The organism is Thauera carbonicopians (assembly GCF_025699485.1).
Taxonomy (GTDB): Bacteria; Pseudomonadota; Gammaproteobacteria; order Burkholderiales; family Rhodocyclaceae; genus Thauera.
Genome location: NZ_JANUXN010000010.1, coordinates 1 through 115,343 on the forward strand (window position 1 = coordinate 1; position 115,343 = coordinate 115,343).

Consider the following 115,343-nt stretch of genomic DNA (forward strand, 5'->3'; position numbering starts at 1 on the left):
CTCAGCTCGGTGCTGCTCGGCTGCGCTTTCCTGAGCCTGGCGGTGATGCTGTCGGTGTTCGCCGCCGACCGCACCCGTGCTTCGGGGCTGGCGATCGCGATGTGGTTCTTCTTCGTGCTGATCTTCGATCTGCTGCTGCTCGGCGTGCTGGTCGTCACCGCCGGCCAGTGGGGCGGCGAGGCCCTGCCCTATCTGCTGCTGCTCAATCCGGCCGACGTCTTCCGCATCCTCAACATCTTCTCGCTCGAGGACGTGCGCTCGCTGTACGGCCTGGCCACCGTGTTCCCGCCGGCGCTGGCCAAGCCCTGGCTGCTCGGGCTGGTGATGGCGGGCTGGATCGTGCTGCCGCTGGCCATCGCCGCCTGGCGCTTCCGCCTCGGCGCGAGCCGTGCCTGACAACCAAGACTGCGACAGGAGAACAGACATGTGCACACACCACGACTGCCGCCACAGCCCCCCTGCCTCCCCACCCTTCGACCGGCGCCGCTTCCTGATCGCCGGCGCCGCCACCGGCCTGCTCGCCGCCTGCGGCGGCACGGACGGCGGCAGCGGCTCGGTCGTTGCGCTCGAGATCGACCGCAGCACCAGTTGCGCGCTCGACGGCATGCTGCTGGCCGATTACCCCGGGCCCAAGGCGCAGATCCATTACGCCGGCGTGCCGGAGCCCGACTGGTTCTGCGACACGCTGGAGATGTTCAACATCCACCTGAGCCCGGAGCAGGCGCGCCGCGTCACCGGCATTTTCGTCCAGGACATGGGCAAGACCGACTGGGATGCGCCGGCCGGGCACTGGATCGATGCCCGCCAGGCCTTCTACGTCTTCGGTTCGAAGCGGCTGGGTTCGATGGGGCCGACCGCCGCCTCCTTCGCCACCGAGGCCGATGCCCAGGCCTTCGCCACCCAGCACGGCGGCAAGGTGCTGAAGTTCAGTGAAGTCACGCCGGACATGGCCATCCCGAGCGACTGATTTCGATTTCTGGGCCAGCGCCTCCCTCGGAAATTACGTTGGTGCGGACAACGATCATTCAAAGCCATTGGTTCGGCCGGCGTTCTGTCGCGCACGCTCTCGAAGATGGCGATCTCCTCGTCGGCCAGAGCACCTGCCTCCCGGGTGATGGAGGCCAGTAGCGAACCGGGCTTCAAACCTTGGTCAGGTTCGTTGCCAGGCTTTACATCACGTGATCTACCGTCGCAAAACCCGGTGGGTGAACCTGCCCGGTGCCGGTTCATGGCATGCCGATCCGCGCCGGATCGTCGTCCCCCTGGAGCGAGCGGCCGGACCGGGCAGGGTCGCCCTCCGGCTCCTCATCCTCCCAGCCGGTGATCATCGCCTTGATGTGGGCGAACACCGTGTGCCCGGTGGTAGTGAGGTACACGTGCACGATGAAGAACACCAGCATCATGAAGGCGCCCGCGGTGTGGGCGGTGGCCACCCATTCCAGTTCCAGCCAGCGGTCGACACCGTAATCCCCCCACCAGGCGTAGAAGAGATAGAACAGGCCGGAGACCCAGATGACGGGCGAAACCACCGCCAGCAGCGCCAGGTAGGCCAGGCGCTGCAGCGGATTGTGCTTCTTGAGCGCGGTCTTGTGGTAGGGGTGGGGCGCGCCGCGGAAGATGCCCCAGGCGTAGTAGCGCACCATGGCATCCACCTTCTTCAGCGTGGGGATGTACTGCCGCCACTCGCCGGTGGTGAATTGCCAGAAGATGGTGAAGGCCCACAGCACCAGCAGCGCCCAGGCGGTCAGGGTGTGGTACTCCACCGCGCGGCGGAAGCCGAAATTCTCGTAGGCGCCGGCGATCTCGAAGCCGGTGAGCATCATGAAGACGATCAGCACGGCCTGGGACCAGTGCCAGAAACGCTCGTAGCGCTTGAAGACGTAGATGCGGCGCACGGGTCGATGTTCGTTCATGGTGTCACTTCCCCCGGTAGTGGGTGAGGATGCGCAGCGCGCCATGGATCAGCACGCCGGCCAGGGCCGCGAGCGCGGCCAGCCAACCGGCGGTGTGCAGCAAGGGGAGGCCGTCGCGGCCCGGAACGTAGATGCCCTCCACGCCCGCCAGGCGTCCATCCCGGCTGTGGCATTCGTGGCAGGCCACGGCCTGCTCCTTGGGCGCCACCATGTGGGTGATCGGCCAGATCATGCGGGTGGCGACGAAATCGAACTTGCCGCTGTAGGGCTGGCCCGTGGCCGCGGCGCCGGCGGCCAGCGCCTTGGGCCAGTCGAAGTTGTACCAGAAGGCGGTGTCGTCCGGCGTGGCGGTGTGCGGTACCAGCAGCGTGCGGTGCTCCACGTCGTAGGGCTGCCTGCCGTGGAAGATCTTCACCGGCCAGATGCGTGCGTCCGGGTCGCCCGGGCCGCCGTGGAAGGTGTTGATCGCCACTTCGGCGGACGGGTCGATGCGGGTGTCGGCCGTCGTGTAGGTGACCTTGCCGTTGAACCACAGGTAGTCGGGCACCACGTTCTCGCCGAGGACGAAGTCGCCCTTCCTGCTGTCGTAGATCACGTGGCCCTTGTCGTCCTTCTTCTGGAAGGGCTTGCCGTTTTGGTCCATCCGGCCGGCGGTGGACCAGTCCCAGCCCATCTTGGTGGGCACGCCGCCGCGCGCGAAGCCCGGGATGTGGCAGGCCTGGCAGGCCAGGGTGTCGGTGTGGGCATTGAGCCGTCCGGCATGCAGCAGGCTTTCCTTGTGGGGTTTGTCGCCGTGACAGGACTGGCAGGTGGCCGGATTGCGTTCGCTCTTCTGGCCGCGCACGAGGGGACCGTGGGGATCGGCGGCGGTCATGGCGATGCGACTGCCGGGCACCTTGTGCTCTTCGGCCTGGTGGCAGTCGCTGCAGGCGAAGTTCAGGCCGTCCTGCGCCATGTGCACGTCCAGTTCGCGCGGTGCGGCGTTGAGGGAGGAATCCAGGTCGCCATGCTTCACGCCGTCCCCGCCGCCGCCGTAGTAGTGGCAGGTGCCACAGGTCTTGCGCGAAGTGGAGCCCACGTGCTGCGCCACCCGGGCGAGATCGGTGGCCTCGACGAACTTGCCCGACTGGGGCGGCCATTCCATGCGTTCGTAGGCCGGGTGTCCGGCCAGCCCGGAGAGCTTCGTGTAGCCGCCCGTATTGTGGCAGGCCAGGCAATCCACCTTCTCCTCGGCGGAGAAATCGAAGCTGTCGTCTTCCCAGCCGTAGCCCACGTGGCAGGACTGGCAGAAAGCCTCGTTGGACCTGTCGCCGATGCAGAAGCCGTTGAGCATGGTCTTCTTGCCCAGCTTGCTGCCGTCGGCCGGATTCTCGTATTCCCAGGTCCAGTGGCGGGTGGCCATGACCTGCCTGGCCGCCTCGGTGTGACAGGACAGACAGGCGCGGGTGACGTCCTCACCGCTGGCAAACGGGCCCTGCAGTTCCTCGAACTTGCCGTGGTCGGCGGTAGCCGCCAGGGCGCTGCCTGCCATCCACAGCACCACGCCGAGTGCGCATGCCGCACCCCGGCCGATCATGGTCTCCATGCTCCTCTTCCTTTTCTTTTCTAATGTCCCGCACATGGCAGCATCTGGCGTCAAGCCCGACAGGCCGACCGAATGGCCGGCACCATCATCGCGCCCTCTATTCGGGCACGCAGATTCTGTGTCCGGCCGCCGCCGCGAGGGTCTTCACCGCCAGCAGGACAACCACTGCGCTGAGTGTCGCCAGCAGCACCCAGGACAACCCCGCATGGAAGGCGGAGCCGCTGCGTGCGCTCATTTCGAAGGTGGCGATCGTCATCGCCGCCAGCGGGAAGGAATAGGCCCAGGCCGAAATGAAGAACGGCAGACGCAAGAAGCGCACGGCATTGCTCGCCAGCAGCAGGGTCAGGAACAAGGCGGTGAAGTACAGCACGCGGGCGAAGGCATCGAGCTGGCCGGTCAGCGCCACGTAGGAAATGAAACCCACCGCGGGCGGCGCGATCAGGATGAACAATGTCGGCGTCAGGCGCGCCGGCAGCGGTTCGTGGAAGAACAGGCGGTAGAGCACGATGGTCATCAACACCAGCCAGAACACCAGCCCGATGCTGAAGAAGAACCAACTGACGTCCGCCGGGGCGAAACGCACGCCGGCGATCGGCACGAGGATGTTGCCCACCACCGGAATGAACCAGGCCGGGTTGGCATGCCTGATGTCGTAATGGGTGTGGTGGATCCAGCTGCTCATGGCGAAAAGCGTGAACGTCAGGTGGACCGCGGCGCCGATGCCCCACAGCCAGCGTGCCGCAGCGGGCGCGTCCTGGGCCCAGGCGATACCGAGCAGGATGAGGCCGATCGAGATGGCGGGAAAAAAATTGAGCCGTACCGGGTGGGCCCAGTCGGAGCGTACGGCGTCCGGATGGCGCAGCACCTTGGCGGCGTAGACCGCCAGCAGGAACACGTACAGGCCGCTCGCCAGCCAACGCAGCACGATGCCGGCCTCCGGCGGAACGCCGCCGCCATGATGCGCCTTGAGCCAGGCAATGGCCAGCCCGGCCACGCCCATGACGGTGGAAAACAGGGCGATGGGGAAATGCGCCAGTCGCCCTGCGTGGGCAACAGGTGCAGTGCTGGAAGCGGGGACGGTCATGGGAAGCTCCCGGGCCGGCGAATCAGTAGCGGATATGGATGCGGACTTCGTGCGGCGTGGCGCCGGGCACGAGCTGGAAGGCGCCGTCCTCGAAGGCCGGACGGTAGCCCGCCGAATTCGACCCGCAGTTCGCCCGGCACGGCGGCCCGTATCCGCTCAGAATCCGATGACCTTGCGGTTCGGTTCCAGCAGAGCGCGCCCCATGTCGGCGGGCTTGGCCGGCCTGATGCCATCCTTGAGGTCCTCCGGCTTGTTTCCGGAGTTGGGCAGGTAAAGTGCGCAGACCGAAGCCGTCGCCCCCTTCTTCAGCGCGGCGTCGAGCAACTGCGCGGGGGTGACGTCGTTGGGCTTCAGGGCTTCGCCCCCCGCATTCCTGAGTGCCAGATCTCCGGCCTTGTCGCACAGCAGGATGTCGACCTGGGCACCTTGCTCCTGCATCTGGTTGGCGAGGACCATGGCCATGCCTTGCGTCATGGTGCTGGCGTCGTTGAGCACGACGGTGACAGCCTGCTTGTCGGCGAGTGCGGTGCCGGAACCGAGTGCGAAGGCGAGTGCGACGAGGGTTTTCTTCATGGTGAAACTCCTTGTGGACGAAAGACGTGAGCGTTCGATCAGGCGGTCTGTCCGCCGGATGCAGGCACAAGACCGGCCGGTATCGATGCCGATCAAGATGCATGCCAGTTCTCCCCGCTCTGCTCCATCGCCGCATTTGCATGACTCTTCACCGCTTTCGAGCTTGCTCGAAGCCTGCCATGGCAGCCATTTCCTGCCATCTGTGGCAGCACCGCCACGAACGGCAGCACACTCCCTGCCAGCAGTCCGCCGCCGGGAGGCCGCAGTGCGGCCCCGCCCTTCCTTGAAACACCGGGCTCCGGCCCGATATGCCGAACGAGCATTACGAACCAGGATGCCAACGACCATGAACGCCCCGCTCCATCTCGTCTGCCCCCACTGCCACGCCGTCAACCGCCTGCCGGCCGAGCGCCTGGGTCAGGCGCCCAACTGCGGCCAGTGCCACCGTCCCCTGTTCGAAGGACAGCCAGTGGAACTCGACGCGACAACCTTCTCCCGGCACCTTGCCCGCAACGACATCCCGCTGCTGGTGGATTTCTGGGCGCCATGGTGCGGCCCCTGCCGCATGATGGCGCCCCACTTCGTCGAAGCCGCGCGCCTGCTGGAACCAGGGGTACGCCTGGCCAAGGTGGATACGGAGGCGGCACCGCAACTGGGCGCGCAATACGGCATCCGCAGCATTCCCACGCTGGCGCTGTTCGCCGGCGGGCGGGAGGTCGCGCGCCAGGCCGGCGCCATGACCGCGCCGGACATCGTGCGCTGGGTGAACAGCCGCCTGTGAGAGTGGGTAGTTGCGGATGGATTCGCCCTAGCCCGCGACCAGGTCGAAATCGAAGCAGCCGTCGCCCCAGGCCCGCCATTCCGCGCTGAAGTTGGTTTTGCCGGCCGTGCCGTCACGGGGAATGCGGCGATGAACGACGGCATTCCTGTCCGGTGTCGCCAAGGTGCTGCCCACCCTCGGCGAACTGCCGGCGGACCGGACACTCGAATACCAGAGGCTGCCGGCGCCACTCAAGATCGTATCGGTCAGCACGATGGCCGTGATCGCCGCTGGTCGACTGCCAGAGCCGCTGCATCCACAACATGCCATCCCCCCGAAAGGATCACGCCATGACGAGCTCCCACGATAGCTTCCGATCCCGCAGCCGCCTCCAGCTCGGCGACCAGTCCTATACCTACTTCTCGATTCCGGAAGCGGAAAGGAACGGCCTTGCAGGCGCATCGCGCCTGCCGTTCTCGATGCGTGTCCTGCTCGAAAACCTGCTGCGCTTCGAGGATGGGCGCACCGTGCGGCGCACCGACATCCTCGCCGTGGCCGACTGGCTGAACGACAAGGGCCGGCTGGAGAAGGAAATCGCCTTCCGCCCCGCCCGCGTGCTCATGCAGGACTTCACCGGCGTGCCTGCCGTCGTCGATCTGGCAGCCATGCGCGACGCCATCGGTCTGCTCGGGGGCGACCCGAAGAAGATCAACCCGCAGGTGCCCGTCGATCTGGTCATCGACCACTCGGTGATCGTCGATGAATTCGGCACCTCGCTTGCCTACCGCCACAACGTGGAAAAGGAATACCAGCGCAACGGCGAGCGCTACCGCTTCCTGCGCTGGGGTCAGGACGCATTCGACAACTTCCGCGTCGTTCCGCCCGGCACCGGCATCTGCCACCAGGTGAACCTGGAGTACCTGTCGCAGACGGTGTGGACCCGCAGCGAGGGCGGCGAAACCGTCGCCTATCCCGATTCGCTGGTCGGCACCGATTCGCACACCACCATGGTCAACGGCCTTTCCGTGCTGGGCTGGGGCGTTGGCGGCATCGAGGCGGAGGCAGCCATGCTCGGCCAGCCGCTGTCCATGCTGATACCCGAGGTCATTGGCTTCAAGCTCTCCGGCCGGCTGATGGAAGGCGTGACGGCCACCGACCTGGTGCTGACCGTGACCCAGATGCTGCGCAGGAAGGGCGTGGTCGGCAAGTTCGTGGAGTTCTACGGCCCGGGGCTCGACGCGCTGAGCATCGAGGACCGCGCCACCATCGGCAACATGGCGCCCGAATACGGAGCGACCTGCGGTTTCTTCCCCATCGACGAGGCGACGCTGCGCTACCTGCGCAAGACCGGCCGCGCCGAGGAGCGCGTGGCGCTGGTCGAGGCCTATGCCAGAGCGCAGGGCATCTTCCGCACGGCCGAGACACCCGACCCGGAATTCACCGACACACTCTCGCTCGACCTTGGCGACGTGCTGCCGTCTCTGGCCGGCCCCAAGCGCCCGCAAGACCGCATCCTGCTCTCGGCCGCCAAGCAGGGCTTCGTGGATGCGATGGAAACCGAGTTCAAGAAGGCCGCCGACATCGCCGCGCGCTACGCGGTCGAGGGCAAGCCCTTCGATCTCGGCCACGGCGACGTGGTGATCGCCGCCATCACCTCCTGCACCAACACCTCGAACCCCAGCGTGATGATCGGCGCCGGGCTGCTGGCCCGTAACGCGGTGGCGAAGGGCCTGAAGGTGAAGCCGTGGGTGAAGACCTCGCTCGCCCCCGGATCGCAGGTCGCCGGCGAATACCTGGAGAAATCCGGCCTGCAGAAGAGCCTCGACGCGCTCGGCTTCAACAGCGTCGCCTACGGCTGTACCACGTGCATCGGCAACTCCGGCCCGCTCGCCGCGGAAATCTCGCGCGCGATCAACGACAACGGCATCGTCGCGGCTGCCGTGCTATCGGGCAATCGCAACTTCGAGGGCCGCATCAATCCCGACGTGCGCGCCAACTACCTCGCTTCTCCGCCGCTCGTGGTGGCCTATGCGCTCGCCGGGTCGATGCAGATCGATCTCACGACCGAGCCGCTCGGCACGGGCTTCGACGGCCAGCCGGTGTACCTGAAGGACATCTGGCCGTCTTCCCGGGAGATCCAGGCGTTCATCGACCAGAACATCTCCGAGGCCTTGTTCCGCCGCCGCTACGCGGACGTGTTCACGGGCGACGACAACTGGAAAGGCATCACCGTCTCCGGCGGGCTCACCTACCAGTGGGACGCCCAATCCACCTACGTGCGCAACCCTCCGTATTTCGACGGCATCACCAGGACACCCGAGCCGGTCCAGGACATCGTTGGCGCTCGCATCCTCGGTCTCTTCCTCGATTCGATCACCACGGACCATATTTCGCCCGCGGGCTCGATCAAGGAGACGAGCCCCGCCGGCCGCTACCTGCGCGACCACGGTGTGAGCCCGCCGGACTTCAACCAGTACGGCACCCGCCGCGGCAACCACGAAGTCATGGTGCGCGGCACCTTCGCCAATATCCGCCTGAAGAACCAGATGGTGCACGACGAGGCCGGCAATGTCGTCGAAGGCGGCTGGACCGTGCATCACCCCTCGGGGGAAAGGCTGGCGATCCACGATGCCGCCGAACGCTACACGGCCGAAGGCGTGCCGCTGGTGGTGTTCGCCGGCCGCGAATACGGCACGGGGTCCTCGCGCGACTGGGCGGCCAAGGGCAGCAAACTGCTCGGCATCCGTGCCGTCATCGCGCAGAGCTTCGAGCGCATCCACCGCTCCAACCTTGTCGGCATGGGCATCCTCCCACTCGTGTTCGAGGAAGGCACGTCATGGCAGACGCTCGGCCTCAAAGGCGACGAGCGGGTGAGCATTCGCGGCCTCGGCGGTGCACTCCAGCCTCGCCAGACGCTCGATGCCGAGATCGTTTTCGCAGATGGCACGGTGAAGAGCGTCCCGCTCATCGTGCGCATCGACACACTCGACGAGCTGGATTACTTCAGCAACGGCGGCATCCTGCATTACGTGCTGCGGCAGCTCGCCTCATGAGGAGCGATCACCCCTTACCAGTCTTGCGCGTCCTCTTCTGAAGCTGCTTCACGATCTGCGGCGGAATGGTCCAGTTCCACAACCACCGGCGCCCACATCAGGCATTGGGCATGAAGGCCCCGCTGATGCGTATGCGTTAGCGACCTGGCCTGTGCAAAAACCGCTGGGTCATTACACGCAGGTGCCAGTGGCTTCCAGTCTTTGCCTCGGACAATCTCACAACGACACTATCCAAGGTGCCCCGTCGGAAGGGCAGTCGTGTATTTAACCCGATTCAACGCAAAACTCGAGCGGATGCTCGCCACACAGGGAATCTGTGTCAGGCACTCCAGTAGCAATTCCTGATATCCCTTCAAATCCTCGATAACCACACGCAGCAAAAAATCAGCTTCACCGCTCATCAGGTAGCACTCCATCACCTCCGGACGCTGCTCGATTGCACGCGTAAATTCCTCCAGCGACACCTTGTCCTGCTGCTTCAACGAGACATGGACAAAGACGTTGAGGGTTAACCCAAGCTTCAACGGATCGACAAGAACCACCGAGCCGCGAATGACGCCGTTCTGCTTCAGATCCGCCACTCTCCTATAGCAAGGCGATGGAGAGAGACCTATACGCTCCGCGAGGTCGGCGTTGCTGATCTCCGCATTCTCCTGAAGTGCATCGAGGATGCGCAGGCTCGCTTCATCAAGCCCAATCTTGCTCATAATTAATTTATTCCTTTTTTCATCATAAATAGAAAATTTTCACCTAATAATTCCGTTAAACTAGAAAATATAGAGCACATTTTTCTATAAGTACGGCCTAGAATTTTCTTTCGAAATATCGTTTTCCAAAAGAGATTCTAGCAATGAGCATCATTGGCAGTTCGCAAACCATCACGAGGGCTTCCCATCCCCTTTCCGCGGGGAACGGAACTTCAGCGTGGCTTGGAGCCATGGTGTTGCTGTGGGGCTTGAGCTGGCCGGCCACAAAGATCGCACTCGATACGGTGCCGCCACTGTGGCTGGCAGCCATCCGCTTCGGCTCTGCCGCGATCTGTCTGTTCGCGTTCACCGCCATGCGTGGCCAACTTCGGCGGCCTCCGCGAAAGGACTGGCCAATCGTTTCAAGCATGGGGCTGCTGCAGATGATGGCCTTTACCGGACTCGGCATGATCGCCATGACGCATGTCGATACGGGACGAGCGGTGCTGCTCGCCTATACGACCCCGCTGTGGGGCGTCATCGTGAGCTGGTTGGCGTTCCGTGAGGCACCGACGCGGGTGCAGTTGCTGGCGCTGGTGATTGGTCTGGCCGGAATCGGGCTCATCGTGTCCCCGTTCGAAATGGACTGGACAGCGCCAGGCGCGCTCATGGGGGCCACCTTCTTGCTCATCGGAGCGATCTGCTGGTCGATCGTCATCCTGCACGTCAAGCGCCACTGCTGGACCACGACTCCTCTTGCACTGGCGCCGTGGCAGATGGCGCTGGCGACTGTCCCGCTGGCGGGCTTCGCCTTCGTGCTGGAGGGCTCACCGGCAACGATCCCTTTCGATTTCCGCCTGTTGGAGCTTCTGTTCTTCATCGGGCCCGTCGCGACTTCTGCCTGCTTCGTCATCTCGGCCGAGCACGGCAGGCGCATCAGCACCTTCGCCATGTCGAATTTCACGCTGGGCGTGCCACTGATTGGAATCACAGCGTCCGTGTTCTTTCTGGGCAGCCAACTGACACCGCTCTTCATCGTCGGTCTCGGCCTGATCGTCAGCGCGGTTGTGCTGACGGCAACGGTAGCAGCACGGACTACGAGGTGACGAAAGATATTCCGAGTCGTGGGACGTGAGGTCGCCCAGGCAATGCATCCCGATCCTGCGCGGAGTTGTCCCGATCGCACGGATCAACATTCAGTACGGAGACAGTCTGCAGATGAAGATATCCCAACGTGCGCAATCCATGACGCCATTCTTTGCCATGGAGTTCGGCAAGCATGCGGCCTGTCTTGAGGCGCAGGGGCACAAGATCATCAAGCTCAGCCTCGGCGAGCCGGATTTCGATGCACCGCCGATCGTCGGCGACGCTTTCCCAGAAGGCTGCCCTCGCCTGCTTAACCCCCCGAAACGCTCTCCATCTGCGAAGCGCGCCGGGTCGAGTTCACACAGCGCCGCAAGCTGGTGCTGGACGGACTGGAGCGAATCGGCCTGCCGGTTCCAGTCTCACCCGATGGAGCGTTCCACGTCTATTTCGACGTCAGCGACACCGGCATGACTTCCTGGCAATTCTGCCAACGGGTGCTGGAAGAGGTGCACGCCACGCTGACACCCGGCAAGGATTTCGGCCATTGCAGCGCGAACGTCCATGTCCGGCTGTCCCATGCCGCCTCCATCGGAGATCTTGAGGAAGCAATCAGGCATCTCGACCAGTTCATGAACCGTCTCAACGCCGAGCGCACATCTTGAAACCCCACCCCCACCTGACCGTTTTCCCCCTCTCCCCCTGCATCACGCCCCTTATTCCATCTGAGGATTCCGTAATGACCCCCGACCTCGACCCCATCGAAACCCGCGAGTGGCTGGATGCTTTTACCGCCATCGCCAAGTTGAGCGGCAGCGACCGCGCACAGTTCATCCTGTCGCAACTGAGCGATGCCGCCCGAGAACACGGCGTATTCACGCAGAACCAGCCCTTCTCGGCCTACCGAAACACCATTCCACTGGCGAAACAAGGCGCCTATCCAGGCGACCTGGCGATGGAGGAACGGATCACTTCGATCATGCGCTGGAATGCGCTGGCGATGGTGGTGCGGGCGAACAAGGCGTTCGGCGAACTGGGTGGCCACATCGCGTCCTATGCTTCGGCGGCCGAGATATTCGAACTGGGCTTCAACCACTTCTTCCGGGCACGTACCGAGGATTTTTGCGGTGACCTGGTCTATTACCAGCCCCATTCCGCCCCCGGAATCTATGCCCGCGCCTTTCTGGAGGGACGCCTCTCCGAGGCGCAACTCGCCAACTACCGGCAGGAAGTGGGCGGCAACGGCCTGTGCTCCTATCCGCACCCCTGGCTGATGCCGGACTTCTGGCAGGTGCCGACCGGCTCGATGGGGATCGGCCCGCTGAGCGCGGTCTATCAGGCACGCTTCATGCGCTACCTCCAGGATCGCGGCATGGCCGATACCGAAGGCCGTCACGTCTGGGGTGTGTTCGGCGACGGCGAGATGGACGAGCCCGAATCGGTCGCCGGACTCTCGCTTGCTGCCCGTGAGGGCCTCGACAACCTCACCTTCATCGTCAACTGCAACCTTCAGCGGCTTGACGGCCCGGTTCGTGGCAACGGCCAGATCATCCAGGAACTGGAGTCGCTGTTCGTCGGTGCGGGCTGGAACGTCATCAAGGTGCTGTGGGGCAGCGAGTGGGACAGCCTGTTTGCCCGTGACCGCGACCATGCCCTGCTGCGCCGTTTTGCCGAAACCGTGGATGGCCAGTATCAGAACCTGGGCTCGAAGGATGGCGACTACAACCGCCAGAAGTTCTTCGATGCCGATCCGGCGACCAAGGCACTGACCGAACACATGACGGACGCCGAGATTCATGCGCTGAAGCGCGGCGGGCACGACTTCCGCAAGCTGTACGCCGCCTTTGCTGCAGCCAAGGCACACAAGGGTCGTCCCACGGTCATCCTCGCCAAGACCAAGAAGGGCTATGGCATGGGTGACGCCGGTGAAAGCCGGATGACCGCGCACCAGTCCAAGAAGCTGAACCTGGACGCGCTGGTGGCTTTCCGCGATCGCTTCAACCTGCCGCTGAGCATGCAGGATCTTGAGGAGCTGCGCTTCTACAAGCCGGCCGAGGAGAGCCCCGAGATGCGCTACATGCGCGATCGTCGTGCAGCCCTGGGCGGCGCAATGCCGGCACGAACCCGCAAGCCCCCCGAGGGACGCATCCCCGCAGTGCCTGCGCTGACCGCTTATGCGGGTTTCGCGATCGAGGCAGGCGGCAAGGAAATGTCCACCACCATGGCCTGCGTGCGGATGATGGGCGCTCTGCTGAAGGACAAGGCGTTCGGCCCGACCATCGTTCCGATCGTCGCCGATGAAGCGCGCACCTTCGGCATGGACAACCTGTTCCGCCAGATCGGCATCTACGCTCCGCAGGGCCAGCTTTATCAGCCCGAAGACGCTGATTCGATGCTGTTCTACAAGGAAGCGAAGAACGGTCAGCTACTGGAGGAAGGCATCACCGAGGCGGGGGCAATTTCGTCCTGGGTCGCAGCGGCAACGTCCTACAGCATCCATGGCACGCCGATGCTGCCGATGTACATCTACTACTCGATGTTCGGTTTCCAGCGGATCGGCGACTTGATCTGGGCTGCGGCCGACCAGCGCTCGCGCGGTTTCCTGTTCGGTGCGACCGCGGGACGCACCACACTGTCGGGCGAAGGCCTGCAGCATCAGGACGGCACAAGCCATCTGGTGGCATCGACCATTCCGAACTGCCGCGCCTACGACCCGGCCTATGCCTATGAGCTGGCGGTCATCCTGGACCACGGCATGCGGCGCATGGTGACCGAAGAACGTGACGAGTTCTTCTACGTGACCATGATGAACGAGAACTACGCGCAACCCGACATGCCGGCAGGCAGCCAGGAGGGGATCATCAAGGGGCTGCATCGCCTCGGCGAACGTGGCCAGGAGACAAGCAGCCTGCGATTGATCGGTTCCGGCACGATCCTGAACGAAGTGATTGCGGCGGCGGACATCCTGCATGACGACTTCGGGATCAGTAGCGAGATCTTCTCGGCCACCAGCTTCCCCGAACTCGCCCGTGAAGCGCAGGCCGTGGAGCGGAGTAACCGCCTGAGTTGCACTGAGACACCGGCGCTGTCCCATGTCGAGACACTGCTGCCGGGCACCGCTCCCGTCATCGTTGCCACCGATTACGTCCGCGCCTTGCCGCAAATGATCGCTCCCTGGGTCAAGGGACGGTTCGTGGCGCTCGGCACCGACGGTTTCGGCCGCTCCGACCAGCGCGGCGTGCTGCGCGCCTTCTTCGAGGTGGACCGCAAGTCCATTGCTTTCGCCGCCATCGAGGCAGCAGTCCGCGAAGGATTGCTGGAGAAATCGCTTCTGAAACAAGCCGCCGAAAAACTCGGTATCGACGCAACGCATCCCGCGCCCTGGACGAGGTAAGCACGATGTCAACGATGGATATTCTGGTTCCACAAATCGGCACTTCAACCGAAGTCGTCATCATCGAGATTCCAGTAAAGGTGGGCGATACGATTGGCGCCGACGACACGGTGCTCGTGTTGGAGTCCGACAAGGCGACGCTGGATGTTCCCGCCGGGAAGGCCGGCACGATTACCGCGCTGCACGTCGCAGTCGGCGATCGGGTGGGTGAAGGGCATCGGATGCTTGCCCTGGAGGCGAACGGCGAGACCACTGCAGCCCCTCCCGCCATGCCCGAACCACTTGCAGAGTCGCCCACGCCGGCGCCACCACCAGCCATGGCCGCACAATCCGGAACACCGGCTCCCAGCCCGGCAGGAACCGGCGAAATCACGGATTTTCCTGTTTCAGCCTCTCCGGCAATCCGCAAATTCGCACGGGAGCTGGGGGTCGATCTGGGCCAGATAAAGGGAACCGGGCCGAGAGGACGGATCACACGCGAGGACGTTCAGGCCTACGTGAAGGCCGCACTTTCTCGTGGACCGGTCGAATCGCGCGCAGAGGGATTCCTGGGGCTACCGGCCTGGCCGCAGATCGATTACGCCAAATTCGGCGAGATCGAGCGTGTGCCGCTATCGCGCATCACCCGTATCTCCGGGCCGGCGTTGACCCGCAACGCCATCATGATCCCGCATGTGACGAATTTCGACGAGGCTGACGTCACAGACCTGGAAGCTTTCCGCAAGACGGCGAATGCCGATGACGCACCTAAGATCACGATGCTGGCCTTCGTCGTAAAGGCCGTCGCCAGCACGCTTGAAGCCTTCCCTCGCTTCAATTCCTCGCTCGACGGGGATCACCTGATCCTGAAGAAATACATCAACATTGGCGTTGCGGCCGACACGCCGGACGGGCTGGTGGTCCCTGTCGTTCGAGACTGCGCAAGCAAGGGACTGCGGACGATCGCCGCCGAGATGGCGGCGTTGGCCGCAGCCGCGCGAACCGGCAAGCTCAAACCGCAGGACATGCAGGGCGCAACCTTCACGATATCGTCGCTGGGCGGCATCGGCGGCACCAACTTCACGCCGATCATCAACGCACCGGAAGTGGCAATCCTGGGCATGACCCGCTCCTCGATCAAACCGGTGTGGGACGGACAGGCATTCCAGCCGAAGCTGATCCAGCCGATGAGCCTGTCCTGGGATCACCGTGTCGTCGACGGCGTCGCTGCGGCGCGCTTCCTCCAACACTTGAAAACACTGCTGGAGGATTTTCGGCGCGTCAGCGTGTAGGGCAGACACGATTGTTGACCGTTGCATCATCTACGCCGTAGTTCATGGTGCCGGGCGAGGTTAGATGGTTCATGTTCATAAACTGTAACGGGCGGAGCACTGGATTCCGCACGCCCTAACGCCAAAGGGCCCGGGCAGCAAACAGCGCCCCGAGCCCCTCATCACCTCGAGCTCTCTGCCGCCCGGCGCCGGACACGCCTGACTCACGTCAGGCAGGCAGCGGCGCCAGCGGGTTGCCGTACATCGGGTCGTCCGGCCTGGAGGCCAGCGCCTTCTCCAGGTCGATGCCGGGCGCCTTGGCCACACCCGCACCGTAGGCCGGGTCCGCCGCGTGGCAGTTGCGGATGTGGCGGAACTCGATGAACTCCGCTGCATCGCCCATGGCCCGGCCGGTGTTGCCGAACAGGGCCTCCCGCTGCGCCGGCGTCGTCAGTTGAGCTTCTATCGATGACATAGGCAGCGTGATCTGTCTGGCCCAGACAGCCCGATCCGGACGGCCAGGGCCGGATTACCTCAACCAGCCGTATGATCAACCACGATCTCGAGCACGCCGTTGATCACGAACTGCACCGCCATGCATACCAGAAAGAAGCCCATCACCCGGGCGATGGCCTCGACACCGCCGCGGCCAATGGCAGCCACGACACGCTCTGCCGAGCGCAGCACGACCCAGAACAGCAGCCCGAGCAATGCGAAGACGATGACCGGCGCCACCGCCAGCGCCCAGGGCGCGTAGCCGGCCATCGACGAAGGCCCGATGGTTGCGGCTCCGCTGATGATCATGGCGATGGTCCCCGGGCCCGCGGTACCGGGAAGAGCCAGGGGAACAAAGGCGATGTTGGTCGTTTCCCTGGCAGCGATCTGCTCCGAGACCGCTTCGGCCTCGGGGATGTCCTCGTCGATGGGCGACGACGGAAACAGCATCTCGAAGCCGATCCTGGCGACGATCAATCCGCCGGCAATCCTTAGGCCGGGGATCGAAATGCCGAAGGTCTGCATGATCCAGGAGCCGGCGTAGAAGGTCACCATCATGATGCCGAATACGTAGAAAGCCGCTTGCGTGACCTGACGCTGGCGTTCGCGAGGCGTCAGCCGCCTGCCCAGCGACAGCAGCAGCGTCATGGATGTGAGCGGATTCGCCAACGGCAGCAACAGTGCCACCCCGACACTGACAAGGTGTACCAATTGGACGAGTTCCGCCATTTTCCTCCCCCTTCGAACGACGCTCTGTCGCAGCCCGTCTCAATCGACGCGGATACACGGCCGCACCGTGGCAGAAATGGCGTCCGGCAGCCAGATCAGGCCGGCTCGGCCCGGGCCATGACGCCCAGTGTGCGGAAGGCATTGTAGCGGCTGGGCGAAACCAGCGAACCTAGGCCGCGCAGGACGAAGGGCGGATACCATCCGCCCAGCCGCTCCCGACCTGGCAAGGCGAGAATGATCAGCGGTTTCAGGCTGAAGGCCGTGGATGAGGGTTCGAGAACCGGAGCAGTTTCGCAGCGCATGGCTGCACTCGACTCAATAGGCATAGGTCAGCGTCACCCCCAGCGTCCTGCCCGGCGCCACCTGCGCGAAGTTGCCGGTCGCGCCGTAGGAGAAGCCGTAGGTACGGTAGTCCTCGTCGCTCAGGTTGTGTGCATACACCGTGAAGTCCCAGTTGCGCACCGGGCTCCAGGCCACGGCTGCATCGACCACGGTATAGGCATCCTGGCGCAGCGTGTTGCTGCTGTCGAAGTAGTGCGAACCGGTGCGACGCACCGACAACTGCGGCCGCAACAGCTTGTCGCCGATCATGACGTTGCCCCTGGCCGCCAGGGTCAGGCCATGGCTGGGCGCCATCGGCACGTCGTTGTCCTTGCAGCCGGTGCAGGCGCTCGAGTCCTCGAAGCGGCGGAAGGTGGCCTCGTTGATGAAGCCGCCCGCGCTCAGCGTCCATTGCCGGCTGACATCCCATTCGGCGTTGAGCTCGATGCCGACCGAGCGCGTGTCGCCGACGTTGCGCAGCGTCTGGTTGCCCATGTCGCCGTCGCCGTAGAGCTGAACGTCCTTGGTGTCCACGCGATACACCGCGACGCTGGCGCGCACCGCATCGCCTGAATAGCGCAGGCCGGCCTCGTAGCTGATCGAGCGTTCGCGCCCATAGCCGTAGGCGTCATCCACGCTCGACGGCGCGAGGTTGTAGCCGAGCGGCTTGTAGCCCTGGGCAATGTTGACGTAGCCGCGCCACTGCGGCGTGAATTGGTAGCCGGCGGCGACATGGCCGAGCCAGGTGTTCTGGTTCGAAGAAGCCTTGCCCTGGAAGGCGCTGCCCATCATGTCGCCGCGGAAAGTCGTTTTCGCCTCGTCGCGGGTGAAACGCAGTCCGGTGGTGAGATCGGCCCTGGGCGTCAGGTGCCAGGTCAGGTCGCCGTACGCCGCCAGCGATTCACTGCGGTTGTCGGACGCGGAGTCCATTATCCGGAAAAGGCCGGGCAGCACCATGTCGAACTGGTAGCCCCGGGACATCTCCACTTCCTGCCGGTACAGGCCGAACACCGCGTCCCAGGCACGTGAAGGCAAGCCGCCCTGCTCGGCACTGCGCGTCGACAGGCGCACTTCCTGGGTGTTCTGCTTCCAGTGCTCGGAGAACTGCGGGAAGTAGGCATCGAGCGGGAAGCGGCGGGTGATGTGGACCCGCTGGGTACTGGCAACGGCGCTCAGCCGCCAGACGTCGAAATCGTATTGGCCGCTGGCTGCAATACTGTTGGCGCAACGGCGCTGATGATAGTCCTGCCAGGCTTCCGGCAGGTTCGGCAGCACATAGGCGCGGCGGGACTCGTAGTCGTCGAACAAAGTGTAGACGTCCTGGTCGCCGGTCGCGCAATCGCGCCCGGCCGACAGGCCCAGCTCCCAGGGGCTACCGGTCGGCGCCAGGCGCAGCTTGACGTTGCCGGCGCGCGAACGCACGCCGCCGAGTTCGTCACTGCCGATCACGTCGCTGCGCACGTCGCCGTTCACGTCGTTGGCGAGCAGGGACACCGAGCCGTACAGCAGATCCTGGATCAGCGGCCCGGCGCCCTCGGCCTGCAACTGGTAGCCGTCGCGGCTGGACACGCCGGCGCGTGCGACGAACTGCGGTGTGCCGTCCGGTTTATGCGAGACGATGTTGAGCACGCCACCCTGCGCGCTCTTGCCGTACAGCGTGCCTTGCGGGCCTTTCAGCAGCTCCACCTGCTGCACGCCGAGCAGGGACTGCGCAGCCACGATTGGCAGTTGCGGCACGCCGTCCACGTAGACGGTCAGCGCCGGATTGTAGAAATCCTGGGCCGAGGTGACGCCGCGAATCGTGATGATCGGAAACAGGAAGGTCGCGCTGTGCGCCATGTACAGCTCGGGGAAGGCCCGGTGCAGCTCCAGCGTCGACGAAATCTGCGCATCGTCCAGCTCCAGCCGGTCGACGACGCTGGCCGCGCCATTGAGCTGCTCCACGGTTTCGCCACGCTTGCTGGCGGATACCACCACCGGGGCCAGCGCCTGGGTCTCGCCCTCCCCCTGCTGCGCATGAACGGTGCCGGTCCAGGCCGCGGCATGAGCGGACGCGAGCGCGAGGCCGAGCAGGCGCAATCTCGATCTGAAAGTGAAGCGGGTCATGGTTCCATCTCCTGCCTGTTGAAATTCCGTAGCAGCTCAGCGCCCGGCGTGCCAGTTCTTCGCGCTCTGCTGTGCTTCCCACATGCGGGCGTAGCGACCGTTGTCGGCGAGCAGCTCCCCGTGACGGCCCGCCTCGACCACCCGCCCACCGTCGATCACCAGAATCTGGTCGGCGGCGGCGATGGTCGACAGGCGGTGGGCGACGACGATCACCGTGCGGTCGCGCACCAGGGCGTCGATCGCGCCTTGCACGGCGACTTCGCTCTCAGTGTCGAGTGCCGCGGTGGGTTCGTCGAGGATGACGATCGGTGCGTCCTTGAGCATCGCCCGGGCAATGCTGATGCGCTGGCGCTCGCCGCCCGACAGCCGGCCGCCGATGTCGCCGACGCGGGTCGCGTAGCCTTCGGGCAGGCGGCGGATGAAGTCGTGGCAATGGGCGGCACGGGCGGCAGTTTCGACTTCCGCGTCGCTCGCCTCGGGCCGGGCCATGCGGATGTTGGCCAGGATGGTGTCGTCGAACAGGTACACATCCTGGAACACCACCGAGATCAGCGCGTTGAGCCGTTCGGGTTCGATGGCGCGCACGTCCACGCCGCCAATGGTGATGCGTCCGGCCTGCGGATCGGCATGGCGCATCAGCAAGCGCGTCAGCGTGGTCTTGCCCGAGCCCGAGGGGCCGACCAGCGCAGTCAGGCTGCAGGCGGGCAGCCGGGCATCCAGCGCCTGCAGCGTCGGCTTGCCCGCCTGGGCATAGCTGAAGCTCACGCCTTCGAAAGCCACCTCGAAGGATTGCGGCGCTTGCGCCGGCAGGATTTGCGGCAGCGGCTCGATGCGCAGCATCGCATCGATCTTGCCCAGCGCCGCCTCGATCAGGTCGATGACCTTGGCGTACAGCACGAAGGTCGCCAGCGGCTCGCCGAAGCGCACCACGATCACCATCAGCGCCGCCAGGATCGCGACGTCGAGCGTGCCTTGCGTGACCAGCCAGGCGCCGATGAAGACCACCAGCAGCACCGCCATTTCCATCACCGTGGCCAGGATCAGGTTGGGCTTGGCGCCTTTCTGCTGGCCGATGGTCTGGATGGTCTCCAGGTGCTTGAAGCTCGCCTGCAGCCTTTCCGCCTGGAGGCCGGCGCAGCAGGCCGCGCGCAGCACCGGCAGCCCCTGCACGTACTCCAGGATGTCGGCGCTGGTGCGCTGCTGGGCATCGGCCAGCATGCGCATGCCGCGGCCGAAAGCAGGCCGGCGCCAGCGGTAGAGCGGGATCAGCAACGGAAACACCAGCAGCAGGATCAGCCCCATGCGCCAGTCGAAATACAGCGCCGCCAGCGCCACCACCGCCGGGGTGATCAGCGCATGCGCCATCATGTTGACGATGGTCAGCAGATAGCTCAGGTTCTCATCGACGCTGCCCAGCAGCGTGGCATTGACCTCGCCGGCGCGCTTGTCCTGAACCTGTTCCAGCGGGATGCGGCGCAACTGCTCGCCCAGTTCGGTGCGCAGCTCGTGCGTGTTGTCGACCATGTCGCCGCGGTGGTCGAAGCCCTGCGCCCGCCAGCGCAGCAACATGCTGGCCAGCATCAGCCCGGTCATGAGCAGCAGCCAGGGCAAAGCTGCCTGCCAATCGGCAGAGGGATGATGGGCGGTGGGAATCAGCGCCTGAAACAGCGGCATCAAGCAGGCCAGCGCCAGGCCCTGCAAGGCGGCGGAAATGCCGAGGCCGATCAGGCTGGCCCGCAGGCGCGGTGCCCGGCTGCGTGCGCTCGCCATCAACTGGCGCCAGGTCTCACGCAAGGGCGTGATCTGCGGCTGCGTGGCGCTCATGCCTGTGCTCCCCGCAGCGCCCAGCCTTGCGCCTGCTCGTAATTGGACCACAGCCGTTCGTACACACCGCGCTCGGCAAGCAATGCCTCATGCCGGCCGCGCTCGACCAGCCGGCCCTGGTCGAACACCAGGATCTGGTCGGCATCACGGATCGTCGACAGCCGGTGCGCGACCATCAGCACCGTCTTGCCCCGCATCAGGTTGGCCAGCGCGGCCACCAGCGCCGCCTCGTTCTCGGGATCGGCAAAGGCCGTGGCCTCGTCCAGCACCAGAATCGGCCGGCTCTGCAGGATGGCGCGGGCAATCGTGATGCGCTGGCGCTGCCCGCCGGACAGGAACACCCCGCGCTCGCCAGCGGGCGTGTCATAGCCCAGCGGCAAGGCCGCGATGAACTCGTGCGCCTGGGCAGCGCGGGCGGCGGCGATCACCTCGTCCATCGTCGCGTCAGCCAGCCCCAGGCGAATGTTGTTGGCGATGGTGTCGGCAAACAGGAAAGTGTCCTGGAATACGAAAGCCACCTGCTGCATCAGCGCCGCCGGCTGCAGCTCGCGCACATCCACGCCGCCAACCTGGATAGAGCCCGCGCTCACGTCCCAGAAACGCGGAATCAACCGTGCCACCGTGGTCTTGCCGGCACCCGACGGCCCCACCAGCGCGGTGATGCTGCCGGGTGGCGCCTCGAAGCTCACGCCCCGCAGCACCAGCGGGCCATCGGCCATGTAGCGGAAGTCCACCTGCTCGAAACGGACGCCGGCATCGCGCGGCATCTTCGTCGCTATCGCGGCCGGCACCGGCAATACGGGTTCGGCCAGCACTTCATGGATGCGATGGATGCTCATCTGCGTCTTGCCCACCAGATGCCGCAGCGACACCATCGGCAGCAGCGACTCGGCCATGCCGGTGCCGGCGAGCAGCACCGCCAGCCAGGTGGCGGCGTCCAGCGCATCGCGGCTCGTCAGCCAGGCGCCCAGCCATACCAGCACCACCAGCGTCGGCAGGGGACTGAGGATGATCTGCGACAGACGCGACGACGTACCGGACATCCGGTACCAGGACTTCACCACGTCGCGGTAGGCTTCCAGCGCCCGCTGGTAGCGGCAGAACGTCGCCGTGCCGGTATCGAAGGTCCGCACCACCGGCATCGCCTGCACGTATTCCACCACCGCCTTGCCGACGTTCTCGCCCGCCTCGTTGTAGCGCCGCATCATGTCGGCGCTACCGCGCAAGGCCAGCGAAACCACTGCCACGCCGAGGCCCAGCACGGCGGTCGCCGCCAGCGCCAGCCGCCAGTCCAGCCACAGCAGCAGGGCGAAAGTCAGCAGCGGCGATACGTAGGCACGGGCATACAGCGGCGTGCTGTCGGCAACGAAGACGTGCAATGCCTTGACGTCTTCCATCATCACCTTGGCGAGCGCGCCCGAACCCGTCTGCTGGACATAGCCCAGCGGCAGGTGCGCCAGATGCTCCGACAGCCGGCTGCGCAGCAAGGTCTCCAGATGAAAAGCCGCATAGTGCGAACGGTTGAAGGCCGTCAGCCGCAGCACGAAAGCCAGTGCCGTCAGCACCGCCGCCAGCAGCAGCGGCTGCCATGGCCACGACGCTGACGACTGCAGCAGCGTGTGCACCGACCAGGCCAGCGCGCACAGCGCCCCCAGCGCCGCCGCCGCGCTCAGGCCGGACAAGGCCATCGCGAAGCGGATGCGGCCCTGCACCGGCTGCATCACGGCCCAGGCGGAGGGCACGGGCTGGGCGGCACTAGCGGGCATGCGCAACCTCGGCGACGGCCAGGCCCTTCCCCTTTCGGGATCGGCACCACACCACCAGCGCAGCGATCGCCGTCGACACCGCCGCCAGGCCGAAGCAGACGTGGTAGCCCAGGTGCTGGGACAGCCAGCCGCCCACGATGCCGCCGGCCACCGCCAGCAGCGCATCGGCACTCTGGAAGATCGCGAAATCCACACCGGCCTGCAGCGGCGAGGTCATTCCCATCAGCGCCGAATACAGCGCCACCCACAGGCAGCCCATCACGCCGAAGAGCAGGCCCAGCAGCACGACGAACGTGTTCAACCCGGTCGACGACTCCGGCAATGCAGCACTCGTCAACGCCAGGAAAACGCAAGCCTTCAGCGCCACCGCGATCGATACCGCACGCCAACCCGGCGCAAGGCGCACCAGCAAACCACCCAGCACGGCACCGCTCAGGCCGGCACCGATATGGAGAGAACCGAACAGCCAGCCAACCTGCTCCATGTCCATGCCTCGATCCAGCATGAACGGCCCGAACATGCCCAACGTCAGCCGCACGCCGATACTCGACAACAGCAGCATCAACAGGCCGATGCGCACTTCCGGGCGGTGCAAGGCGTGCATCAGACTCGGACGGTGCTCGATGGCCAACTTCCGGTCACGCTCTGGCTCGCGCACGAGCAACATCGGTACGGTCAGCACGAGGATCACGGAACCCGCCGCAACCAACGCCCAAGGCCAGCCATATTGGCCCGCGACCAACAGAAACCCGCCCGCGCCCAGCATCGCGCCGACATAGTTGCCACCGACCTGGGCGACGTTGCCCCAGCCGCGCCCGCTCTCGGAGAGTTGATCCACCACGAAGCCGTCGCAGGCAATGTCCACCGTGGCTGCAACCAAGGCAGCGAGCGCCAACCCCGCCAGAATCCAGCTTGCATGCTCGCTCAAGGACAAGCGCCCGAGCAGGCTGGCAATGCCAAGCCCGGCCAGCAGCAGCGCCATCGTCCACTGCCCTGCCAGCACCAGCAGGCGCGAGCGGCGCTCGACGCGGCCTGCGGGCAGGCGCCAGCGCTCCACGATCGGCGCCCACAGGAAGCGTATGCCCCATGGCACCCACAGCAGTGCACTCAAGCCCGCCACCTGCAAGGACGCACCTTCATTGCGCAGCAGCGTCGGCAGCGCCTGGGTTATCAACGCGGTGACGATGGTCTGGGTGATGTAGATACCGGCAACCGCGGCGAGCAGTTGCCATAACTTCAACCTTGGGACGCGGTGGGACACCACAGTGGACATCTGTCTGACGACTCCATGCAAACCAGAAAGTAGAAAGCCGACGCTTGTGCTGTCATCAGCAGAAGAAGCAAGCTCGTCAGGCACAAAATCCACCCCGGACGCCACGCGTAGGTGTGCAAATCAGCCCATGCCGCTGGGCTGAACACGCCTGCGTGCAGACACCGCATCACCACGAATACGGATAGGAATCATTTACCACCGTGGACGCACGACGGGGTCACGACACGCAGGCAGCGATCATTGCTGGAATGCGTGCGACCTTCCACCGCATCACGGCCAAAATTCGCGTTTTACGGAATATTTTTGCTGCCCGGATAGCCTCTACTGCCTGGGCTTCCTGCTATAAAATGCGGATGGGAATCATTTCTGGTTTCATGACGAACGAGGAGACACATCACCAAGGTCGGCGGTCATCGCTGGCATGGAGGCTGTTTGCTGCCGGATTACCGCCAAAACCTGTCTTTTCGAGGAATTTTTGATGTCGGACACGTTAATCGGGTGCGTGCACAGCCGCGTCGTGCATGACCCGGCCCGGATCATCGACAGCCAGTTGGACGGTGTTCCCGACAGTTGGCGACACACCATGCAACTGGAACGCCCGGCCGAAGGCATCAACATCTGCTGCATGAATGGCCACCCGGGCAGTAGTTGGGCCTTCGAAGCCGAAGGCGACCCTGCCGTAACCCTGGCCATCCTGCTCGATGGTCATATGGAGGCCGGCGTTCAGGATGGTGCCGAACTCGCCATGGGCGCCGGCCAGGTACTGCTGATGGCTGTGGGCGAACGCGCCCGCGGCTGGGACGTGCTGTCCTCGCCAAACGACTTCCACTTGGTCAACATCAACCTCACCGAACAAGCTCTGCTCGGCCTGACCGGCCTGGAGATGGACGACGTGCTCGGCTGCATGCGCGCATCCAACGCCGGCATGGAGCACGTCAATGCCTGCATGGTCACCATGCCCGCATTCACGACACTGCAGCGCATCGCCGGCGAAATCACCCGCTGCGGCCATCAGCACCGCCTCGCGCGCCGAGCCTTCGTGTGTGCCAAGATCAGCGAAGCCCTGGCCGCGGTACTCGACCAATGCACTTACAGACAGCGCAACCTCGATTCGAGGCACCCACGCGCACTCCCCAGTGATCGCTCGCGCCTCATTCAGGCCCGCACCCTGCTCGAGCAGCAATATGCCAAGCCCTGGAGCGTGCAGACGCTGTGCAGGGCCGTGGGCCTCAATGAAAAGCGGCTGCAAGCCGGCTTCCAGACGCTGTACGGCCATAGCGTACACGACTGCCTGACCCGAATCCGGCTCGATGCCGCACTGACGCTGCTCTCCTCCGGCCACTCCGTGGCCGACACCTCCCAGGCCGTCGGCTTTGCCAACGTCAGCCACTTCGGCAAGGTGTTCCGCAACGCCATCGGCATCACACCCAAGCGCTGGGCACGCGGCCAGCAGCCAAGGGACTAGATCACCCCTCCCCACCTTCACGCACCACCGGTAGTTCAGAACACCGGCGGTGCTGCCATGCGCGTCGCCATCAGCAAAATATTGCTGCTGTCATGAAGCGAGATCGTTCCGCGAATCCCATGACCGGTGAGTCGGTTCTCGTAGGCTCTTTGGCGGCTTTGGCTTGCCGCACGATCAGATCAGTGGCGCCATCATCGAACTCCCAAGTCCTGGACTCAGGCCCGACCTTGCTCTCCATCCCGATCCAAACCCAGCAAGAAACCGGAGTCGGTACCACCACATTCTTTAGCCACGAATATGGACCAAAAAACGCTGGCTGCAGGTAGAGCCCGGCAGCGGTCGCTGGAACGAAAAAAGGAGCCGAAGCTCCTTTTTTCAACGACTTACAGCGTCCGCCGGGATTCCTCGAAACGCTGCAGATCAAATTCTGGAGCGGGAAACGAGTCTCGAACTCGCGACCTCAACCTTGGCAAGGTTGCGCTCTACCAACTGAGCTATTCCCGCATTTCGACGATCCGGCATGGCGAGGGTTTTCCAGAACCATTCGCGCCTTGCCGTCGCCGGCTTTCACCGGTGAAGCAAGCCGATCATCTTTCGTCTTGCGCCGTTCTGCGCTCGACGGGGGCGAACTATACCGGGCTTCACCCTCGTGCGCAACACTGGCCGGCCGTCAGCCGCCGAGCGCCTCGTCGACGATTTCGATCCAGTGCCGCACCGGCGTTCGGCCGGCGCTGTCCAGGTGGATCTGGCAGCCGATGTTGGCCGTCGCGATCAGCTCGGGTTTGCCGCTTTCGAGCGCGTCCAGCTTGTTGTCGCGCAGCCGGCGCGACAGCTCGGGCTGGGTCAGCGAATACGTGCCTGCCGAACCGCAGCACAGGTGGGCATCGGGTACCGGCGTCAGTTCGAAGCCCAGGCCGGCCAGCACGGCCTCGACCGCGCCGCCGAGCTTCTGCGCGTGCTGCAAGGTACAGGGGCAGTGGAAGGCGAGCCGCCTGTCGGCGGGCACGCCGAGCTTGTCCAGCGGTTCGGCGCGCAGCACCTCGACCAGATCCTTCGCCAGTTCGCTGACCCGCGCAGCCTTGGTCGCATAGGCCGGATCGTCGCGCAGCATGTAGCCGTATTCCTTGACGAAGGCACCGCAGCCGCTGGCGGTCTGCACGATCGCCTCGGCACCCGCCTCGATCGCCGGCCACCAGGCGTCGATGTTTCGGCGGGCGCGCTCCAGCCCGGCCTCCTGCGCATCGAGATGGAAATCGACCGCGCCGCAGCAACCGGCTTCGCCCACCGGCCGGACGCTGATGCCGAGGCGGTCCAGCATCCGGGCCGCAGCGGCGTTGGTGTTGGGCGACAGGCCGGGCTGCACGCAGCCTTCCAGCATCAGCACGATGCGGGCGTGGCGCGGTGCCGGGCGTGGCCTGGCGGCAGGTTTGCGCCGGGGGAGTTTCGATGCCAGGGTTTCGGGCAGCAGCGGCCGTACTACTGAGCCCGCCGCCAGAAGCGTCTTGAACACCGCCGGCCGCGACAGGGTGCCGCGCAGCAGCGTGCGCCGGGCAGTTTCGTCCAGCGGCCGCGGCGCCCACAGGTCGATGGCTGCACGGCCGACATCGAGCAGCTTGTGGTACTGCACGCCGGATGGGCAGGTCGTCTCGCAGTTGCGGCAGCTCAGGCAGCGGTCCAGGTGCATGCGGGTGCTGGCGCTGAACTCGCCGCCTTCGAGCATCTTCTTCATCAGGTAGATGCGTCCGCGCGGGCCGTCGAGTTCGTCGCCCAGCAACTGGTAGGTCGGACAGGTGGCATTGCAGAAGCCGCAATGCACACAGGCGCGCAGTACGCTTTCGGCGATTTCGGCGCCGGGCAACTGGCGCGCGGCTTCACTCAGCTTGGTTTGCATGGCCTGGCCTCTGCCTGTTACAGCCCGGCGTACATGCGGCCGGGGTTGAAAATGCCTTGCGGATCGAGCTGCGCCTTGAGCTGGCGATGATGGCGCATCAGCGCTGCCGGCAGCGGGTGCAGCGGGCTGTCGCAGGCACCTGGCGTGAAACAGCTCGCATGCCCGCCCGCCGCTGCCGCTGCGCGGCGGATTTCTCCGCTGTCAGCGGAGCTCTTGAGCCAGCGCTGCGCACCGCCCCAATCGACGAGCTGAGCGCCGGCGGGCAGGTCCGGACGGCTGTCATTGGCCACCGACAATCGCCACAACGGCGCCGGGTCAGCGAAGAAATCGAGCTGAAACTCGCGCAATGCCGTCCAGAACTCCGCCGACACCTCCTCGCCGCCAAGGCTTTCCCGTGCAGCCTTCACCGAGCCCTCGCCTCCTTCCAGCCGCAGCATCAGCGCTTCGCCGTCATGGCAGGCAGCGGTGATCGGCAGGGGCTGCTGGCCCCATTCGGCAAAACGGTCCAGCGCCGCCGGCACATCCATCTCCAGCCGCAGCGTACAGCCACTGCGCGGCTTGGGCAGGACTTTCAGCGACACTTCGGTGAGCAGCCCGAGGCAGCCCAGGCTGCCCGCCATCAAGCGCGAAACGTCGTAGCCGGCGACGTTCTTCATCACTTCGCCGCCGAAGCGCAGATGCTTGCCGTGCCCGGTGATGAGGCGGCAGCCGAGCACGAAGTCGCGCACCGCGCCGACCCACGGCCGCCGCGGGCCGGACAGCCCGGCCGCGACCATGCCGCCCACCGTGGCCTGCCCGCCGAACTGCGGCGGCTCGAAAGCCAGCGTCTGGCCTTCGCCGTTGAGTACGGCCTCGACTTCGGCAACCGGCGTGCCGGCACGAACGGTGACGACCAGTTCGGTCGATTCGTAATTGACGATGCCGCGATGGCCTCGCGTATCCAGCAAGCTGCCGCTGCCCTGCCCGCCGTAGAACGCCTTCGTGCCGCCGCCCTGGATCAGCAGCGGCGTGCCGGTGGAAAGCGCCGTGCAGACCTGGGCCAGCAGTTCCTCGCCGAGGTCGGCATCCTGAATGTCGCTGCTCATCAGAAACGCTCCAGTTCGGGAAACGGCATCTGTCCCTGGTGCACACGCATCGCACCGTTCTCCGCGCAGCGGCGCAGCGTGGGGATGTTCTTGCCGGGGTTCAGCAGGCCTTCGGCGTCGAACGCCGCCTTCACCGCATGGAAGAAAGCCAGTTCGTCGGCGTTGAACTGCACGCACATCTGGTTGATCTTCTCGCGCCCCACGCCATGCTCGCCGGTGATGGTGCCGCCGACCTCGACGCAGAGTTCGAGGATTTTGCCGCCGAGTTCCTCGGCCCTTTCCAGCTCGCCCGGCTGGTTGGCATCGAACAGGATCAGCGGGTGCATGTTGCCGTCGCCGGCGTGGAAGACGTTGGCCACGCGCAGGCCATAGCGCTCCGACAGCTCGGCCGTGCCGCGCAGCACCCTGGGCAGGTGCTTGCGCGGAATCGTGCCGTCCATGCAGTAGTAGTCGGGCGACATGCGGCCGACGGCGGGAAAGGCATTCTTGCGCCCGGCCCAGAACCTCACCCGCTCGGCTTCGTCGCGCGCCAGGCTGACCGCGGTCGCACCCGCCTTGTCCAGCACCGCGCGCACCCGCTCGATGTCCTCGGCGACGTCCAGCTCGACGCCGTCCAGCTCGCACAGCAGGATCGCCTCGGCCTCGACCGGATAGCCGGCATGGATGAAATCCTCCGCCGCCTGGATGGCGAGCTTGTCCATCATCTCCAGGCCGCCCGGGATGATGCCTTCGCCGATGATGTCGGCCACCGCCCTGCCCGCGTTGTCGACCGAATCGAAGCTCGCCATCAGCACGCGCGCCACCCGCGGCTTCGGGAGCAGCTTGACGGTGATCTCGGTGACGATGCCGAGCATGCCTTCGGAGCCCATGAACAGCGCCAGCAGGTCGAAGCCGGGCGAATCCAGCGCATCCGAACCCAGCGTCAGGCGCTCGCCCTCGATCGTGAGAATCTCGACCTTGAGGACGTTGTGCACGGTCAGCCCGTACTTCAGGCAATGCACGCCGCCCGCGTTCTCCGCCACGTTGCCGCCAATCGAACAGGCGATCTGCGACGAGGGGTCGGGCGCGTAATAAAGCTCGTGGGGCGCGGCGGCCTGCGAAATCGCCAGGTTGCGCACGCCCGGCTGCACGCGGGCGAAGCGCCCTTGCGGATTGATTTCGAGGATGCGGTTGAAGCGGGCCATCACCAGCAGCACGCCCTGCTCCAGCGGCAGCGCTCCGCCCGACAGGCCCGTGCCCGCGCCGCGCGGCACCACCGGCACCCGGCGCGCATGACAGATGCCCAGGATGGCTTCGACCTGCTCGATGCGCTCGGGCAGCAGCACCAGCATCGGCAGCGTGCGGTAGGCCGACAGGCCGTCGCACTCGTAGGGGCGGCGGTCTTCCTCGCTATGGAGGATCTGGAGATCGGGCAGGCTGCGGCGCAGCTCGGCAAAGAGATCGGCGACATCGACCTTGTTGAGCGCGCCGTCGATCGCCTCGTCGTAGAGAATGTTCATTGCAGGGCCCGTCCACCTGTCCTCGTTGGCAACAGATGCTAAGGCCTTCGGCCGCGCGCTCCAAGACCTCCTTGCAGGCAGCGGCCCGGTTCAGCGGGCGTTCAGTTGCGCCGCTTCGGTGTCTCGAAGGTCGTCAGCATGCCGCGCAGGATGGCGACTTCTTCCTTCTCCAGCCGGATGCGGTTGAACATCCGCCGTATGCGCGGCAGCAGGCGCTTGGGGTTCTTGGGGTCGTGGAAGCCGCTCAGCGTCACCGCATGTTCGAGGTGGGCCATGAAGCCTTCGAAGTCGGCATGGGTCGCGGGTTCGGCCTGCAGGTCCTGCGGCAGCGGCGGCTGCAACGCGGCCATGCGCAGCTCGTAGGCCAGCAACTGGACGGCAGCGCCGAGGTTCAGCGAGGAAAATTCGGCGTCGGTCGGGATCGTCACCGGCAGGCTGCACAGGCCGACTTCCTCGTTGGTCATGCCGCTGGTTTCGTTGCCGAACACCAGCGCGACCTCGCCATCGACGGTACGGGCGACGATCTCCTGCGCCGCCTCGCGCGCATGCAGGCGCGGCAGCGACAGCTCGCGTCGGCGGGCAGTCAGCGCCGCCGAGAACACGGTGTCGGCCAGTGCCTGTTCCAGGGTATCGACCACGCGGGCGGACTCGAGGATGTCGACCGCGCCGGACGCCCGCGCGGTGGCGACCTCGTCGGGGAAAACGGCCGGCGACACCAGCCACAACTGGCGCAGCCCCATGGTCTTCATCGCGCGGGCGGCGGCGCCGATGTTGCCGGGGTGGCTGGTGCGCGACAGCACGACCCGGATACGGTCGAGCGCAAGGGGGCGATTCATATTAAAATTCCGCGTTTTCCGAATTCCGCCGGGCCGGCGCGCACGATAGCGCGGCACAGCCCCGCTCTTTGACCGAGATCCCGCATGCATCCCACCCTGAACATCGCCGTCAAGGCCGCCCGCCGCGCCGCGACCGTCATCAACCGCGCTTCCACGCAGCTCGACCTGCTGACGGTGCAGAGCAAGACGCCCAACGACTTCGTCACCGAAGTCGATCGCGCTGCCGAGCAGGCGATCATCGAAGTGCTGCGCGAGGCCTTCCCGGGGCACGGGATTCTAGCAGAGGAGTCCGGCGAGTCGGGCCCCGAGAGTGAGTACAACTGGATCATCGATCCGCTCGACGGTACCACCAACTTCATCCACGGCTTTCCGCAGTACGCGGTGTCGATCGCGCAAACGAAGAACGGCGTGCTCGAACATGCGGTGATCTACGATCCGAACACCAACGAGATGTTCACCGCCTCGCGCGGCAGCGGCGCTTTCCTCAACGACCGCCGCATCCGCGTGTCGCGCCGCACCCGCCTGAACGAGTCGCTGATCGGCACCGGCTTCCCCTTCCGCCAGTTCGACAACGTCGATGCCTACCTGGCGATGTTCAAGGAACTGACGCAGAAGACCGCCGGCATCCGCCGCCCGGGCGCGGCCTCGCTTGACCTGGCCTACGTCGCCTGCGGCCGACTCGACGGCTTCTGGGAAATGGGCCTGTCGCCGTGGGACATGGCGGCCGGCGTGCTGCTGATCCAGGAAGCCGGCGGCCTGGTGTCCGACCTGTCGGGCGAAGCCGACTTCATGGCCACCGGCAACGTCGTTGCCGGCACGCCGAAGGTCTTCGGCCAGTTGCTGCCGGTCATCCAGGCCTACCGCCCGGCCAACATGCAGGCCTGACGCTCCCTGCCCCGCCGCCGGGTCCCGCCTGGCGGCTACCTGGGGGATTCGGCGAGGCGATCGAGCATCGCGCGGATGGCACGAATCTGGCCGCCGTCTCGCGTCGCGTATTCCGGCCCGGTGTAGCCCCACCAGTCCCAGCAGCCCTTGGGGTTGTACACCCAGCGCAAGGACCAGAAGGCCAGGCCACTGCGCGCCGCTGCCTGCGGATACAGGACGATGATCCGGTTGCCATCGGCCCACTCGTTGTAGCCTGCCGTGTCGACGAAGCGCCGGCCGATCTGGCCCTCGGTCTGGCGGCAGCCGTGCAGCGCCACATGCAGCCGGCAGCCGCCCTCGCGGCAGGCCTGCGGCACATAGGCGTAGCCCTGATCCGCCATGCTCAGCTCGAACGGTGCGATGCCGGTGTATTCGCTCTGGTCGAAGGCGATCACTTCGCCTGCCGGGCGCTCCACGCGCGGCGCCAGCGGTCCGTACAGCTGTGCCAGCAGTTCGCCGGCGGCATCCAGTTCGCCGCAGCGGTTGATGAAAGGCGGCGCCGAGGTCTCGCAGGCATTCGCCGCCGGATCGGCCACCGAGATCATCGCGTGCCCGGCATTGTCGTGCTGCACGTACTGCACCGCGTCCTGCGGCAGGCGGCTGCGGTAGAAAGCCACCAGCCCATCGACCACCGGCCGCTCGACGGTGCGATCCCCGCCGCCGGAGAACACCCACACCTTGTCGTCCGCCAGCCCTGCCGGGTCGTCGATGCGGCCGGCGCGGGCACGCGCCTGGATGCGTGAGTCGGTGTCGCGCGCCGAGGGCACGCTGGCCGGCGTCGACGGCTCCATGCAGTTGCTCAGTGCGCGCCAGACGCTGCCCTGAGCGCATTCGTAGGGGCCGCCGGCGATCACGCCCGTACCTTTCACCAGTTGCGAATGTGCGACCTGCAGTTGCACCGCCATGTAGGCGCCGGACGAAATCCCCGACACCGTCACCGCATTCGCGTCGGCGCCCAGCGCCGGCAAGGGCGGGGCGGCCTGCACGCTGAAAACGATCAGACAATGGACCGCGCTCCCGAACAGCATGGAGCGAAAGAACCTGACGCCCATTCAGCACCTCCATTGGCAAAAAAAGATCGACATCAGCGGTCTCGCCGCCATCCTGCCATCGGCAGATTCGAAGGCTCGAACATCCACATTGCGATCTCCCGCAAGCATGCCTCGATGCTCCGACCGCAACTCATGGATATGGCAACAGAATCGACGCAAATTCAATAGATATTTTTATCTCGACATTCGGCATTCCCGCACTACGATCAGAGTGTAGCTTCTTGTCACACATCGGGACTGCGTGTCTTTTTCGAACGTCATCCTGCTGCCGGCAGGGGGAAGCGCAGCCCATTCACGCCGCACCGTCTCGCAAGCCCACGCCCGTTTCGGGGGGAGGACAGCTTGGCCTCGCATCACGGAATCCTTGCAGTGCTGCAGGCCTTGCGCGAACGCTTGTCGATTCGCATGGCAGCCCGGCTGAGCGGCAACCCGCAGGTGGATATCCTGGGCTCGCACACGCTGGCGGGCACTCCGCTGCCGAACACCGACACGCTGGGACTGTACCTGCATCGCATCTCGGTCGACCCCTTCAGCCGCAACCGCCATCTCCCCGCCGTCGAAGGCCGCCGCCTGCCTCGCCCCGAACTGCCGGTCAATCTGCATCTGCTGCTGATCGCCTGGTGCACACATACCGAACAGGAAATCGAATTCCTTTCCACTGCAATCCGCATCATCGGCGGCGGCCTGTCCTTCACCAGCGCCGACCTGGGCCTTGCCGACCCATCATGGGGCGACGAGGACAGCGTGCAGGTGCTGCCCGAGGAGATGAGCACCGAAGACCTGATGCGGCTGTGGGACAGCCTGCCCGGCGACTACCGCCTGTCCGCCCCATATCTCGTCAAGACGGTGCGTCTCGCGCCCGACATCGACCCCGACGAGGGGCCGCCGGTGCGCACGCTGGTCTTTCCGGTCGATGACGAAGGGCAAGCGCGATGATCGCCGAAACCCTCGTCCTGCATGCCAGCGACTTCATCGAATGGCTGGACGCGAGCGGCCCGCAGGCACTCGCACGCCGCACGCTGCCGGCCCGGGACCTCGACGTGCGCATCACGCAGGGGCCAAGCGATCTGAAGCTGATCCACAAGACTGCCGGCACCGCCCTGTGGCGGCGTGAGCCCGAGGAACTGGGCCTACTCGTCGACGGCGAGGCGACGCCGGCCGACCTCGCCCCGCCGGATGAGGCGCTGTATCCGCTCGCCGGCGAAGTGCGCGACCGCAGCGGCATCTTCCTGCCACGGCATTTCGCATTCGATGCCGGACGGCGCGCTGGACACCGCCTGCGCCTGTTCCGCTCGCCGCTGGGTACGCGCTTCGGCCGGGCCGGCGGCCTGCAAGGACACACATCGCTGGACGACGGCACGCCTGTACCGTGGGTACTGCTGAGCCTGCGGGTGGCGCCGCCGCTGGCGGAACCGCTCGATTTCATCGCCCAGAGCGACGGACGCGGCGAATTCCGCCTGTCGCTGGAGCGCCTGCCCTCGCTGACCCGGGACGCACCGGCACAGATATATCCCGCGACGCTGACGCTGCAGGCCGCAGCAGACGGTACGGATCCCGACTCCCTGCCCGCAGTGCAGGTACGCGGCACCGGTAGCGGCGGCGCCGCATTCAAGACCGAACTCGCGGTGGACATTGCGCCGGGGCGCATCTCCACCCTTGCCAGCCCGGGACGGGATGCCCTCGTCCTGCGGTTTTCCTGAACGCCCGACAAGCGCAACGCTCCCGAAGGAGAAGCGACATGCCCGAGTACCTTGCACCTGGCGTCTTCGTCGAGGAGACGAGTTTCCGCAACAAATCCATCGAGGGTGTCGGCACCAGCGTCGCGGCACTGATCGGGCCGACTCGCAGCGGGCCGCTGCGCGGCCTGCCCGAGGTGCTGACCAGCTATGCGGAGTTCGAACGCATTTACGGCGACGCGCAGGATCTGGCCATCGGCGCGGCTGGCGCCGCGGTGCCCAACTACACCGCGCATGCGGCGCGGGCCTTCTTCGACAACGGCGGCAAGCAGCTCTTCGTCGTGCGCGTGGCCGCTGGCGAGACCCAGCCCACGGCCGCAAGCACCAGGACGAGCGCCGAGGACACGGAAACCCCCGAACCTCCCGAGCCCGAGCCTCCCGAACCTCCTGAGCCCCCCGAACCTCCCGAGGATCCCGAGCCGCCCGAAGACACCGACGACGCCGAAAGCACCGAAGGCATCGTGACCTTCTTCAGCCGCTTCCCCGGCAAGGCCGGCGAATACACGCTGGAGCTGCGCTGGCGCGACACCGGCCAGCGCCGTTTCGATCTGGATGTGCACAGCGGCGGCAAGGACGGCGAAGTCATCTACACCTACGGCGAACTCTCCACCGCCCCCGGGAGCCTTGCCGCAGCGCTGCCGGCCGAGCCCGAGCGCCGTGCCGAAGCGCTGAGCTCGCCGATCGCAGTCTCCATCGAGCCGGCGGACGCAAGCGAGGAAGAGATCCGGAGCGCCTTGATCGCGCTATGCGATTCCGCAGCCATCACGCCCCAGGCCACTTCGCTCGATGGCCCACGCTACCTGATCACGCTCGCAGGCGGTTCGGACGGCGGCGAACCCACGGCCATCGACTACGCCGGCAAAACCGACGAGGTCAAGGGCAGCACCGGCCTGAAGGCGCTCGAAGACATCGAGGACGTCTCCATCGTGATGACGCCCGCAGCGGCTGCCTCCACCGAGGACGTGCACAAGGCCGTCGTCCTGGAGATGCAGAAACATTGCCGCCGCATGCGCTATCGCATCGGCGTCGTCGATTCGCGCAAGGACCAGAGCATCGGCGAAGTGCGCGCCTTCGCCGGCAATTTCGACGATTCCCGCCTCGCCCTCTACTACCCCTGGGTCGTCACGCCCGACCCGACCGGCGGGCAGCGGGACATCGCCGTGCCGTCCTCCGGTTTCATCGCCGGCATCTACGCCCGCACCGACGTCGACCGCGGCGTGCACAAGGCCCCGGCCAACGAAGTCGTGCTCGGCGCACTGCGCTTCGACCAGCAGATCAACGCCTTCCAGCAGGAGCTGCTCAACCCCAACGGCATCAACGTGCTGCGCTCCTTCGCCGGACGCGGCCATCGCGTATGGGGCGGGCGCACGCTGGCCAGCGATCCGGAATGGAAGTACGTCAATGTTCGGCGCTACTTCCTCTACCTCGAACGTTCGATCGAGAAGTCCACCCAGTGGGCGGTGTTCGAGCCGAACGGCGAGGCGCTGTGGGCCAACATCCGTTCCAGCGTCGAGGACTTCCTGTTCAACGAATGGCGCAACGGCCGGCTGCTCGGCGGCACGCCCAAGGAAGCCTATTTCGTCCGCTGCGACCGCTCGACGATGACGCAGAACGACATCGACAACGGCCGCATGGTGTGCCTCGTCGGCGTCGCCGCGCTGAAGCCCGCTGAATTCGTGATCTTCCGCATCGGCCAGAAGACCGCCGACGCCTGAAAACCGGAGAAAGAGTCATGGCCACTTTCCGTGAAACCCCCTACTCGGCGTTCAACTTCCTCGTCGATCTCGAACCCGGCCAGGGCAGCGAGGTGCGCGCCGGCTTCTCCGAGGTGTCGGGCCTCAATGCCGAAGTCACGATCGCCGAGTACCGCGCCGGCAACGATCGCGTGAACTACGTGCGCAAGGTACCGGGCATCCACAAGGCCGGCGACGTCACGCTCAAGCGCGGCGTGATCGGGGCGCAGAACCTCTACGAATGGCTGGAGCTGGGCCGCATCGGCAAGATTTCCGAGGCCAAGCGCGACATCGCCATCAAGCTGCAGTCCGAAGACCGCAGCGAAACCGTACTCACCTGGAAGCTGCGCGGCGCGATCCCGATCAAATGGACCGGGCCGACGCTGACCGCCAAGGGCGGCGGCGACGTCGCCATCGAGGAACTGGTGCTGTCCGTCGAGACCATCGAGCAGGAATGAAGCCATGCTGCTCGCCGACCGCCGCATCGAGCTGGACGCCCGCCCCGAGCCGGGGCGGCTTGCGCCCGTCGAGGTCGTGATGATCGGCCACTGCCCGTCGCCCGACGGCGGCGCGCAGTGGCCGCGGCTCGCACGCGACGCCGTCGTGCTGGCAGACATCGAGGCACTGGGTTTCGCCAGGCAGGTCGAACGGCTGCGCCGGCTCTTCGACGAGCCGGAACTGGCCGCTGCGGACGATGCCGACCTGCTCGCGCTGTACCGGCTGCCGATCCCGATCCGCTCGCTCGGCCATTTCCAGGCGCTGTTCCCGTTCGCCTTCGATACCGACACCGGCTATCGCAGCACCCTCGCCGGACGCGCGGCCTGGCTGCCGCTGGCGGTGCAGGACTTCTTCGCCGGCACGGCAAGCAGCAATGCCGATGCCGGCATACCCGACACCCGCACGCTGTGGATCATCCGCGTGCCCGAACGCGACGGCATCGGCGCCTTCCTGCCGCGTCCCGGCGCCGATCTGGTCGAGCCGGACACGCTGGGCGCCTTCGAGCACGCGCTGCTGGTGCCGCGAGCCGGCATCCTCGCCCTGCCCGACCTCGAACGCCTGCTGGTGCCCGCCGCGCTGCCCGACGTGCCGCGCCTGCGGCTGGCGAACCCCGAACCGGTTTTTCTGCCCTGCGGCACCGAGATCGACGACACCCACCGCGAACGCCGCAACCCGGACGAGATGCCGGCCGCGGACGAAACCGCCGATCCCCGCCGGATCGTCGCCGACATCGCGCGCACGCTGGCGCGGCTGCGGCCGGATCTGCAGTGCCTGCTCGCGCTGCCGCTCGACTCGCGGCCGGAAGACGAACTGCCCGCGCCTTCGCCCGCATTCCTCGACATGTTGCGCGGCAGGACCGCCGCTGGTGCGACGGACGACGAGAAGGTGAAAGACAGCGCGGCATTCCGCCGGCTGCGCCACCTGCAGTTCGTCTGGCCCTATCTGCGCGGCGACGACCGCGCGCTCGGCTCCCCCTGCGGGCTCATTGCCGGCATGCAGGCACGCGCCGCCCAGCGCTTCGGCGCCTGGCGCTCGATGGCCGGCCGCCCGCTGCCCGGCATGCTGCAGCCCTGGCCGCCGATGACGCAGCAGCGCGCGACCGGATTGCGGGAAGATCCCGGCGTCACGGTGCTGCTCATGCGCAGCGGAAAACTCCAGGTGGACGACGAAGCACTATGCACGCCCTGCCTGCCCGCCGCCGACCTCGACCGCATGAACAAGGCCGCCCGCGCGCTGGACCAATGGCGCTCGGCCGAGGCGATGCGCTTCATCGGCTGGCTGCGTCGCGAACTGCGCGCGCTGGGCGAACGGCTGGCATTCGACATCGACCCGCGCGACCCGCGGGCGGAAATCGCCCTGCGCGCCTTCTTCGGCCGGCTCCATGCCGCCGGCGCGCTGCGCGGCGCCCGCCCGGAGGACGCCTTCCGCATCCGGCAACTGCCACAGGCCGAATCGGCGCTGGCCTTCGAGATCGAAGTCGCCCTCGCCTATCCGCTGGACCGGATACGCATCACCTTCCTGCAGGACCGCCATGCCAGCGGGGCGGACACACGGATCGAGGCGATCGATGGCTGAACATGCCGAATTCATTCCCTTCCGCTTCCACGTCGCGCTGTACGACGGCGAAGGCGGCAGCCTGCTGTGCGAAGGCGCCTTCAGCGAAGTCACCGGACTGGAAGCGACGATGGCGCCCAAGGCACTGAAGGAAGGCGGGCGCAACTGGGGCGAGGTGCAGCTCGCCGGCCCGACGACTTTCGCGCCCATCGTCCTCAAGCGCGGCATCACCGCGGTGGCCGACCTGTGGCGCTGGTTCGACGTCTCCACCCGCCAGTCCAACCATGCACTTCGCATGAACGGCACCATCGACGTGTTCCACCCCGAGAAGCCCGACCGGCCCCTGCTGCGCTGGCGCATCACCAACGCGCTGCCGACCCGCTTCAAGGGGCCGGATCTGTCCTCGACGGCCAACCAGGTCGCCATCGAGGAACTGCAACTCGTACACGAAGGCCTGGAACTCGAGCGCGCCTGAGGAAACCAGCCATGCCCGCCATGCAGATCGCCCGCGCCAAGCTGATCCCGATGAACGGCGATCAGGTCGAGACCGACGAGAGCAAGCACATCGACGTGCAGTTCAACCCGGCGACGTTGCGCGTGACGCTGTCGAACACCCTGAAGGCCGACAACAAGGGCGGTAGCGGCGGCAGCGGCGCCGCGGCGCAGTACGTGGACAAGAGCGAATCCACGCTCGCGGTCGAACTGGTGTTCGACACCAGCGTCACCGCCGAACTGGGCGCGGAAAGACGCGAGACGGTCGCCGCCAACACCGACGTCCGCACGCTGACCAAGCGCATCGCCGAAGCTTTCATGAAACCGCAGGATGCCGGCTCGGAGCGCCCCAAGGCCCCGGTGCGCTGCCGCTTCCAGTGGGGTAGCTTCCAGTTCACCGGCATGTTGTCGAGCTATTCCGAAACGCTCGATTTCTTCGCGCCGGAAGGCATCCCGCTACGCGCGACGCTGGCGCTGACCTTCAAGGAGGACCGCTACCAGTTCGACCTCGATCCTGCCGTGCAGGCCGCCGCCCGCCCGGGCTTTGCCCCCGGCGGCCAGAGCGCGGCAGGCGCGGCGCAGGCAGCGGGCCGGAACCCGCGCGACTGGCGCGGCGTGGCCGATCTCAACAAGCTCGACAACCCGCGCTTCACGCCGCCGGGTGCCGTGCTGCTTCCCTTCGGAGGCCGATGATGCCCTTGATCATCGATGAACTCGTGGCCGAAGTTCAACCCGAGCCGAACCCCGCGCAGAACGCCGGCGCCGACGTCCGCCCTCCCCAGGGCCAGCCGGGCGAGACGCTGTTCGATCTGCTCGCCATTGCACGCGAACGGGAGGCCCGCCTTGTCATCGACTGAGCCCGCCTTCGTCAGCGCCCGTCCGCGCCTGCGCATCGACGGCAGCACGCTGCCCGCGCTGGGCGAGGCGGCGCTCGCGCTGTCGGTGCATCTGCCTGCCAGCGGCATGGCAAGCGCCGAACTGCGGGTGATCAACTGGCTGCCGGGTGACGCAGGCGCGCCGGATTTCGCCTTCCAGCAGCTGCGCCTGGGCAGCCGGCTGGAGATCCTGCTCGGCGAGACCGGGGACAGCGCGGTGTTTTCCGGCGACATCACCGCGCTGGAAGAACGCTACGGCGACGGTGCACCGCAACTCGTGATCCTCGCCGAGGACGCCCTGCACAAGCTCGCACGCAGCCGCGCCAGCCGCGTGTTCGAGAACCAGGGCCTGGGCGAGGTCGTGCGTGCGATCGCCAGTGAAGCCGGCCTGCAGGCCGACGTCGATGTCGACGCCGGCAGCGCCGACTGGCTGCAGCACAACGAAAGCCATCTCGCCTTCCTGCTGCGCCTGCTGGGCCCGCACGGCATTTCGCTGCGTATGCAGGACGGCCGCCTGCGCGCACGCGCCGAAGAGGCCGACGCCAGGCCGGTACGCGTCGATCCCGCCGCCAACGCCCGGCGCGTGCGCATCGTCGCCGACCTCAACCGCCAGCCCCGCGAAGTGCTGGCCAAGGGCTACAACCTCGCCGCCGATGCCGACGCGAACGGCAGCAGTTCCGCGCTCGCCCCGTCGCCATCCGGCCAGACCGCCGCGGCGACACTGGCCGAACTTGGCTGGGACGGCCGCTCGCCGCGCCCCCATCCCTACCCGCGCTCGCAGGCCGAAGCCGACTCCCTGGCCCGCGGCGCCTTCCAGCGCGACGCGCAGCGCTTCCTGCACGGCGAGATCGTCTGCACCGGCACCCCGGAACTGGGCGCCGGGCGCGAGCTGGAGCTGGCCGGCGTGTCGCCGCGGCTGGCCGGCCGCTACCGCATCACCGAATGCTGGCATCACTTCGACAACACCCAGGGCCTGTCCACTCGTCTGCGTGTCGAACGTCCGGACTGGAACCCATGAACACCCACCACAGCCCCGGCACCCTGCACGAGCTGCACCTCGGTGTGGTGCTCGACAACGCCGATCCGGAACACCGCGGTCGCGTGAAACTGCGCCTGCCGGCGACCGGCCTGGAAACCTGGGCGGCGGTGATGGTGCCCAGCGCCGGCAGCGGCTACGGCCTCAGCCTGCTGCCGCGCGTCGGCGAACAGGTGATCCTCGCCTTCGTCAGTCCGGAGCTGCCCATCGTGCTCGGCGCGGTATGGAGCGGCGGCAGCAGCCAGCCCGGCGACGCCGAACCGGTGGAAGAACGCTACTTCATCCAGAGTCCGGCCGGCATCAAGGTGCTGCTGGACGACCAGGAACCCAGGGTCCGCATCGAAACGCCGGCCGGCAACCACGTCACGATCACCGACCAGGGCGGCGGCAGGATCACCGTCGAGCAAGGTGGGGAAAAGGTCGAGATGTCGCCCGGCAGCATCAAGGTGAGCAGCGCCGGCGAGGTGAAGATCGAGGCGTCGATGCTCACGGTGTCGGCCGGCATGGTCAAGGTCGACGCCGGCATGAGCAAGTTTTCCGGTGTCGTGCAGTGCGACACCCTGATCAGCAACGCTGTCGTGTCGGCGAGCTACTCGCCGGGAGCGGGGAACCTATGGTGAGCACTGTCGAAGACGCCCTGCTGGCCGAACAAGCCCGGCGCGCAGCGAAATCCGCCGGCACGACGAGCATGCATCAGCCGCGCGTGGCCGCGCCTTTCTTCGCCGGCGCCGGCGACGGCGCGACGCTGCACCGCTACCTGGACGACGACTTCGTCGCCCGCTTCCTCGAAGACGCCCGCAGCGGCCGCCTGACGAGGATGACGGCGCAGCCCTGGTTCGGTCAGGACCGCTTCGGCCGCTTCAGGAACGAACCGACGCTGCGCCTGCCGATGCACCGCAGCTTCTACGTGCTGTGCGCCGAAGTGCAGTGCATGATCCCCGGCGCGCCGGCTTTCGATCCGAAGAAGATCCTCGGCGCCGGCATGGTGGTACGCCGCATGCCCGCCGACGGCCCGCCGCAGCGCTGGATGATCGCCGACGGCCAGCCGCTGGGCTGGCGCGGCGGCCCGATTCCGGGCCACGACCCGGACGACGTACACCGCCTCACCGCCCGCGGCCTGCTGCCGCAGCGCTTCCCCGAGCCGCCCTATTCGGGTGAAGAGCTCACTCCGCTGCACCCGCTGCTGGTCCGCCGCCGCAATGCCAACGGCACCGTGCGCAGCCACACGCTGCTGTGGGGCTACCTGCCGCTGGGCGGCAGCGCGCGCGAAACCGCCGACACGCCGCTGCCGCAAACCGGCGGCGGCCAGACGCCCGATTTCGGCCTCGAACACGCCTGGCCGCTCGGCAGCAGGGGTGCGAAGGCCTGGGCCGCAGGCGACGGGCAGCTCGTCACCAACGGCATCGCGACCGCCGGCTTCGTCGAACTGCTGCAGACGCTGGTCGCGCAGTTCCAGGTTCACGACGCCGCCGACGCCGACAACGCCGGACTGCGCGCGCTGCTCGGCCAGTTGCGCTTCCATACGCTGGACCAGCGCGTCGTCGACGACAGCCTGATTGCCCGGCTCGTCCATGTCCCCGGCGAGACGGTACTCGCATGGCTGGAGCGGAGTGCGCCAGCCCTGATCACGCTCTTTGCACGGATTGCCCGCAACGACGTCACTCCCGGCTCGGTTGCCTTGCCCGCCGGCGGCAACCAGACGCGCAACGACCATCTCGTCCTTTCCGAGCAGCAGGCCGCCGACCTGCGCAGCCTCGTCGCGCTGCGCCTGGCCCGCGCCCAGGTACGCTTCGACGATGGCCTGGCGCTGCCGCGCTACGGCCAGACCGAGGGCGACCGTTTCGTCGCCCTGCCCTTCGTGCGCTGGGCCGACGACTGCGGCTGCGAACGCGTTGCCTGGGGGCCGGCGAGTCCGATGTTCCGCGTCGCCTCGCCCTTCGACCCCGACGCGCAGCGCCCGACCACCATCGTGCTGCCTTCGCTGGACGATTTCAGACGCGGCCTGCCGCGCGGCGTCGCGATGCTCACATCCAAATCGCTCGCCGACGTGCTGCGCAGGATCCAGCCCGGCATCGACATGAAGGAAGGCGGCCCCGGCAATCGTTCGGGAAGTTGCTGGAGCTTCGGCTTCAGCCTGCCGGCGATCACGCTGTGCGCGATGCTGCTGCTGATGGTCGTCATCAACCTGCTCAATCTCTTTCTCGGCTGGCTGCCATGGGTCTTCATCGCCCTGCCCCGGCTGTGCCTGAAAGCGCTGAAAGGAAAATGAACATGCCGACGCCGGAATCCCTGCTGACGAGCTTTCCGCTGCTGGCCGGCCTTGCCGAGGACGGCCGCCCCGCATGGCGCCGCGGCAACGCCAGCGTGCGCGAAGTGATGCTCAACATCCTGCTGACGCGGCCGGGCGAGCGCCTGATGCGCCCGGACTTCGGCGCCGGCATCCGCAACTTCATCCACTACCCCAACAACGAGACCACCCGCGCGCTGATCGCGGACGCCGCCCGGCGCGCGCTGGCACGCTGGGAGCCGCGCGTGAGCATCGACGAAGTGCGCGTCGTGGCCGACCACGAGCACCTTTCCCACGTGAATCTGGAAGTGCGCTACCGGCTGCTCGCCGACGGCCGCCGCGAAGCCCTCGCGCTCACGCTGGAGCTGGGCGCATGAAGATCACGACCGGATGACAGGGAGCCGAACACATGCCGCTTCCCACACACTTTCCCGTCCCGGACCTGGACGACCGCCGCTTCGACGAACTGGTCGCCGAACTGCAGGCCCGCCTCGCCCGCCACGTGCCGGAAATGGCCCCGCTCGCGCCGGGCGACCCGATCTACGCCCTGGTCGACCTCTTCGCCTGGCTCACCGAGACCATCATCTATCGCGCCAACCAGATTCCGGATCGCCAGCGCCGCGCCTTCCTGAACCTGCTGCAGATTCCGCTGCGCCCCGCCCGCCCGGCCGCCGGCATCGTCTGCATCGACGCCACGAGCCGCGCACTGCCGCCGCTGCTCGCCGCCGAATCACTGCTCAAGGCCGGCACGACGAGCTTTTCCACCGTCGGCGAAGTCCAGCCGACGCCGCTCGCGTTGCACGTCCTGGTCAAGCGCACGCTCGACGATGCAGCCCTCGCCGCCGAGGGCATCAGCCTCGAACAGTTGCGCACGCAGTACGGCGTCGAGCCCGCCGCCTTCCGTCCCGTGAGCCTGCTGCCGGGGCGCGACGCCCTGAGCACCGCCGGCACGCGCGACGGCGCCTTCCATCTCGCGATCGCACTCGCCAGGCTGGCCCTCATCGCCCAAGCCGACCTGCTGCGGCGAGATCTCGCCGGCATCGTGCTCAACATCGGCCTCGCGCCGCTGGCGGAACTGGAAGGCCAACTCGCCACCGGCCTGCGGCCGCGCAAGCTGGACTGGGAGCTCGCCTGGTGGCCCGATCCCGACGATGCCCCCGGCACGGTGCAGTACCTGCCGCTCGAACTCGTCGCCGACAGCTCGGCAGGTGGGCGCCGCACCGGCGTGGCCCGCCTGCGCCTGCCGCGCAATGCCGCGCTGCTGCGCACCGCCACCGCACAGGACCCGCAATTCGCCGGCTTCGGCGACACGCCACCGGAAGCGCCCGCCGAGCTGCGCCCCGGCCAGTTGCTGTTCTGGCTGCGCGTCTCCTGCGCCGAAGAAGCCGTTCTCGAACTCGGCTACATCGGCCTCAACGCGGTCGACGTCATCGGCCAGGGCATTGCCCGCGACATCGTGCTCGGCGCCGGCAACGGCCGCCCGGACCAGGCCTTCGCCCTGCCGCATGCGGACGTCGACCCGGACAGTATCCAGGTCGACGTCGAGCACCTGCGCACCTTCCAGCCCTGGACGCGGGTGGCGCATTTCGCCGGCAGCGGGCCGGACGACCCGGTTTTCACCGTCGATGCGGCCAGCGGCAGCGTGCGCTTCGGCGACGGCATCCGCGGCAAGCGTCCGCCCGCCAACGCGCGCATCCGCGCGGCCTTCTATCGCCACGGCGGCGGCAGCGGCGGCAACCTGCCGTCCGACAGCATCAAGGAAATCCACGGCGGCAGCACCCGTCTCGCGCTGCGCCACGAATGGCCGACGCGCGGCGGCGTCGATGCCGAGACCCTGGACGAGGCCGAACGCCGGATTCCCGCCTTTCTCAGCCATCGCGAGCGCGCCGTCACCGCCGAGGACTATGGTGTGCTCGCGCGCGACAACCCGATCGATCCGGTGGCACGCGCCGAAGCAGTCGCCGGCTTCTTCCCCGGCGCCAGCCTGAAGGCGGTGCGCCGCGACGTGCCGGGTGTGGTCAGCGTGTTCGTGCTGCCGCCCGCGCCGCAGGCGCTGGCCGCCGCGCCGCGGCCGACGGCAGGCCTGCTGACCGACGTGTACGACTACCTGTCGGCGCGCTGCATGCTCGGCACCGAGCTGTACGTGCTGTCGCCGCAGTTCGTGCCGGTCGCCGTCGCGGTATCGCTCGAAGTCGTCGACCCGGCCACCGAGCAGCAGGTACACGCCGAAGTCGAACGGACATTGCTGCGCTACCTGTGGGCATTGCCGCCGGGCGGACCGCGCGGCGCCGGCTGGCCGCGCGGCAAGGCGGTCGAGATCAACGAGTTGCGCACGCAGGCGGGGCGGGTGGACGGCGTCGAAGCGGTCAACGCCCTGCGCCTGTTCTATCAGGACACGCAGCAGGAAGCTCCCGTCTGGCTGGAGCTCGCCGCCACGCAGGCGCTGGCGCTGCTGGACTTCCAGCTTCCCGAACTGATGGCCGTCGCGATCAGCGCCGGCGAGGATCGCCCCGCGCCGCCACGGGGCTTCGGCCCCGGTCCGGCTCAGCCGGGCGGCGGTACACGCACGGCGCTGGTGCCGGTACCGATCGTTCCCGACCTCTGCTGAGCACACCGTGATGAACAGCAATGCCACTCGCTTCCTGCTCCTCGATGGCGCCGCGGATTTCCGCAACGCCAGCCGTCAATGCAGTTGGGACGCCGGGCAGCGCGCATTCACGCTGACGCGCCAGGACGATGCCAGGATTCCGCATTTGCCGCCGGCCCGTGCGCGCGAACTCCACGCCGCGGCGATACCATGGATGATCGACGATCACGGCCAGCTCGGGCGCCTGTCGGACGACGGACAGCACTTCGAATGCGCGCTCACCTGGCCGCCGACAGCATGGCGAACAGTGCTTGCCGCGCTCGACGATGCCGAAACCGGCGCGCCCGATCTCGCCTCCCTGGTGCTGGACCCGGTGGACGCGCCGCATGGCCGCTTCACCGATCTCGCCTTCGGCGGCAGCGGCCTCGCCGCACTGCCGTGGAGCGACGGCGGCAATGCGCACGGCCTCACCGTCGTGCATCTGCGCCGGCGCTGGCAGACACACTGCACGCTGGCCTTCGCGCCGCGCCATGCCTGCGTCGAATCAAGCACTGGCGCCGACCGTATCTGGCTGCTCGGCGAAACGCGGCTGGCACTTGCCGGCGGCGCCCCGCTGCCGCGGCCCTATGCCGGCCGCCCGGAACGTTTCGAGCCGCTGCAGGCCAATCCCGACCCGCTGCGCCTGCTGTGGGAAGCTGAACTGCCGCCGCACCGCGGCCTGCTGGGCCTCGCTGCCGACGGCGAACGTCTCTACATCCTCAGCGAACGTCCGAACAGCACCGACGCCACGCCGCTGATGCAGGTCTTCAGCCGTCCGCTCGCTGCCAGCCCCGCCGCCTTCCGCATCCACAGCCTGCCGGCCGCTCTGCCGCTCGCCACCGACATCGCCGCGCCGGGCGCAGGCCGCTTCCTGCTGCTGATGCCGTTCGAGGAAGGCGAGCAGCATGGCCGGCGGCGCGACTGCCCGCTCTTCGCGCTGCCGGACGATGGCGAGGAAAACAGCGCAGGAAGCGCCGAAGCCGTGCCCGAACGCTGGCCGCGCCGCTCGGAAGCCGCGTTGCCGGCCGCGGTCCGCTTCGTTCGCCATCGCGACGGCCTGCCGCGCACGGTGAGCGCGGATGGCCCGCTCCGGCTCTACCGGCTCGCCCAGGCCCGCTTCGCACCGTCCGGCACGGTGACGCTCAGCGAGACATTCGATTCGGCGATGCCCGACACGCTGTGGGACCGGCTCTACCTCGACGCCTGCATCCCACCCGGCTGCCGCATCGACATCGCCGTGCAGGCGGGCGACGACCGCAGCCGCCTGCCCGAGGAATGGATCGCGCAGCCGCAAGGCGTACGGCACCCGCAGCCATCCGAGTTGGCCTTCGCCGCGGGCCGGGCGCCGCCCGACGATCCCCACGCCGGCCTGTACGAAGTGCTGATCCAGCGCGGCAGCGGCGCGGTGCGCGAAGTGCGCGGCCGCTACCTGCGCCTGCGCCTCACGCTGCACGGCGACGGCCGCCACAGCCCGGCGATCTTCGCGCTGCGCGTGTATTACCCGCGCTTCTCGTGGCAGACGAACTACCTGCCGGACCACTTCCAGCAGCAGGAGCGCCCGCAGCAGCCAGAGGGCACGGATGCCGCGCCGGCCAACGGCGCCGACCTGCGCGAGCGCCTGCTGGCGAGTTTCGAAGGCATGCTGACGCCGCTCGAGGATCGCATCGCCGCCAGCGAAATCCTCGTCGATCCGGCGGCGACGCCGGCCGAACGCCTGCCCTGGCTGGCCGGCTTCCTCGGCACGGCGCTGCCCGGCCACTGGCCCGAAGCGCGACGCCGCCGCTGGCTCGCCTCGCAGGGCGCGCTGCAGCAGGCGCACGGCAGCTACCGCGGGCTGCTGCTCGCGCTCGACATCCTGACCGACGGCGCGGTCGCGCGCGGTGCGGTGATCCCGATCGAACACTTCCGCCTGCGCCGCACGATGGCGACCATCCTCGGCATCGACATGGACGACCGCGGCCATCCGCTGACGCTCGGCACCGGCCTGTCGGGCAACAGCATCGTCGGCGACAGCCTGATCCTGTCGGACGACGCGGCGCGCGAATTCCTCGCCCTGTTCGCACCGGAAGTGGCCGAGCGCCGGGGCGAGGCGGCCGTGGTCGAGCGCTTCTTCGACGAAGCCTCGCGGCGCCTGACGGTGCTCCTGCACGGTCCGGCGCGCAGCCTGGAGGCCGTGGTGCGCGACGCCCTGCCGGCGCTGGTGCCGGCGACCGTGCAGTGGGCGGTCCGCGGCAGCGAGCACCCCTTCGTGCTCGGCCTGTCGCCGCTGCTCGGCATCGACACCTGGCTGGAAACGAGGCCGCCGGCCGGCCGCGTCGTGCTCGACCGCACGCGCCTGGGCCGCGGCGATCTGCTGTACAACCCGGTGGCGCTCGACCCCGAGCATGCCACGGCCGTCGGCGCGAGCGCCGGTGAAGGACCGTAAGGGACCGAAAAAGGAGAAGGGCATGAACAAGCCCGACGACAACTGCGATGCCAGCCTCGCCAGCGACGGCCGCTTCGAAGAGGCGCTGAAGCGGGTGAGCCACCAGCCCGGCATGCTGCTCGGGCTGGAAGCGACACGTGCCGAACAGGACTACCACCGCCGCCGCGCGACGCGCCACGGCTACTGGCTGCATGGCGCCGGCACCGTGGCCGGCCTGCGCGTGAGCATGCGCGCGGAAGACCCCGGCAACGACACCGACGACGTGCGCGTGCGCCTGGTCGTCGGCCCCGGCATCGGCGTCGATGGCCTGGGCCGCGAAATCAGCGCCGCCGAGCCTTACTGCGTCGATCTCGGCGCCTGGCTCAGCGCCCAGTTCGAGGACGAGGCGGCCTGGGGCGCGCTGATCCGCGACGGCTATGCCGAGCCCGACAACCTGCTGTGGCTCAAGGTCACGATGCGCTACCAGGATTGCGCCAGCGGCCTGCAGCCGGTGCTGGCAACCGAGATCAACGCCGGCACCGACCCGGTGCAGCCCAGCCGAGTCGCCGACTGCGTGCTGTTCGAGCTGACCGCCGAGCGCCCCGAGGACGTTCCGGCCGACGAGCACATCTTCGCCGCCCATGCCCGCATCCGGCCCTTCGGCGAGATCGAGGACAGGCTCGGCGAGCGCGAGCGCAGCCACATCGAAGCCAGCAGCGGTGCCGCGCGCGGGCAACTGGAGCTCGGCGCCCGCCTGCTGCATTCACTCGGCGACGACAACCAGGCGCTGCTCGCCCGCCAGGCCTTCCTGACCGATCCGGCCCTGCTCGCCCGCACGCTGCTCGCGCGCATCGCGATCCGCCTGACGCCGCCGGCACCCGAGCCCGGCCTCGTCGTCAATCCGCGCCGCATCGAGGTCGACAACCTCGTGCGCCCCTTCCTCTTCAACGCCGCCGCCCTCGCCCGGCTGATCCGCAGCTAAGGAACCGCCATGGCCAACATACGCTTCACTCCACTGCGTGCCGGCACGACGAACGCGGCCGGCGAACGCATCTCCAGCATCGACCCGCTGCTGTCGCGCACCAACTACTTCGACGGCCAGTTGCTGAAGGCCTCGGACCTGAACCGCGACCAGATCTACCTCGACGAGCGCCTGCTCGAACTCGGCCAGGTCTTCGGCGCCGGCATCGTGCGCGGGCTGGAGCCCAGCCTGCGCTCCGGCCACGTCGTCGAAATCACCCCCGGCATCGCGATCGCGCCGTCCGGCCGCGTGCTGCAGCTCAACGGCGGGCCGCTGACGATCGACCTGCTCGACAGCGGGCTGATCGCGACGCTCAACGACGGCCGTTTCCGTAGCTACGCGCGCGGCCTGTATGCGCTGGCGCTGACGCATGCGGAGACCATCGACGGCGTCGCCGAAGCCTATCCGAAGGACCTCGCCGCGGCGCGCACGCCGCACGTCTCGGCCTGGGCCGAGGGCGTGGAACTGCGCCTGATGCCACTGCCCCTGCCCTTGCCGAACCAGGACGAAATCGCCGTGCGCGCGAACCTCGCACGCGAGCTGCTGGGCAGCGGCGAACGCCTTGCCCTGCCGTCGGACGACGCCGTGGCGCTGGGCCTGCTCGCCGTCGAGCGCGGCCGCATCCTGTGGCTTGACCGCGGCCTGCTGCGCCGGCCGCAGCGCGCGCTGAACACCCCCGACGCCGTCCAGCAGGATCTCGCCGCGCACTACCAGGAACTGCTGCAGGCGGTATTCGCGGCGCGCCGCAGCAGCGGATTGCGCGGCGCCTTCGCCGCCGGCCAGTACTTCCGCGTGCTGCCGCCCTGGGGCTCGCTGCCGCAGGATTCGATCGACCCGGTGGGCGGCCGCCAGCAGTTCTTCCCCAAGGATTTCGAGGTCAGCATCGCGCCGGTTCGCCGCAGCGAACTGGCCGCGGTGCTGGCCGATTCCACCCATCTCGCCCCCATCGACCTCGAACGCGACGCCGACTGCGACGTGATGGTGCTGGTGCCGATGAGCGATGCGGGCTTCGCGCTGCGCGCCCGCCAGCTCGAAGCGCCGGCCGAGGTCGTGCCGCGTGCGCTCGGCCGCCTCGCGCGCCTGGACCGCCTCGCGCTGCGCGTGCTGCCGCAGCCGCCCATCCACCGCATCGACACCGATGCCGACGTCTGGCGCGCGATCTGGGCCGAGGCGAATCCGGACGAAATCCTCTACGTGCGCCGCCCGCCGCGCACCGCCGAAACTTCCGTCAGCGCCGTCGTGCTGGCGCTGGGCACCACGCTACCGCCGCCCTCTGCGACGCTGCCGCCGGACGCCGCCCGGCTCGAAGACGAACTGGACGCCGCGCTCGAAGCCGCCGACACGGCCGAGGAAGCGCGCGCTGCGCTGGAAGCCGAAGCCGCACGCCTGAAGATCCGCATCGCCGAACTGGAGAAGGCCGTCGCCCTCGGCGGCGACCAGCGCCTGGCCGACGCGTTGGCCGAGATCGAACGCCTGGCGCTGGCGCTGGAGGCCGCGCAGAAGGAGATCGAGGCGCTGAAGTCGGACCAGCGCAACGCCGCCGTGCTCGCCAATGCGCTCGAAGCCACCAGCGCGCAGATCGACCGGCTGAAAGCCGACCTCGAAGCCGCGCGCGCCGAGATCGAGCGCCTGAAGACCGCTGCCTCGCCGATCGACGAGACCGTGAAGCGGCGCATCGACGAGCTTTCCAGGATGCTCGACGACGAACGCGCCCGATCCACCGCGCTGGACAAGGAAGGCTCCACGCTCGCCGCCCAGTTGAAGGCCGCGCAACTGCAGATCGCCCAGCTCGAAGCCGAACTGAAGGAGGCCAGGATCAGGCTGGAAACCGCCGGCGGCACCAATACCGACCTGCAGGCCGCGCGCGGGGAAATCGACAAGCTGAAAGCGGAAATCGGCGACATCCGCAGAGCCCGCGACAACGCCGACGCCGAACTCGCCGATGCCCGCAGCCGGCTCGAAGCCAGTCTGGAGCGCGAGACCAGGGGCAACAGCAGCCTTGCAGAGCTGCGGGCTGCACTCGACAAGGCGGAAAGCGAGGCAAGAACCCAGGACGCACAGCGCACGGCGCTGGAGGAGCGGGTGAAGAAGGCCGACGTGGAAATCGCTAAGTTGAAGCAGGATGGCGCACGCGCACCCGATCTCGAAGCCGCACTATCGCTCGAAGGCCTCGCCCGCGCGCGCGGCGCCAGCGAAGCCGGCATCAAGGCCGCCGGCGCTGCCGACGCGCTGATCGGCGCCGGTGCCGAAGCGCGCATCGCCGCAGCACAGATCGCCAGCCTGGCCGACCGCCGCCTGGAAACTGCGCTGTGGCCGAGCATGCAGGCGATCGCCAAGGCCGATGCCGCGCTCCTGGAGAAACTCCGCGCCCATCTGTTCGAGCTCGGCAGCGCGGTCGATCTGCCCAAGTTCTTCGTCAGCGAAGGCAAGAACTACGGACTGGCCGCAGCCCAGATCAGGCTGTGGGAGTCGCTCGCCGGCTGACGGCAAGGAGAAGGTCATGGCCCTCGTTTCACCCATCTCGTCACCTCTCCTGCCGCCCGGCCTGCTCGCCGCCTTGGCCGTGCGCCCTGCACTGACCCTGCTGCCGCGCGTGCCGCCGTCCATCCGCCTGCACGAGCCGCAACGGCGTGCCGGCGACCCGCGCCGGCTGAACCTCTTTGCCGGCCGTGCGCTCGGCGAACGCGAGTTCGAACGCCTGCAGGCCTACGTCGACGACCGCATCGCGCCGCTGCTGGCGAGCCTAGCGCCCGGCATCGTCGAAGGCCTCGCGACGATCTTCTCCGGCAACGGCGCGGACACCCGCGTGCGCGTGCAGCCGGGCCTGGCGGTCGGCGCCGCGGGGCAGTTGATCCGCCTGTTCCATCCGCTGGAGCAGGCCTGGACCGAGCTCACCGCGCAGGCCGAACGCGACCAGGACAGCCCGCTGCGCGACGGCCTCTTTCTGCTGACGATACGCAGCGCGGTCGAGCCCATCGACGACCGGGCCGGCCAGGAGCCCTGCACTCGTACCGAAGCCGATCCGCTCGCCGAGCGGCGCATCGAGACCGTCAGCCTGCTGGGCCTGCAGCGCATCTCCGGCAGCCCACGGCTGATGGCGATGCCGCAGGCGCGCGCGGCCAACCGCATCGGCGTGCGCCTGCTGCGCGAAGCGCCGTTCCGCAGCGACAGCGGCGCGGTACCGCTGGGGCTGGTCAAGATCGCCGGCCGGCTGCCGGTGTGGTTCGACCCGCGCGCCGGCCGGCTGCTGGCCGAACCGGACGCTGCCGCCCACACCCTGCTTGCGCACACGGTCGCGGCCCTCGAAGCCTGGCAGCGCGAACATGCCGCGCCGCTGCCGGGCGCGCCAACGCAGACCCTCGCCGAACTGCTCGGCCTCGACTACCTGCCGGCCGCCGGGCCACTGCCCGCCGCGCTGCTGCGCGACCCGGCGGCCAGGACACCGTCGCTGGCCTTCCTGCCGGCCGACCTGCAAGTCGAGTTGGCGCCGGTGCCCGCCAGCACGGTGGAGGACGTCGTCGCCGACGAACTGCCGCGCGGCAGCGTCGACCTGATCCACGGCCTGGGCGAACGCATCCGCCTGCTGCTGGCGATTCCCGACCTCGACTACCGCCGCGACCTGTTCGACCTGCCGCAGCGCGACACGCGCCTGGAGGACGAACTGTTCCGCCGCGCGCAGACGGCCGCCGGCGCATACGAGGCATGGAAGCAGCAGTGGTACGTGCTGTTCCACGGCCTTTCCGCCGCACAACTGAAGGCCCTGCGCGCGCCGCGGCTGATCGCCTCGCCGCCGCCCGATCCGGCGCAGTATCGCGACAAGCTCGTCAGCGACCGCGCCGGCAGCCTGCCGCCCGAAGCGCTGCCCGAGCCCTATGCCAGCCACCGCGCCGAACCGCATCCCGCGCCGGACGGCTACGGCGGCGTCGCCCCCGCCGCGCCCGACGGCGACGGCCTGCTGTTCCAGCGCGAAAAGCTGCGCGCCGACATCCGCCATCTGGAGCGCGCGCTGGACCAGAGCTTCCGCCTGCTCGAAGAGGTCAATGACTTCCTCGGCCTGCAGCGCCAGCAGTTCGATGCACTGACGGTGTCCTTCAGCGCGCTCGCTGGGGGCGTGGCGGGCGACGGCCTGGGCGCGCAACTGGTGCGCTGGACGACGGCAGCCCAGTTCACCCCTGTGGCCAGGACGGAGAATCCGAAATGAGCGAACTCTTCAACAGTTTCGCCAGCGGAACGGTGAACTTCAACGAACCGAAGCTTGCGGCGGCACAGCAGACGGGCGCCTTCACCACCAACGCCCTGCTCTCCGGCATCCTGCAGCAGGAAAGCATGCTCTCGGCCGGCCCCCTCGCCGCGCTCGGCACGCTGCCGCTGCAATTCGCCCAGCCCAAGGAGCCGCTCACCGAACCCGTTTTCAACAAGGCCCCCTCCACCGGCAAGGGCGTGCTGTCGCACGTCACCCTGATCAGGGACAGCTTCTTCAATGTGCAGCGCGACCTGCTCGACCTGCGCAACAAAGCCGACACACGCCGGAACGAGGCAAGGTCGCTGATCGACCGCATCTGCGACTTCCTCGACGACCATCTGCAGCCGGCCGAACTGCGCCGCCTCGGCGTCATCACCGACGACAAGGAAGCGCCCGCCTTCCGTCTGCGCATCGCCCCGGACCTCCACTCTGCCGCGGGCCTGCTGCTGCGCCCCCGGCTCGACCGCCCCCTCGCCAAGCCGGGGGAGACCGGGCCCGACGGCACCCCGCACAACGACGAATCGGCGCTGTTCTCGGCCGGCAAGACCATCGCCGACGACATCGCCAAGATCGAGGCCCTGCGCGGCGCATTGATCGCGCTGCGCCGCCGTCACCAGCAGACCGTCGAAGACCTGCGCGCCCGGCTCGCGGCATTGGAGGCCGAGGTCCCGGGCGAAATCCGCCGGCTCGACGTGCGCGAACGCGAACGCGCCGAAACGCTCGACGACTACGCCGTCGCGCAGCGCCTGCTGGCCGAGCACTGGCGCGAGGTCGAAGCCGCCCATGCCGAGCGCCGCCGCATCATCGAAAGCCATCTCGGCCTGTTCTACGTCAAGGTGCGCGAAACCCCGCTCGGCCGCACGCTGCCCGATCCGCTGGAGCTGCGCCCATCCAGCCCGGACGAGCTGGTGCCAGGCTGCGCCGGGCGCCAAACCGCGCTGCCCGCCGCGCTGCTGCCCTTCATGGAGGCGGTCTACGCCATCCCGTCCGGCGACTGGGCAAGCCTGCGCCCGCTCGGCCACCTGCTGCCGGGACGGGCAGTGCTTGCCGGCCTGGTCGACGCGCGTCGGCAGAAGATCACGCTGCAGTTGAACCGCACGACGGCGGCCGCCGCCTTCGCCACGCCGGTGCTCGCCGGACTGGCGCAGCAGAACGACGCGCTGGTGCGCGAAGTCGCGCTGCGCCCCTTCGATGCCGCCGCGCTGACGGAGCTGCAGCGCCAGGGCAGCGCGATCCTCGCGCTCGACGACCTGCTCGCCATTCCTTCGCCGCTGCTGCGCGAGCCGGCACGGGCGCTGCACCAGCGCCTCGACGCCGCCGCCGGCTGCCTGCTCGCCCGCCTGCGCGCCATTTCGCCGTCCATCCGCCTCGACTGGGCCGCGGCCGCCGAGGCCAACCGCCTGGCGGTCGACACCCCTGAACGCTGGCCCGGCCTGGCCGAAGCCGAGGAACGCGACTTCAACGGCATACGCACGCTGATCGAGCTCGTCGCCTGGTGGTTCCGCCAGCTCGACACCGACGCCTCCGCCGCCGCGCGCAGCGCGATGCGCAATCTCGTGCGCGCCTGCCTGCTGCTCGCCGCCAGCGACGACCCGCAGCAGCTCGTCCAGGGCAGCATCAAGACCCTCCCCGGCCGCTTCCGCCTCGGCGACGCACTGCGCCTGACGCTGAACCGCGAGGCCGCGCCGGGCACGCTGCTGCAGCTTTTCGACGACAGCCAGCGCGTCATCGCCACGCTGCGCGTCGATGACCACGACGAGCAGGGCACGCTTGCGTCCGTCGCCAGCATTCTCGATCCGCGCCTGGAACGGGAGCCGGCCGCGATCCTGAGCACGGCGCTGCGCATCAGCGGAGTCAACCGGGGCTGAAGGCATGAACGCCCCGGACCTCCGCCTCGGCCGCGTCGTGCTGCGCGGCACCGCCGGCACCATCGCCCGTGCCCGCGCGGAACTGCCGGCCGCGCTGGCGCGCAGCCGCTGGCCGGATGCCGGCGACGATGCGATCCTGGTCCTGCGCCGCGTCGCCGTCAGCGGCACGCTGCCGGAACTGCCGGCACGCGCGGCCGCGGCCGCCGAGCGGATCGCCAGCCGCGCCGCCGATCCGTGGAGCCCTGGCGCCGACAGTGCCGACGCAGTGCGCTTTCGCGACGCGCTCGACTACCGCGCCTGCCTCGTCTACGACCTGCTCGCAGGTACCGCTGCGCGGCGCTGGCTGTGGCGCCACCGCGCGGTGCTGCCCGCGCTTCGCCTGGCCGACGCGCTTGCCGCTCAGCTCGCGGAAGACGCGCTGGCGCTGCCCGCACTGCTCGACCATCCCGGATTGCGCACGATGCTGCCGGTACTCTGGCGTACGCTCGACGCGCCTGCAGCCCGCTCGCTGCTGCAGGCCATCGGCGCCGCAAGCGGCTGGAGCGCTGCGATCGCCGCTGCGCTCGACATGCCGCCGGATGCGCGCCGGATGGAACAGGACGGCAATCCGGATCACGGCGCGAAGCGCTCCGAAGCCTCGGCAGCGCATTTCATGATGGCGCCCCCGGCTTCGGCCACTGCCGATGCACCGCCATCCCTCGCACATGCTCCGCCGCCTGCGGGCGCCGGCATGGCGGAAATGCCCGCTGCCACGCACCCGCTCCGCTCGTCCCGCCAGCGCCAGACGACCAGCGCCCGGCAGGCCATCGCCGGCCTGCCGCCGAACGATCCGCGCGCCGTCCTGCAGGCCTTGCTCGAACAATGGCACGAAGCGCCGGCCGCACTGAGTTCGGCCCGAGCGGGCCGGCAACTGCACGGCATCGCGCATGTGCTGACCCGCTGCACGCCGGCAACGCGGACCGCGCCTGCGCCTCGCGCCGTGCCAGCCGTCGCCCCGCCTGCCGCGAACGCAGCGAAGCCCGCCCGCCCTCGCATTCAGGACGAGCCGGCACTGCCCGGCTCACCGGCCCCGCAGCCGCCGCCTCTCGCCTCCCGGGCAAGGCCGGACATACCGCTTCCGCCCGCCGCGGAACATGACTTCCTGAGCCGCAGCGGCGGCCTTTTCTTCCTGCTCAACGTGCCCGACCTGCCCGCCTTGCGCGCATGGCGGGCAGCACTCGCCGAGTCTCGCGCCGGCTGGCGCGAACTGGTACGCCTCGCCTCCCGCATCGACATCCCGATCGACCCGCCGCTGGCGGATTTTCTGGCAGACGCCTGCGGCCTCGACCCGGGAAGCGACCCGCTTGCCGCGCTGGCGGCCCTCGGGCCGGGCCATGACGCCGACACCGTCGACGCCGCGGCCCGCCGCTTCCACGGCGACGCCGCACTGGCCGCGCTGCGCATCGAACGGCCCGCCAGGGTGCGCGCGAGCGCCAGCCGCGTCGACCTGCACCTGCGACTTGCCGACGCCAGCCTCGACGTCCGCCGCGCCGGACTGGACATCGACCCGGGCTGGCTGCCCTGGCTCGGCTGCGTCGTGCGCTTCCATTACGACCGCGGAGGCTTCACGCCATGAACGCGCCCGCCCTGCACAATGCCCAGGCCGCGGCGCCACCCGATGGCGCCCGCCTGTCGCGCGCCTTCGTCCATGCCGGGATGATCGAATTCGCCCGGCTCAGCCTCGGCGCCCCCTCGGCGGTGTTCGACGCGCTGGCCGCCGAGCAGGCCGGCGAAGACCTCTCCGCCCTGCTCGGCACCCCGCGCGAGGACTGGCGCGCCGCCTGCCTCGCGCTCGCGCGCATCGCGCCCGAGTTGCGCGGCCCGCTCGGCCGCCTGCTGGCCGACATGAAGCTGCAGTTGCACGAATGGTTCGCGCTGGCGCTGTGCGGCGAGAACGAATCGAGCTACCTGCTGAACCTCGCGCTGGCGGAGCTGCAGTCGCCCGGCGCGCTGCGGCCGGGCCTGCACTTGATCGCCGCCGCCGGCGAAGCGCTGTTCGGGGCGACGCTGGCGCCGCTCGCCCTGCCCAACCACCGCCTGGTGCGCGCCGGCGTGCTCGACATCGTCGGCGACGGCCCGCTGCCGACGCGCACGCTGGCGACCGTGCCCGAACTGTGGGCGCTGCTGTGCGGCGACGTCAGCGCCTGGCGCGACACCGCACCCCTGGCGCCGAGCGAGGCGGTATTGCCGCAGCGTTTCTGCGAGCGCCTGCCCTCGCTCGCCGGCATGCTGCGCAGTGGCCTCACCCGCCATGTGGTGTTCCGCGGCGCCCGCGCCGCCGGCCTCGCCGCCGCCGCGCGGCTGGCCGCCGAGGTGGGCCGCCCGCCGCTGCAACTGGAAGCCGCGGCCTGGAGCAGCCGGCCCGCGCTGGCGGCAGCCTGCCGCTATGCCGGCTGGCTGCCCGTGCTGACGCTCGAGCTCGGTCCCGGCGAACGCCACCTGCTGCCGCCCCATCCCGTACTCGCCGTGCCGATGCTGATCGTCACCGGACGCGACGGCGCGGTCGAAGGCGAGGCGCTGGTCGAGGTCGACCTGCCGCCGCTCTCCGCGCAGGAGCGCCGTACTGCCTGGCGCGCCGCGCTCACCGCCGAAGACAGGCAAGCCGACGATGCCGCACCGGATGGCGGAGCGCCCCCGGATGGACGACTGGAGCAATTCGTGGACCAGTTCGCCGGCCATGCGCTGTTCGACGGCCCGACCGTGCGCAGCCTCGCCGAGCGCATCCGCCTCGATGCCAGGGTGCGCGGCGAGACGCCGTCGCTCGCCCACCTGCGCCGCGCCCGCAGCAGCTTCGGCAGCGAGCGCCTGCGCCAGCTTGCCCAGCCGGTTGCACGCGAAGTGGGGCCGGACGAACTGGTGCTGCCCGACGAACTGCTCGAACGCTTCGACGCCCTGGTCGCACGCTGCCGCCAACGCGAGGCCCTCGCCGACGGACTGGGAACGAGCCTGTCGGAGCCGATGCCGGGCGTGCGCGCACTGTTCTGCGGCGAAAGCGGAGCCGGCAAGACCCTGGCCGCGAGCCGGCTGGCGAGTGTGCTCGGCGCACCGCTGTTCCGGGTCGACCTCGCCGCGGTGATGAACAAGTACATCGGCGAATCGGAAAAGAACCTGGGGCGCATGCTCGACGAGGCCGCCGCACTGGACGTGATCCTCCTGATCGACGAAGCCGATGCGCTGTTCGGCCGGCGCGGCGAAGGCAAGGAGACCGGCGAGCGCTACGCCAACATGCTGACCAACTTCCTGCTCACCCGCATCGAACAGCACCCCGGCATCGTCATCCTGACCAGCAACAACCGCGGGCGCATCGACGCCGCCTTCACCCGCCGCTTCGACGCCATCATCGAGTTCCCGCCGCCGGGTGCAGCCGAGCGCCTGCGCATCTGGCAGGCCCATCTCGGCCGCCGCGCCCCCGATGCCGCGCTGTGCCGCCAGCTCGCGAGCTACTGCACGCTGCCCGGCGGCTATATCCGCAATGCGGTGCTGCAGGCCGCGGCGCTCGACCCGGCCGCTGGCGGCGATCCGGCGCCCATCGCCGCCGAACGCCTCGTCGCCGCGCTGATCGAGGAATACCGCAAGATCGGCCGCAGTCCGCCGCCGCAACTGCTGCATGCGAGGGGGACATCATGAGCCGCCTGACGCCAGGCCTGCGCCGCAAGCCGGCACCCGCGCCCGACGGCAAGGCCCCAAGCGCCACGGCCGGATCGCAGGCGGCCGGGAAGAAGACACCGGCTGCGGGAGCGCCCGGCGACAGCGCCATGAAGCCGCAGGACAGGCAGGCTGAGAACGATCTCTCCAGCGAAACGACGAAGGCAGCGCCGGGCACGCCGGGCTATCTGCAGGCCAAGCTGGCGGTGAGCCACCCCCAGGATGCCGAGGAAAAGGAAGCGGACAAGGTCGCCGGCGAAGTACGCCGCGCGCTGCGCTCGCCGACGGGCGGCACGCAGGCTTGCCCGGCATGCAGCGGCGCTGCGCCGCGCGGCAGCCTGGAGCCCGCGATCACGCCGCCGAAGAAGGACGTGCTGTCGCCGAAGCTCTTCCGCGCGAAAGCCGATGGAGAGAAGAACGAGACGGCAGCAGCGGATACCGGCAAAGCCGCCGACACCGGGCACGGCAGCGGCGCCGACGCGCTCGCCGGCAACACCGCGCCGGCCGGCACCGAGCAGCGCATCGCCGCGCGCCGCGGCCAGGGCGCCGCGCTGGACCCCGATCTTCGCGCCAGGCTGGAATCCCAGCTCGGCCGCGACCTGTCGGCGGTCCGCATCCACACCGACACCGAAGCCGAGGCGATGTGCGAGGAGATGCACGCCCGCGCCTTCACGGTCGGCAACGACGTCTACTTCTCGGCCGGCAGCTACGCGCCCGAAAGCGACACGGGGCTGGAACTGCTGGCCCACGAACTCGCCCACGTCGGCCAGCAGGCCGAGGCCGGCGGCCCGCAGAGCGCCGCGCCCAAGCTGCAGCGCGACTGGTGGGACGACCTGTTCGGCGGCAGCGGTGCGCCGGCCGATCCGATGGCGGCGTGCAGGAATGAACTGGAAGATGCCGAGGACTGGGCCAGGGCCGGCCCTTATCCGGCTGCGCCACAAGCCATCATCGGCGCCGGCGGCCGCGGCGGTTTCGATGCGCAATACACGGCGGATCCTGCCGAAGGCAACGGAATGCTCGACATCACGCAGGGCGTCGCAATCGAATTCAAGGACACGCTGGTCGTCAGCGGCGGCGCCATCGTGCCGCATCCCGACCTGCCAGCCACCCCGGCCATTGCCGCGCTGGCCGCCCGTCTGAACGCGGCTCCCATTCCCCAACGCAATGCCGCGCTCGCCTCCTACCAATGGACGCCGGCGGAACGCACACCGTGGATCGATGAACTGAAGACCTTGATCGAAACGAGTTGGAGCGGCCGCCACAGCTTCTTCCTGAACAAGCCGCGCTGGAACTGGCTGGGTGCCGACGTGCGGGTCACGCTCGACATCGGCGCCCGGGCGAAAGCAGCCGGCGATCACATGCTGACCGAGACGTACAAGATGCCGACTGGCGAGAGCCTGCGCAGCTACGACATCTCGCACAAGGTCAACCGCGGCGATGACGACGACGCACACGACCAGACGATGCGGCTCGCCAGCACCACGACCGGCCCGAAAGAAGTCGACCTGCTGCGGGAGTCCGTTCACTTCGGCCACGATTCGGACGTACTCACACCCGCGGCAAGGGCCACGCTCGATGCTTTCATCAGGCTGTTCAACGGCGCAACCGGCAATGCCGCACACCAGGAAGTGCGGGTCGAGATCGTCGGCCATGCTAGCGCTTCGGGCAGCGAGTCGTACAACATGGCCTTGTCGCAGCGTCGGGCACAAGCCGTGCGCAACTATCTTGCCAGCAACGGATTTGCGAATATGGCCTCGCGCGTGACCCTCGGCTCGCGCGGCGAAACCGAAGCCGATCAAGCCCGGCCCCAGCTTGAAAGCGACCGCCGCGTCGATCTGGTCGTCGACGGCGGCGAACGCATGATCACCGCCGCGCATGAATGGGGCCACGCCTTTGGTCTCGACGACGAGTACGTCGTCGACGGTACGGACGTCGGCGACCCGGTCGCCCACGACGAAATGGTCAAGGCGATGACCGATGCGAGCGGCAGCGCCTTGCCCGGGGCGATCCGGGAACACAACGGCGGCATCATGTCCTTCGGCAACGAAGTCAGGCCGCAACACTACGCCACCTTCCACAACGCGCTGAGCACCATCACCGCACAATCGCCCTGGTCGCTGGGCCTGCGCAAGCCGAAATGGCAGGTGGCGATGGAATGCGGCGCACCGTCGCCGCCGGGCGACTGGCCGACACCGGCGCCGCGTGCGCCCGGCGGCGTCCCCGGCGCGCAACCGGGCAGCGGCGATGGAAACGCCGTCGCCTAAATTCGCCCGCCGGCCGAGCGAGCGGCCGGCGCAAGCGCCGCTTGCCGCCTCCCGCAGCGGCACGACACGGCCGGCGGCGTCGACGCCGCCCCCCGCCTCCGTCGCCGCAGCGCCGCCTGCCTTGCCCGCCTATGCCTCGCCTCCCGCACGCGTCAGCCAGCCCGGCGAGGCGATCGAGCGCGAAGCCGAACAGCATGCCGACGCCGTCGCGCCCGCCAGCACGCCCGATCCGACACCGTCGTCAGCGCCCGCTCCAGGTGCTGCAGCACGCGGAGCCGATGGCGATGCGCGTTCGGACCCGCCAGCCCATGGATCCGCCCGATCCGTTGCCGGCACATCTGGAACCAGCATGTCCGCGACCGGCACGTCCTCTTCATCGCTGCCCGCTGCGGCGCTGCCAGCCTATGCCGCTGGCCGCGTCGAGGCTCGCCGCGGCCGCGGCGAGCCGCTGCCGAAGGACGCGCGCGCGCCGCTCGAAGGACATTTCGGCCGCGACTTCGCCGACGTCCGCATCCACACCGACGCCGAGGCGGCGCGCCTGACGGCCGCGCTCGGTGCGCGCGCGTTCACCGCCGGGCGGGACATCTATCTCGCCGCCGATGCCCATGCACCGGACACGGCCGAGGGCCGCCATCTCCTCGCCCACGAACTCGCCCACGTCGTCCAGCAGGATGGACAGGCGGCCGCCGTGCTGGCGCGTGCGATCGAGCCCGAAATGCAAACCCGCTACCATGAGAGCGCACGCACTGCCGCCGCACTCGCGGCGCTGGAGCGGCTCGAGATTCCGGCGGTGAAGTCGCGCCACCTGCCGCTGTACAGCGGCCTCGCCTCGGCCGGCAACCTGAAGCGCGTGCGCGGCTACGGCCGGGACGGCGCCGACCAGCGCTCGGTCTGGAACAGCCAGGCGCGAGTCGGCGCCGATGCGGTCCGCGCGCGCCTCGGCGAACGCAACATCCCGGTGCCTGCCGATGCCGACGGCCGCATCCGGCTGAAGCTGCATCGCGGCGCACCGCTCGGGACGAAGCGCCTGTCCGAACTGCAGACCCTGCTGCGCATCCCCGGCTGGGATCGCAACGGCAGGAAGATTGCGCAGTTCCAGGTCGACCACGTCGTCGAACTGCAGGTCTCCGGACAGATGGGTGCTGGCGTCGGCAACAGCATCCAGAACATGGAGCTGCTGGACCAGCCGTCGAATTCGAGTTCCGGCGGCACGATACGCAGCGGGATCTACCGCAAGGTCGATGCCTTCCTCGACACCTTCGAGCCCAAGCCGGACCGCGGCACGTTTCTGCGCCAGCATGACCTCGTGTTCACCAGCGTTGCCGCCACCGGCGCCGGTTCGGCGGCGGGTGCGTCGGCCTGGTGGACCAAAACCGAGATCGAGGGCGCCGATCCGCTGAGCACCGCGAGCCCACCGAATCCCGCCGAGGACGGCGACGTGCAGGGTTCGGCCGGGGAATTCGTCCTGACTTCCGGCCCCGGTGGCATCACCGTCGGCCGTTTCCGCCACAGCCCCGGCGCCGCGCCCGTGGTCGGCCGCAGCCAGGCACGCGCGCTGGCCGGCCTGGAGATCACGGCGATCAGCCTGACCGACAACACGGGCAATCCGGAAGGACCGATCGGCTCGATGTCGGCGAAATGGGATCTGCCTCCCGACTGGCAGCCCAAAACGCCCATGGTCACGGTTTCGCTGAACGGTGACGGCGAGTATTGCGGCTACCCTTCCGCCCTGCCCGCGCTCGAGCTCGAATACAGCAAGCTCAGCCCGGTCCTGTTCGAGAACGTCTCGACCGAGGACGGCGAGCTTGCCGCCGAAGGCACGCTGACCCCGTCGATTCCCATCCTCGACGCGCCGATCACCGTGCGCCTGCGCGGGCGCGACCTGACGTTTTCGCTCGATTACGGCCCCGATCAGGTCAGCCTGCCGATTCCGCGCACCACCATCGACGACGCCTACGTCAGCGTCTTCTACTCCACCATGCGCGGCCTGGGCGTCGGCGGCCAGATTCTGTTCTCGATCGAAGGCGCCGGCAGCGGCGAACTCGCCGCATCGACGTCGACGACCGGCGGCCTCGTGTTCGAAGGCGGCTTCACTTTCGAGCCCTCGCTGTTCGACCGCGCCCGGGTGCGCGCCTGGTGGCGCAACGGCCAGTTCGGCGCCGACGGCACCATAGGCATCGACACGCCGGACAAGATCCGCGGCATAGAGAGCGCGACCGCAACCGTCAGCGTCGAGGAAGGCCGCTGGACCTTCGCCGGCAGCGCGGCGCTTTCGGTGCCCGGCGTCGATGAAGCCTCGATCGCGATCACGCAGGGCGAGAACGGCCTGAACATCGCCGGCGACGTCCAGCTCGCGGCCAATCCGGCGATCCGCTCCGGCTCGATCCACGTCGAGTGCGAACAGTCCGAGGGCGGATGGAAGGTCTCGGCCAGTGGCACGGCGCAGCCGGCGATTCCGGGCGTCGATTCAGAACTCTCCGTCAGCTACGACGACGGCGCCTTCGACGCCAGCTTCAGCGGCGCCTTCAGCCGCGGCATGCTGTCGGGCCGGATCACCGCCGGCGCGACCAACCGCAGCATCGGCGAGGACGGCCAGCCCAGCGGCGACGCCGCGCCCGGCGCGCCCATCATCGTCTACGGCAGCGGCTCGGCGACGGTGCGCATCGCGCCATGGCTGCAGGGGACGGCCGGCCTGCGGCTCGACCCGAACGGCGAGGTCACCGTATCGGGCGAGATCGCGCTGCCGGGCCAGCTCGAAATCTTCTCCAGGCTCGAATACGACAAGCGCCTGTTCGGCCTGTCGACGCAGATTCCGATCATCCCCGGCGTCGTCGCCGAAGTCGGCGGCAACCTGAGCGCCAACGCCAGCATCGGCCCGGGCGCGTTCGACCGCTTGCGAGTCGGCATCGAGTACAACCCCGCGCACGAGGAGAACACCCACGTCACCGGCGACGCCCATCTGAACGTGCCGGCTCAGGCGGGCCTGCGCCTGGGCGCCCGCGCCGGCGTCGGCCTCGGCATCACCGGCGCGAGCGCCACCGGTGGCCTGGAGATCGGCGGCACGCTGGGCATTTCGGGTGCGGCCGAGGCAAGCGTGCATATCGACTGGATGCCCTCGCAGGGCCTGGAGATCGATGCCGAGGCGGCGCTCCATGCCCAGCCCAGCTTCCGCTTCGACGTGTCCGGCTACGTCGCCGTCACCGCGCTCGGCGCGAGCCTGTACGACGAGCGCATCGAACTCGCCGCCGTCGAACTCGGCTCGGGCCTCGAATTCGGCGTGCGCTTCCCGATCACCTATCGCGAAGGCGAGCCTTTCGATCTTTCGCTCGACGATCTCGAGTTCGACATACCCGATGTCGATCCCGTCGCACTGGTCGACCAGCTCGGCGCGCAGCTCTTCTGAAGCAGGCTGCGCCTCACCAGGCATGCGACTCGCCCTGCGGGATCGGGATGCAGCGCATGTTCAAAACGGAACAATGCAAGCATGTTTTTCCGCGGGATGCCCCCGGTGGCCCGCGGACACGCATTCGTGGTAGTAAATGGGCAAGGCGCGGCGGACGCGCAATTCGCGGCGTTCAGCTCCATCCATTGACCATGTTCACCACTGGGGGACGTCATGAGCGAGAAGAATGATGGAGGCCTGTTCCGCCCGGGTGAGAACTGCTGGCGGGTCGAGAAGGCGGATCGCTTCGCCTTCATCGTCGATGCGGCCGATTACTTCGTCGTCGCGCGCAAGGCGATGCTGGCGGCGCGCAAGAGCATCTTCCTGGTCGGCTGGGATTTCGACGCCCGCATCAGCCTGGGCGAACGTGACGACGAAGGCCCGGCGAACCTGGGCGACTTCGTCATGTGGCTGGCCAGGCGCTCGCCGGAGCTGGAAATCCGGCTGTTGCGCTGGGACACCGGCGCCTTCAAGGCGCTGTTCCGCGGCAAGACCCTGCTGACCATCCTGCGCTGGAAGATGCATCGCCGCATCACGCTGCGGCTGGACGCCGCCCACCCCTTTGCCGGTTCGCACCATCAGAAGATCGTCGTCATCGACGACTGCCTGGCCTTCTGCGGCGGCATCGACATGACTTTGTGCCGCTGGGACCGCCGCGAGCACGAGGACGAAGATCCGCAGCGCATCGACCCGTCCGGCAAACCCTACGAACCCTGGCATGACGCGACCAGCGCCTTCGACGGCGCCGCCGCCCGCGCCATCGGGGATCTTGCACGCGACCGCTGGCTGGCGGCTTCGGGCGAGCGCCTGTCGCCGATCGACGATGCCCACGATTGCTGGCCCGAGGGGCTGGAGCCGAGCTTCCGCGACGTCCGGCTCGGCATCGCCCGCACCAAGCCCGAGCTCGACGGCGAGGAACCGGTGCATGAAATCGAGCAGATGTACATCGACCTGATCGCGCAGGCGAAGCGATTGATCTATGCCGAAAGCCAGTATTTCGCCTCGCGCAAGATCGCGCGGGCGATCGCCCAGCGGCTGGCGGAGGACGACGGCCCGGAGATCATCATCATCAACCCGGTCGGCGCCGAGGGCTGGCTCGAACCCGTGGCGATGGATTCGGCCAGGGCGCGCCTGGTCGAAGCGCTTCAGCGCATCGACAAGCACCGCCGCCTGCGCATCTACCATCCGCGCACCAAGGCCGGCGCCGACATCTACGTCCACGCCAAGATCATGATCGCCGACGACGACTATCTGCGCGTCGGCTCGTCGAACTTCAACAACCGCTCGCTGCGGCTCGATACCGAATGCGACGTCATCCTCGCCGCCGACGGCCCCGAAATAGACGGCAAGAGGCAGCGCATCGCAGAGATCCGCAACGATCTGATCGCCGAGCACCTGGGCACGGAGGCGGAGAAGGTGGCGGAAGAACACGAACGCCACGGCTCGCTGATCGCCGCCATCGAACATCTCCGTGGTGAAGGGCGGACCCTGATCGACTACGAGCTCCCGGAACTCGGCAACACGGAACAATGGATCGCCGACAACCAGATCCTCGACCCCGAAGGACCGGATGCAATGTTCGAACCCCTGCACAAGCGCAAGCTGTTCAAGGGCTGGCATTTCCCCCGCTGGCGGAGGAAACACTGAAGCCGCCGGAAAACAGGATTTCGCCGGCTGGCTTCGCCGCTGAACGGGCCGCTACGGCCTCCAGGTTCGCTCACCCCTGCACCCGCCACCACCGCGGCAACAACGCGCGGACCTCTCCACGCCGATAGCGGTCGTCGATCAGGAACACCACGCCCCGGTCCTGTTCGCTGCGGATCACCCGCCCCGCGGCCTGCACCACCTTGCGCAGGCCCGGGTAGAGATAGGTGTAGTCGTAGCCCTTGTCCGCGCCGAAATACGCCGCCATCGCTTGCCGCATCCGTTCATTGACCGGATTGACCTGCGGCAGCCCCAGCGTGGCGATGAAGGCGCCGATCAGGCGCCGGCCGGGCAGGTCCACGCCTTCGGAGAATACGCCGCCGAGCACGGCGAAGCCGATGCCCTGCCCGTGCTCGCTGAAGCGCTGCAGGAAAGCGCTACGGCCGCCTTCGTCCATCGACGGCGTCTGCCGCCAGACCGGCAGTTGCGGATCGAGGCGCTGCAGGGTGTCGGCCACCCGCTGCAGATAGTCGAAGCTGCTGCAGAAGCACAGATAGTTGCCGGGCTGGCGCGCGAACTGGCCGGCCAAGAGTTCGGCGATCGGCTGCAGCGACTGCTCGCGGTCGCGGTAGCGGGTGGAGATGTGCCCCGCCACCCGCAGCTCCAGTTGGCCGGCCTGGAAAGGCGAATCGGCCTCGACCCAGCGCGTATCCGCGGGCAGGCCCAGCATGTCGCGGTAGAACTGCGGCGGACTCAAGGTGCCGGAGAACAGCACGCTGGCGTGAGCGGCCGCATGCCGCCCCTGCAGATGCGGCGCCGGCACCACGTTGCGGATGCAGAGCGTGGAGGCCGGTGTCCGCTGGCGCCCCATGTAGCCGGTCGCCAGGCTCAGATCGAACAGCGCGTGGCCGCCCATCTGCTCGGCCAGCGTCAGGAAGCGCAGCATCTCCCAGTAGAGACCCAGCACCGGATCACCGGGCAGCATGGGTTTGTCGGCCAGATCGTCGGCGACGGCGCCGACGGCACGCTGCAGCGCACCGAGCAGTTCATCCGGCACTTCGTCATAGGCTTTGTAGCCTTCCGTCTGCGCCCGGTTAAGCGCATTCCAGCAGCGCTGCAACCTGTCCAGCGCCTTGCGCACCGCGCCGGTCGCCGCCTTGCGCGCATCGGCCAGCGCGAACTGCGACAGCTCGGCGGTATACATCCGCCGCGCGCGATCGACCAGGTTGTGGGCCTCATCGACCAGCATGCCGACTTTCCACTGCTGCGCCACGGTCAGCGCATGGAGCATCGCCGCACTGTCGTAGAAGTAGTTGTAGTCGGCCACCACGACGTCGCTCCAGCGCACCAGTTCCTGCGCCAGATAGTAGGGACAGATCTGGTGAGCGAGCGCCACGCCGCGCACCGCCGGCGCATCCCAGGGCTGGGCTTGGGTGATCGCCGCGGCACGCGCGGCCGGCAGCCGATCGTAGAAACCCTGCGCCAGCGGACAGGATTCGCCGTGGCAAGCCTTGTCCGGATGCTCGCAGACCTTGTCGCGCGCCTGCACGTCGAGCACACGCAGGCGGCAGGGTTGTTCCTGTGCGGAGAGTTGCCGATCCAGCGCCGCCAGCGCCTGCAGCGCGAGGCCATGGCCGGTGCCTTTCGCGGTCAGGAAGAACAGCTTGTCCAGGCCTTGCCGCGGCGCGGCCTTGAGCATCGGAAAGATCGTGCCCAGCGTCTTGCCGATGCCGGTCGGCGCCTGCGCCATCAGGCACCGGCCGCCGCCTTCCTGGCCGGCACAGCGCCAGACGGCGACCGCCAGCTCGCGCTGGCCGGCGCGAAAACGCGCCATCGGGAACTGCAGCGCCGTCAGTGCCGCATCGCGTGCGGCGCGGTGGGCGGCCTCTGTCTGCGCCCAGGTCAGGAAACGCTCGCACTGCTCCTCGAAGAAAGCGCGCAAAGCCGCGGCCTCCTGTGTTTCGACGAGCACTGTCTCTTCCCCGCTGCCGACATTGAAATACACCAGGGCCACGCGCAGGCGCTCGAATCCGCGTGCCTCGCACAGCAGATGGCCGTAGATCCGGGCCTGCGCCCAGTGCAGTGCGCGATGATGGGCACGGATGCCGTCGAGCCGGCCGCGATAGGTCTTGATCTCCTCGACCTGCCCTGCCCGCGCATCGAAGCCATCGGCACGGCCACGTACCAGCAAGTCCTTATAGCGGCCGGCAAGGCCGACCTCGCTCTCGTAGCCTTCGCCGCGGCGCGAGCGCACGACGCCGTGGCCGGCGATGCCTTCGAGCGCGCTGGGCGCGGGCGTGAAGCGCAAGTCGAGGTCACCCGTGCGCGCGGTGAACTCGCACAGCGACCGCACGGCCACCGTGTAGCTCACGCTGCCTCCCCCGCATCCTGCTCCCCCCGCCAGCGCACGTGGCAGACGCTGACCGGGATGCCCTGCTCGCCGCAATACTGCAGCCAGCGGATCTGGTTGTCCTGCAACCTGTCGCCCGGCGCCTTGACCTCGACCAGCTCGTAGCGGCGCTCGGCGGGCCAGAAACGCACCAGGTCCGGGAGGCCGCTGCGGTTGGCCTTCACATCGCGCAGCAAGCGCACGAAGAACAGCTTCAGGTGCTCGGCCGGCATGCAGTCCAGTGCCAGCGCCAGCAGCTCTTCAGTCAGCGCGCCCCAGAATACGAACGGCGACTGCAGCCCCTGCTTGCCGGCAAAGCACTCGTGGATCACTTCGCGGTAGCTGCCGTCGTCGAGCTGTGCCATACAGGCATCGAACAGCGCCGCACGACGCTGAACGAAATCCGGTGCGCCGAGGTCGGCTGGCCCGCTCTGGAAGGGATGGAAGAAGGCGCCCGGCAGCGGCGCAAAGATCGCCGGCCAGCACAGCAGGCCGAACAGCGAATTGATCAGCGCATTCTCCACATAGAACACCGGTGCGGCTTCGCTGTGCCAGTGCTCGCGGAGCACGAACTCGACGGAAACCGGTTGGATGGGCCGATCCAGCTCCAGTTCGATGCGCATCTGAGCCACCTCTGGTACGAGGCCAGCCGAGCGCCTGCTACCGCCCTCACCCACGCTGCGCCGCAGCCGCGGCAGCATGCGCGCCACGCGCTGGCTTTCCTCGTCACTCTCGGGCGCAGCCCGGGCAGCGAGCGCCAGCGCCAGGGCATCGGCGAAGCGCCCCATGCGTTCGTAAACACGGATGCGCCTGTGACGCGCACCGGGATAGCGGCATTGCGCATAGGCCTGCTCGGCCAGCGCCCAATCCTGCACACGCTCACAGGCCTGGCCGATGCGCAGCAGCAGCTTGGCCCGACGATTCTCCAGCCAGGGATTGGCGCAGGCGTATTGCACGGCGGCCTGCAGCAAATCGGCAGGCGCCCTCCCCTCATCCAGTGCCTGGCGGCAGGCCTGCAGCATCAGATAGCCATCCACATCCGCACGCGACCGGAAAGCACGCGAGGCGGCATCGAAGGCCACTATCTCGTAGCGGAACACACCGAGATCGGCCAGCACGAACTCCGACCAGTCCTGGTGCAGGTTGCCGAAGAACATCAGCCGAAAGCGCTCGCAGATCTCGCCGACCATCACCCGCCATACTGCCGCCGGTGCCTGCGGGTTCCACTCGGCATGGCTTTTCCGCTCCGCATGAAGGGGCTGCAGCGCCGCCAGCATTTCAGCCTTGCGCATGCCCGCAGCGATCGGCCCGCCAGCGAACACGCGCAACAGTTCGGGCTTGGTGTGCAGTGCGAACAGTTCCCCCAGGCTCATCGGCTGCCGCTCGTCGAGCCAGCCGAATTCGAGCAGCGGCGCTGCGGCACCGGCAATATCCGGAATTTCCTCATACGCGAGCTTGTCCGCGCGGAACCAGGGCCCCCGCCTCATCAGCAGGCGCACCATCAGCGCCTGGGCAGGCTGGGGCAGTTGTCCGAACTGCAGCAGGAAGCGGCGCTCGACCCCATCCAGCAGATCGTCGTAGCGTTCGCCGATCCAGGCCAGCGCGCGCTGGAAGTTATGCAGGTAGTAGTAGCGGTGAGGCGGGAACATCGGCGTGGGCAAGGTGACGGCTGTGGAACTCAGACCCGGGGCATCCTGATCTGCATGTTCCAGAGTGACACTGGCTTGCATGGCGCTCCTCAGCCGCACTGACTGGCTTAATATACAGTATCCACATCTCTTCCGCACGCCGACGCGAATCACCCGCGGCCACTGAACTATGATTTGACCGGCAAAGCAGTTCCCGAACGGTGATCGATGCGACGGGAAGGCCCCATGCTCTGGCGTTTCTCTGCCAAAAATACGCACCTGTAACCCGGTGCTGCGCTGCGCCAGCTCGACGCCCCCGGCGACGCCAGCTTCTCGGCGGGCGATGAATCTCTGGTGGAATTCAGTGATGGCGTGCTCGACAGGCCTCGCGGTGGATTACTCCAGCGGCCATGTCGTCGCAGCGCGCAAGCATGTACGTGCCCAGTTCCTGTATGCAATCCATGGCGTGATGGAGGTCGAAACCGGTCGCGGAGCTACGGTTTCCGCTTGCAGGTGATCGACAGCCCTGCCCGGCTGCGCGTGTCGATCGTGGTGACGGCATCCGGCACGCGCTGGATGTGGTCGAGGAATTCGCGGATGCCGCGCTGGTTCATCGACACGTTGTGCGCGGTGAAGCAGCCGCCGGGGACGATCTTCGGCCACAGTGCATCGAAGTAGTTGATGTACCAGTCCTTGTCCGCATCGGAGAACACGAAGTCGATCGGCCCCTCCAGTTGCGGCACGAGTTCGTGGGCATCGGCCAGCCGTGCGTCGATGACACCATCCAGCCCCGCTGCCGCGAAGTTTTCCACGGCGATGCCGTGGCGCCGCGGGTCGATCTCGATGGTGGTCAGGCGGCCGCCGGTCCTGCTCAAGGCCCAGCCGATCCAGATTGAGGAGTGGCCGGTCGAGGTGCCGATCTCGACGGCATTGCGAAAGCCATTGGCAACGATCAGTTCGTGCAGCGTCCGCCCGTCGATCTCGGGCACGTTCAGATCCCGCCAACTGCCTTCACGCTCGTCGAGGAAGGTCTGCACACGCCGGTCGCGTTCGACGTCGGCGGCAGCTTGCGCCGATGCACCTGCCGGCGCGATCAGAGCGGCGAGGAGAACAGCGGCAATGTGAGCGATGCGGGCCATGAGCAGCTCCTGGCGGCGATAGCGATGCGCGTTGGAGCTGTCCGCCGCTCCTGCGTTCCCGCCGATGTTCATCCGACAAGCTTCGTGGCCCGCGGTCTTGCCGCGTCTGCCCGTCCATCAGCTGCCGAGATGGAGATAACCGCCACTCATGCGCGGCATCCGTCCGCAGGCGCACATGTTCAAGGCAGGCGCTTGTCGCAACGCAGCAGATCCTCGAATTCTGCTGCCGAAACCGGCCTGCTGAAGTAGTAGCCCTGGATCTCGTCGCAGCGGTTGCGGCACAGGAAGTCACGGTGCGCTTCGGTTTCCACGCCCTCGGCGATGACCTTGAAGCCGAGGTTGTGGGCCAGCGAGATGACGGCCAGCACGATGGTCGCGTCTTCCGGGTCGGTCAGCATGTCGCGCACAAAGGACTGGTCGATCTTCAGCGTATCGGCCGGGAAGCGTTTCAGATAGCCGAGATTGGAGTAGCCGGTGCCGAAATCGTCGATCGATATCTTGACGCCGATGTCGCGCAGCCGGCCGAAGGCCGCGATCACCTTCTCGACGTCCTGGGCGATCAGGCTTTCGGTCAACTCCAGTTCCAGCAGCTCCGGCGGCAGGCCGGTGCTGCGCAGCGTGCCCATCACCCAGTCAATCACGTCCTGCTGCAGAAACTGGCGTGCCGAGATGTTCACCGCCACGGTGACGCGGGGCAGCCCGGCGTCGCGCCACGCCTTGGCCTGGGCACACGCCGTGCGCAGCACCCAGTCGCCGATCGGCACGATCAGGCCGGAGTCCTCGGCAATCGGGATGAACTGGGCCGGCGGCACCATGCCCAGTTCGGGATGGTGCCAGCGCAGCAGCGCTTCGCAGCCGGTGATGCGGCCGGCGTGCAGATCCACCTTGGGCTGGTAGGCGAGCTGGAACTGGCCCAGGGCCAGGGCGTCGTGCAGCCTGGTTTCCAGGCTGACCCGGTGTTGCGTCTCCTTGCTCATTTCGCGCGTGAAGAACTGGCAGGTGTTGCGGCCCAGGCTCTTGGCGCGGTACATCGCCACGTCGGCGTTGCCGATCAGCGCATCGGCCGATTCGCCGTCCTGCGGAAACACCGCGGCGCCGATGCTGCCGGTCAGGTGGACTTCACGGCCCTGCACGATGAGCGGGGCTTTCAGGGCCTGGACGATCTTCCCCGCGACCTCATGGGCATCCTCGGTCTGGCGCAGGTCGGTCAGCAGGATCAGGAATTCGTCGCCGCCCTGCCGGGCCACTGTATCGCCCTCGCGCACCAGCGAAGCCAGCCGCCTGGCAGCGGCCTTCAGCACCGCGTCGCCGAACGGATGGCCGTAGCAGTCGTTGATGACCTTGAAACGGTCCAGATCGAGGAACAGCAATGCGAGCAGGCGGCCGCTGCGGCGCACGTGCGCGATGACCTGCTGGATGCGGTCCTGGACCAGGTTGCGGTTGGGCAGGCCGGTCAGGCCGTCGTGGGTGGCAAGGTAGTGGATGCGCTGCTCGGCCTGCTTGCGTTCGGTGACGTCGCGGCCGACGCAGACGACCACGCCGTGGTCCCGGGACAGCACGGCCGACCAGGTCAGGAACACGACCCAGCCGGACTTGTGCACGAAGCTGCATTCGAAGTCACGCATGCGCTGCCCCTGCAGCACGGCCTGGAACTCGTGCTGGAAGGGCAGCAGCCCATCGGGATGGATCAGCCTCTCGATGCAGGTGCCCATCAGCTCGGCAGGCTCGTAATCCAGCATGGCCTGCGCCGCCGCGCTGACTTCGAGGAAACACCCCTGCGTATCCAGCGTACAGATGAGATCCAGCGAGTTCTCGAGGATCAGCGTCTTCATGTGCTCGAGCCGGTTCTGCTGGCGCCGGTTCTCGGCCGCATCGAGCGCACGCGCCACCGCGGGAACGAGCCGGGTCAGATTGTCCTTGAGCACATAGTCGTCGGCACCGAGCTTCAGCGTCTCCACCGCGACGTCTTCGCCGACGGTGCCGGAGATCACGATCACCGGCAGGCCGATCTCGCTGTTCCGGATCACACCGAGCGCACCGCGGGCGTCGAAGGACGGCAGCATGTAGTCGGACAGCACGATGTCCCACGGTCCGCTGCGCAGCGCGTGGCGCAGATCGTCCTCGGTCTCGACGCGCTGCGCACGCACGTCGTAGCCGGCACTTCGCAAAGCCTCCTGGACGAGGATCGAGTCGTCCTCGTTGTCCTCGACCATGAGGGCGCGCAGCAGCGTCATGGTGCTGATTTTCCGGCCGGCAGCTCGTTGAGCAGCAGCCAGTACAGGCCGAGCTGGCGCACCGCTTCGATGAACTGGGCGAAGTCCACCGGCTTGCGCACGTAGCTGTTGGCGCCCAGGCTGTAGCTGGAGATCAGATCCTGCTCCTCGCGCGAGGAAGTCAGGATCACGACCGGCAGGAGCTTGGTGCGCTCGTCGGCGCGGATGCAGCGCAGCACCTCCAGCCCGTCGATCTTGGGCAGCTTGAGGTCGAGCAGGATGATGGAGGGCGAGACGCTGCCGCCCTCGCGGTCGGGCCCCAGCAGCAGATCCAGCGCCTCGGCACCGTCGCGCGCCACGGTGATGGAATTGGAGATGCGGTTCTCCTCGAAGGCGAGGATGGTCAGCTCTTCGTCGTCCGGGTTGTCCTCGACGAGCAGGATGGTCTTGTCGGTCATGGGTCGATGCCCTCGATCTCATAGTGAAAAGCGGAAAGTCGCACCCTTGCCGAGTTCGGCTTCGGCCCGGATGCGCCCGCCATGGCGGTTGACGATACGCTGGACCGTGGCCAGGCCGACACCGGTGCCGGGAAACTCCGTCATGCGGTGCAGGCGCTGGAACGGCCCGAACAGCTTGTCCGCATAGCGCATGTCGAAGCCGGCGCCATTGTCGCGGACGGTGAAGAGCGGCGCGCCGTCTTCACTGTCGGCGGTGAAGGCGATGCGGGCAACGGGCGTCTTCGAGGTGAACTTCCAGGCGTTGTCGAGCAGGTTCTCCAGCAGGATTCGCAGCAGGCGCGGATCGCCCTCGGCCGCCAGGCCGTCCTCGACGAACAGCTCCGCCTCGCGCTCCGGAGCGGCGTTCTGCAGGTTGGCGAGCACCTCGTTGGCGATGGCACTGAGATCGACCATTTCGCGCTGCATCTGGTCACGCGAGACGCGGGAGAGCTTGAGCAGGTCGTCGATCAGCTCGCCCATGCGGTTCGTCGCGGCCAGCACGCGGCCGAGGTAGCCCTGCGCCTTGTCGTCGAGTGCACCGGCGTAGTTCTTCGCCAGGACCTCGGTGAAGCCGGCGATGCCGCGCAAGGGCGCGCGCAGGTCGTGCGAAACGGAATAGCAGAACGTCTCCAGCTCGTGGTTCAAGGCCTGCAGCTCCCAGGTGCGCTGGGCCACGCGCTGCTCGAGCTCGGCGGTGAAGGCGAGTAACTGGATCTGGGCCTGCTGCAGCGTCTTCTCGGCCTGCTTGCGCATCTCCACTTCGGTGGACAGCGCGTCGAAATTCCGCTTCAGCCGCTCGGCCATGTCATTGAAGGAGCGGGCCAGCATGTCCATTTCTTCCAGCGGACTGCCGGGCAGTTGCTGGGCCAGGTCGCCGGCGGCCAGTGCCTGCGTAGCGCGCGAGATGCGGCGGATCGGCGCGGTAACCTTCGACGCCAGCACCGCGGCGACCGCGAGCGACAGCAACAGGGCCAGCGCGAAGATCACGGCCGAGCGGCTGTTGCCGGTCTGGATGCCGCTCAGGTAATACGACTCGGGCATGGCCGTGACCATGATCCAGTCATTGTGGCCGCCGCTGCGGTCCTGATAGGCCGTGGCGCGGGCAAACCAGGTTTCACGCGACAGAGGCTTCGGGTCGATCCGGACGAAACGGAATTGGTGGTCCGGCGGGAGCTGTTGCAGCCCCCCGGACGAATCCTCCACGAGATGGCCGATCGCCGTAGCCACCACCGCATCCACACCAGGCGCCGACGATGCGACGAGCCTGCCGTCGCGGTCCACGATGAAGGCGCGGCCGTGCGCAGCGACCGGCAATTCTCGGAGCAGATCGGCGATGGCACTGGTATCGCCCACCGCACCCGGCCGCGACAACTGCTCGTCCAAGCGCAGATTGATGTTCCCGGTGATTTCCTGGTGCAGCCACTCCGCCAGCCGGTTCGCGTCCTGCGCGGCGCTGCGCAGCGTGACGTAGGCGGTCGCGCCGACCATCAGCAGCACCAGCACGATGAAGGGCGCAAGAATCACCATGCGCAGCGGAACACCGGATTCCCCCACGCCGGGCGCTGCGTCCTGCTGCTCGCGGCCGGACTCCCAGATCCACTGCTGCTGGCGCAGCGGACGTTGCTTCACGTGGCCAGCGATGTCGGCCCAGAAAAAACCCAGCCGACGCGCCAGCGGCAGCGCAGCCAGCATGACCAGCGGTGCAAGCAGCCAGGTGACGCCGGTCGTGAAGATCAGTGCCGGCGTGACGGTACGGTAGGAAATTTCGGGCGTGAATTGCGCCGCACTGAGATGGCCCCACAGCACCGGCTCGATGGCCAGGAACAGCAGCACGAAGCCCAGGTAGGCGCCCCAGGTCCGGACACGCCGGAAATCCGGGTTCCTGCCGATGAAGTGGTAGGCGACCCAGAAGCACGCTGCATTGATGAAATACCCGGGCAGCCAGTCGATCAGGAAACTGGGCGGCACACCTTCGATCAGGTCGGACAGGCCGTAGGCGAACGGCACCGTGATCAATGCCGGGTAGCCGAACAGCACGATGCACACGAACACGACCAGGTCCTTCAGCGACTCGAACGTCTGCGCCCCCGGCACCAGCACGAAGAAGGAGCCGAGCCAGCCAGTCAGGATGATCAGCACGAAGGTCAGCGGAATGCTCGAGAACGCCTTCGTGTTCCATGCCTGGCGTTCCCGGCCCAACCCCCAGCGCCCGCCGGGCCGCAGCGTGAACCTGCCGAAGGCCAGCAGCATCAGCCCGAAGCCCAGCCAATAGCCGAGCCGGCCCCAGACTTCGAGCAGCGGCAGCGGAATGGCCGCGAAGCTTTCCTCGATCGCACGGACGATGGTGTTCATGCTCTCGCCCGAGGCCCGGTGCGGGCGACAGCCTGCCGGGGAACGACCATCGACAGGGGCGACGGCTGCGGACGGAGATGGCCGGAAACGGCCGCTTCCGCTTGCCCTGTGGAAAATGAAGTCTCGAACTCCATGGACTGCTCGACCGTCGACAGCGATGGAGAAAGCATAAACTTCTTTTCTGAATATGAGAAAAGTGTAAGCAAGAAATATCACGCGAGACGGCAGCCCATCGTCATCCCGCTCGCCCTGCCGGTTCCTTGGGAAGCAGGGCTACCGAAAGCTCCTCCAGCAGCAGACCATCCCCAACGTGCCGCAAGAATCAGAGCGTCGCCTGCGCCACCGCATGCTCCCAGCGCACCATCAGCGCCTCGGCCTGGTCGTGTCCCAGTGTGGGCAGGAAGTACCGCTCGGCACGCCACAGTTCCGCCAGCTCCGCCGTGCCCGCATACACGCCACTGGAGAGTCCAGCCAGGTAGGCCGCGCCCAGGGCCGTCGTCTCCACCACTGCCGGGCGCACCACCGGAATGCCGAGCAGGTCGGCCTGGAACTGCATCAGCAGATCATTGACGCAGGCGCCGCCATCCACGCGCAGCTCGCTGACCGGGCTGCCACCCTGGGCCACGGCATCGCGGCTCATGGCCTGCAGCAAGGCCGCGCTCTGGTAGGCAATGGATTCGAGCGCCGCACGGGCAACGTGGGCCAGCGTCGTGCCGCGCGTCAGGCCGGTGATGGTGCCGCGCGCCTCGGGCTTCCAGTACGGCGCACCCAGGCCGGTGAAAGCCGGCACCATCATCACGCCGCCTGAATCCGGCACGCTTTCGGCGAGCGCCTGCACTTCGCTGCTGGCCGAGATGGCGCGCAAGCCGTCGCGCAGCCACTGCACCACTGCGCCACCGACGAACACGCTGCCTTCCATCGCATATTCGGGGGTATGGCTGGTTTGCGCCGCACTCGTGCTCAGCAAGCCGTTCTCGCTGCGCTGAAAGCTGTCGCCCGTGTGCATCAGCATGAAGCAGCCCGTGCCATAGGTGTTCTTGGCCATGCCGGCGCTGAAGCAGGCCTGGCCGAACAGCGCGCTCTGCTGGTCACCCGCGACGCCGCCGATGGCGATCGCATCGCCGAGCAGCTCGGGCGCGGTCCGGCCGAAGTCGCTGCTGGAAGGCAGTACCTCGGGCATCAGCGCACGCGGGATGCGCAGCAGCTCGAGCAGTTCGTCGTCCCACTGGTTGCTGCGTACGTTGAACAGCATCGTTCGGCTGGCATTGCTGACGTCCGTCACATGGCGACGCCCGCCGGTGAGCTGCCAGATCAGCCAGCTGTCTACGGTGCCGAAGGCGAGCTCGCCGTGCTCGGCCGCCGCACGCGCACCGGGCACCTTGTCCAGCAGCCACTGCAGCTTGGTGCCCGAGAAGTAGGCATCGATCAGCAGCCCGGTCTTCTGCTGGATGAGCTCGGCGCAGCCCTGCTCGCGCAAGGCGGCGCAGATCGGCTCGGAGCGCCTGTCCTGCCAGACGATGGCGTGGTGCACCGGCCGGCCGGTCCTGCGGTTCCACAGCACCGTGGTCTCGCGCTGGTTGGTGATGCCCAGCGCGCGCACGTCTTTCGCACCGATGCCCGCCTGCCGCAGCGCCTGCTGCGCGGTCGCGAGCTGGGTACGCCAGATCTCCATCGGGTCGTGCTCCACCCAGCCGGGGCGCGGGTAGATCTGCGGCAGCTCCTGCTGCGCCTGGGCGACGACGTGGCCGCGTTCGTCGAACACGATGCCGCGCGAGCTGGAGGTTCCCTGGTCGAGGGCAAGCAGGTAGGTCATGGGACGACAGGCTCCGATAATCCTGTGGAATTGGCTGGCTGGATGGTAATTTGCATTTACCCGGTTTACAGCTACTTCCCATTCTTCCATACAGGTTTCCGAAACGATTCCGGGTCGATTCAAACGGGTAGCCCCTCTCATGAGCTGTCGGGCGAGGAAACCCGCCCTTTCAGGCGGGCCCCGACTGCCATCAGAAGTCCATCGTGGCCGAGAGCAGGAAGGTACGGGGAGCGCCCAGGCCCAGGCTTGTGAAGTGCGGCTTCGCCCAATATGCCTTGTCGGTCACGTTGGTAACGGCGGCTCGCAAGGTCAGCGGGCGGCCTGAAACCTTCGTGGCGTAACGTGCGCCTACGTCGAACACGGTGCGGCCAGGTATCGACAGCGAGTTGTCCGCGCTGAGGTATTGCTTGGATGCCGCAGTCGCGTTGGCCGTCAGCGTCAAGCCCTGCATCGCAGGCGCATCCCACTCCGCTCCCAACTTGGCCTGCCACTTCGGCAAACCGGTGGCTTGCTTGCCTTCATTGGCGGCAACAGCGGCCTTCGTCACCTCGGCATCCGAGTAGGCGATGCCGCCCATCAGGCGCACGCCGTTCACGGGCGAACCGAAGAAGCCCCATTCCACGCCCCGGTTGCGCTGCTCACCACCGAACGAGAAGACGTTGGTGATCGGATCGGTGTAGCTGCTCGGACGCTTGATTTCGTACACGCTGAGCGTGTGGGCGAACTCACCCAGGTCAAACTTGACGCCGAGTTCTTTCTGCTTGGTCTTGTAGGGCGCGAAGACCTCGCCCGCATTGGCCGCGGTACTGGGGGCCATCGCACCCTGACTCAAGCCCTCGATGTAGTTGCCATATACGGATATCTCGTTGCTTACCTTGACCAGAAATGCCACCGCTGGCGTCGTGGCGCTTTCCTTGTAGCGACTTCCCATGCGTGCGCCAGTCATGCCGTTGAAACTGTCGTTGACCACTTCCTGGCGGCGCACACCAAGCGTCAGTTGAACCCTGTCCTGTGCAAACGACAGGGTGTCCGCCACACCGATGCTGGTCAGGCGCGTATCTGTCCTGGTGATCGCCGGAATGTTGGCAGGACGCGACGCCGCTGGCCCCCATACCGGGTTGTAGATGTTGGTTACCCAGTCCTGCGGCAGGACGTTTCTGTAACCTCGAAGAACATACTCTTCGTCGTAGTACGTGGCGTTGACGGCGAACTGATGGCCTACCGCCCCCGTGCGGGCCTTGCCCTGAAGGCCGACTTCGGCTGACTTGCGTTCCATCCTGTCGGACACGCCGCTGAAGTTGGTTCGAAAATCCCCGGCCTCATTGAACACCAGCGGCACGCCCATGATGGTGTCGATTTCGGACTTGCTGGTGCCTGCTGCCGCATAAACCATCAGTTGATCGGTCAGATCGAATTCACCGCGCAGCATGACGCCTTTGTCCGTGTTGTCGTAGTAGGCCCAAGGCGGGTTCCACGAAATATCCGGCTTCGGTGGCTTGGGCACTGATACGCCAGGAGCAAGTGTCAGACCTCGGGTCAGGCCATACACACGATCCTTGGTCTGGTACAGGTCTGCGGACAGCCGTACACGCTCGCCCCGCCAATCCAGTCCAAGGGAAGCCAGCGTGACTTTCTTGTCCTGGTCTTTCACAGCGGTTTCGCCGTCACGATAAGCGCCGTTGAAACGGATGCCGAACTGCTTGTTCTCGCCAAAGCGACGGCCCAGATCCATATGCCCTCCGAAATGCGAGTCGGACATGTAGCTGGCCGTGAACCGCGTCAATGGGTCGTCAGCCGCGCGCTTGGAAACCAGGTTCACCGCGCCGCCCGCCGATCCCTTGGGCGGCATGCCGTTGAGCAAGGCGGACAGCCCTTTGAGCACTTCGACGCGCTCGAACATCTCGGGCGAATTCCGGTGGTAGCCGCCCATACCGGCCAGCCCGTTGACGGTCACATCGGCCACGGCGGATGCCAGCCCGCGGATCGAATAGGTTTCCAGACTCTCTCCAGGCACCCCACCCATGAACACCGCTGGATCGGTCTTGGAGATCACTTCCTGGATGTCCATGGCCTGTATATCCGCCATGTACTTGTTCGTGTAAGTGATGGTGGAAAACGGCGTTTCCATGAAATCCTTTTCACCGAGGAGCCCCATACGACCGCCGGTGCTCACTTGGCCGCCAGAGTACGCGGGCATCGTCGCGTCACCTTTGACAGTCACCGTCGGCAGTGTCGTCACGCCTTCGGTGCCAGGTGATGTCGCCTGTTTTTCGCTGGGATTGGCTGCGGCGTTGGAGGTCTGAGCCAATGCCGGGGGCGTCACGACGGCCAAGGCGCTGAATGCCAGCCCGGACAGCAGCGCATTGCGCACTGCTACAGCAGTCCGGTTTGAGGTGAAGTCGAAGTTTGGAGGCAGTGCCTGCCGTGCATAACGCACGGTGCGCTGAGTCGGATGCGGCTTGGTCATGTGATGTTCCTTTCAGTTGAAGTCAGGGCGGTTCTCACCGCGTTTTGCAGATGAGAAAGAAAGAGATGGGTCGAATGAGATTCGTTAATGGAATTGACTTGGCTGCACGCTGTTGGACGAATCAGTCCCGGTAGCCCCTGATGACGTCGTCGATCACCAGCTTCACGGAGCTGGGACTGGCGGCGGTGATGTACCAGGCTTCGGCATCGGCAAAGATCACGCGGCCGTTCTTCCAGGCATTGGTCTGGCGCAGCAAGGGATTGCCCAGCGTCTCGGCATTCAGAGCCGGCCGGCGCTCCATCACCGCGGTGCGATCGACGATGTAGATCACATCGGGATTGGCCTGCTGGATGAACTCGCTGGATACCGGCTGTCCGTGCAAACCTGTCTCGACCGTCGGACTGGCCGGCTTCACGCCCAGCGCGTTGAAGACGAAGCCGTAGCGCGACTGCACGCCGAAGGGGCTGAAAGCGCCGTTGTTGTGCAGCACGACCAGCGCCTTGTCGGGACGATCCTGGGTGATGCGCCGGGCCTCTTCGACCTTCGCGTCCAGCTCGGTGACTTTCTGGCGGGCGAGGTCTTCCTTGCCGAAGATCCGCCCCAAGGTCAGCAGGTGCTCCTTGATGACCTCGATGTGCTTGACCTGGCTGTCCCGGTAGTCCACGTCGAAGTGGATGGTTGGGGCAATCTCGCTCAATTCCTGGTAGTGCTTCGCCTGGAGCGAAGTGATCAGGATCAGGTCGGGCCTGGCCGCATGCACCCGCTCCACATTCGGCTGGACGATCGCGCCGGTGTCCTGAACTTCAGGGGCGTCCTTGTACTTGTCGAGGAAATGCGGAATGAAGTCCTTGGGCATACCCATAACCGGCACGCCCAACTGGTCGAGAAAATCGGCCTCGTTCATGTCGAGCGCCACCACACGCTGCGGCATCTTCTCGATCACGGTCGTTCCCAGCTTGTGCTGAACCGTGACGGGCTCGTAGGCTTGCCGCGCATTGGTGCTGGCGGCAGGCTGCGTCGATGCCTGCGACGATTCAGCCGGTTTGTCGCTGCATCCCTGTACGGCGAACGTAGCCGCGATCAGCAGGGTCAGCGCCCAATGCCGATGTCTGTGCTTGAGGGTCATTCCAGTTCTCCTGATGGGTTGAAGTAGTTGCACAGGCAGCCGCGCTCGCCATGCGTGATCTCGAAATCCAGTCCGTACAGTTCCCGCAGCCGCGCCTCGGTCACGACCTCGCGTACCGGGCCGGTGCAATGCACCTCGCCGGCCTTCATCGCGACGATGTGATCGGAGTAGTTGGCGGCGAAGTTGATGTCGTGCACCACCAGGATCACGGTGCGGCCGTGCTCGTCGCACAGGCGGCGCAGCGCGCGCATGATCTGGACGGCATGCTTGATGTCGAGGTTGTTCAGCGGCTCGTCGAGCAGCAGGCATGGCGTCTGCTGGGCGATGGTCATGGCCAGGAAAGCCATCTGGCGCTGGCCGCCGCTGAGTTCGTCGAGATAGGCGCTGCGCAACGGCTCCAGCGTCAGGAAGGCGATGGCCTCGTCGATGGCCCGGTGGTCATCGGCCGTCAGCGCGCCGCGGCTGTACGGAAAGCGGCCGAAGGCGACCAGTTCCTCCACCGTCAGGCGCAGGTTGAAATCCGGCGACTGGCGCAAGGTGGCGACACGTCTGGCGTAGTCGCCGATGCGAATGTCCGATGCCTTGCTGCCTTCGATCAGAATGTCGCCGTGGCTCGGCTCCAGCAGCCGGGCGATCATCATCAGCAACGTCGTCTTGCCCGCGCCGTTGGGGCCGATCAGCGAAGTCAGCCGCCCGGCCGGGAAACGCACGCTCACATCGGCAAGGACGGTTCTGGCGCCATAGGCTTTGGAAAGATTGTGGACCGTGATCATGCTGTTCCCCGCGTACGCACCATCAGCGCGAGGAACCAGGCGCCACATACCAGGTTGACCAGGATGCCGACGGTGGTTCGATAGTTGAAGACGTGCTCGACCGCGAGCTGGGCCAGGATGAAGATGCCGATGGCGATGGCGCAGCCGGTGGGCAGGGTGATCCGGTGCCGGAAGCTTCGGGCCAGCGCATAGGTGGTGTTGGCCACGAAGATGCCCATGAAGGCCGTCGGCCCGAGCAGGCTGGTCGATACGGCGACCAGTACCGCGATCAGCGCGAGGTGCAGCCGCACGGTGCGCTGGTAGTCCACGCCGAGGGACACGGCCTGGTCACGGCCCAGCGAAAGCACGTCCAGCGTCGGCAGGGTCTTGAGCGCGGCGACGCACACCACGGCGACGAGAGTGGCCGACACGAGCAGCTGGCCGGGTTCCGCCTTGCCGAAGGACGCCTGGCTGAAGCCGAGCAGGACGGAGAACTCGCCGGGGCTGACCTTGAGCTGGACGAACTGGGTGAAGGTGCCGATCACCATCGTCAGCACCAGCCCCAACAGCAGCAGGAAATACACGTTGTTGCGGCCATCCCGGAACAGCCAGCGATGGATGGCCCAGGAATAGCCGAGCATCAGCAGCACGGACAGGGCAAAGTTGCCGTTCGTGCCGAGCACGACCAGGCTCTGCGTGCCCATGATGAGGATCAGCAGGGATTGCAGCAGCAGGTAGACCGCCTCGTAGCCCATGATGGCCGGCGTCAGGATCCGGTTGCCGGTGATGGTCTGGAACGTAATCGAAGTCGAAGCCCGAGCGGAAGAGCAGGAAGGTCAGCGCCAATGCGATGACCACCATCCAGGCGGCGTGCCGGGAAATCTGTGGCATGGGCATGCGCATCACCTGTTCCTCCCGAGCAAACGCCCGGCCGCCAGAAGTTTGCTCAGCCCCCTCGGGGGGCAGGCGGGCGCAGCCCGGCCGTGGGGGCCTATGATCATGAGCACGAGGAACAGCAGACCACCGATGCCGCCTGCGGTCAGGCCGATCGGCACCTCGAACGGATGGATGAGCAGGCGGCCGAGGATGTCGCAGGCCAGCAGCAGCGACGCCCCGCCCAGCGCCACCACGGGCAAGGTGCGGCCCAGGTTGTCGCCGTAGTGCAGCGCGACCAGATTGGGAATCACCAGGCCGACGAAGGGAATGGCGCCGACGGTGATGACCGTGGCGGACACCGTGACGGCGACCAGCATCAGTCCCAGCGCCACCGTGGCCGGGTAGTTCAGCCCCAGGCTCGTCGCCATGCCTTCGCCCATGCCCAGCACGGTGAAGCGGTGCGCGTACAGGTAGGTCAGCGCGACGATCGGCAGGATCAGGTAGACGATTTCGTAGTTGCCCTGAACGACCTTGGAGAAGTCGCCCAGCAGCCAGCCCTGCATGCTTTGCAGGATGTTGTGGCGATAGGCGTAAAACTCGGCAACGGCGCTGAGCACGCCGCCGTACATCAGGCCGATCACAGGGACGAGGATCGTGTTCTTGAACCGGATGCGTCGCACGATCGCCACGAAGATCAGGCTGGCAGCGAAGCAGAAGGCCAGCGCGAACAGCATGCGCCCCACTGGCCCGGTACTCGGTGCCAAGGTCAGCGCGACGAGGATGCCGAGCTTGGCGGCGTCCAGCCCGCCCGAGGTAGCCGGTTCGACGAACTTGTTGCGGACGATGTGCTGGAGGATCACGCCGCAGACCGACAGCCCCACACCGGTCAGCACCAGCGCCGCCAGGCGCGGCAGCCGGCTGGCCGTCAGCGTCAGCCAGGCGTCGCCCGACAGCGACCACACCTGTGACCATGCCATCTGCTGCGCACCGACCAGCAGCGACACGCAGCAGAGCACGAGGAACAGTCCGAGCAGGCCGGCTCGCATCAGGCACGCGCTCCACCGGATGCAGCGGGGGCAATGCGCCAGCCCTTGGCGGCCTGGCGCTGGGCCAGGAATTGCGCGTACCGCCCCTGGCGCTCACGCAACTGCGCGGGTGTGCCTTGCTCGACGATCTGGCCGTTCTCCAGCACCACGATCTGGTCGGCCATCGCCACCGTGGAAAGCTGGTGGGCGATCACCACCCGCGTGCATCGGCCGCGCAGCCGCGCCAGCGCCTCGGCAATGACGACCTGGTTTTCCGCGTCCAGCGCGGCCGTGGCCTCGTCCACCAGCAGGATGGGCGCGTCCTTGATCAGCGCACGGGCGATGGCGATGCGCTGTCGTTCGCCGCCGGACAGGCGGGCACCGCCCTCGCCGACAGGGGTATCCAGCCCTTGCGGCAGGCGCTCGATGATTTCGGCAACGCCGGCCAGCCGCGCCGCGCCCATGATGTCAGCATCGCTGGCATCCGGCCTGCCGACGCGGATGTTCTCGGCGATGCTGCCCGTGAACAGGTAGTTGTCCTGGAAGATCTGGCTGATCTGCCCCGCCAGTTCCGCGCTGGACATCTGTTTCACGTCCACATCGCCAACGAGCACGCTGCCCCGGCTCGCATCGAAGAAACGCGCAATCAGCCGCGCCAGCGTGGTCTTGCCGGAACCGGATTCACCGATCAGCGCGGTCATGCTGCCCGGCGCCACGCGCAGGCTCACGCCGCGCAGCACGTCGGGCTCGTCCACCGCGTAGCGGAAATGCACGTCGCGCAGTTCGACCGACACATCGCGCGGCGCCTGCGGCGCGTCAGGCTCCGGCAGCGGTTCGACCTCGAACAACTCGCGGATCGCATCGAGCTGGCCGCGCGCGCCGCGCAGCACCTCGCCATAACCCGCTACTTCCAGCAGCGAGTCGATGAAGCGGCTGACCAGCAGCAGCGCGACGATGACTGCGGTGATGCCGCTGGCGGCCAGGCCTCCACCCAGGTGCTCGTTCAGCCACAGCGCCGCCGCGACCAGCAAGGCGGCGAACACGGCCTGCACGGCCCAGGTGTTGAGGACGGCCGAGCCGGCCGACAGCCAGATCAGCCGCGCCCCCGACTGACGTTGCTGCTCGATCGCCTGCTCCAGCAGGCGCATGCCGCCGCCTTCGCCGTTGAAGGCGCGCAGCACCGATTGAGCCTGGGCGAACTCCACCACGCGCTGGCTCGCATCGGCGAAGCGCCGATGGAAGGCATCATCTGCACGCCGCGAAAGCCGGGCCGTGAGTGCCAGCACACCCGCCAGCAGCGGCAGGGTCACCAAGGCGATCAGCCCCAGTGGCCAGTGCAGGACGAACAAGGCCGCGACCAGAACCACCGGCGTCACCACACCCGCGATGACCGGCGTGAAGACATGCGCGGGAAGCTGGGCCACAGCCATCATGCCCTGCGTGACGACATGGCCGAGCCGGGCCGTGTTCTGCGATGTGAACCAGCCCACGGGCAGCCCCGCCACATGATCGCCGAGGCGGTGGCGAGCCCCTTGCAGGATGGCAACACCCACGCGCACACCCGCCTGTTCCACGTAGCACCGCAACACCCAGCAGATGACCAGCCCTGCCAGCAACGCGGTCAGCCACGGCACCGTCTGCTGCACGTCGTTGTTCAGCAGATGGGTGAGCACAGGCACCAATGCGGTGATGGTCAACCCGCAGAGCACGCCATAGACGACGGCCATCCAGACGTAGCGGCGGAAGACCGGTGCATCGTCACCCAGCAACTGCATCAAGGTCTTCAGCATGGCTGCGCCTCCGCCGCTGCGGGTGTTTCGTAGCCACCTACGGCCCATAGCCGCGCATAGCGCCCGCCCTGCGCCAGCAATTGCGCATGCGTACCCTGTTCGACAATGGCGCCGTCTTCGAGCACGAGGATGCGATCGGCGTGCATCACCGTATCGAGCCGGTGCGCAATGACCATCAGTGTTCGGCCTCGGGCGAAATGCGACAGCGCGCTCTGAATCGCCACCTCGTTGCTGGCGTCGGCCGCTGCCGTGGCCTCGTCGAGCACCAGCACGGGCGGATCGAGCAGCACGGCGCGCGCGATGCTCACGCGCTGGCGCTCGCCACCGGAAAGCTGTGCGTCCTCGCCGACCACCGAGTCGTAGCCGCGTGGCAGGGTCAGGATGCGCTCGTGGATGTTGGCCGCCCGTGCCGCGTCCTCGATGTCCTGCTGGCTGGCCGAAGGCCGTCCCAGCGCGATGTTGTCGCGCACGCTGGCATGGATCAGCCGCACCTCCTGCAACACGAAACCGATGCGCTGGTAAAGCTGCGAGCTTTCGATGTGCCGCAAGTCCACGCCGCCCAGCGTGATGCGGCCTTCGGTCGGGTCGAAGAAGCGCAGCAGCAGCCGCGCCAGCGTCGATTTGCCTGCACCCGACGGGCCGACGATGGCCGTGACCGTGCCGGGCTCCAGGGTGAAGCTGACCTTGACCAGTGCCTGTTGCGCCTCGCCGTAGGCATAGCCCACGTTGTCGAAGCGGATTTCATGGCCTGCCGGGACTTGCTGCTGGCCCTCGGCCAGCGGCTCCAGCACGGGCGTTTCCAGCAGCGCCAGCACACGCTGCGCTGCGCCCGTGGCACTGCCGAGATCGTGCAGCAGGGTGTGCAGCAACAGCAGCGGCGCGCAGATGCCCGGCGCGACCAGGGCGAAGGGCAAGACCTCCACCGGGGTGATCCAGCCCTGATTCACGAACACCGCGCCAAAGGCCAGCACGATACCCAGCACCGTCACCGGCGCGATCATCGCGTGGGCATGGACCATCGCCTTCACCAGCGGGCGGGTGAAGCCGACAAACGCCTCGGCGAAGGCATCGACGGCCTCGCGGTAGCTGCCATGCGCCTTCCCGGCGGTTCCAAACGCCTTGACTACCGGGATGCCGCTGACGAACTCCACCGTCGCGCTGTTGATGCGTCCGAGCCGGGCGACGAACTCCTGCATGTTGGCGCCGCCCGTCTTCATGGCGTGACGCAGGAACAGGAAGAAGCCGGGGAACGGCAGCAGCGCGACGACGGCCATGCGCCAGTCCAGCGCGAACAGGTAGATGACCGAAATCAGGATCGCGCCCACGGCACGCCCTACCGCCGTATAGAAGTGTGCGGTCAGGCTATGCAGCGTGGCGATGTCGTCCTGCATCGCCTGCTTGACCTCGCCCGAAGCCCGGCTGGTGAACCAGCCCAGCGGCACCCGGGCCAGCCGTTGCGCCGCGGCCATGCGCAGGCGATGGGTGATGCAGTTGTCGGCCAGATGGGCGGTCAATTCGCCAGCAGACACCAGCGCCATGCCAGCGAACATGCTCACCACGCTGATGCCGACCGTCCACCAGATGTCGGCCCGCGTTTGTGCGGCCGCTGCGACAGCCGCATCACCCAGGGCGATCCTGGCGATATGCGCGATGCCGGCCAGCGGCATCAGCGTGAGCATGGAGCCCACGGCAGCCAGCACGGCGGCGACGCTCAGTTGCCCGCGTATGGGTGCGAGCACCCGGCTGATCGAGCCAAGTGCTCCAGATTTGGCTACGGCTGTGTCGGAAGTGCTCATGGATGCAAAACGTCAGCGATCTCGAGTCAGGCAGTGCCTGCCGTGGATGAGAATTAATTTCATTACTATAAACTAAATCTTGAATTAGTTGCATCATATAAACTAAATTGTGCGAAGCGGGTTAAAGTTGGGGGCTCACGACCAAGGAGCAGAGATGAAAGCCTCAGAGCAGCCTGCGACGCGGGGGCGGCCCCGCACCATCACCCGTGAGCGGATTGCAGACATCGGCATCGGGGTCGGTCTGCCGAACATCACTTTCACCGGCCTTGCCGCAGCGCTGGGCGTCAGCCACATGGCGCTCTACAAGCACGTGCCGAGCCTCGAGGAACTCAAGCAGCTTGTCGCCGAGGAAATCTTCAACCGCTGGGAGATTCCCCAACCTGCCGACAGCAGTCGCGATGGATTGAGGGAATACCTGACCGTGTTCGCTACATCGGTGCGGGAATTCGTCAAGGCGCATCCGGGGGTGACGCCTTATGTGATCCGCAGGCTGGCGGCGACGCAATCCATGATCGACAAGATCGACGGCCACCAGCGCCATATCGCCAATACCTATGGAATTTCCAAGGAACAGGCACGCTGGCTGCTGGCGACCGTAGCCTTCCACTGCCTTGCGGCAGCCGACACGGTGTATTCAGTGGCCGGAAAGGAACCAGTCGTGAATGCAGACCGCGCGGAGGAGGAAGCCGAGATGGAGGTTGAACTCTGTCAGGGCATACAGGCGCTCATCGTCGGCGCACTGGTAATGCTGGAAGGCATGCCATAGTTGCCCGAGTCATTCCGTGTCCGGAAAACTTTGAGACGATGCGCCATGGTCATGGCATCCTCCACTCCCCGCAAAGGCACAACCCGCGCCGCCGACATCCCCGACGAGGTGCTGCAAGCCCTGTCGCGCGGCGAGATACAAAGCACCACCCTGGCCGAGAGCACGGCACTCGACCCATCCCGACTGGCGCAAACGGTCTTTCCTGAGCTGTCGCCCCAGGCACTGAAAGCCGTCGATGCGGCCTGTGAGTTGGGCGTGCTTAAGTGCATGGCCCGTCTGCCTACGTGCAGGATGCGGTCGCCAACTGGCTCAAGGACACTGCCAAGGATCAGCCCGCCTGGGTACGGGGTCTCTGCGGCCAGTGGCTGGAAGGCGCACCGACCGATGCTACCCGGCGCATTTGCCAGCGTGCCCTACGCAACCTCAAGTAAGGGAAATGAGCGCGTACACTCACGCTCTCGGGAAATGGACGGCCGGTGCATTCAGGTCAGTGCAACGTGCACGCTCCGTATGGTGGTGTGAGCAAGCTGATTATTGACGAGCATCGCCAGCACTCAAACCTTACCAGCCCGACAGCACGATCTTGCCTATCGCCTGCCCGCTTTCGAGCAGCCCGTGGGCAGCACGCAGATTCCGCGCATCGATCGTCCCGAGCGCCTGGGTGCGCGTCGTCACGATCTTTCCCCGATCAACGAGTTCGGCGACGTTGCGCAGGATTTCCTGCTGACGAATGATGTCCGCCGTTCCGAGCAGCGGCCGGGTAAACATGAATTCCCAGTGGATCGACAGGCTCTTGCCCTTGAGCGAAACGATGTCGAGCGATGCAGGATCGTCGATCAGCGCGATGCGACCCTGCGGCGCGATCAGTTGCACGATGTCGGCGAGATAACGGTCGGTGTGCGTGGTGGAAAAGACAAAAGCCGGCGCGACCAGCCCCAGGGCTTCGATCTGTGCGGCCAATGGCCGGCGGTGGTCGACGACGTGATGGGCACCCATCTTCTTCACCCATTCCACCGTCTCCGGGCGCGAAGCGGTGGCGATCACGGTCAGGCCGGTCAATGCCCGCGCCAGCTGGATCGTCATCGAGCCCACGCCCCCTGCCCCGCCGATCACGACGATCGCGTTGGCCGCACCGGCAACCGGCTGTTCCACGCGCAAACGATCGAACAGCGTTTCCCAGGCGGTGATCGCGGTCAGCGGCAGCGCTACGGTGTCTTCGTTGTCCAGCGTGCGGGGGGCATGGGCGGCAATGCGTGCATCCACCGCCTGCAGCTCGGCATAGCAGCCGGGGCGGTCGATCGCACCGGCGTAGAACACCCGATCGCCCGGCCCGAAGCCGGCGACGCGCGCGCCGACTGCGCGCACCCGGCCCACGGCATCCCAGCCGAGGATGCGCCATGTGCCAGTGGCTGGCCGAGCGGACGCTCGGACTTTGGTATCCGCAGGATTGACCGCGATGGCCTGCACCTCGACGAGCAGATCGTGTTCGCCATATCCAGGCTCCGGCAGCTCGATATCGACCAGGGATTGGGGATTCGACACAGCCAGGGGTTGATTGAAGCCGACCGCTTTCATGACCTACTCCTTTCGTTGAAAACCAGTGCCCTCAATTCTTGGCTATATTGGCAATCTTCGAAAGAACGCACATATTTTGCATATAGTGTCTTAAAAGGTACCATCATGGCTCGAATCCCGCACGAAACCTTCACCTGCGCAGCCGGCTGCACGGTCGAAGCCACGCTCGACCTGATCGGCGGCAAATGGAAAGGCGTCATCCTCTATCGCCTGCTCACCGAACAGGTGCTGCGCTTCAACGAACTGCGCCGCCTGCTGCCCAACATCACCCAGCGGATGCTGACCAACCAGCTTCGGGAGCTCGAAGGCGACGGGCTGATTGCCCGCAAGGTCTATGCCGAAGTGCCGCCCAAGGTGGAGTACCGGCTGACGGATTACGGGCAGACGCTGGCTCCCGTCATTCATGCACTGAAGTCATGGGGCGACGCCCATATCCAGAATCAGCACGGCACAGATCGATCGCAGGCTTCCAGCGCTTGAATCAGGAAGAACGCCGGGTACGCGCCGTCGTCCATTGCACGGCGAAGACGCTGAGCAGCACGATCATCAGGCCCGCGAGGGCCATGCCGGTCATCGACTGCGAAAGCAGCATCCAGCCCAGCACCACTGCGGTAAGCGGGCTGAGCAAACCCAGCGATGCGACGGCCACTGTCGGCAAGCGCACGACGCCGCGGAAGAAGAGCACGTAGGCCAGCACCGCGCCTGCCAGGCTCAGATACGCATAGGCCACGCCTTGCGACAGCGACAGGGGCGGCAAGGGTGCATCGGCCAGCCAGGCCACCGGCACGAGCATCAGTCCGCCGATCAGCAATTGCCAGCCGGTCAGCGCCAGCACCGGCATGTCCAGGCGCCAGCGTTGCGTCAGCCAGATGCCGGTCGCCATGCATACGGCGCCCGCCAGCGCGGCCGCGATTCCCACGGGTTCGAACACCGTCTGCGGCGACAGCAACAGCACGGCCATGCCCGCGATGCCTGCCACGGCCGACCATAAGGTGACCTGTGCCGGAGACCGCTTGTCGGCCACCCAGGTCAATGCCATGACCACCAGCGGCTGGACGGAACCCAGCACCGCCGCAAGCCCGCCCGGCAAACGATAGGCCGCCACGAACAGCAATGCCTGGAAGATGCCGATGTTCAGTGCGCCCAGCACCAGCAGACGCCACCAGTCCCTGCGCACAGGCATCCGGCGCGTCAGCACGAGCAGCAGCAGGCCGGCAGGCAATGCCCGGATGAGCGCGGCGGTAAAGGGACGATCCGGCGGCAGAAACTCCGAGGTCACGATGTATGTCGATCCCCAGACAATGGGAGCGAGCGCGGTGACCATGACGTCGCGCCAGTAGTTGTTGTTCGAAGGGACGGTGGCCATGGCAGTTATCTTCAATTCGAGATATATTGATTGTGCTCGCCATTTATCTTGAAATCAAGACATATGCACAGAACCAGCCAGCGACCAGCCGATGCAGTGGATGTCATCCTCGAACAGTGGGCGCAGGAGCGGCCCGATCTGGATGCCAGCCCGATGGGGCCTGCAGGACGCATCATGCGATGTGCGCTGCGGCTGCAACAGCGCGTGGAATCCGGACTGTCCCACTTCGACCTGAGCCTTTGGGAATTCGACATGCTTGCCGCGCTGCGGCGCGCCGGCGCGCCATACCGCTTGAGCCCGACCGAGCTGTTTTCCGCCTTGATGGTGACTTCGGGCACGATGACCCATCGGCTCAAGAGCCTGGAAGCCAGAGGATGGATCGAGCGGGTACCCAACCAACAGGATGCACGCAGCATGCTCGTGCAGTTGAGCGACGAAGGACGGGCCTTGATCGACCGCGCGGTCGAGGTCCACGTCGACAACGAGCGCCGGCTTCTGTCCGCGCTGCCCCCGGCTGCGCTTGCCGAACTGGACGCCCACCTCTCCGCCTTGCTGCTGGCATTGGAAGCGCCTGCGGACAGCGGCGCATCCGGGAATCGCCTCCCTGCACCGCCTGATGCCACATAAGAATCCAAGCCAGGCCTTCTGGCGCGACCCGGCCCTGCCCTTCGCCGAAAGCCGCCGCGCCTGCCGAAGCCGCGCCTGCTACAAAGCTCATCACCATCCGAGCTTTTCCATCGGTGCGGTCGACGGTGGCCGCAGCGTCTTTACCGGCGCCGACGCCGGGCCGGTCGAGCTGTCCCCCGGCACGCTGGTGTTCGTGCCTGCTGAGCGCGTGCATGCCTGCAACCCTGCCGCCGACACGGCCTGGAGCTACCAGATGCTGCATCTGGATGCGAACTGGCTACGGGCCGTCCGCCAGGAGTACGCACATGCCAGCGCGATCGACGCCGAGCCGGTGCGCATCGTGACTTCCCCCGCGGCCTATGCACGTTTCTGCCGGCTCAATGACTTGCTGTTCTCCGACGCCGATGCACACGACAAAGAGGCGGCGTTGATCGAGTTCATCGGCGACTGCGACACCGAACAGGGTTTGCGCATCGACGCGCCGAACGTGCCCTCGCATCTGGCCGCGCAGATCCGACCGACACTGGATTGCCTGCGCGCTTCACCTTCTGCCAGCATCGCCCTGGACGTACTGGCACGCCTGGCGGGCATGAGCCGCTATCAGCTGATCCGCGCCTTCCGTGCAGTGACCGGCATGACCCCGCATGCCTGGCAATTGAACCTGCGCATCAACCTGGCCAGGGCGCAGATGCGGAAAGGTGACAGTCTCGCGGACGTGGCCCTGCGCCTCGGCTTCTCCGATCAAGCGCACTTCCAGCGGGTTTTCAAGGCACATGCGGGAGTGACGCCCGGCCGCTTCCGCAGCTAGCGCCGCAGCTGCAATTTCCTTCAATACGGAACACCCTTCGGTCAGCACACTGCGCAAAAAACTCGCATGCGTGCCCTCGATGGAGCAGTTCCTGATGATCGCCGCAGCGCATTTCCTCGCGCTGCTCTCGCCCGGCCCCGACTTCTTCCTGATTGCCCGGACCTCTTTGTCCGCCGGCTGGCGCACCGCCGGCGGCGTGTGTCTGGGCATCGCACTGGCCAACGGCGTCTTCATCGCCGCCGCCTTCGCCGGCATGGCTGTGCTGCAGACGGGCAGTACCCTGTTCAGCGTCCTGCAACTGGCGGGGTGCGCCTGGCTGATCCATCTCGGCGTGCTGTTCGTGCGCCATGCCGGCAGCAGCACGCTCGAGGTCTCGGCACCAGGCAAGCACGCCGTGCCCGCTGCACGGCCTCTCACCGCCTGGTTCCGTGCCGCCGGCATGGGCTTCCTGTCAGGCATCCTCAATCCGAAGAACGCCCTGTTCTACGCCAGCCTGGCGGCGATGCTGAGCGGCCCGCACGCCAGCGCCGGCTGGAAGACGATCTACGGCATCTGGATGTTCAGCGTGGTGCTGTCATGGGATGTGCTGGTTGCCATTCTGATCGGCAACCGGGGCGTGCTGCAGCGCTTCGAACGGGCGCTGCCCTGGCTGGAACGGATTTCCGGCGCCGTCCTGATCCTGCTCGCGCTGGGCGTGATCGCAGTCATGGCGTTCCGCTGATGCGCGACGACTCCGGCGGGACGCCACCTGTTGTCAACGCATCACGAGGCCACCATCCACGAACAGCACCTGCCCGGTCATGAAGCCGCTGAGCTCCGAGGCCAGGAACAGCACCGGCCCGGCCACATCCTCGGGCCGCGCCAGACGCCTGAGCGGCGTGGCCGCCATCAGCGATTCGCGGAACGACTCGCGGGTGTTCTGCGTGCCCTGGGTAGGATAGACCAGGCCCGGCGCCACGCAGTTGACGCGGATGCCGACCGGCCCCAGTTCGCTGGCCAGATTGCGGCTGAAGGCCACCAGCGAGGCCTTGGCCGTGGTGTAGTCGTGGTAAGGCACGACCGGATGTTCGACGAGGTTGGTGGCGATATTGACGATGCTGCCCCGCGCGCGCCGGCGCATATGCGGCAGCACCGCGCGGCAGACCTCGAAGGCCGCGCCCACGGCACCGTCGAACTGGGCCTGGTAATCGCGCCAGTCCAGGTCGTCGAAGCGGCTGCGGCGTTCGGGGTCGAAGGCATAGGGCTTGAAGGCGTTGTTGACCACGATGTCGATCCCTCCGGCCTCGCGCGCGACCTCTTCGACCATGGCCTGTACGGCGGGCTCCGAACCGACGTCGGCCTTGACCGCCCAGGCATCGCCGCCGCCGGCCTGGCAGGCCACCACGGTCCGGGCTGCCGCCTCCTCGTTGGCCAGGTAGTTGACGGCCACCGTCGCCCCCTCGCGCGCAAACGCGGTGGCGATGGCCGCACCTATGCCGCGGCCCGCTCCGGTGACCAGCACCACCTTGCCGCGCAGGTTCAATCCAGATGCCTGGTCCATGTCAGGCCTCCGGCAGCAGGCTGGTATCGACCACTTCCGCCACCTCGATCCGGCGCTGCACCAGGCCGAGCGCGCGATAAGCGTCGGCCCCCTTCTGCAGCGCCTCCAGGTCGAAGCTGCCCAGGCCCTTGCCCTCCACCGCCGGCAGCGAGGCCGCGTTGCGCAGGCGGATCACGTCGAGGTTGATGTCGCGCTGCGTGCCGTCGATGGCGTACTTGCCGGCCAGCGTCGCGGCTTCCTCGGGGTTGGCGATCATCCAGGCGGCGCTGTCGCGGTAGCCCTTCAGGAAGGCCTTGAGCAGCTCCGGCTGCTGGCGCAGCGTGTCCTCGCGCACCACGAACATGTCGCTGGAAATGTTCAGGTGGTCGCGCACGTGCATCACGTCGACCTCGCCGATACCCTTGCGCAGGCCCACGGCCAGGCCGGTGTCGGTGGCGGCCGTGGCATCGACCTGGCCCTGCATCAGCGGCGCGAAGTTCAGCAGGCCGGTGACGACGATGCTCACGTCGGACTCCTTCAGGCCGGCCTGGTGCAGCATCACCAGCAGGTTCAGGCGCGTGCCGCTGGACAGGCTGTAGACGCCGATCTTCTTGCCCTTGAGATCGGCCGGCGTGTGGATGCCCGCCGACTTGAGCGAGACCACGTTGAATACGTTCTGCGGATAGATATCGTAGATGGCGACCAGCTTCTCGCCCTTGTCCAGCGCCATGAAGAAAGAGCCGGGGTCAGTGAAGGCCACGTCGGCCTGGCCGCTGAGCAGGTTGCGGATGGCATCGCCGCCGCCCGCGCCGGGCAGATAGGCGAGTTCCACGCCCTGGGCCTTGAAGAAGCCCTTGGCGGGCTCGGCGAGGATGTTGGTGATCTCGCTGATCGGCTTGCTCCAGCCCGCCAGGCGGATCCTGCCCTGGACCGGGGCGGCCGAACCGACGCCGGCAAGCATCAGGCCGGCGAGGCCTGCAGTGGCACCGAGCAGGCGGCGGCGGGAGATGAACGGAAGCTGGATCGGTGTATGCATGGCAGTTGCCTGTGGCAGTCAGGAGTTGCCGCGTGAACGCGGAGGGAACGTAGCGGACAGGGACGAAGCGGGAAAGGCGTGGGCGCGCAGCAGCCTGCGCTCCAGCAGAAGGCAGCCCTGGTACAGCAGCAGGCCGATGACGGCGATGAGCACCAGCGCCGCGAACATCAGGGTGGTGTCCATCATCCCTTGGGCAGCGATGACCACGGCGCCCAGGCCCTGGCTCGAACCCATGAACTCCGCCACGACGACACCGACCAGGGCCAGCACCACGGCCACGCGCAGCCCGGCGAGGATGGCGGGCAAGCCCATGGGCAGCTTCAGCCGCAGCAGCGTCTGCAGCCGCGTGGCGCCCAGCATGCGAAACAGCTGCAGCCGCTGCGCATCGGCCTGGCGCAGGCCGGCCAGCGTGTTCTCCATCAGCGGAAAAAAGCAGATCAGCGCCGTGATCAGCACCGTGGGCAGCAAACCGAAGCCGAACCACAGCACGAACAGCGGCGCCAGCGCCAACTTCGGCACGACCTGGCTGACCACCACATAGGGCTTGAGCACACGCTCCAGCAATTCGGATTCGGCCAGCGCCATGCCGGCGAGCAGCCCCACGATGCTGCCGGCCGCCAGCCCGAGGAACAGGGCCTGCAGCGTCGCCCAGATATGCGGCCAGAAATAGCCCGAGGCCAGGCCCGACCACAAAGCCTGCGCCACCGCCGAAGGCGCCGGCAGCACCAGCGCCGACAGTCCCCATTGCCGCACCAGCAGCTCCCACAGGCCCAGCAGGACCAGGAACAGTGCGGCCGCCATCAGCCGTGCCTGCATCGGCGTCGGGTTCATGTGCCGGCCCCGTCCATGGCAGCGCGCACGCGGGCGCAGTAGTCGTTGAAAGCCGGGCCGTGGCGCATGGCCTGCGTGCGCGGCAGGGGCAGCGTGATCGTCCAGTTTTCCACGATGCGCCCGCCGTGCATCAGCGCGATGCGGTCGCCCAGATAGACGGCCTCGTTGATGTCGTGGGTGACGAACAGCACCGTCGTGCCGCGCTCGCGGCAGGTGCGCAGCAGATCGTCCTGCAGTTCGGCGCGCGTGATCGCGTCCAGCGCCGCAAACGGCTCGTCGAGCAGCAGCAGCGGCGGTTCGAGGACCAGCGCCCGCGCGAGCGCCACGCGGCTCTGCTGGCCGCCCGAGAGCTGGCGCGGGTGGTGCGGTGCATGACTTGCCAACCCGAGTTGATCCAACAGTTGCAGCGCACGCTGCTGATCCTGCGGCGTGGGTCGGCGCTGCAGCGACACGGGCAGCAGCACGTTGTCCAGCACGCTCAGCCAGTCCAGCAGCGTGGGCGCCTGGAACATGAAGCCCACCTGCGGCCCGGGTGCCGCCAGCTCGCCGCCGCGGAGCACGATGCGCCCCGCCTGCGGCCTCAGCAGACCCGCAGCCAGCTTGAGCAGCGTGGTCTTGCCGCAGCCGCTGCGACCCAGCAGGCAGTGGAACTCGCCGGCCTGCATGCGCCAGTCCACGCCATCGACCACCGGGGCGCGGCCCGGATAGGTGAACACCACCTTTTCGATATCCAGAAATGCCACGGTCGCGCCTTCAGTCCGCATACGGGGCGAAAGGCTGCGCCGCCGCCTCGGCCGATTGCTCGATCTCGGTCATGCGCACCAGGTCGATCAGGTTGAAGCGCCCGTCGTGGTGCCAGCCGGCCTCGGGCATGCTCATGGCGCCGATGGCGCAGATGCGCGTGACACCGGCCGCGCCCAGCAGGCCGGCCAGCCGGTACAGCTCCTCGGGCGAGGCCGCGATGCCTGCCGTCTGCAGGAAGACGCGCTGCGCCGAAACCACCGGCACCACATCGTCGAGGCGATCCACGCCGACCACGCTTATCGTGCGGTACAGCGCAGTCGGCGCCAGCGCTTGCAGGCTGTCGCCGTAGGCCACGCTCCAGGGCGCATCCACAGGCCCGATCAGCTCCTGATCGCCGCTGCCCCACTCCACGGCCTGCTGCCATCTGGCAACGGCAGCGCCCTCCTCCAGCTCCAGCGGCCGACGCGCAAAGCGCTGCTGCAGATTGACCAGCTCGGCCGCGAGGTAGTCGGCGAAGGCGCGCGGCGGCACCGGCGCGCCGCGCTCCACGTAGAACACATGGGGCGAGTAGCAGCCCTGCTGGTCGTAGCGCATCACGTCCCAGGCCGCCAGCCGCGCGACGGCGGGCGCCTTGAGCGTATCGAGCGCGGACGCGCCGACCAGGCCGAAGCCCAGCTTGTGGCCGTGCGGCAGAAAGCGCGTGGTCACGGGCAGGCGTTGGCGCAGCGCAGCCAGCGTGTCGTTGCCGCCATAGGCCAGCACCGTGTCGGCCTGTCCATAGAGCGCGGCCGCACCCTCGGCGCCCAGACCGGCATCGCCGCCCGCCCCGCTCCACCACACGACTGCCAGGCATTCCGCCAGCGGCGGATGAACCTCAGCCAGCAGCCGCGCGAACCAGCCGGCGAACAGAGGTTCGGCACTGGCCAGCTTGCCGATGCTCGGGGCCTTGACCAGCAGGCCGCAGACCAGACTCCACAGCGATAGCGCAGGCACGTTGCCGGCCCAGACATGCACCAGCAGATCGGGGCCGAAGGCGCGCACCGCGCCGCCCTTGGGTACGGGCTGGAAACCGTCGAGCACGGCGGGGTTGGCAAAGTCCTCGGCCACGAAGCGGCGCAGTTGCGCGGCGCGGAAGGTCTTGAAAAAGCCCGTCAGCCCCAGTCTCACCATGTCCGCGTCGTAGCCGCTGACCACCGGCAGCCAGGCCTCGGCCTCGCGGCGGAAAGGATCGCTGCGGTCGAGCAGGCGGGCAATGACACGGTCGATCGCGTCGATGATCCCGGCCACCGGCATCGCGCGCAGATGGCGGTCCGCAGCCTCGCGCACCCGCTGCGCCAGCGCCTGCATCTGTGCGGCCGTCAGCACCGGTACGGATACTTCGAGCCTCAGGCCCTCAGGTTCGGCACCATGCTCGAAAGGCAGCACATGCCACTGCACCTCGTCGTCGCGCAGGCCGGGCAGCCAGCCCGCCGTGATCCGTTCGACCTTCATGCAGCCGCAGCCTTGACGAATTCCTCGACCGCCAGCGAGCAGCCCTTGGCCGCCGCGCCCTCGGCCCGCCCCAGCAGCAGAAAACCGCCCTCGGCCCACAGGCCCACGTCCTCGGTCAGGATGGTCGTGACCGAGTTGTAGTTGGCCAGATCGCAGTGCACGAGAATGCCGCGCTCGCCGGGCACCACACTGCGGCCCGTGACCGGCTCGACCAGGCGCGAACGGATCCAGTGCGGCCCCGACTTGACCGAGGGCAGCACGGCATTGCCGTCGTCGTAGAACTGCGTGCTCAGCTCCGTCATGCCGTACATGTTGACGCAGTGCGTGCGCGGCACGCCCAGCAGCTCTTCCAGGCCGGCGTAGAAATCCTCCAGCGGCAGCTCGCGCGACTGGCCCTTGTAGCCGCCGGTATCGAGGATGCGGCTGCCCGCCGGCAGGCGGAAGCTGCGCCCTTCGGCACGCAGCGCATCCATCACATGCACCAGGCTGAAGCTGGCGCCCAGCAGCGCATAGGGCTGGCCCGTCCGCTCGGCCTGCTCCAGCGCGGCGCACAGGCCGGGCAGATCCAGGCCCTCGGGCGTCAGGAAATAGCGGCTGTCCGCGGTGCCGAACCCGGACTTCGCCAGCGCCAGGTAATGCGCGAGCGACGAATTGGGCATGGCCTGCTCGTCGGGAAACAGGATGCCCATGGGCATGTGCCCTGCCCCGCCCATGAAGCGCCGCGCGAAGTTGCGCGTCATCGACAGATCATAGACGTCGAGCCTGGGATGGAAATGCCGCCCGCGCGCCGCGCGGCCGGTGGTGCCGCTGGTCATGAACACGCGCTCGCCGGGCAAGGCCGGCTCGCTGCGCAGCTCCATGGCCTTGAACGCATCGATCGGAACGGCCGGGATGTCGCTCCAGGTCTTGACCTTGCGCAGCGTGGCGCCGCGCCGCTGGCAAAAGCTGCGGAACGGCGCGTTGGATTCGTACTGGTAGGCGAACAGCCGCAGCGCGAGTTGGTCGAACTGCTCATCGGTGCAGCCATCCATCGCGATGAAAGCGAGCAGATCTGCAAGCAGCGGAGCGGCCTTGTCCATGGAGTTTCCTTCGAGAGCGGGGAAATGATGCTCCGAGGAAAGCCGCGCGCACTGCATCAGGGCCAAGCTCTTCTTCCGCCGGCATGATCCGGTTCAAGTTCTCGGGTATGGATCTCAGCACAGGTGTGCACCCCGGAGCGGGAGGCATGTTACCGCATGATGCAGCGGCATGCTCGGGGCTTGCGTTCGATCGGACGAGGCGCCAACCACTTGATTTGACTCTTCCCCGGACACATCACAGAATAATAACGTTTCTCATTCCACCAATCGAACTTAAACCGCGCGGCCCAGCCAGATCCTGCCGGAGTCTTTTGCTTGAACCCGCCCCTGCCCTTCACGGACACCGTTGCCGACGTCTACCGAAACCATCATGGCTGGCTGCATGGCTGGCTACGCAAGCGGCTGGGCTGCACGCATCGTGCCGCTGACCTTGCCCATGATACTTTCGAGCGGCTATGGAAAGCCGGCCCCTCGGGTGCGCTCGATGAACCTCGCGCCTACCTGACCACGATCGCCAAGCGCCTGACGATCAACCAGTTTCGCCGCCAGATGCTGGAACAAGCCTATCTGGACGTCCTCGCCCAGCAGCCGGAAGCCCATGCCCCTTCGGCCGAAGAGCAGGTCAGCATCATCGAGACGCTGCACGAAATCTGGCGCCTTCTCGACGGCATGAGCGAGCGCCGCCGCCAAGTCTTCATGCTCGCCCAGCTCGACGGACTGTCGCACGCCGAAATTGCCCGCCAGCTCGGCGTCACCCTCAACATCGTGCACAAGGAAGCCGCCGCCGCGTTGAGCCACTGCTACCAGCTCATCTACGCCGGAGAGAGCGCCGGCAGTGCCGGATGAGCGCCAGGATATTCACCCCTGTGGCGCTCGAAGCCGGGCCGCTCGATGCACGGATCGTGGATCAGGCCGCCGAGTGGCTCATCCGCCTGCAGCACGACGACAGCCCCGCCGCCCGCCAGGAATGTGCCGCCTGGCGGGCGGCCGATCCCAGCCACGAGTTGGCCTGGCAGCGGCTCAGCGCCTTTGGCTGCGAGCTCAGGGCCAGCGCCCCGCCACGGGCGGCGGCAACGCTCGACCAAGCCCGCGCCGGCATCCACCGCCAGCGCCGCGCCGGTCTCAAATGGCTGTGCGGACTCGGCCTCACCGTCGGCGCCGCTTGGCATTGGCGTGCAAGCCTTGGCGACGCCCTGCCGATGCAGGCCTTTGCCGACATTTCCACCGGCACAGGGGAATGCCGCACGCTCACGCTGGCCGATGGCACCCAACTGATCCTCAACAGCAACAGCGCGGTGGACATCAGCATCGACGCGCAATACCGCCATCTCATTCTGCGCCGCGGCGAGATCATGATCACCACCGCACCCGACATCGCCGGGCGCCCCTTCCTCGTCGGCACCGGCCACGGCGCCATTGCCCCGGTCGGCACCCGATTCAGCGTGCGCCGCTTGGAACAGGACAGCAATCCGATCCGCGTCGCCGTGTTCGAGGGCGCAGTGGACATCCGGCCGCAAGGCAGCGGCTCGGCACAGCGCCTTCATGCCGGCAAACAGGCCGATTTCACATACGCCGGCATCCAGCCCGAAATCGATCTGCGCGCGGCCGACGCTGCCTGGACGCAGGGCATGCTCGTCGCCAGCCGCATGCCGCTCGGCCAATTCATCACCGAGCTCGCCCGCCACCGCAGCGGCCTTCTGCGCTGCGACTCCGATGCCGCCGACCTGCTCGTCACCGGTGCGTTCCCCCTCGACGACAGCGACCGCATCCTCGCCATACTCGAGCAGATCCTCCCTGTCCGCACCGAATACCGCACCCGCTACTGGGTCACGCTCAAACGGCGCTGAAAAAAATTTCTGCTGTCCCCGGCAGTTTTTCCTTTCTCGCGTGTTAACCGGAGAAGCCCCCCCTTGCATCGCACCGATGGGGGCCGCCTCCCATCAACCCAGTCACAGGAAGAACTCCGGCATGAAACCAGCCCAGCTTCGGCCCGCGCGACCCGCCATGCACCCGCTCCATCGCGCCGTTTGCATCGCCCTGCTCGCATTCGGTGGCCTCAACAGCGTCGCCCCGCTCACCGCGTACGCCCAGGAAACACAGGCTGCCCGCCGGATCTTCGCCATTCCCGCCGGTTCGCTCGACGACGCCCTCGGCGCTTTCGGCACCGCCGCCAACATCATGCTCGCCGCCGATCCCGCTCTCACCGCAGGTATCCGCAGCCCGGGCCTGAGCGGCGAATACAGCGTGGAGGAAGGCCTCGCCCGCCTCCTTGCCGGCACGCCATTGCATGCCGTCAGGCAGGACGCGAGAACCTGGCTGCTGCTGCAGCGTCCGGTTGCGCAGGAAGCGCGCGACAAGACCCTGCCCGCAATGACCGTCACCGCCGAGGTCGATCGGGACATCCAGAGCCACGAAAAGGTCTACACCGAAAACCTCACCACCGCCTATCAGGACCGCGAGCAACTGCAACGTTTCAACATCACCAACCCCGGCGACGTGTTCAAGGGCATGAACGGCGTCTACAGCATGGACTCACGCAGCAGCCAGTCCATCACCCCCAACATTCGCGGCATCACCGGCGAAGGCCGCACGCCGCTCACCATCGACGGCACCGAGCAATCCACCAACGTCTGGCTGCACTTCTACGGAGCCGGCAACCGCAGCTACGCCGACCCCGCCATGTTCCGCAGCGTCGAAGTCGAAAAGGGGCCTTCGCTCACCCGTGGCATCAAGAGCGGCGTCGGCGGCGCGGTGAATATCCGCACCATCGACGCCAAGGACATCATCCCCGAAGGCGAGAACATCGGCATCGAACTCAAGCTCGCCACCGCTGGCAACACCAGCAGGCCGCGCCGCGACGCCAATTCCATTTTCGGCAAGGATTACCACGACATCCCCGATGCCACGCTCACAGGCGGCACCTACGTCGCCCTGCCCCTGCAAACGCCGCGCACCAAGGGCGACGCCTCCATCCTCAATTTCGACGACCATGCCGAAATGTTCACCATCGCCGCCCGCAACGACTTTGCCGACGTGCTGCTGTCACACAGCGAACGCAGCGCCGGCAATTACTACGCCGGCAAAAAAAATGCTGGCCGCTATTCCGGGCACGATGCCTACGACCAAACGACCACCGACAGCTATGTCCCCAACCTGACCAAGATGTACAAGGCAGGCAACGAAATCTACAATACCGCCAACGACACCCAGACTACTTTATTCAAGAACAACTGGTATCTTCCCAACGACCAGAAAATCGCGCTGCAATTCATGCGCACCAAATCAACATTTGGTGAAACCACCCCAGGCAGCAGCGTTCTGAATTATTTATACCGCGAAGCAGCCGAATTGCAAAAACCGGATGAAGACTGGTCAAAAGTACAAGCAGTAGAGGAATATCCGCACAGCAATCTGAAAGTCAACAGTTACAAACTGAGCTACGATTTGAAACCCGAAGGCTCCGACTGGCTCAATCTGGAAGCCAGCCTGTGGCAGACGAAAACGCGCGGCACGCGCTACCAGACTGGCGCCAACGCTTACACCCTGTCGCTCGACGAAGATACGGAAAATGCGCTGAATTTATATAATGCAATCTGCGGTCCGGGCAAAATGGATTGCGTCAGCTTCGGCTGGCTGCCGCCCGCGCACGATGGCACCATCGTCGCCACCGGCAAGCAGTGGACAAGCCACGACCGCAGCGGCTTCGATCTCAGCAACCAGATGCGGCTGGCCGACAATCTGCACCTGACCCTTGGCGGCAGCTATCAGCGCGAAAAGCTCGATGAGCGGCTGACGATGGTCGAAAAACAGCCCAATCCCTTCGCACCCAGTGGCGCCGATCAACTGATGGCCACCGACCGCCTCGGCCCGCGCGCGGGTAAGCGCAAGGAATGGTCGGCGATGATGAATCTTGCCTGGCAGCCGACTTCATGGCTCACCCTGACCGCCGGCACCCGCTACCTGCACTACACCGGCAAGGACACCGGCACCGCCAAGCGCCGCCGCCAGCAAGAGGAGTTTTTTGCGGCAAGCCGACGTCTTGCCGGGCTTGAATTGAAATATCGAGAAATAATGGCACCTGAGGACAAGGCCACGCTTACTCAGCTACAACAGGATTTCAATAACGCCTGGAATGCCGCCTTTGTCGCTCAGAACCCGGCGGATTTCAAAACATGGGAATTTATCTACCATGGCGGCAGCAGCGACACAAATCATATTATTGATTATTTTCCGACAGAAAATGCGCAAGTGAGGACAGCGGCCCAACGTTATGCAGACTTCCTCTCGGCAAACAATGCCAATCATTTTTCCAATGATAGAAATGAGACCCTGCTTGATTCAAACGAATTCGATAGAACATTGTTTGCAATGTTTCGGCATGGCGTTGCCGGTCTCGATGTTAATCCAATGTATGACTCTCCTTGGGAGAATGAAACTTACTGGAACAAAAAAGCGACCCTGCCATACAAGGATGGCAAGTTTGATTCCTCGCACAACCCCTTTGCCAACGGCGAAGCGGACATGAACGAAGCCGTCGACAACCCCTACGGCACGGGCACAGTCAATAAATACAGAATCGGCGGCCATAACGAAGGCGGCTATGGAGAGGAGGTTTATCAAAGACTTGATACCGGCAAAACCTGGGAAATGCCGGAAGAGGAATCCGGCCACGCCTTCAGCCCGGTATTCAGCGCCACCGCCCGCATCACCCCTTTCGGCACTGCCTTCCTGCGCTATGCGCAGACCACCCGCTTCCCGAGCGTGAATGAACTGACCTCCAGCGCCATCATCGACGGCGCCGGCACCGTCGGCGGCTTGGCCGTCGACGGTGCCAGCAAGCCGGAACGCAGCACCAACTGGGAAATCGGCTACGCCCACGACCTGCGCCAGTTCTTCCCCACGCTGAATCATGCTGACGTGCGCGTCAGCTACTTCAACACCGAAATCCGCGATTTCATGGATCGTTCGCTGAATTTGGGAGTCCTCCAGCTCGACAAGAAGAAAAGCAGCGGCATCGAACTGCAATCGCGCTTCGACACGAGCCGTTTCTACGGCGGCCTGGGTGCCACTTACCGCCTCAAGCAGAAAACCTGCGACAAGGACATCGCTTCGGCAATGGATCCCTTCTATAATCGCGTTCCCACCTGCATGACCGGCGGCTTCCCCGGCAGCTACAGCGGCACGAGCCTGCAACCCAAGTACTCCATCGACATGAATCTCGGTGCGCGTCTGTACAACAACCAGCTTGAATTCGGCTGGCGCGGCGTGTACCACTCCGGCGCGGAAAACGATCAACTCGACAAACTGCTCGGAAATGGCGACGGCAATCCGGATATCGGAAAATTTCTTCTGCACGAAGTCTGGTTCCGGGGCAACAAGGAAGCCTTTTACTGGAAGCCCGTCATGCTCCACGACATCTACGCCACCCTGCGCATAAACAAGGAGCTCACCCTCAACCTTGGCATCACCAACCTCACCGACCGGTACTACCTCGACCCCATGTCCAAGGTCCTCCTTCCAGGGCCGGGAAGGACGCTGCGAGCGGAAATGCGGGTGAAGTTCTAGGACGAGGGCAAGGCCAGGTCCGGATGAAACTGAAACCGTGAGCCGCCAAACACGGCTCACGGTTTCATGGCACTCGCCGATGGCCATTGTAGGCTGAGGTCGAGCGCCGGGATGTCTTTTGGACGGCGGACCACCTCGCGCGCCAAGCCTCGGAAGTGGAGGATGTTGGCAAACATGAGCTTACAGCCCCATGGATCTGGAATGTGGACACTGTCCATTTCGGATCCTAGGATCTAAGTACCGTCCACACCATGGCCGTATCTCTCCCCATGGCCCGCCCCTTCCCTCGATTGCCCGGAGATTCCCATGAAAGCCAATCCCGTTGTCTGGTTCGAGATTTACGTGCAGGACATGGCGCGTGCACGCAGCTTCTACGAAACGGTGTTCCAGTGCACCCTGGAGCCGCTGGCCGCGCCTGAGCCGGCCGCGCCCGAGTGCGAAACCGGCGGCATGGAAATGCTGAGCTTTCCCATGAACATGGACGCTCCCGGCACGGGCGGTATGCTGGTCCGCATGGACGGTGTCTCGCCCGGCGGCGGGGGCACACTGGTCTACTTCGGCTGCGAAGACTGCGCCGTCGTACAGTCGCGCGTCGAAGCCGCCGGCGGCCAGGTGCACAAGCCCAAGTTCGCCATCGGCCCCTACGGCTTCTGCGCGCTGGTGGTGGATACCGAGGGCAACTGCATCGGCCTGCATTCCATGCAATGACCCAGAAGGAGACACGTACATGAGCACCGGAACCGTCCACCTCCACCGCGTCCTGCGCACCACGCCCGACAAGGTGTACCGCGCCTTCACGCACGGCGCGGCCCTGGCCAAGTGGCTGCCACCCTACAGCTTCGTCTGCCACGTCCATCAATTCGACGGCAAGGTCGGCGGCAGTTTCAAGATGTCGTTCGAGAACTTCTCGACCGGCCACAGCCATTCATTCGGCGGCGAGTATCTGAAGCTGATCCCCGGCGAGCTCGTCGAGTACATCGACCGCTTCGACGATCCCGGCCTGCCCGGCGAAATGCGGGTGACCGTGAAGCTGCGCGCAGTATCCAGCGGTACCGAGGTCAGCATCGAGCAGGCCGGCATTCCCGAGCTCATCCCGACCGAAATGTGCTACCTCGGCTGGCAGGAATCCCTGCTGCAACTCGCCACGCTCGTCGAGCCCGACATTCCCGACTAGCCACGCATGGGTCCGCATCGGCGGGTGCGATGAAAGTCCAGTATCTGGATATCGTGACCAGCAACGTGGAGGTCGTGTGCGCTGCATATGCCGCGGCGCATGGAGCGCAATTCGGCGAGCTCGATGAAAGCCCGGGCGGCGTGCGCACGCCATTGCGCGAGACCGAAGAACCGATGGTGCGCCCCTATTGGCTGGTCGAGGACATCGAAGCCGCCGTCGCTGCGCTAGCCGAAGCCGCGGGCGTGATCACCGTTCCGCCGATGGAGATCCCCGGACGCGGGACATTTGCCATTTATCTCCAGGGTGGCAACGACCACGGTCTCTGGCAGCTCTGATCGCGTGCACCAGCCCGGCGGGATGCCATGAATGACCCCTACCGCTTTTTTGGGGTGACCCATGGAGACGGAAGGTCGACTGCGGCTAGACGGATGTGTTCATGTCGATTACGGTATCGACCATCCATCTCAAGTCGGGCGGCACAGCACCGATACTAGGGAACCATGCTCACACACCTGCCATCCGCGAAGAAGTTGCTCCTGTTCGTGTGCTGGTGGCTGGGGTTTGCATTTGCGTTTGCACAAGCACAGCCGCCGCCGCTGTCCCAGCCTTTACACCTGGACCAGCACAGCACTGCTGTCAACGTCTGGCCGGCGCTCGGCCTGCTGCGCGACCCGGTGGGCACGTTGGCCGTCGAAGACGTGCTGGCGCAGCGGGCGCGCTTCGCGGCACCCGAGAGCACGCCCGGCAACCTCGGCCGCACGGCCGACGCAGTGTGGCTGAAGCTGCCGCTGCATGTGGGCGGCACACAGCCGCTGCACCGCGTGCTGGAGTTCGACTATCCCTCGCTCAACCTCGTCGACGTCTACCTCGTCGCCGACGGCCGCGTGCTGCGCCACTGGCGCCTGGGCAACCAACTGCGCCTGTCCGAGCGTCCACTGCCTTCGCGCAGCCACGCCACCCGCATGGATCTGCCGCCGGGCGCAAGCGAGCTCTTCATGCGCGTGCAGACGACCAGCACGATGGTGCTTCCGATCACGCTGCGCAGCGCCGAGGACTTCACCGCCCACGAATCGCAGGCGCAGTTGCTGCAAGGCATGTTCATCGGGCTGGCGCTGTGCATGCTGTTGTACAGCCTGGCGCACTGGACCAGCCTGCACGACACGCTGTTCGGCTACTACGCGGTTTTGCTGGGCGGCAACGTCGTCTTCCTGCTGTCGTACTTCGGCATCGGGCCGCTGTACCTTTGGCCCGATCTGCCGCAACTGTCGCAGCAGATCGCGCCGCTAGGGGTCCTGGTTTCGGTGGCGGCGGCTACGGTGTTCATTCGCCGCGCGCTGCGCGTGCACGAGGCGAGCCGCATCGCCGACTGGCTGCTGCGCGCGGTGGGCATGATGGCCGCGCTCGGCATCGCGGCGGCGCTGCTCGGCGTGCTGCCCTACCGCAGCATGCAGACGCTGGTCACGATCCTGGGGCTGGCGACAGTGGGCGTCGCGGTGCCGATAGCCTTCCTGCGCACGCGACAGGGCGAAGTAGCGGGGCGCTACATGCTCGCCGGATGGGCCGTCTACTGCATCGGCGCGGCAACGATGGCAGCGCTGCTGCGCGGCTACATCGAACCCACCTTCTGGGCTCAATACCTTTACGCCGCTTCGATGATGGTCGAGATGGCCGCCTGGATGGGCGTGCTGGGTCTGCGCGTGCAGGCCATCCACCGCAGCGCCGACCGAGCGCGTGTCGAGAGCGACACGTTGCGCGCGCTGGCGCATACCGACGCGCTGACCGGCCTGCCCAACCGCCGCGGACTGCAGATTCACCTGGGCGCCGCGCTGCGCGATACCGCGCCGCAGCGCGTGCTGGCGCTGTACCTGCTGGATCTGGACGGGTTCAAGCCGATCAACGACCGCTACGGCCACGACGTGGGCGACGCGTTGCTGATCGCCGTCGGTCGGCGCCTGCAGGAGCAACTGCGTTCCTGCGACGTGGTGGCCCGCTTGGGCGGCGACGAGTTCGTCGTGCTCGCCGGCGGCCTGTCGGACGAGCACGCAGCGCGCACAGTGGGGCAGAAAATGCTGGCTGCTTTCTCCGAGCCTTTCGACGCCGCCGGACAGCACTGCACAGTGGGTCTGACCATAGGCTATGCGCTTGCGCCCCAGGATGCTTCGGACGGCGACGAACTCCTCAAGCGCGCCGACGCGGCGATGTACGCCGGCAAGCAGGCAGGCCGGCACCAATTGCAACGTGGCGGGCGAACGGTGGCAGCGGCGGCGTAGTCGTGGTACTGGCGAGTGCAGGTCTTGCTGGAAGGGCTACGTCAGACATTCGCCGCACGCACGGACCAGGTCGCCCGTGCAGGCAAGAACATCGGGCGTCCCCCATTGGCCTTCTGCCCATACAGCAGCAAGAAACTCGGAGCACCGAGGTATGTTGTTCACCGCCGACCCATCACAACGGGTTCCGGGCCACTTCCGTTCTTTTCAGTATTTCCGGCTTTCAGGCCGATCCGGCGCTAAAGCGCCAGGGCTGTGTCACGGACGGCCCTCCGGCTCACTACGGCGCAATGCGGGGAGCACGTTTCTCGCTTGCGATCGATGCGCTCGATTCTGAGTGCATCCTTGCCGTTGGGCACGGGGCGGCCGAACAAATAGCCTTGAACTTCGACGCAGCCCTCATTGCGAAGGCAATCGAGTTGTTCTTCAGTCTCGACGCCTTCCGCCACGGTCGTGACGCCGAGCCGCTTGCCAAGGTCCGTGACGGCTCGCACGACAGCGGCGCAATCGGGACGGCTGACGGCATCTTTCACGAACGATCCGTCGATCTTGATCTTGTCGAAGGGGAAGGCGCGCAGATGCGCGAGCGACGAATAGCCGGTGCCGAAGTCATCCAACGCGATACGCACGCCAAGGTCCCGCATCCGTCGCAGATCTCCGATTATGTCGCGTTCGTTGTCGAGCAATGCAGTTTCGGTGATTTCGAGTTCAAGCCGGTTTGGCGACAGACCGCTCGCGACCAGCGCCGACAGCACATAGCCGTGCAAGGTCCCCTTGCCGAGTTGAGTCGCCGATATATTGACGGCGATCCGCGCACGATCCTCCCAACTGGCTGCCTCGCGGCAAGCCGTCTCCAGAACGAATGCGCCGAGCGCATCGGCCAAGCCGAATTGCTCTGCCACCGGCACGAACTCGGCAGGCGAAATCCAGCCACGGAGCGGATGGCGCCAGCGCACCAGCGCTTCGCGGGCCGTGACTTCACCGGTCTCGATCGAGACGATCGGCTGATAGAACACGAATAGATCGTCCCGATCCTGCAGCGCCTTGCGGAAATCTTCTTCGAGACGTGCTCGCTCCTGGATTCGGGTTTCCATGCTGGAAGTGAATATGCGCGCGTTGCCTTTGCCCGCCTCCTTGGCCGCATAAAGGGCGATATCGGAACGGGCGAGCAGGTTTTCGGCGGTGTCGCCATGTTGGGGAGCAAGCGCGATACCGATGGACGCGCCGATCGTGATGTTGCCATGCCCGAAATCGTAGTTGGCGCTTACGGCCTCAACGATCCGGTCCGCATGGGCCTTGGCTTCATCGACGTTGCCATGAGGCAAGATCACGGCAAATTCATCCCCACCAAGTCGACTGACGAGCATCGCCCGCGCGTTGCAAACCGCGCTCAGCCGCTTCCCCACCTCGACGAGCAGCAGGTCGCCGATCCCGTGGCCACGCGTATCGTTCACCAGCTTGAAGCCGTCGAGGTCGATATAGAGCAGGCCGATCGGATTGCCCGGTGCTGCAAGCCGACGTTCGAGTTCGTCGTTGAAGCTGGCGCGATTGGGCAATCCCGTCAGCATGTCATAGTGCGCGAGATGGCTGACGCGCTCGCGCGCATCGACCATGCGCACGAAGTCCCGATTCTGGATGAGGCCGATGACGGCTGTCGCGATGATCACGGGGAAGAAAGAGGTCGCCATGATGATCAGGGACAGGATTCCGCTGGATGCGAAATAGCCGAGAAAGGTCGTCCCGCCGATGATGGTGACGCTCAGCATCGCCGGGCGCAAATGCGTGAGGCACAACATACAGGCAAGTATGGTGATCGCCAGATAGAAGGCGACATGCGCCTTCTGATAGGCGTCCCCATAAGGGAAAAGCGCAAGAGACCAGGCACACACTGCACAGCCGAGAACGACGGTGAGCACGGTCGTGCGCAACTGTTCCTTGCGAATCTGTTCCGCTGTGAACTGGGCGTTCCGCCTGAGCCACCACATGGCGACCCGCACGCAGCTCACGATGGAGAAGCCCACCGGAATCGCTATGGTCAGGCGCGCCGGCGCATGATCGAAAAATGCGACCGCCACCCCCCAACTGTTCGCAAGGAGCGTGAAATAGAGCAGCGGAACCAGATGGGAATGCACCGACCACTGCTCCTGGAGCAGCTTTTCGTTGTCGGACTGCACCGGGAAGATCATGGCAAGGCGCGAGGCGATCCAGTGCAGCACCAAGCGGCCTTCCCGTCCGACAGGCGCACCGTCACCCATGATCCGCCCCGGCGAGGAGGGCAAGCCAAGGCTTACGATGCGGCCCAATATTGTCATCATCAATCCGTCCCTTTCGCAACAAGGCGCACTCCCGTTCAACCGCCGGCCTGTGAATGAGCAAGCAAGACTGAACATTGCCAGTTATCGGAAAAGTCTCACTATTTCTTGAATGCAGACTGCGACCTGCTTCACGCTGTCACGGACATGTATCGCCGTGGCAGGCGCGCAGTGCGCCTTCACCTTGTTGCACAAGATCCGGAGGTTTCCGGCCTGGATTTCGGTGAGTAGGCGATTCTGGAAAATCGGACAGGATGTCCCGGTCGATGATGTGCTTGCACACGGCACCGGTGCTCTCGGCCCATCTCGTATGGGCGAGGCAGCTCTCCATCGCCGCGCCGAAAGTCTTGATGGCGCGAACCCGGCGCTTGTCGCGTTGTGCTTTTCCAGCGCGGGCGATATGCCCTGGAGAACGGTCTTGCGCGCCTCCAAGAGCAGTTCGCGCGCCATCGCCAGCGAAATGCCGCTCGGCCCGTAGCGGCCGATGGTCAGGGTTTCGCGGCGGCCGTTGAGACGGTAGTCGTAGCGGAAGGTGACGGTGCCGGCGGGTGATACCGCCAGGGACCAGGAGACCCGCTGATGCCCGGAAAGCCGCATGAAATAAGCTTTCCTGAGGAGGCTTTTACCGTCAAAGACGGCAAAAGCCTGAATAGTGAACGAGAGTGTCTTAATTCCGCCTCAATTCTTACCGTCAACCGTTTTTGCTGGCCGACGATAGCCGTCGATAAATGCCGCGACGCATTTAATTATAAATCAAAACGTTACGACAGCTTTCCGATAGCTGGCGATAGTCCCCGAAGGACCTAAATTCACTCCCACTCGATCATCAACAGGCCCTGAAACCCGCATCGTTAAAGGGGTTGGCTCTGATCGAGTCGGCTTTTATCGTCACTTTTACCGTCAAAACAGCTCATCTTTTGCTGGTGCGGGAGATGGAGCGATTTGCGCGGCGTCGACACTTTCGGCCTTATCGTCGATCAGGATGCATCTTAGCGCGCTCGAACTTGCCCTGGAACGCCCTGCTCTTCGCCTGCTTACGGCGACATCCCACCGAGTGTTCTGGCCGCCTGCTCAAGCCCGCCCAGGATGGCATAGCGGACACGCGGTGAGAAGTCCTGTGGCAATTCGGCTTGCACTTCGGCAATGGCCGCTGGTGTACGAGCAACAAGTTCTTCAACGATCGGCTCGGCGGTCGATGCGTAGCCAACTTTCTGCGCGGTGCTGTTGAAGTGCCTGCGCTGGATACCGTGCATCTCGTAGTGTCGATTCTTGCCGAGTAGGGCCATGGCCAACTTGATCTCATACGGAGACCACTGGTTGGGGCCATCGCCCAACACCGGGTAGACCGACATCACGTCATACAGCGGGGTCAGCTGGAAACGACCGCGTGGCAGAAGCTGGATGCTGAAGTTCTTGGCATGGCCATCGGGCGCGCGCAGCAACCAGAACAGCACCTGCGCCGCCATCAGCGTCTTCATGTCGGCCTCGGTATTCACCGATTGCCTCAGCGTGCCGAACAGGGCCTTGAGCCCAGGACCGCCCTCGTTCTCGTACTTGCGTAATGGCGAGCAGCTCTCGACCTGGCAAAAGTCCTCCTGTGGCAGACGCATGAGCCACTGCCTATTGGGTGCGACGCGCCGGTCGAAACGCACCACCACCACCAGCACACGCTGTCGGCCGAAGGTCACGATGCGGGCATCAGCCACGGGCAATCCGTAGGCTTTCAGCAGCCGCAAGCATAGCCATTCGTTGTCGACGGACGTGCTGAAGTCCGCCCGCCGCCCGCCCATCAGACCGAGCGGAAGCTTGAAGATGTGGCTCGTCGGCGTGGCGCCACGCGGCGCCAGCCATTGCTCGCCCCACCACAGGAAGGCCGTCTTCTCCTGTGCACCGGCCAGTGAGATGCGAAAGTCAGCATCCGGGTTTCGACCCGCAGCGAAGGCCTGCGGCGAAACGGTCTCGACCAGGTGCCGCTCGATATCCTCTTCAGATAGGGGCACGCCCTCGATGCGATCGAAGTCCGTGGGCACCTCCTCCTCATCCAGGATCTGGACGGCGCCCACGCAATCGCGCTCGATGGCCTTCAGCAAGTCGAACGGCTCGGTCGAACTAGTTGGCGACCTTCTAGCCCTTGACAGGCAGGTTCTGCAGATTGAACGGCAGCGACAAGGACAGCGGCCGGCCAAGGAACTGCAGTGCGACACGGATTGGCTTGCTGCCGAGCCCATTTCTGTACCCAGCTGCTGCAACTGCAACAGCTTGAGTTTGGGTGAAATGACGAGAGATCCGCGGTTCCCTTATCTCTGGCGTACGGCGCACCTAATCAACTTGAGCCGCCTCGCAACGCGAGGAGCTTGTGCTCGCATCTAAAAGTCCCTAAAGTCTGCGCAGCGAAGTTCACTTCTCGCCACCCGGATACTGGCGCTGCGTTCAACTTTAACCTAAAGGAGACAGGCCTCATGGAAATTCGAGTTCAGCGCACGATTGGCGTGCTTCCGCAGCACGCTCGCAGTTTTATCCAGCTAGCACTGCAGACCGCAGAGCGCTCGCAGAAGGTGATGGGAATCGCGTCCGACGTCTTCTACAACGCGCACGCGAACGACGAGGCTATGGAGTTCGTGGTCTTTACTGACTTCGAGAGCATGGCCGTCTACGAGAAGCGCTTCCTTGGTGATCTGCTGCACGACATGGACTATCTAAAGCTCGCCGCTGGCGCTGTGGAAATGATCCGCGACGAGCCGCTCGACGAGATGTTCGTGCGACTGCAGCCGGACGACTATTTCATGAACCTCGGTACGACTAAGCGTCGGAAGTTCACCTTCGAAAAAACTAAGCCTGCAAAGGCGTCGAAGCCATCGCGGTTTCGCCGCGAGCGGGAGTACTGCGCTGCCAAGGGGCAGCTACGCAACGTGATGCAGATGAACTTTGACTTCATGGACAAGTACTTCCGCGGCACCGGCAGTATCCCCAAGTTCTTCTGCACACGCTTCTCAGCAAAGCGCATCGGCTCTACAAAGTTGTACTTCGATGCTGACGAGTGTCCGCAATGCACGCCCGCTTTCATCGAACAGGATGAAGACATCGCGGTAAATCGTAGCGGGCTGCTCCTGCGCGCGCCTATCGACCGCCTCTTTACCCGCGTTGATGCCTCGATGGCAGGCTTTTCGCTTGCTAAGCTTGCCGAGTGACGAGGTCAGCACGGCCCGACCTAGGGCAACGGTTGTCGGATGTCGCAATCGTCGGAATCGACTGCCGCGCTGCTGGGGTGCCTAATCGCCATCAGTTCTGGCGAGGCTTGGTCGATGGCAGCGTTCGCACTGGACCATGGCCGCGCTCGCGCTGGCTGCTTTCTGATCTGTGGTCCTCTTCGTGGGTAGACGGTAAACCACCACCGCGCGTTCTTCGCGCCATGCACGGCGCCTACCTTGACGGGGTAGACGCGTTCGATGCCGCGCTGTTTGGCATCTCAGCGCGAGAGGCCGCCGCGATGGATCCGCAGCACCGGCTCATCCTTGAGGCGTGCTGGATAGCATTGCAAGACGCTGCGATTGATCCACGCCGACTCGCCCGTTCTGCGATCGGTGTCTTTGTCGCTCTCTCGTCGATGGACTATGCATTGCTGGGTCACGAAGCTGGTGCACGAGTCGGTGCCTACTCGGCGTTAGGTGCCACCAAGAGTCTGGCTGCGAACCGTGTTTCACATGCGCTTGGTCTCGTCGGGCCTAGCATGACCATCGACTCGGCATGTTCTTCGGGCCTGGTCGCGCTGCACTTGGCGCGCCGCGCGCTCGGGACGGGCGAGTGCGAGTTGGCCATCGTCGCTGGCGCTAACCTTGTGCTAGCGCCGACCGTGAACGCCGCCTTCGACCGCGCCGGCATGCTGTCTTCGCGCGGGATGTGCACGCCTTTTCGTGTGGGCGCCGATGGCTACCTGCGCGGTGAGGGCGTGGCCGCGCTGGTTCTCAAACGCTACGCTGACGCGATCGACGATGCAGACCCAGTGCATGCGGTCGTGATTGGCTCGGCCGTCAATCAGGACGGACGTACTCCCGGAATTACGGTGCCCGCAACCGAGGCGCAGGTGGCCGTTGTGCGCGCCGCTTGGGAAGACGCCCGGGTTAGCTCCGACGACATCGACATCCACGAGGCGCATGGCACGGGCACGCCAGTTGGCGACAGAGCAGAAATCGATGCACTAGCCACGCTCTTCAAGGACCGCAACAAGCAGACACCCTGCTTCGTCGGTTCGCTGAAGGCCAACTTCGG

The 115,343-nt window shown here is 66.6% G+C and carries 92 protein-coding genes and 1 tRNA gene (1 of these 93 running past the window's edge); 49 read left to right on the forward strand and 44 right to left on the reverse strand.

Features of this window, described 5'->3' with window-relative positions:
- Both NX068_RS13330 and NX068_RS13335 read left to right on the forward strand, forming a co-directional pair.
- Window positions 1-396 (forward strand): ABC transporter permease subunit (locus tag NX068_RS13330; protein ID WP_263461755.1); only part of this gene is annotated, 396 nt, incomplete at its 5' end.
- A 28-nt stretch (window positions 397-424) separates the two neighbouring features.
- Window positions 425-967 (forward strand): nitrous oxide reductase accessory protein NosL, encoded by a 543-nt coding sequence (locus NX068_RS13335; protein ID WP_263461756.1) that lies wholly within the window; start codon window positions 425-427, stop codon window positions 965-967.
- A gap of 259 nt (window positions 968-1,226) precedes the next feature.
- Here the strand turns inward: NX068_RS13335 and NX068_RS13340 are convergent, their stop codons facing one another.
- The 4 genes from NX068_RS13340 to NX068_RS13355 all read right to left on the reverse strand — a co-directional run bounded on the left by NX068_RS13340 (window position 1,227) and on the right by NX068_RS13355 (window position 5,155).
- Window positions 1,227-1,913, reverse strand: coding sequence for a cytochrome b/b6 domain-containing protein (locus NX068_RS13340; RefSeq protein ID WP_263461757.1), 687 nt, complete (start codon window positions 1,911-1,913; stop codon window positions 1,227-1,229).
- A gap of 4 nt (window positions 1,914-1,917) precedes the next feature.
- Window positions 1,918-3,498 carry a tetrathionate reductase family octaheme c-type cytochrome gene (locus NX068_RS13345; RefSeq protein ID WP_263461758.1) on the reverse strand — a complete coding sequence of 527 codons (1,581 nt, stop codon included), beginning with the start codon at window positions 3,496-3,498 and terminating at the stop codon, window positions 1,918-1,920.
- A 97-nt stretch (window positions 3,499-3,595) separates the two neighbouring features.
- Window positions 3,596-4,582, reverse strand: a complete 987-nt coding sequence (locus NX068_RS13350) for an SLAC1 anion channel family protein (RefSeq protein ID WP_263461759.1) — start codon at window positions 4,580-4,582, stop codon at window positions 3,596-3,598.
- A gap of 156 nt (window positions 4,583-4,738) precedes the next feature.
- Entirely contained in the window at window positions 4,739-5,155 is a 417-nt protein-coding gene (locus NX068_RS13355) for a DsrE family protein (protein WP_263461760.1), read from the reverse strand.
- 346 nt (window positions 5,156-5,501) lie between these two features.
- Here NX068_RS13355 and trxC point away from each other — a divergent pair, with 346 nt between their 5' ends.
- A complete protein-coding gene (trxC, locus tag NX068_RS13360) occupies window positions 5,502-5,936 on the forward strand; it encodes a thioredoxin TrxC (RefSeq protein ID WP_263461761.1) in 435 nt (144 codons plus the stop codon).
- A 27-nt stretch (window positions 5,937-5,963) separates the two neighbouring features.
- Here the strand turns inward: trxC and NX068_RS13365 are convergent, their stop codons facing one another.
- Complete coding sequence (locus tag NX068_RS13365; protein WP_263461762.1) at window positions 5,964-6,188, reverse strand: hypothetical protein; 225 nt, start codon at window positions 6,186-6,188, stop codon at window positions 5,964-5,966.
- Between the two features lie 77 nt (window positions 6,189-6,265).
- On the opposite strand from NX068_RS13365, the gene acnA reads away from it, so the two are divergent.
- Window positions 6,266-8,968, forward strand: a complete 2,703-nt coding sequence (gene acnA / locus NX068_RS13370; RefSeq protein ID WP_263461763.1) for an aconitate hydratase AcnA — start codon at window positions 6,266-6,268, stop codon at window positions 8,966-8,968.
- 227 nt (window positions 8,969-9,195) lie between these two features.
- On the opposite strand, the gene NX068_RS13375 is transcribed toward acnA, so the two are convergent.
- Window positions 9,196-9,675, reverse strand: coding sequence for an Lrp/AsnC family transcriptional regulator (locus tag NX068_RS13375; protein WP_263461764.1), 480 nt, complete (start codon window positions 9,673-9,675; stop codon window positions 9,196-9,198).
- 143 nt (window positions 9,676-9,818) lie between these two features.
- On the opposite strand from NX068_RS13375, the gene NX068_RS13380 reads away from it, so the two are divergent.
- The 5 genes from NX068_RS13380 to NX068_RS13400 all read left to right on the forward strand — a co-directional run bounded on the left by NX068_RS13380 (window position 9,819) and on the right by NX068_RS13400 (window position 15,402).
- Window positions 9,819-10,760, forward strand: coding sequence for a DMT family transporter (locus NX068_RS13380; RefSeq protein ID WP_263461765.1), 942 nt, complete (start codon window positions 9,819-9,821; stop codon window positions 10,758-10,760).
- 112 nt (window positions 10,761-10,872) lie between these two features.
- Window positions 10,873-11,211, forward strand: coding sequence for a hypothetical protein (locus tag NX068_RS13385; RefSeq protein WP_263461857.1), 339 nt, complete (start codon window positions 10,873-10,875; stop codon window positions 11,209-11,211).
- Entirely contained in the window at window positions 11,118-11,402 is a 285-nt protein-coding gene (locus tag NX068_RS13390) for a hypothetical protein (RefSeq protein ID WP_263461766.1), read from the forward strand. Before NX068_RS13385 ends, NX068_RS13390 begins: the two co-directional genes overlap by 94 nt.
- A gap of 74 nt (window positions 11,403-11,476) precedes the next feature.
- Window positions 11,477-14,131, forward strand: coding sequence for an alpha-ketoglutarate dehydrogenase (gene mdeB / locus NX068_RS13395; RefSeq protein ID WP_263461767.1), 2,655 nt, complete (start codon window positions 11,477-11,479; stop codon window positions 14,129-14,131).
- 14 nt (window positions 14,132-14,145) lie between these two features.
- Window positions 14,146-15,402, forward strand: coding sequence for a 2-oxo acid dehydrogenase subunit E2 (locus NX068_RS13400; protein ID WP_263461768.1), 1,257 nt, complete (start codon window positions 14,146-14,148; stop codon window positions 15,400-15,402).
- A 208-nt stretch (window positions 15,403-15,610) separates the two neighbouring features.
- Here NX068_RS13400 and NX068_RS13405 read toward each other — a convergent pair whose 3' ends face one another.
- The 7 genes from NX068_RS13405 to NX068_RS13435 form a co-directional block, all read right to left on the reverse strand.
- Window positions 15,611-15,856 (reverse strand): catalase-related domain-containing protein, encoded by a 246-nt coding sequence (locus NX068_RS13405; RefSeq protein WP_327084827.1) that lies wholly within the window; start codon window positions 15,854-15,856, stop codon window positions 15,611-15,613.
- 59 nt (window positions 15,857-15,915) lie between these two features.
- Entirely contained in the window at window positions 15,916-16,605 is a 690-nt protein-coding gene (locus tag NX068_RS13410) for a MarC family NAAT transporter (protein ID WP_263461769.1), read from the reverse strand.
- Between the two features lie 95 nt (window positions 16,606-16,700).
- Window positions 16,701-16,907 (reverse strand): hypothetical protein, encoded by a 207-nt coding sequence (locus NX068_RS13415; RefSeq protein WP_263461770.1) that lies wholly within the window; start codon window positions 16,905-16,907, stop codon window positions 16,701-16,703.
- A 13-nt stretch (window positions 16,908-16,920) separates the two neighbouring features.
- The gene (locus NX068_RS13420) at window positions 16,921-19,032 is read right to left on the reverse strand and encodes a TonB-dependent receptor (protein ID WP_263461771.1); all 2,112 of its coding nucleotides are present in this window, start codon (window positions 19,030-19,032) and stop codon (window positions 16,921-16,923) included.
- Between the two features lie 36 nt (window positions 19,033-19,068).
- Entirely contained in the window at window positions 19,069-20,856 is a 1,788-nt protein-coding gene (locus NX068_RS13425) for an ABC transporter ATP-binding protein (protein WP_263461772.1), read from the reverse strand.
- Window positions 20,853-22,622 carry an ABC transporter ATP-binding protein gene (locus tag NX068_RS13430; RefSeq protein ID WP_263461773.1) on the reverse strand — a complete coding sequence of 590 codons (1,770 nt, stop codon included), beginning with the start codon at window positions 22,620-22,622 and terminating at the stop codon, window positions 20,853-20,855. The genes NX068_RS13425 and NX068_RS13430 overlap by 4 nt, the downstream gene beginning before the upstream one ends.
- Complete coding sequence (locus NX068_RS13435; protein ID WP_263461774.1) at window positions 22,612-23,895, reverse strand: MFS transporter; 1,284 nt, start codon at window positions 23,893-23,895, stop codon at window positions 22,612-22,614. Before NX068_RS13435 ends, NX068_RS13430 begins: the two co-directional genes overlap by 11 nt.
- A gap of 421 nt (window positions 23,896-24,316) precedes the next feature.
- Here NX068_RS13435 and NX068_RS13440 point away from each other — a divergent pair, with 421 nt between their 5' ends.
- Entirely contained in the window at window positions 24,317-25,360 is a 1,044-nt protein-coding gene (locus NX068_RS13440; protein ID WP_263461775.1) for a helix-turn-helix transcriptional regulator, read from the forward strand.
- Between the two features lie 428 nt (window positions 25,361-25,788).
- Here the strand turns inward: NX068_RS13440 and NX068_RS13445 are convergent.
- The 5 genes from NX068_RS13445 to NX068_RS13465 form a co-directional block, all read right to left on the reverse strand.
- Window positions 25,789-25,864 (reverse strand) — tRNA-Gly (locus NX068_RS13445).
- A gap of 166 nt (window positions 25,865-26,030) precedes the next feature.
- The gene (glcF, locus tag NX068_RS13450; RefSeq protein ID WP_263461776.1) at window positions 26,031-27,251 is read right to left on the reverse strand and encodes a glycolate oxidase subunit GlcF; all 1,221 of its coding nucleotides are present in this window, start codon (window positions 27,249-27,251) and stop codon (window positions 26,031-26,033) included.
- Window positions 27,252-27,268: 17 nt separating this feature from the next.
- Window positions 27,269-28,336, reverse strand: a complete 1,068-nt coding sequence (gene glcE / locus NX068_RS13455; RefSeq protein ID WP_263461777.1) for a glycolate oxidase subunit GlcE — start codon at window positions 28,334-28,336, stop codon at window positions 27,269-27,271.
- Complete coding sequence (gene glcD, locus NX068_RS13460) at window positions 28,336-29,835, reverse strand: glycolate oxidase subunit GlcD (RefSeq protein ID WP_263461778.1); 1,500 nt, start codon at window positions 29,833-29,835, stop codon at window positions 28,336-28,338. The genes glcE and glcD overlap by 1 nt, the downstream gene beginning before the upstream one ends.
- A 101-nt stretch (window positions 29,836-29,936) precedes the next feature.
- Window positions 29,937-30,671 (reverse strand): RNA methyltransferase, encoded by a 735-nt coding sequence (locus tag NX068_RS13465; protein WP_263461779.1) that lies wholly within the window; start codon window positions 30,669-30,671, stop codon window positions 29,937-29,939.
- A gap of 84 nt (window positions 30,672-30,755) precedes the next feature.
- Here NX068_RS13465 and NX068_RS13470 point away from each other — a divergent pair, with 84 nt between their 5' ends.
- Window positions 30,756-31,556 (forward strand): inositol monophosphatase family protein, encoded by an 801-nt coding sequence (locus NX068_RS13470; RefSeq protein WP_263461780.1) that lies wholly within the window; start codon window positions 30,756-30,758, stop codon window positions 31,554-31,556.
- A gap of 35 nt (window positions 31,557-31,591) precedes the next feature.
- On the opposite strand, the gene NX068_RS13475 is transcribed toward NX068_RS13470, so the two are convergent.
- On the reverse strand, window positions 31,592-32,647 hold the full coding sequence (locus NX068_RS13475) for an extracellular catalytic domain type 2 short-chain-length polyhydroxyalkanoate depolymerase (protein WP_263461781.1): 1,056 nt from the start codon (window positions 32,645-32,647) through the stop codon (window positions 31,592-31,594).
- 342 nt (window positions 32,648-32,989) lie between these two features.
- On the opposite strand from NX068_RS13475, the gene NX068_RS13480 reads away from it, so the two are divergent.
- The 23 genes from NX068_RS13480 to NX068_RS13590 all read left to right on the forward strand — a co-directional run bounded on the left by NX068_RS13480 (window position 32,990) and on the right by NX068_RS13590 (window position 66,057).
- Window positions 32,990-33,583 (forward strand): Pvc16 family protein, encoded by a 594-nt coding sequence (locus NX068_RS13480; protein ID WP_263461782.1) that lies wholly within the window; start codon window positions 32,990-32,992, stop codon window positions 33,581-33,583.
- Window positions 33,580-34,347 carry a hypothetical protein gene (locus tag NX068_RS13485; RefSeq protein ID WP_263461783.1) on the forward strand — a complete coding sequence of 256 codons (768 nt, stop codon included), beginning with the start codon at window positions 33,580-33,582 and terminating at the stop codon, window positions 34,345-34,347. The genes NX068_RS13480 and NX068_RS13485 overlap by 4 nt, the downstream gene beginning before the upstream one ends.
- Before the next feature lie 38 nt (window positions 34,348-34,385).
- Window positions 34,386-36,098 (forward strand): phage tail sheath family protein, encoded by a 1,713-nt coding sequence (locus NX068_RS13490; RefSeq protein WP_263461784.1) that lies wholly within the window; start codon window positions 34,386-34,388, stop codon window positions 36,096-36,098.
- Window positions 36,099-36,115: 17 nt separating this feature from the next.
- Window positions 36,116-36,574 carry a phage tail protein gene (locus NX068_RS13495; RefSeq protein WP_263461785.1) on the forward strand — a complete coding sequence of 153 codons (459 nt, stop codon included), beginning with the start codon at window positions 36,116-36,118 and terminating at the stop codon, window positions 36,572-36,574.
- 4 nt (window positions 36,575-36,578) lie between these two features.
- A complete protein-coding gene (locus NX068_RS13500) occupies window positions 36,579-38,189 on the forward strand; it encodes a hypothetical protein (RefSeq protein WP_263461786.1) in 1,611 nt (536 codons plus the stop codon).
- Window positions 38,182-38,643 (forward strand): phage tail protein, encoded by a 462-nt coding sequence (locus tag NX068_RS13505; protein ID WP_263461787.1) that lies wholly within the window; start codon window positions 38,182-38,184, stop codon window positions 38,641-38,643. Before NX068_RS13500 ends, NX068_RS13505 begins: the two co-directional genes overlap by 8 nt.
- An 11-nt stretch (window positions 38,644-38,654) precedes the next feature.
- Entirely contained in the window at window positions 38,655-39,353 is a 699-nt protein-coding gene (locus tag NX068_RS13510) for a CIS tube protein (protein WP_263461788.1), read from the forward strand.
- Complete coding sequence (locus NX068_RS13515; RefSeq protein ID WP_263461789.1) at window positions 39,353-39,517, forward strand: hypothetical protein; 165 nt, start codon at window positions 39,353-39,355, stop codon at window positions 39,515-39,517. The genes NX068_RS13510 and NX068_RS13515 overlap by 1 nt, the downstream gene beginning before the upstream one ends.
- Entirely contained in the window at window positions 39,504-40,553 is a 1,050-nt protein-coding gene (locus NX068_RS13520; RefSeq protein WP_263461790.1) for a phage late control D family protein, read from the forward strand. Before NX068_RS13515 ends, NX068_RS13520 begins: the two co-directional genes overlap by 14 nt.
- Window positions 40,550-41,191 carry a phage baseplate assembly protein V gene (locus NX068_RS13525; protein ID WP_263461791.1) on the forward strand — a complete coding sequence of 214 codons (642 nt, stop codon included), beginning with the start codon at window positions 40,550-40,552 and terminating at the stop codon, window positions 41,189-41,191. Before NX068_RS13520 ends, NX068_RS13525 begins: the two co-directional genes overlap by 4 nt.
- On the forward strand, window positions 41,188-42,840 hold the full coding sequence (locus NX068_RS13530; RefSeq protein ID WP_442806743.1) for a hypothetical protein: 1,653 nt from the start codon (window positions 41,188-41,190) through the stop codon (window positions 42,838-42,840). Before NX068_RS13525 ends, NX068_RS13530 begins: the two co-directional genes overlap by 4 nt.
- 2 nt (window positions 42,841-42,842) lie before the next feature.
- Entirely contained in the window at window positions 42,843-43,235 is a 393-nt protein-coding gene (locus NX068_RS13535) for a GPW/gp25 family protein (RefSeq protein WP_263461793.1), read from the forward strand.
- A gap of 32 nt (window positions 43,236-43,267) precedes the next feature.
- The gene (locus NX068_RS13540) at window positions 43,268-45,466 is read left to right on the forward strand and encodes a putative baseplate assembly protein (protein WP_263461794.1); all 2,199 of its coding nucleotides are present in this window, start codon (window positions 43,268-43,270) and stop codon (window positions 45,464-45,466) included.
- 10 nt (window positions 45,467-45,476) lie between these two features.
- Window positions 45,477-47,909 (forward strand): phage tail protein, encoded by a 2,433-nt coding sequence (locus NX068_RS13545; protein ID WP_263461795.1) that lies wholly within the window; start codon window positions 45,477-45,479, stop codon window positions 47,907-47,909.
- A 22-nt stretch (window positions 47,910-47,931) separates the two neighbouring features.
- Window positions 47,932-48,870 carry a hypothetical protein gene (locus NX068_RS13550; RefSeq protein ID WP_263461796.1) on the forward strand — a complete coding sequence of 313 codons (939 nt, stop codon included), beginning with the start codon at window positions 47,932-47,934 and terminating at the stop codon, window positions 48,868-48,870.
- Window positions 48,871-48,879: 9 nt separating this feature from the next.
- Window positions 48,880-51,393 carry a coiled-coil domain-containing protein gene (locus NX068_RS13555; RefSeq protein WP_263461797.1) on the forward strand — a complete coding sequence of 838 codons (2,514 nt, stop codon included), beginning with the start codon at window positions 48,880-48,882 and terminating at the stop codon, window positions 51,391-51,393.
- Between the two features lie 16 nt (window positions 51,394-51,409).
- Window positions 51,410-53,110 carry a hypothetical protein gene (locus tag NX068_RS13560; protein ID WP_263461798.1) on the forward strand — a complete coding sequence of 567 codons (1,701 nt, stop codon included), beginning with the start codon at window positions 51,410-51,412 and terminating at the stop codon, window positions 53,108-53,110.
- Complete coding sequence (locus tag NX068_RS13565) at window positions 53,107-55,020, forward strand: hypothetical protein (RefSeq protein ID WP_263461799.1); 1,914 nt, start codon at window positions 53,107-53,109, stop codon at window positions 55,018-55,020. Before NX068_RS13560 ends, NX068_RS13565 begins: the two co-directional genes overlap by 4 nt.
- 4 nt (window positions 55,021-55,024) lie before the next feature.
- Window positions 55,025-56,635, forward strand: a complete 1,611-nt coding sequence (locus NX068_RS13570; protein ID WP_263461800.1) for a hypothetical protein — start codon at window positions 55,025-55,027, stop codon at window positions 56,633-56,635.
- Window positions 56,632-58,686 (forward strand): ATP-binding protein, encoded by a 2,055-nt coding sequence (locus NX068_RS13575; RefSeq protein WP_263461801.1) that lies wholly within the window; start codon window positions 56,632-56,634, stop codon window positions 58,684-58,686. Before NX068_RS13570 ends, NX068_RS13575 begins: the two co-directional genes overlap by 4 nt.
- Window positions 58,683-60,968, forward strand: coding sequence for an eCIS core domain-containing protein (locus tag NX068_RS13580; protein WP_263461802.1), 2,286 nt, complete (start codon window positions 58,683-58,685; stop codon window positions 60,966-60,968). The genes NX068_RS13575 and NX068_RS13580 overlap by 4 nt, the downstream gene beginning before the upstream one ends.
- Before the next feature lie 349 nt (window positions 60,969-61,317).
- A complete protein-coding gene (locus tag NX068_RS13585) occupies window positions 61,318-64,371 on the forward strand; it encodes an eCIS core domain-containing protein (protein WP_263461803.1) in 3,054 nt (1,017 codons plus the stop codon).
- Window positions 64,372-64,584: 213 nt separating this feature from the next.
- Window positions 64,585-66,057: a phospholipase D-like domain-containing protein gene (locus NX068_RS13590; protein WP_263461804.1), complete on the forward strand. Its 1,473-nt coding sequence runs from the start codon at window positions 64,585-64,587 to the stop codon at window positions 66,055-66,057.
- Window positions 66,058-66,127: 70 nt separating this feature from the next.
- On the opposite strand, the gene NX068_RS13595 is transcribed toward NX068_RS13590, so the two are convergent.
- The 14 genes from NX068_RS13595 to NX068_RS13660 all read right to left on the reverse strand — a co-directional run bounded on the left by NX068_RS13595 (window position 66,128) and on the right by NX068_RS13660 (window position 87,860).
- Complete coding sequence (locus tag NX068_RS13595; RefSeq protein WP_263461805.1) at window positions 66,128-68,425, reverse strand: helicase C-terminal domain-containing protein; 2,298 nt, start codon at window positions 68,423-68,425, stop codon at window positions 66,128-66,130.
- Complete coding sequence (locus NX068_RS13600; RefSeq protein WP_263461806.1) at window positions 68,422-70,173, reverse strand: VRR-NUC domain-containing protein; 1,752 nt, start codon at window positions 70,171-70,173, stop codon at window positions 68,422-68,424. The genes NX068_RS13595 and NX068_RS13600 overlap by 4 nt, the downstream gene beginning before the upstream one ends.
- 392 nt (window positions 70,174-70,565) lie before the next feature.
- Complete coding sequence (locus tag NX068_RS13605) at window positions 70,566-71,210, reverse strand: O-methyltransferase (RefSeq protein ID WP_263461807.1); 645 nt, start codon at window positions 71,208-71,210, stop codon at window positions 70,566-70,568.
- 179 nt (window positions 71,211-71,389) lie between these two features.
- Window positions 71,390-73,444, reverse strand: coding sequence for a putative bifunctional diguanylate cyclase/phosphodiesterase (locus NX068_RS13610; protein WP_263461808.1), 2,055 nt, complete (start codon window positions 73,442-73,444; stop codon window positions 71,390-71,392).
- A complete protein-coding gene (locus tag NX068_RS13615; protein WP_263461809.1) occupies window positions 73,441-73,881 on the reverse strand; it encodes a response regulator in 441 nt (146 codons plus the stop codon). Before NX068_RS13615 ends, NX068_RS13610 begins: the two co-directional genes overlap by 4 nt.
- 18 nt (window positions 73,882-73,899) lie before the next feature.
- Window positions 73,900-76,272 carry an ATP-binding protein gene (locus tag NX068_RS13620; RefSeq protein WP_263461810.1) on the reverse strand — a complete coding sequence of 791 codons (2,373 nt, stop codon included), beginning with the start codon at window positions 76,270-76,272 and terminating at the stop codon, window positions 73,900-73,902.
- Window positions 76,273-76,594: 322 nt separating this feature from the next.
- A complete protein-coding gene (gene glpK / locus NX068_RS13625; protein ID WP_263461811.1) occupies window positions 76,595-78,085 on the reverse strand; it encodes a glycerol kinase GlpK in 1,491 nt (496 codons plus the stop codon).
- Between the two features lie 190 nt (window positions 78,086-78,275).
- Window positions 78,276-80,552: a TonB-dependent receptor gene (locus NX068_RS13630; protein ID WP_263461812.1), complete on the reverse strand. Its 2,277-nt coding sequence runs from the start codon at window positions 80,550-80,552 to the stop codon at window positions 78,276-78,278.
- Window positions 80,553-80,673: 121 nt separating this feature from the next.
- Window positions 80,674-81,678, reverse strand: a complete 1,005-nt coding sequence (locus NX068_RS13635) for a siderophore ABC transporter substrate-binding protein (protein WP_263461813.1) — start codon at window positions 81,676-81,678, stop codon at window positions 80,674-80,676.
- Complete coding sequence (locus NX068_RS13640) at window positions 81,675-82,451, reverse strand: iron ABC transporter ATP-binding protein (protein WP_263461814.1); 777 nt, start codon at window positions 82,449-82,451, stop codon at window positions 81,675-81,677. Before NX068_RS13640 ends, NX068_RS13635 begins: the two co-directional genes overlap by 4 nt.
- Complete coding sequence (locus NX068_RS13645; protein WP_327084830.1) at window positions 82,448-83,233, reverse strand: iron chelate uptake ABC transporter family permease subunit; 786 nt, start codon at window positions 83,231-83,233, stop codon at window positions 82,448-82,450. The genes NX068_RS13640 and NX068_RS13645 overlap by 4 nt, the downstream gene beginning before the upstream one ends.
- A gap of 99 nt (window positions 83,234-83,332) precedes the next feature.
- Window positions 83,333-84,352 carry an ABC transporter permease gene (locus NX068_RS13650; RefSeq protein WP_327084828.1) on the reverse strand — a complete coding sequence of 340 codons (1,020 nt, stop codon included), beginning with the start codon at window positions 84,350-84,352 and terminating at the stop codon, window positions 83,333-83,335.
- The gene (locus NX068_RS13655) at window positions 84,352-86,121 is read right to left on the reverse strand and encodes an ABC transporter ATP-binding protein (protein ID WP_263461815.1); all 1,770 of its coding nucleotides are present in this window, start codon (window positions 86,119-86,121) and stop codon (window positions 84,352-84,354) included. Before NX068_RS13655 ends, NX068_RS13650 begins: the two co-directional genes overlap by 1 nt.
- Window positions 86,115-87,860 (reverse strand): ABC transporter ATP-binding protein, encoded by a 1,746-nt coding sequence (locus NX068_RS13660; RefSeq protein ID WP_263461816.1) that lies wholly within the window; start codon window positions 87,858-87,860, stop codon window positions 86,115-86,117. The genes NX068_RS13655 and NX068_RS13660 overlap by 7 nt, the downstream gene beginning before the upstream one ends.
- A 211-nt stretch (window positions 87,861-88,071) precedes the next feature.
- Between NX068_RS13660 and NX068_RS13665 the strand changes: the two genes are divergently transcribed.
- Both NX068_RS13665 and NX068_RS13670 read left to right on the forward strand, forming a co-directional pair.
- A complete protein-coding gene (locus tag NX068_RS13665) occupies window positions 88,072-88,683 on the forward strand; it encodes a TetR/AcrR family transcriptional regulator (RefSeq protein ID WP_263461817.1) in 612 nt (203 codons plus the stop codon).
- Between the two features lie 263 nt (window positions 88,684-88,946).
- Entirely contained in the window at window positions 88,947-89,114 is a 168-nt protein-coding gene (locus NX068_RS13670; RefSeq protein ID WP_263461818.1) for a hypothetical protein, read from the forward strand.
- A 130-nt stretch (window positions 89,115-89,244) separates the two neighbouring features.
- Here the strand turns inward: NX068_RS13670 and NX068_RS13675 are convergent, their stop codons facing one another.
- On the reverse strand, window positions 89,245-90,258 hold the full coding sequence (locus tag NX068_RS13675) for a zinc-binding alcohol dehydrogenase family protein (protein ID WP_263461819.1): 1,014 nt from the start codon (window positions 90,256-90,258) through the stop codon (window positions 89,245-89,247).
- A 105-nt stretch (window positions 90,259-90,363) separates the two neighbouring features.
- On the opposite strand from NX068_RS13675, the gene NX068_RS13680 reads away from it, so the two are divergent.
- Window positions 90,364-90,738 carry a winged helix-turn-helix transcriptional regulator gene (locus NX068_RS13680; protein WP_263461820.1) on the forward strand — a complete coding sequence of 125 codons (375 nt, stop codon included), beginning with the start codon at window positions 90,364-90,366 and terminating at the stop codon, window positions 90,736-90,738.
- 1 nt (window position 90,739) lies between these two features.
- On the opposite strand, the gene NX068_RS13685 is transcribed toward NX068_RS13680, so the two are convergent.
- Window positions 90,740-91,582: an EamA family transporter gene (locus tag NX068_RS13685; protein WP_263461821.1), complete on the reverse strand. Its 843-nt coding sequence runs from the start codon at window positions 91,580-91,582 to the stop codon at window positions 90,740-90,742.
- Between the two features lie 138 nt (window positions 91,583-91,720).
- Between NX068_RS13685 and NX068_RS13690 the strand changes: the two genes are divergently transcribed.
- The 3 genes from NX068_RS13690 to NX068_RS13700 all read left to right on the forward strand — a co-directional run bounded on the left by NX068_RS13690 (window position 91,721) and on the right by NX068_RS13700 (window position 93,780).
- Window positions 91,721-92,251, forward strand: coding sequence for a MarR family winged helix-turn-helix transcriptional regulator (locus NX068_RS13690; RefSeq protein WP_263461822.1), 531 nt, complete (start codon window positions 91,721-91,723; stop codon window positions 92,249-92,251).
- Window positions 92,241-93,059: an AraC family transcriptional regulator gene (locus tag NX068_RS13695; RefSeq protein ID WP_263461823.1), complete on the forward strand. Its 819-nt coding sequence runs from the start codon at window positions 92,241-92,243 to the stop codon at window positions 93,057-93,059. Before NX068_RS13690 ends, NX068_RS13695 begins: the two co-directional genes overlap by 11 nt.
- A gap of 94 nt (window positions 93,060-93,153) precedes the next feature.
- The gene (locus NX068_RS13700; RefSeq protein WP_263461824.1) at window positions 93,154-93,780 is read left to right on the forward strand and encodes a LysE family translocator; all 627 of its coding nucleotides are present in this window, start codon (window positions 93,154-93,156) and stop codon (window positions 93,778-93,780) included.
- 33 nt (window positions 93,781-93,813) lie between these two features.
- Here the strand turns inward: NX068_RS13700 and NX068_RS13705 are convergent, their stop codons facing one another.
- Genes NX068_RS13705 through NX068_RS13730 form a run of 6 tightly spaced genes read right to left on the reverse strand, consistent with a single transcriptional unit; the run spans window position 93,814 to window position 99,759 of the window.
- The gene (locus NX068_RS13705; RefSeq protein WP_263461825.1) at window positions 93,814-94,599 is read right to left on the reverse strand and encodes an SDR family oxidoreductase; all 786 of its coding nucleotides are present in this window, start codon (window positions 94,597-94,599) and stop codon (window positions 93,814-93,816) included.
- A gap of 1 nt (window position 94,600) precedes the next feature.
- A complete protein-coding gene (locus tag NX068_RS13710; protein ID WP_263461826.1) occupies window positions 94,601-95,614 on the reverse strand; it encodes an ABC transporter substrate-binding protein in 1,014 nt (337 codons plus the stop codon).
- An 18-nt stretch (window positions 95,615-95,632) separates the two neighbouring features.
- On the reverse strand, window positions 95,633-96,445 hold the full coding sequence (locus tag NX068_RS13715; RefSeq protein ID WP_263461827.1) for an ABC transporter permease: 813 nt from the start codon (window positions 96,443-96,445) through the stop codon (window positions 95,633-95,635).
- Window positions 96,442-97,188, reverse strand: coding sequence for an ABC transporter ATP-binding protein (locus tag NX068_RS13720; protein WP_263461828.1), 747 nt, complete (start codon window positions 97,186-97,188; stop codon window positions 96,442-96,444). The genes NX068_RS13715 and NX068_RS13720 overlap by 4 nt, the downstream gene beginning before the upstream one ends.
- 10 nt (window positions 97,189-97,198) lie before the next feature.
- The gene (locus NX068_RS13725; RefSeq protein ID WP_263461829.1) at window positions 97,199-98,680 is read right to left on the reverse strand and encodes an acyl-CoA reductase; all 1,482 of its coding nucleotides are present in this window, start codon (window positions 98,678-98,680) and stop codon (window positions 97,199-97,201) included.
- Window positions 98,677-99,759, reverse strand: coding sequence for a LuxE/PaaK family acyltransferase (locus tag NX068_RS13730; protein WP_263461830.1), 1,083 nt, complete (start codon window positions 99,757-99,759; stop codon window positions 98,677-98,679). The genes NX068_RS13725 and NX068_RS13730 overlap by 4 nt, the downstream gene beginning before the upstream one ends.
- 315 nt (window positions 99,760-100,074) lie before the next feature.
- Here NX068_RS13730 and NX068_RS13735 point away from each other — a divergent pair, with 315 nt between their 5' ends.
- From NX068_RS13735 to NX068_RS13765, 7 genes are all read left to right on the forward strand, one after another.
- Window positions 100,075-100,605: a sigma-70 family RNA polymerase sigma factor gene (locus NX068_RS13735; RefSeq protein ID WP_263461831.1), complete on the forward strand. Its 531-nt coding sequence runs from the start codon at window positions 100,075-100,077 to the stop codon at window positions 100,603-100,605.
- Window positions 100,602-101,606 (forward strand): FecR domain-containing protein, encoded by a 1,005-nt coding sequence (locus tag NX068_RS13740; RefSeq protein ID WP_263461832.1) that lies wholly within the window; start codon window positions 100,602-100,604, stop codon window positions 101,604-101,606. Before NX068_RS13735 ends, NX068_RS13740 begins: the two co-directional genes overlap by 4 nt.
- A 121-nt stretch (window positions 101,607-101,727) precedes the next feature.
- Window positions 101,728-105,324, forward strand: coding sequence for a TonB-dependent receptor domain-containing protein (locus NX068_RS13745; protein ID WP_263461833.1), 3,597 nt, complete (start codon window positions 101,728-101,730; stop codon window positions 105,322-105,324).
- Window positions 105,325-105,630: 306 nt separating this feature from the next.
- Window positions 105,631-106,032 carry a VOC family protein gene (locus tag NX068_RS13750; RefSeq protein WP_263461834.1) on the forward strand — a complete coding sequence of 134 codons (402 nt, stop codon included), beginning with the start codon at window positions 105,631-105,633 and terminating at the stop codon, window positions 106,030-106,032.
- A 19-nt stretch (window positions 106,033-106,051) separates the two neighbouring features.
- Window positions 106,052-106,498 carry an SRPBCC family protein gene (locus NX068_RS13755; protein ID WP_263461835.1) on the forward strand — a complete coding sequence of 149 codons (447 nt, stop codon included), beginning with the start codon at window positions 106,052-106,054 and terminating at the stop codon, window positions 106,496-106,498.
- A gap of 29 nt (window positions 106,499-106,527) precedes the next feature.
- Window positions 106,528-106,833, forward strand: coding sequence for a hypothetical protein (locus NX068_RS13760; RefSeq protein ID WP_263461836.1), 306 nt, complete (start codon window positions 106,528-106,530; stop codon window positions 106,831-106,833).
- Window positions 106,834-106,998: 165 nt separating this feature from the next.
- On the forward strand, window positions 106,999-108,768 hold the full coding sequence (locus NX068_RS13765) for a diguanylate cyclase (protein WP_263461837.1): 1,770 nt from the start codon (window positions 106,999-107,001) through the stop codon (window positions 108,766-108,768).
- A 236-nt stretch (window positions 108,769-109,004) separates the two neighbouring features.
- Here the strand turns inward: NX068_RS13765 and NX068_RS13770 are convergent, their stop codons facing one another.
- From NX068_RS13770 to NX068_RS13780, 3 genes are all read right to left on the reverse strand, one after another.
- Window positions 109,005-111,080, reverse strand: coding sequence for a putative bifunctional diguanylate cyclase/phosphodiesterase (locus NX068_RS13770; RefSeq protein ID WP_263461838.1), 2,076 nt, complete (start codon window positions 111,078-111,080; stop codon window positions 109,005-109,007).
- Window positions 111,081-111,161: 81 nt separating this feature from the next.
- Window positions 111,162-111,674: an Arm DNA-binding domain-containing protein gene (locus tag NX068_RS13775; protein WP_263461839.1), complete on the reverse strand. Its 513-nt coding sequence runs from the start codon at window positions 111,672-111,674 to the stop codon at window positions 111,162-111,164.
- A gap of 437 nt (window positions 111,675-112,111) precedes the next feature.
- Entirely contained in the window at window positions 112,112-113,167 is a 1,056-nt protein-coding gene (locus tag NX068_RS13780) for a HipA domain-containing protein (RefSeq protein WP_263461840.1), read from the reverse strand.
- Between the two features lie 369 nt (window positions 113,168-113,536).
- Here NX068_RS13780 and NX068_RS13785 point away from each other — a divergent pair, with 369 nt between their 5' ends.
- Both NX068_RS13785 and NX068_RS13790 read left to right on the forward strand, forming a co-directional pair.
- The gene (locus NX068_RS13785) at window positions 113,537-114,265 is read left to right on the forward strand and encodes a hypothetical protein (RefSeq protein ID WP_263461841.1); all 729 of its coding nucleotides are present in this window, start codon (window positions 113,537-113,539) and stop codon (window positions 114,263-114,265) included.
- Window positions 114,262-115,343, forward strand: the start of a protein-coding gene (locus NX068_RS13790) for a polyketide synthase (RefSeq protein WP_263461842.1). 1,405 nt of this gene lie beyond the right edge of the window; 1,082 of the gene's 2,487 nt are visible here — the first part of the coding sequence; its start codon is at window positions 114,262-114,264; its stop codon lies off the right edge, out of view. The genes NX068_RS13785 and NX068_RS13790 overlap by 4 nt, the downstream gene beginning before the upstream one ends.

Coding starts and splice junctions, on each gene's coding strand:
- NX068_RS13335 (WP_263461756.1), top strand. CDS start 425: ATGTGCACACACCACGACTGCCGCCACAGCCCCCCTGCCTCCCCACCC.
- NX068_RS13340 (WP_263461757.1), bottom strand. CDS start 1,913: ATGAACGAACATCGACCCGTGCGCCGCATCTACGTCTTCAAGCGCTAC.
- NX068_RS13345 (WP_263461758.1), bottom strand. CDS start 3,498: ATGGAGACCATGATCGGCCGGGGTGCGGCATGCGCACTCGGCGTGGTG.
- NX068_RS13350 (WP_263461759.1), bottom strand. CDS start 4,582: ATGACCGTCCCCGCTTCCAGCACTGCACCTGTTGCCCACGCAGGGCGA.
- NX068_RS13355 (WP_263461760.1), bottom strand. CDS start 5,155: ATGAAGAAAACCCTCGTCGCACTCGCCTTCGCACTCGGTTCCGGCACC.
- trxC (WP_263461761.1), top strand. CDS start 5,502: ATGAACGCCCCGCTCCATCTCGTCTGCCCCCACTGCCACGCCGTCAAC.
- acnA (WP_263461763.1), top strand. CDS start 6,266: ATGACGAGCTCCCACGATAGCTTCCGATCCCGCAGCCGCCTCCAGCTC.
- NX068_RS13375 (WP_263461764.1), bottom strand. CDS start 9,675: ATGAGCAAGATTGGGCTTGATGAAGCGAGCCTGCGCATCCTCGATGCA.
- NX068_RS13380 (WP_263461765.1), top strand. CDS start 9,819: ATGAGCATCATTGGCAGTTCGCAAACCATCACGAGGGCTTCCCATCCC.
- NX068_RS13385 (WP_263461857.1), top strand. CDS start 10,873: ATGAAGATATCCCAACGTGCGCAATCCATGACGCCATTCTTTGCCATG.
- mdeB (WP_263461767.1), top strand. CDS start 11,477: ATGACCCCCGACCTCGACCCCATCGAAACCCGCGAGTGGCTGGATGCT.
- NX068_RS13400 (WP_263461768.1), top strand. CDS start 14,146: ATGGATATTCTGGTTCCACAAATCGGCACTTCAACCGAAGTCGTCATC.
- NX068_RS13405 (WP_327084827.1), bottom strand. CDS start 15,856: ATGTCATCGATAGAAGCTCAACTGACGACGCCGGCGCAGCGGGAGGCC.
- NX068_RS13410 (WP_263461769.1), bottom strand. CDS start 16,605: ATGGCGGAACTCGTCCAATTGGTACACCTTGTCAGTGTCGGGGTGGCA.
- NX068_RS13415 (WP_263461770.1), bottom strand. CDS start 16,907: ATGCGCTGCGAAACTGCTCCGGTTCTCGAACCCTCATCCACGGCCTTC.
- NX068_RS13420 (WP_263461771.1), bottom strand. CDS start 19,032: ATGACCCGCTTCACTTTCAGATCGAGATTGCGCCTGCTCGGCCTCGCG.
- NX068_RS13425 (WP_263461772.1), bottom strand. CDS start 20,856: ATGAGCGCCACGCAGCCGCAGATCACGCCCTTGCGTGAGACCTGGCGC.
- NX068_RS13430 (WP_263461773.1), bottom strand. CDS start 22,622: ATGCCCGCTAGTGCCGCCCAGCCCGTGCCCTCCGCCTGGGCCGTGATG.
- NX068_RS13435 (WP_263461774.1), bottom strand. CDS start 23,895: ATGTCCACTGTGGTGTCCCACCGCGTCCCAAGGTTGAAGTTATGGCAA.
- NX068_RS13440 (WP_263461775.1), top strand. CDS start 24,317: ATGGAGGCTGTTTGCTGCCGGATTACCGCCAAAACCTGTCTTTTCGAG.
- glcF (WP_263461776.1), bottom strand. CDS start 27,251: ATGCAAACCAAGCTGAGTGAAGCCGCGCGCCAGTTGCCCGGCGCCGAA.
- glcE (WP_263461777.1), bottom strand. CDS start 28,336: ATGAGCAGCGACATTCAGGATGCCGACCTCGGCGAGGAACTGCTGGCC.
- glcD (WP_263461778.1), bottom strand. CDS start 29,835: ATGAACATTCTCTACGACGAGGCGATCGACGGCGCGCTCAACAAGGTC.
- NX068_RS13465 (WP_263461779.1), bottom strand. CDS start 30,671: ATGAATCGCCCCCTTGCGCTCGACCGTATCCGGGTCGTGCTGTCGCGC.
- NX068_RS13470 (WP_263461780.1), top strand. CDS start 30,756: ATGCATCCCACCCTGAACATCGCCGTCAAGGCCGCCCGCCGCGCCGCG.
- NX068_RS13475 (WP_263461781.1), bottom strand. CDS start 32,647: ATGGGCGTCAGGTTCTTTCGCTCCATGCTGTTCGGGAGCGCGGTCCAT.
- NX068_RS13485 (WP_263461783.1), top strand. CDS start 33,580: ATGATCGCCGAAACCCTCGTCCTGCATGCCAGCGACTTCATCGAATGG.
- NX068_RS13490 (WP_263461784.1), top strand. CDS start 34,386: ATGCCCGAGTACCTTGCACCTGGCGTCTTCGTCGAGGAGACGAGTTTC.
- NX068_RS13495 (WP_263461785.1), top strand. CDS start 36,116: ATGGCCACTTTCCGTGAAACCCCCTACTCGGCGTTCAACTTCCTCGTC.
- NX068_RS13500 (WP_263461786.1), top strand. CDS start 36,579: ATGCTGCTCGCCGACCGCCGCATCGAGCTGGACGCCCGCCCCGAGCCG.
- NX068_RS13505 (WP_263461787.1), top strand. CDS start 38,182: ATGGCTGAACATGCCGAATTCATTCCCTTCCGCTTCCACGTCGCGCTG.
- NX068_RS13510 (WP_263461788.1), top strand. CDS start 38,655: ATGCCCGCCATGCAGATCGCCCGCGCCAAGCTGATCCCGATGAACGGC.
- NX068_RS13515 (WP_263461789.1), top strand. CDS start 39,353: ATGCCCTTGATCATCGATGAACTCGTGGCCGAAGTTCAACCCGAGCCG.
- NX068_RS13525 (WP_263461791.1), top strand. CDS start 40,550: ATGAACACCCACCACAGCCCCGGCACCCTGCACGAGCTGCACCTCGGT.
- NX068_RS13535 (WP_263461793.1), top strand. CDS start 42,843: ATGCCGACGCCGGAATCCCTGCTGACGAGCTTTCCGCTGCTGGCCGGC.
- NX068_RS13540 (WP_263461794.1), top strand. CDS start 43,268: ATGCCGCTTCCCACACACTTTCCCGTCCCGGACCTGGACGACCGCCGC.
- NX068_RS13545 (WP_263461795.1), top strand. CDS start 45,477: ATGAACAGCAATGCCACTCGCTTCCTGCTCCTCGATGGCGCCGCGGAT.
- NX068_RS13550 (WP_263461796.1), top strand. CDS start 47,932: ATGAACAAGCCCGACGACAACTGCGATGCCAGCCTCGCCAGCGACGGC.
- NX068_RS13555 (WP_263461797.1), top strand. CDS start 48,880: ATGGCCAACATACGCTTCACTCCACTGCGTGCCGGCACGACGAACGCG.
- NX068_RS13560 (WP_263461798.1), top strand. CDS start 51,410: ATGGCCCTCGTTTCACCCATCTCGTCACCTCTCCTGCCGCCCGGCCTG.
- NX068_RS13565 (WP_263461799.1), top strand. CDS start 53,107: ATGAGCGAACTCTTCAACAGTTTCGCCAGCGGAACGGTGAACTTCAAC.
- NX068_RS13570 (WP_263461800.1), top strand. CDS start 55,025: ATGAACGCCCCGGACCTCCGCCTCGGCCGCGTCGTGCTGCGCGGCACC.
- NX068_RS13575 (WP_263461801.1), top strand. CDS start 56,632: ATGAACGCGCCCGCCCTGCACAATGCCCAGGCCGCGGCGCCACCCGAT.
- NX068_RS13580 (WP_263461802.1), top strand. CDS start 58,683: ATGAGCCGCCTGACGCCAGGCCTGCGCCGCAAGCCGGCACCCGCGCCC.
- NX068_RS13585 (WP_263461803.1), top strand. CDS start 61,318: ATGTCCGCGACCGGCACGTCCTCTTCATCGCTGCCCGCTGCGGCGCTG.
- NX068_RS13590 (WP_263461804.1), top strand. CDS start 64,585: ATGAGCGAGAAGAATGATGGAGGCCTGTTCCGCCCGGGTGAGAACTGC.
- NX068_RS13600 (WP_263461806.1), bottom strand. CDS start 70,173: ATGCAAGCCAGTGTCACTCTGGAACATGCAGATCAGGATGCCCCGGGT.
- NX068_RS13605 (WP_263461807.1), bottom strand. CDS start 71,210: ATGGCCCGCATCGCTCACATTGCCGCTGTTCTCCTCGCCGCTCTGATC.
- NX068_RS13610 (WP_263461808.1), bottom strand. CDS start 73,444: ATGACGCTGCTGCGCGCCCTCATGGTCGAGGACAACGAGGACGACTCG.
- NX068_RS13615 (WP_263461809.1), bottom strand. CDS start 73,881: ATGACCGACAAGACCATCCTGCTCGTCGAGGACAACCCGGACGACGAA.
- NX068_RS13620 (WP_263461810.1), bottom strand. CDS start 76,272: ATGAACACCATCGTCCGTGCGATCGAGGAAAGCTTCGCGGCCATTCCG.
- glpK (WP_263461811.1), bottom strand. CDS start 78,085: ATGACCTACCTGCTTGCCCTCGACCAGGGAACCTCCAGCTCGCGCGGC.
- NX068_RS13630 (WP_263461812.1), bottom strand. CDS start 80,552: ATGACCAAGCCGCATCCGACTCAGCGCACCGTGCGTTATGCACGGCAG.
- NX068_RS13635 (WP_263461813.1), bottom strand. CDS start 81,678: ATGACCCTCAAGCACAGACATCGGCATTGGGCGCTGACCCTGCTGATC.
- NX068_RS13640 (WP_263461814.1), bottom strand. CDS start 82,451: ATGATCACGGTCCACAATCTTTCCAAAGCCTATGGCGCCAGAACCGTC.
- NX068_RS13650 (WP_327084828.1), bottom strand. CDS start 84,352: ATGCGAGCCGGCCTGCTCGGACTGTTCCTCGTGCTCTGCTGCGTGTCG.
- NX068_RS13655 (WP_263461815.1), bottom strand. CDS start 86,121: ATGCTGAAGACCTTGATGCAGTTGCTGGGTGACGATGCACCGGTCTTC.
- NX068_RS13665 (WP_263461817.1), top strand. CDS start 88,072: ATGAAAGCCTCAGAGCAGCCTGCGACGCGGGGGCGGCCCCGCACCATC.
- NX068_RS13675 (WP_263461819.1), bottom strand. CDS start 90,258: ATGAAAGCGGTCGGCTTCAATCAACCCCTGGCTGTGTCGAATCCCCAA.
- NX068_RS13680 (WP_263461820.1), top strand. CDS start 90,364: ATGGCTCGAATCCCGCACGAAACCTTCACCTGCGCAGCCGGCTGCACG.
- NX068_RS13685 (WP_263461821.1), bottom strand. CDS start 91,582: ATGGTCACCGCGCTCGCTCCCATTGTCTGGGGATCGACATACATCGTG.
- NX068_RS13695 (WP_263461823.1), top strand. CDS start 92,241: ATGCCACATAAGAATCCAAGCCAGGCCTTCTGGCGCGACCCGGCCCTG.
- NX068_RS13700 (WP_263461824.1), top strand. CDS start 93,154: ATGATCGCCGCAGCGCATTTCCTCGCGCTGCTCTCGCCCGGCCCCGAC.
- NX068_RS13705 (WP_263461825.1), bottom strand. CDS start 94,599: ATGGACCAGGCATCTGGATTGAACCTGCGCGGCAAGGTGGTGCTGGTC.
- NX068_RS13710 (WP_263461826.1), bottom strand. CDS start 95,614: ATGCATACACCGATCCAGCTTCCGTTCATCTCCCGCCGCCGCCTGCTC.
- NX068_RS13715 (WP_263461827.1), bottom strand. CDS start 96,445: ATGAACCCGACGCCGATGCAGGCACGGCTGATGGCGGCCGCACTGTTC.
- NX068_RS13725 (WP_263461829.1), bottom strand. CDS start 98,680: ATGAAGGTCGAACGGATCACGGCGGGCTGGCTGCCCGGCCTGCGCGAC.
- NX068_RS13730 (WP_263461830.1), bottom strand. CDS start 99,759: ATGGACAAGGCCGCTCCGCTGCTTGCAGATCTGCTCGCTTTCATCGCG.
- NX068_RS13740 (WP_263461832.1), top strand. CDS start 100,602: ATGAGCGCCAGGATATTCACCCCTGTGGCGCTCGAAGCCGGGCCGCTC.
- NX068_RS13745 (WP_263461833.1), top strand. CDS start 101,728: ATGAAACCAGCCCAGCTTCGGCCCGCGCGACCCGCCATGCACCCGCTC.
- NX068_RS13750 (WP_263461834.1), top strand. CDS start 105,631: ATGAAAGCCAATCCCGTTGTCTGGTTCGAGATTTACGTGCAGGACATG.
- NX068_RS13755 (WP_263461835.1), top strand. CDS start 106,052: ATGAGCACCGGAACCGTCCACCTCCACCGCGTCCTGCGCACCACGCCC.
- NX068_RS13760 (WP_263461836.1), top strand. CDS start 106,528: ATGAAAGTCCAGTATCTGGATATCGTGACCAGCAACGTGGAGGTCGTG.
- NX068_RS13765 (WP_263461837.1), top strand. CDS start 106,999: ATGCTCACACACCTGCCATCCGCGAAGAAGTTGCTCCTGTTCGTGTGC.
- NX068_RS13770 (WP_263461838.1), bottom strand. CDS start 111,080: ATGATGACAATATTGGGCCGCATCGTAAGCCTTGGCTTGCCCTCCTCG.
- NX068_RS13775 (WP_263461839.1), bottom strand. CDS start 111,674: ATGCGGCTTTCCGGGCATCAGCGGGTCTCCTGGTCCCTGGCGGTATCA.
- NX068_RS13785 (WP_263461841.1), top strand. CDS start 113,537: ATGGAAATTCGAGTTCAGCGCACGATTGGCGTGCTTCCGCAGCACGCT.